Genomic DNA, 113,879 nt, shown 5'->3' on the forward strand with positions numbered 1-113,879 from the left:
GGCCGTCCCGACGAAAAACATGACCAGATAGAGGACGGTGAAGGCGTAGATGCCTCGGATCGCCCGTTCGTCGACCGTCCGGCCAGCGAGGCGGACGGGGCGCACCGCCTCGGGATGGGCCGTCGTGAACAGCTCACGCCGGATCGATTTGAGGATGACGTACCACCGGACGACCTTGATCCCCCCGCCGGTCGAGCCGGCCGAACCGCCGACGAACATGGCAAAGAGGAGGAGATACTGTGCGGACGGCCCCCACGCGTTGAAGTCGATGCTGGCGTAGCCCGTCGTGGTCACGAGCGAGACGATCTGGAAGACGGCGTGTCGCAGCGCCGGTTCGGCGTTGCCGATCAGCGTCGCCCGAACCCCGGCGAGATACGTCGAGTCGTAGGTCGCCTCCGGCGGGACGAACGTCGCCATGCCGTTCCCGACGAACAGGAGCGCGGCGACCAGTCCCGTGAGCACGGCCATCACGCCGACGTAAAACCGGAACTCCGTGTCGCCGGGGAGCCGTTTCGGCTCGCCCGTCAACGCGTGCCAGAACAGCGCGAAGTTCGTCCCCGCGGCGATCATGAAGGGGACGATCAGCCACTGAACGGCCGCGGAGAAGGCCTCGATACTCCTGGCTTCGGGCGAGAACCCGCCGGTCGGCATCGTCGTCAGCCCGTGCGAGACGGCGTTGTACGCGTCCATCGCCGGCGCCATCCCGCCGAGGTGGAGCGCGTAGAGCAGGAGAATCTCCAGGACGGTGAACCCGAGATACGCGCCCCAGAGCGCCCGCGCCGTCTCCGCGATTCGGGGTGTGAGTTTCTCGATACCCGGTCCCGGCGCCTCGGCGTCGATCAACTGCGCGCCGCCGACCGAGAGTTCGGGAAGGATGGCCACCGCGAGGACGACGATTCCCATCCCGCCGAGCCACTGGGTGAGTTGGCGCCAGAGCATGATCCCGTGGCCGTGGGCGTCGAGCGAGATAGTACCGAGAACCGTCGCGCCCGTCGTGGTGAAGCCGCTCATGCTCTCGAACAGCGCGTTCGCGGGGTTCGCGAGCGTCGACGCGGGCGCCGTCGCCGGGACGAACCCCGGCAGACCGTACGCCTCGATCAGGTACGGGAGGGCGCCGATCAGCGAGACGGCGAGCCACGTCGCGCTGACCATCAGAAATCCCTCGCGAGCGCCGATATCGGGGTCGGGACGCAGGCGTTCTAGCCCGCCGCCGACGGCGACAGTCACGAGCATCGTCACGAGAAAGGGGACGACCGATTCGCCGTAGACGACGGCGACAGCCAGCGGAATCGCCAGCGGGACGGCGAGATATTTCAGCACGCTCCCGACGAGACTGAGGCTCGCCCGGTAGTCGACACGGACCATCGAAACGTTCGATCCATCGGTGGTTGACGGAGCGGCTTTAAACTGCTGACATCCGCCTACAACTGCGGTGTCACCTCGTCGACCACGCAGGCGTCGAGGAAGGCGACGACGTGGTCGTCGGGTTCGATAACGGTGTCGCCACGCGGCGTGATGAACCGATCGCCGCGGGTGATGGCGCCGATGACGACGCCGGCTGGCAAGTCGGCCACCGACTCGTGGATTGGCCGGCCCGCGAGGACGCTCTCCTCGTCGATTTCCACCTCGAGCACCTCGGCTCGGTCGCTCTCGATGATGGCGACGTTCTCCGCGCCGCCGTCGCGGGTGAAGCGAGTGATCTCCTCGGCCACCACCTCGCGTGGGTTGACGCCCACGTCGACGCCCACCGTCTCGAACAGTTCGACGTACTCCGAGGCGTCGATGACCGCCACTGTCCGGTCGACGCCGAGTCGCCGCGCCAGTAGGGAGACGAGGAGGTTCTTCTCGTCGGAGTCGAGCGCCGCGACGAGGAAGTCGGCGTCGCCGACGTGTTCGCGCTCGAGGAAGTCGATGTCGGTCGCGTCGTTCTCCATGACCATCGTGTTCGGGAGGTCCTCGGCGAGTTGCCGGGCGCGCTCGGCGTCCTGTTCGATCAGTCGCGGCTTGAACCCGCGCTCACCGAGTAGACGGGCGACGTGGTAGCCGATTTCGCTCCCGCCGACGATCACCACCTCCTCCGCCGTGCCCGGGGGCTCGTCCGGGGCGATGGTGGTCGCGAACCCGCGGACTGCCTGGGGGTTCCCGATCACCACCACCCGGTCGCGCTCGTTGAGGACCGACTCCCCCCGTGGGATCTCCAAGTCGTCGTCGCGGAGGATGGCCGCGAACGTGAGTTCCTCGAACCGATCCGCCTCGGCGACGGTCTGGTTCGTCACGGGACTGCCCGTCGGAATCTCGAACTCAGCCATCTGGACCCGCCCACCGGCGAAGGAGTCCACGTCGCGGGCGGCCGGGATGCCGACCACGCGGACGATTGATTCGGCCGCCAGCAGGTTCGTACAGACGATGAAGTCGATGCCGAACGCGCGTTCGGAGCGCTCCCACGTCCGGAGGTACTCCGTGTTCTTCACGCGCGCGACGGTGAACGCGTCGCTCACGGCGCGGGTCGTCGCACAGATGACGATGTTCGTCTCGTCGTCGTCGGTGCTCGCGATGACCATGTCGGCCTCGTCGACGCCCGCCTCCTCCAGCGTCGACAGCGACGTGCCGTCGCCCTGGACGGCCAGTACGTCCAGTGAGTACGTCAGTTCCTCGACCCGGTCGCCGTCTTCGTCCACCACGACGATGTCGTGGGTGCCGGCCAGGTCGGCTGCGATGCTCGACCCGACCTGCCCCGCCCCGACGATGATCACGTGCACGCCGGATCGCTCCTACCCATGCGCCCCTCTGCGGGCGCCCACCGTTTCACGATTTCGCTTACCTCCTACACTCCGCCCGGCACCTCGTGGACGACGAGTTCCACCTCGCGGCACCGACCCTCGATATCCGCGACGATGCGCTCGACGACGCGTTCGGCCTCCTCGACGAGGATGGGTTTTATTTTTCCGACCACCCAGTCCAGCGAGACGAACCGCGGGAGATCGAGCATACCGCCGCCGACGGAGTCGGGGTCGAACTCGACTTCGAGGTGGACGCGACACGCCACCTCGGCGTCCGCGGGCAGCCCCGGGGGCACCGAATCGAGGGGTTCGACCCGCCAGTTCCCGTAGGCGTCGAGGTCCTTGGTCACCCGCCAGTCGAGGCGGGCCGGCGAGTCGGCGTCCGTCACTTCCGTGTGGGCGGTGTAGGAGAGTTTCCACCACGCGAAACGCAGGCGGTAGCGCGTCCCCGGCGACCCGTCGCCGTCGGCTGTGACGCCCGTCAGATACTTCGAATACCGGGCGTAGCGCGGAAAGTCCACGAGGAAGTCGTACACCTCGTCGGGCGGGAGGCAGACGACAGTGCTGACGTGGATGCGGTCCACGGGGAGTCGTTGGCCCGGATCGTGGTAAGCGTTCCGCGCCGTTCTCGCCTGGTCCGGATCTTCGGCCGCGGCCGCGTCGCCAAAGACCGACGCGGCGCCGAGGGCGACGTACCGAGGAAGGCGGCGGGAAACCAGCCGAGCGGCCCTCTCGTGAGGAGGACGACCGGCATCCCGAGCAGCGCGTAGAGCACGCGTTCGGACTCCCGCGTCGTGGTCGGTGCTGATCCGCGGGACGCAACTCGGCCTCGCGGGGTCGATGGCGACGCTTCGCGGTACGCTCGCCGTCATCGACGCCCCGGAGACGGGGTAACCGGCGGCGTTGCGGGCGCGGTAGAACGGAGCCGCCGACGGTCGAGACCGTCAGTCGTCGGCGACGGGCGCCGCCGGTTCCGGGCTGGCTTCCGGGCGGTCCGAAATCGGCGTCCACGCGAGGTCGCCCGCGTAGTGGAACGCGCGGTGGTCCTGCTCCGGGTCGACGACGGTCAGCGAGAGCCAGCCGTTGTCGAGGAGGCCGGCCACGTTCGCGTGGTCGGCCAGCGTATCGGTGACGCGGTCGACCGGCGCGTGGATCACCGTCGAGAGGCGGAGCGGCTGATGGTAGGGTTCGTCGGCCACGCTCCACAGCGACTGGCGCGGAAGGCCAGTCAGCAGGTCGCCGCCGTTGCCCTGGTAGACGCCGACGTTGCCGACGGGGTTCTGGGTCACCTTCGACCCGCTCCCGTAGGCCGCGTTGTCGACTGTCGCGAAGTAGTACTGCGCGTTGATCCACTGGGTGACGACCATCGGCCCGGTCAGGATGGCTTCGAGGGCGTCGCCGTCGGGGTCGGTCCGCCAGTCGTAGGAGTGGAGAAAGGTCCGGCCGTCCAGATCCAGGTCGTCGGTGAGCGCGCGCGGGCCGACGACGAAGCCGGCGTTGCCGGCCAGCCCCCACTCGGGGCGTGTCTCGGCCCAGTCGGCGGCGCGGCGCTCGGTTTCGTGGACGGCCGCGTCGGCGTCCGCGCCCATGTCGCCCGCACGTTCGGCGGCCGCCCCGGCGCGGGCCGTCGCGAGGTCCGCGCGGAGTTGTTCGATGTCGTCGGCGTGTGTCTCGGGAACGTCGCCGGCGTACAGTTCGATTTCGTCGGTCGTCGTGTTGTGCTCGGCGGCGACGAAGACGGTGTCCGCGGGCACGTCGATGTCGCGGTCACGGAGGTGCGTTTTGACCGCCTCGTCGTTGCAGATGGCGGCGAGGACGCGGGCGTTCGGCCCCCCGGCCGAACCGGCGCAGGCGCCACAGTCGAGGCTGGAGTCGAACGGGTTGTTCGCCGTCTCACTGGCGTGGCCGGTGAAGACGACGATACGGGCGAACGCCTCCCAGCCCATGCAGTCGAAGGCCGTCGCGGCGTAGTCGACCTTCTCCTCGAGCGTGAGGCCCTCGCGGAGTTCGGTGACGGCATCGGGGTTGTAATCGACCGTCGGCGCGCAGAACTCGTGAGTGTCTGGAATCCGGTCGCCGATAGCGTCGCGAAGGTCGTGGACACGCCCGGGAATCAGCGTCCGCGCGGCCAGGGTGGCCCCGTAGCCCGCGCCCGCGCCCTCGACGAAGCTGAACGCCGTCGCGGCGTTGGCTTTGAGGCGTTTCACCGCCGTCGTCCCGGCGTCGAGCGCGGCGTGCCAGCGGTCGTGGGTGTCGCACTCGCCGTCGGTCGTCGTCGGCCGCTCCGAGATGCGGTGGTCGGCGTCGAGGATTGGCGGACAGGCGTCGACGGTCACGTCCGAATCGTAGCCGGCGTAGCGCATCGGCACGCCGAAGAAGCCGGCGTAGCCGTGGGTTTCGTAGTCGCCAGCGGCTTCGACGTGGCGACGGATGATTTCCGAGCGCGTGTCGATACAGAAGACGAGTTGGGCGTCCGGGCGGCCGTCGTCCGCCTCCGTGACCGACGCGCTCGCGTCGGTGAGGGCGTCGACCAGTTCGTCGCGGTAGGTCGCCTCCCACGCCGTCAGCCACACCTCTGGGAGCGGGACGGCGCCGTCGGAAGCGTCCGTGCCCTCGGCCTCGTCTACGGACGCAACGAGGGGCGCGTCGAACTGGTCGACAAGCGCCAGACGGACCGCCAGATAGCCCGAGAGCGTGATCGGATACGCCGACTGCCAGGCGTCGTCGTCGGCCGCGCGGCGTTTCAGAAAGCCCGTCCATCCGGGGAGCGCGGCTAGCTGGAACTCGAAGATGTCCTGCCACTCGCCGACCGGCTTCGCGTCGAGGTAGTCGCGGATGGCGTCGACGGGGCGGTCGGGAAGGGCGGCGATGGCGTCGCCATTTGGAACCTCGTCGTCGTGGGGCGCGACGGTGCGAAACGCCGCGTAGAACCCCCGCTCGCGGTTCGGCATGGGCCACTCCGCGCGCCCTTGGTCCATGAAGGCCGCCAGCCACTTCGTCAGGACGGCGTCGACCCGGTCGGTGGCCGTCGTCGCGTCGGGCGTCTCGGCCGGCGACTCGGCGGCCAGCCGGTCGAGCGACGCCTCGGGGTCGGCATCGTAGCCGTGCGCGGTCAGTTCGGCCGCGAGCAGTTCCGGATCGATCCGCCCGTCCGCCAGCGCGTGACGGAAGACGTCAGCGCTCGGGTAGCCGTCGCCGCCGAGCAGCCGTTCGGCGTCGGCGACGGCCTCGTGGAACGGCCGGTCCTCGAAGCCGGCGAGCGGGTTGGCCGTGACGAACGAGTGGAGCGGCCAGACGGAGCCGACCGCGTCGGCTGCCGCGTCGATACTCTCCTCGATGGCGGGGTCAGTACTCATCGTATTCCTCCGTAGTGGTCAACAGCGTGTCAGATGCCGGGTGGCTAGCGTTCAACAGCGCGACGTACAGGCGAGTGCTGTGTCGGTAGACGCCGCTCTCGACGGCAAGATACGCGGCGACAAAGGCTGCGGCGACGAGTCCGTGAACGGGCGTCAATGCTGCGTGCTGGCCGACCGCGGGGAGGCCGGCCAGTGCGCCCTCGATCAGACGGTAGATGCCCGCGTAGACGGCGAGCGCGGGGAGGGCGACCAGCGGAACCCCGCCGTAGCGAACCGCGGCCGGCAGATCGGCCCGCACCACGACGCCGCGGGCGGCCTGCAGAACCGTCAGGACGACCAGCAGCGTGAGCAGGAGGCCGCTCCCCTCGCCTTTGCCCGTGAGGGTGGCGAACAGAGCGCCGCCCGCGAGCGCGGTGAGGGCGACGACGGCGAGGCCGAGGGGACCCGTTCCGTCCCCAGTCGTCCCCGTTGGACTCCCGTGTTCTACCCGGCTCCCCGACGCGAGGAACTGGTACGCCTTGTAGAACCCGTGCAGAATCAGGTGGGTGACGGCGGCGCTGAAAAAGCCCAGCCCGGCCTGCACGATCATGAATCCCATCTGGCCGACGGTCGAGCAGCCGAGTTTGCTCTTGATATCCGGCCGAACGGTTTTCAGGAACTTTCCGAGCAGCGCGCTCGTCGCGCCAACGAGGACGACGGCGAGCATGACGCCGGCGTCGACGGTGACGACCGGCGCGAACCGGGTTAGGAGGATGCCGCCGGCGTTGACGAAGCCGGCGTGCATCAGTGCCGAGGCGGGCGTCGGCGCCGTCATCGACGAGAGCAGCCACGTGTGGAAGGGGACGAGCGCCGACTGGATCATCGCCGCCAGCAGGAGCGCGCCGGCGGCGGCGAGCACGGCCGGCGACGAGTCGACGGCCGACGCGACGCCGGAGACGGTCGTTACCCCGGTGTCCCACCACAGGATCAGGAGGGCAACGGCGAGCGACGCGCTACTCCCGAGGAAGTACCGGCGAGCAAGCGAGGCCGCCGCCTCCGCCTGGGGCCAGCCGTTCGCGTGACCGATCAGGCCCGCCATCACCAGCCCCATCGCGAGCCACGCGATTCCGAACAGGGCGAGGTGGTCGGCCGCGACCAGCACCATCACGATCAGGGTGAACGCGAACACGCGTCCGAAGAACTGATCGACGGCCCACTCGCCCGCCATGTAGCGCCGCGAGTAACTGTGGACGATGCCGCTGAAGAAGGTGACTGTCACCCACATCACGGTGGTCAGCCCGTCGACAGCGAGCCCCGGGAGCGCCCACGGCTCGCCGCTCCGGAACTGGGCGACGAACGCGACGAGGCTCGCGAGCCACAGGAGCCACACGAGTCGCGTCAGCGTCCGGGGCACGCGTGACGCCGTCTCGGTCGGTGTCGGAAGCTGTCCTACGATCGTCGTCTGCGTTTGATCCGTCATCGGTTGATCCGTTCACGACCGCAATGATTCCGGTCGCCTTCACCCACTACTGCGAACGTACTGCCTATTAATACTATCTATATTACCAAATCGTTCTCGGAAAGGAGTATCATAGAACATTATGGTTATATTCGTGCGATTGATTGACACGGGACGAGCGACGGCTCGCCACAGGGGGAGTCGTCTCCCGGTGGTGTATCGACCGGAGCGTTCGCGAATCCAGTCTAGAAAAACTATATCGGTATCCGGTGTACGACTCGGGTATGGAAGAGCTCGCAGGGACCGTTCTCGTCGGGGAGTCGTTCGAGCCGATCCGTGGCCGCGTCGTACTCGACGAGGGTCGGATCGAGGCCGTCGAAGAGACGAATACGTCGTCGACGGACATCGTGTTGCCGGCCTTCGTCAACGCTCACACCCACCTCGGCGACTCCGTGGCGAAGGAGGCCGCCGTTGGCCTCTCGCTCGACGAGGCAGTCGCCCCGCCGAACAGCCTGAAACATCGCCGACTGGCGGCGGCCAACCGGTCCGAACTCGTGACGGCGATGCGCCGAACGCTTCGGTTCATGGAGCGTACGGGCACCGTCTCCACCCTGGATTTCCGCGAGTCGGGGGTGGTCGGCGCTCGCGCGCTGCGCGAAGCCGCACGCACGGTGACCGTCGAGCCGTTCGTCTTCGGGAGCGGGGATCCGTCCGTCCTCGAGGTGGCCGACGGGTACGGGGCGAGCGGGGCGAACGACGCCGACTTCGCCGACGAGCGTGCCGCGGCCGGGGAGGCCGGCGTCCCCTTCGCTATCCACGCCGGCGAACCGGACGCGACGGACATCCACCCCGCGCTGAATCTGGACCCGGACCTGCTCGTCCACATGGTCCACGCCGAGGACGAGCACCTCGAACGCGTCGCTGCGGAGTCGGTGCCGGTCGCTATCTGTCCGCGTGCGAACACCGTCTTGGGTGTCGGACGAGCACCCGTCCGGGAGTTGCTCGATCACACCACCGTCGCGCTCGGGACGGACAACGTCATGTTGAACCCGCCGTCGATGTTTCGGGAGATGGCCTACACCGCGAGGGAGTTCGACGTGACCGCCCGGGAGGTGCTCCGGATGGCGACGACGGCCGGTGCGGACATCGCCGGCCTCGACTGCGGCGTGATCGCTCCCGGGCGCCGGGCGGCGCTGCTCGTGGTGGACGGCGACTCCGACAATCTGTGTGGGTCGGCCGATCCGGTGGCGGCAGTCGTTCGGCGCGCGACCGGCCTCGATGTCGAACGCGTGGTGTGTTAGCCCTCGGACTCGTCGAACTTGCCGAACGGCGTCGTCTCGTGGCTCCGAACGAGGACTTCGTCGGCGACGGTGAGCCCCATCTCGAGGAGTTCCTGGGCGACCGGCGTGATGTCGTCGTCCGACTCGCCGACGACGGTCACGAGCAGGTTCTGCTCGCCCGTGACCAGTTCCTGCACCGAGACGACGCCGTCGATGTCCAGTATCTCCGGGATGATCCCTCCCCGTTCCGGAATCGAGGCGGTGCAGTACAGTAGCATGCGGAGCGGATAGCCCGACTGCTGGTAGTCCACCTCGGCGCTGTATCCCTTGATCACGCCGTCGGATTCGAGCCGCTGGATGCGCTTGCGGACGGTGCTGTCGGAGGTGCCGGTGCGCTCCGCGATGTCCCCGGACGACGTGTTCCGGGCGTCTTCCTGCAGCGCGTACAGAATCGCCCGGTCCACGTCGTCGATGTCCGCATCGTTCATACCCGTACGTCTGCCCCTGCACACTTTATTCGTACGTTGCCCCGGATTGCCGCCGTGGGAGTTGAGACTACAGCGGGATTAGCGGGGCTGTGATGCGTGGTTTCGGCCGAATCGATGAGCAGAAACTGATTCGGATCGCTTTCTGAACGGCCGTTATTGTTGGATGGTCAATTTATTCGGGGTGTTTCCGAGACCGCGGGTAGTGTAGCCACTCAGACACCGCGCTACCACGGGGAGAAATCCTCGCTATCCGATTCCGGTTTCCTTCTTCAACAGCGCCAGTGTATTGTCAGCTGTCACGATCGGCGAGTGTTCGTACTCACCAGTCAACTCAACCTGCACGAGCAGATCGACAGCTCGCCAGATCGAGTACAACAGGCAGGCAAATGCGAAGTAGAAGAAGCGAAGCCCGAAATCCTTCGACGTCGTCGCCGCCATGAACCGCTTGATCGATCTGTAGCCGCTCTCGATCTCCCACCTGTAGCCATACTCCGTGAGGTGCCCGCTCCCCCGATTCGTCATGAACACCGAATACTGCCGGTGATCGTCATGCTCGGAGTCCTCTTTCCGCCGGTAGATCAGCGTCGTCTCGTGCCACTCGTTCTTCCCGAGGTGGAGCTTTCGGCCGGTCTCGTATCGGTCCTGGTCGCGCTGAAGCAACCGCTTCGCCTGAGCCTTCTCGCTTCTGCATCCGCTTGGGAACGACATACGACAGGCCACGCTGGCTGAGCATCTCCAGGACGTGCTGACTATCGAACTCTCGGTCCATCAGCACGTTATCGACGTGAACGAGGTCCTCAGCCGAATCCACCAAGTCCTCGACGATTTCTAGTCGTGTCTCTCCCTTTCGGACGGGACGCGCGTCCAGCACGATCGGCACTGCATTCCCTACTAATTGGACGGTGGCACTGATAGGCGTGCTCGTCGGTCTTCTCCTTCGTGCCGATGATTTCGTCTTCGTGCCCCGTTCTATCACCGGTGAAGGTGTCAGCTTCGGTGACATCGATTGCGACGATCCCGGCTTGGAAGAACTCCTCTGTCTCCGCGACTTCGCTCAGGAGCCTGTTGACGGCCTGTCGATACATCTCACGGATCTCTGATACCGAGAGATCGCGAATATGCTCTCGACGGACGTGCCCTAGGTGTCCGATCCCGAGTCGACTCATAGAGGAAACTACGAGCCCCCTCATTGGCCGCGAGGCGCTCGCGAAGTCCGAGATACGTCTGTAAGTCCCAGTAGGCGTTCTCGTGGATCTCACAGCCCTCACCTCGATCCAGTGAGAATGCCGGGAAGACAACGCGACTGACGTGCCCCGTAATCGTTGCCGTTTCATCGAGAACAGCTTGATCGTGTGGGTCCGATTCGTCCTCTTCGTCACCGTGAGATGGAAGACATCGTTCTGGCTCGCGCGGGACGGCGACATCTGCGTTCTGGGCTTTAATAAGTATGGTCCGCGCAGCTGTCTCGACTGTACTGCGAAGCCCGGCAGTGAACCGTTCGTGCCAGCTGCGCCACAGCGTCGACTGGTTCGGGACACTTTCTAAGCCTAACTGCTCGCAGAGTACCGGGCGACACTCAAGATACTCGATCAGCGCTGTCTCGTGGTCCCACCCGTGGCATTCTTTCAAGATGAAGACGCGAAAGAGGGTATCCATCCCGTAGCGAGTTGACTCTGCGTACCGGTCGTGCGTGTCGAATCGGAAATACGCTAGCGAGAGTAGCCGGCCGGAGTTCTCGACCGACCCGTGGCTGTCGTGTCTGAACCAGGTCTGCGAGACAATTCTGATATCCGATTCCAGCCCATCTAGCGAGCTTCGCTCGTACAGCGGCGTCGAATCGTACACTGGCCAATCAGCGTGTGGTCGGTCGGCGATCCGTCGAAAGACGGTTCTGCGAGACTCACGAGTTGCAGCCACTACGAGACACTGAACACGACTCGCTGAAAAACGCCGCTCTGTCGATGGGCTGTAATCGATGAACTCATCGGTCCTCGCTCACCGGCTGAAAACATCTCAATATGACTTCCGAACCCGTTCAACATCCTCCATGACCGCCTAGATTAGTACAAGCGGACTGGCGATGAGAAACACGTCGAAGTATTCGAGAAGATGACCAGCTAGATGGAATGGCTTATTAATGAATTTCTCCGTGTCGTCCAATAGGGACCGGTAGTCGAGTACTCCTAACCAACCGATTTTGGCAGTGTTCTCGAAATTGCAGAGTTTCGAGGCGAAAGCCCACGAGTTCAGTCGTGGGATGAAGCCGACAGCCGGCAAAACGTTGATTGTACCGGCGCTCGTCGGTTGTAATGCCGAGTCCGGGGTACGGATACGCACTCCGCGCGGAGGTAGATGAAGCCCACTATCCCGGCCGGGGGCCGTACTGGCACGGCCCACAACCCCACCGCCTACGAGTGGGGAACCTCCCACCGTGGACTGCCCGGTCTGTGACCAGGAACCCCACGGCTTTAGTCGTGGGAGGATGTCAGCAAGGGGGTGCTTCCCGTAACTACGATGCACCGATGCGACTTGGTTCCGAAGGTAATGCCCGGCTTCGGCCGACTGGTGCAGACGTACGCGGACCTACTCAGGTCCGCCCCGATTCTTCGTTCGAAACACAGAGCATGAACTCATCACACGAAGGTATTCGATTCAAACGTCATTTCGGCCCGCGAGAAGTTATTAGCCAATTCTGATAGCTGAAAGAGCAAAAGCAGGTCCGGGCCGGGGAGCAACTCCCGGTGGACCTCCAAGCTGGTCGTTCCCACGTATGGCGTCCGTGGGGCCCACGGTGTGCCTGCGGATCGATTCACCGGTGGCGGTCTGTGCGTGCCCTCAGCCGCGATGGCCTCATCGGGCGATATCCCCGAATCTCGGCACACTCTTGCGGCTCCGAAAGGTTATGACACCCTCTCGTACATCTTTGGAGCGCTTAATCGTTGGGATTTCTGCTCCCGACAGCTGATCTGGCGCCCCGAGAGAGGGGTCGGAAAAGGTTTATACTGCCCCTCGGGTAGTCTCAATCGAACGATTTCATCCGTTCGCACGCTGGAGAGTGCGCTGTATCGGTTTCCCCTATCTCGGCACCGCAAACGTATCGGAGGAGTACCGGTCAGCGTGCATGTCTCCCGTCACTCGAAAATATATGCTCATGGAGTCCACCCGTCAACCGCCATCCCGGTCGGGAGACGGCCGTATCCGTCGCACAGTGTCCCGTTCACCGTTCGTACTCTCGCCAAAATATGAGTTCTGACGACGACAGCCCGTTGGATACCGTTCGCGCCCAGGTAGAGGCAGAGATCCCGGACGACCTGAACGTCTCACGAGTAACGTATGAAGGGCCAGAACTCGTCATCTACACCGAAACGCCCCGAAAGTTCGCCGAGCGGGAGGGATTGATCGGGACGTTGGCGAGCACCGTTCGAAAACGAATCACCGTCCGACCGGCTGCGGGAACACAGGCAAGTCCGGCCGAAGCAAAACCCCAAATTCTAGATCTCATCCCGGAGGATGCGGGCATCACGAACCTGCAGTTCTATCCGACGACGGGAGAGGTCCTGATCGAAGCAGAAAAGCCCGGACTCGTCATCGGCCGTCGTGCGAGCACGCTTCGAGAGATCACGCAGGAAGTCGGGTGGACCCCCGAAGTCCTCCGCACGCCGCCGATGGAGTCGTCGACGGTCGATAACGTCCGGAACTTCCTGATCGAGGAGCGCGACGAGCGTCGTGAGTTTCTCGAACGCGTCGGCGATCAAATCCACCGCGAACCGACACACGACACCGAGTGGGTTCGCGTCACGACACTCGGCTGTTGTCGCGAGGTTGGCCGAGCGAGTTTCATCCTCAGTACCCCCGAAACGCGGATTCTCGTCGACTGCGGTGACAAACCCGGGGCAGAAGGCGAGGTTCCATATCTCCAGATTCCGGAGGCCAATCCGATCCCAGACCTCGACGCAGTCGTCCTGACTCACGCCCATCTCGACCACAGCGCCTTGCTCCCGCTCCTGTTCAAATACGGATACGACGGGCCCGTGTACACGACCCAAGCTACTCGTGACCTGATGGGCCTGCTCCAACTCGACTATCTCGACGTTGCAGCCAAAGAGGGGCGAACCCCACCGTACGAGAGCGCGATGGTTCGTAAGGAACTCAAGCACACGATCACCGTCGACTACGGCAACGTCACCGACATCGCGCCGGACATCAAACTCACGTTCCACAACGCCGGCCACATCCTCGGAAGCGCAGTCGCACACTTCCACGTCGGCGAGGGCTTCCACAACGTCGTCTTCTCGGGCGACGTTCACTACACGGATACCCGACTGTTCAACGGCGCTTCGAACGATTTCCCTCGCGTGGAGACGCTCATCATGGAGTCGACGTACGGACGACGCAACGATTATCAGACGGATCAGGAAGACAGCGAGCGCAAGCTCATCCAGTTGATCAACGACACGTACGAGCAGGACGGGAAAGTCGTCATACCAGCGTTCGCCGTCGGTCGATCGCAGGAACTCATGCTCGTCCTCGAGGAAGCGATGCGAGAGGGGAGGCTCCCCACGATGCCGATCTATCTCGACGGCATGATTCGCGAGGCGACGGCGATTCACACGGCCTATCCCGAGTTCCTCCGAGACGGACTGCGACAGCGCATTCTGCACGACGACGAAAACCCGTTTCTCGCCGACCAGTTCCAACAGGTCGACGGTGGCCAGGAGATGCGAGAGGACATCGCCGGTGGCGAGCCCTGCATCATCCTCTCGACGTCCGGGATGGTGACGGGCGGCCCGATCATGTCGTGGCTGGAACTGCTTGGGGGAGACCCACAGAACACGCTCGTCTTCGTCGGCTATCAGGCACAGGGGACGCTCGGACGGCGAATCCAGAGCGGCCGTCGGGAGATTCCGTTTAGCGACCGGGGGAGTCGCAGCGAACAGCTGACGCTACGCTTCGACGTGGAATCCGTCAGCGGCTTTTCGGGGCACGCAGACCGGAACGGGCTCGAGAAGTTCGTGGAGACGATGCATCCCCGGCCGGAAGAGATCCTCTGTGTTCACGGGGACGAATCGTCGACGGACCAGCTCTCGTCCGGTCTGTACCAGAAATTCGACATCCGAACGTACGCGCCGAAAAATATGGAAACGTTCCGATTCGATTGAGGTACCCGTGTATTAGGCACGAGGGGATCGAGCGTCCCACGGTTGATTGGCCACTCCTTGGGGCAGATCATGCGAAACCTATTTATTCCAGACGGAGCAATTCTTTCCATACTAAGGGCTCCGTCCCGTCCTTTCTTCGCTCGCCCATCGGTTCGCCGCCACTGCGGGGGCGTCCATCGATGGCACTGCTCCGAGATGCGCCGTGCCGGATGTCGACCGTCGGCGGTGGCCCTGGGTCTCTCCGACGGGGTCGGGTACGACCCACGACACCATCCATGAACGAAACAGATATGCCCTGCGCGGACTGTGGCACGGAACTCGTTGAACAGACAGTACACGTACGGGATCTCCCCGTCTCGACAAACTGGCAAGGACCGGTTCGGATCGCTCACTGTCCAGCCTGTGAGGCCCGATACTACCCGGGGCAGACAGTATCCCAGCTTACGGAATCTGCGAGCAATCCTCGTCCGCGTGGGGAGAGCTGACTGATGGGCGAAAACGCCGACAGTGTCGTCGACAGAGAGGCCGTGCAGGTCGATCCGCTTCCAGAGAACCTCCGTGGCGGATCGACCGTCTTCGTCGCCAGTGCCGGTGCTCCATCCCAGTACGCCGTGGGTCTCCGTATCCTCTGTGCGCAGGGGACAGCAGAGGATACGGCCTTCGTCGTCACGACGACGGAGAGCGCCGATCGGACCATCGAAGCCTATGACACCCTCGGTGTCGATTCGGAGCGACCGTCGCTCCGGATCGTCGACACGGTCTCCGTACAGCAGTCCGTCTCGGCGGTCTACGACGAGATACCGGTCGTTTTCACGCCCTCGGCGAGTGACCTCGAACGGTTGGTGATGGCCCTCTCGAATCTCGTCGATACGACACCGCCGACGAGAGGGGCGCGTCACCTCGTCGTCCGTTCTCTCACACCGATTCTCGCAGCGTCGTCCGTCGATCAGCTGAGTACGGTGCTCGACCGAATCACTGGCCTTCGCTCGGAGACCGGGCTCGCCCTCCTCGGGATCGACTACACCGCTCACGACGAAGCGACGATGACGGCGATTGCAGATCTGGTCGACGGCGTGCTCTGGGTTACCCAGCCCGCTCCGGACCGCCTCGCCTTCGACTATCAGCCGACTGGAAGTCGTCACGGCAAATTCGCTCCCGGCGGTGAGACGGGTGACTAAGGGCGACAGTGGCCTTCCACCGGAGTGGACCGAACGGCACGATAAAACACGGTATGGCGCCGCAGTAATGGAGTATCAGCACGAAACAACTGATGAAACGGCATTTGTCCTCTCGATAACATCGAGGACGGACACCGGGGAATTCGCACTACGGCTATCGACGATCGATCCAGCGTCGACGCACGTTCGACACGACTACCCCGTCGACGAGTACGACACAGTAGAAGAGGCCGCTGAGGGCGCGGAGTCGTTTGTCGAGACGCTCTCGCAGCGGTTACAGTAGCGTTTGTAAGTCATTGCACGTCATTCATAGGGAGCGTCGGAAGTCATCAGAGGTTCTCGCCGGACCGTTCCGGCGAGAATCTATCGACCGTGACGATAATCTGGCTCCGTTGAAACCTCAGCGGTTGACACAAATGGCGTGCTGAGTAGAGAGGTTCTATTCAGCAGACCAACCGTCTACATTTTACTCGGTTAGTGGTGATTCGATTTCTGGAGGGGTCAAGCATCTCTATCAAACACTGGATGTTCGACTTTGGCTAATCTAGCAAAGTCGAATGAATGCTATTGTAGGTCTACGAATTCAGTTGAGAATCACTGAGACTTCACGACTTCCGGTGACTCTCTTCCTCCACGCTTTTAACAGCCCATTCAAACTTCTCCCGCTCGATGTAGAGGAATTCTAGAAAAATCAAAGCGATGAAAATTCCGACGATTGAGACGAGAATATGGAACTCCGTGGTGTAGAGGTGATAGAGCACAAGCGGGAGAGCGACTACCGTTCCTAGGAAACCGATCAGGGGGATACTCCTGCGGATTCCGGCTTCCTTGGCGAGGCGGAGTGCGGTATAGTTGGCGGCGCTGTCTGCTATGAGGAAGGCTATGGACCCGAATTCGACTATCTGTTTCAGACTACCAACCGCTGTAAGAACTGCGGTCAACCCTCCTATAACGAGGAGTGCGTACGTAGGGATGTCCTTCTTGTTCCTGAACGAGAAAAGCCGCGGAAGTTCGTTCTCGGTTGCGATACGGTGTGCGAGCCGTGACGACCCGAATAATGTGGCGTTGATACCCGATCCTGTGCTCTGGATTGCGATAACTACGACCACCACGAAACCGATACTGCCGAGGAACGGCACAACCGCCTTTGCTAGGGCGTACTCTCCGTATTTCTGCACCATCGTGGGTGTGAGGTGGAGAGTGGCCATAAAAGATACCGAGACGTAAATGACAATGGCAGTAACAATCGAAATGTACATTCCACGGCGAAGGTTTTTGGTAGCATTCTCGATCTCATTATAGTCATAAGTCAGGAGTTGGAATCCTTCGTAGGACACGAAGATGATTGCGAATCCGGTTATCGGGCTAATCGGGCCCTTATTGAAGAAACTGGCAAAATCCGGGAAATCTCCCTGGAATGCCAGTACGCCGAGAACCGCGATCCCGAGCAAAAACGCGGCCTTGATGTATACCAGGATGTCCTGAAGGAATCCCGACTCCCGCACTCCCACTAGGTTTATACCAATGAGAGACGCCACGACACCCACCGATATCGCAGGACGTGCAAACCAAGAGAGACCGACATTCAGTACATCTTCAAGAAGCCCCACCGAGTACGCCCCGAAAGCGAACGCGTACATGGCCATAGTCCCGACGTAACCAGTGATCAGAACCCAACCGAAGAATCCTGCTATGTGGGTGTTGTCAACAACGTGTTCAATGAATGAGAACGCACCCCCATTCTCCCCGAAATAAACCGTGAGCTCGATGTACGAGTAGGCGGTCAAAAGCGTGATACCGCCAGCGAGGATGTAAGATATCGGGACAGCGTTACCGGCTTGCTGCATCGCAACCCCAAGAGCAGCGAATATACCGCCGGAAACCATCCCGCCCACACCCATCGCCACCACCTCCTTCAGCCCGAGATTTTCGACCATACTCGGAGAATGTCTTACTCTGTTCGGTAAAAGTTTGATATGGTTCTACAATTTGGATGATTCCGTCAGCCAAGTTCTCCTGACCGACTCGCGCTGTGTATTCAGCACTATCGTAACGAGTTATCAACAGAACCGATGCTCCCTCTCACACGGCGCGTCGGTGACGATCCGTTCATGATCGAAGCCCATCTCGGGGAGATTTTCGGGATCGAACGTCTCGACTCTGGAGGCCTCCTCGCGAGGTGTCGGTGTTTGCTCACCGAGAGGTGTACAGCGATAGGCGACACTCACGTTCCCGCGTTCGTCTCGGTCGAGATCATCGTAGAGACCGACGAACGCCCCGACCGAGACATCGAGGCCGACCTCCTCTTTCGTTTCACGGGCACACGCTTCTCGCGCGGTTTCGTTCCGCTCGACGAGCCCACCGGGTAGCACCCACGATCCTTCGAACGGGGGATGATTTCGTTCGAGGAGGAGAACGTCTCCGTCGAGTTCGACGACTGCGTCTGTAGTCAGGGCACGAACCTCGACCATGCGAGACGATCAGGGAACGGACCCCAAAGAATCCGTGACCCGTTTCCGAGCGTTGTAGTGGACGGCATGCCGACTCGGATTCCCACGAGACGGGAATGCCGAATGTGCTATTTCCGGTCGGGGAACACGAGTTGAAATGATGCCTGAAGAACAGCTCTTCAAGACCGAAGACGTGCACACCCGATCGGAGATCGCACAGACGCTCACCGCGGCCGCGGAACAGATCGAGTCCGGAACGGTGGAGCTAACGAGCGCGACACAGGAGCAGTCGGTATCGATTCCGGACGAGCCGACGCTCGAAGTGGAGCTAGAGCGACTGACGGACTCGGAAACGGGCGAGCAACGATACGAACTCGAGTACGAACTTCGCTGGACGGAGTGATCGGCTTCTCGGCCACGTGAACACGCCCTCGTACGATCTATTGCTCCCTCCGATCGGGATCCCGAGTCAATCGTCCGTCGCAGGAACCCCGTCGACGGTGTCGTCCCCGGCGGGGCCGTCAGCAGCGTCACCGCGTGGGAAGTTGTCGATCGTATCGGCACGGAAGGCCGTCTCGTCGAACGCGTAGTCGCCGTCGAGGAACTCGAGTAGCGTCCGCGTGTCTCGCATGGCATTTTTGAGGCAGGTCGAGGCACCCGGCGACGGCGTGATGTTGAAGATGATGTCGTCGCCGATGATCTTCGCCTCGCCCATGTCGAGGGATTTTTGGCTCGTATCGACGATCTGTGGTCGAACGCCGCCGTAGCCGGTCGCCCGTTCGAGATCCTCGAGTTCGACGTTCGGCACGACCTTCCGGACGTTCGGGAGGAACTGACGTGGACCGACCTCCGGAAGGTCGTACACGAGATTTCGCAGGACGTAGGGAAGGAGTACTCGATCAGAGAGGATGTTGGCGTAGCTGAGCGCCGCCGCCGCGTTCAGTCCGAATACGTCGAGGAAGTCCGACACCGTCGAGAGGCGTCCGCGTTCGAGCGTCGGAACGAGCTTCGCGGTCGGGCCGAACCGCGTCACGCTCGGATCGTGGACGTCCGCGTCGCCGTGAACCGCAGCGAAGGGCAGTTTCTTCATCTGCAGGGTGTACACCTTCCCGTTCAGGAGGTCGTCGGCGAGGAAGAAGCTCCCGGCGACGGGGAGCAACACCTTGTCCCCCCCGTAGCCGAGCTCTTTCGCAATCTGGAGGCTGTGGGAACCGGCGGCGACGACGGCCGCCTCACAGTCGAAGCGGCCGTCCGTCGTGTCGATGGTGTAGCCATCGAGCGTCGGCGTCACGTCCGTGACTTCCGTGCCGGTGTAGACGTCAACGTGGGGTTCTTCGGAGGCACGGTCGACGAACGATGTCGTGGTCCGACCGTAGTCGACGACGTAGCCATCCGGCGTCTGGAGTGCGAGGAGATCGACTTCTGGATCGCGCCCCTCGACGACGTTCGGTTCGATTTCCGCGATCTCCTCGCGTTCGATCGGCTGCAGTTTGGGAAAGAGGTCGCCGAACCCCTCCTCGTCGTACCGCCGTTCGAGTTCCGACACCTCTTCGTCGCCGACCGCGAGGACCATCTTGCTCCGCCGGGCGTGCATCTCGTCATCGGGGTCGTGGGCCTCCAGGTAGCCCGCGAGCAACTCCGCCCCCTCTTTCACGTCTTTCGCCTTCTCGAGCGTGTAGTTGGTCTCGATATCACCGAAATGGAGCGTCTGGGAGTTGTTCGTGTGGTGGGAGTTGATCGCCGCAATCTCCGACTCCTTCTCGATCAACGCGATCGAGTCGATATTCGTGAACTTCGCGGTCGTGTACAACAGCGACGCGCCACTGATTCCACCGCCGACGATGACCAGATCGTATTTCCCTGCCATGGCTGTTCCGTGGTGACTACGTCCACGGTAAGAGTCCAGACTAATAACTCATTATTTTCTCTGATTTGAGGTCGACAATTAACGAGAAGAGGTATCGACAGTACGTCTCATCGAACCGGGGTCCAGAACCTCATTCCTCGTAGCAGGGTAGCTACCACCGATGGAGTGCACGCGACCCGTGATTCCACGACAGAATGCCGAGAAACGTCGCGACGCCCGACAGCGCGGCGAGTCCACCCGCAAAGAACACCCACTCGATACCGAACTGGCCCATCACCCAGCCACCGACCAACGGAGCGAGGACGCTCCCTGGTTTCCAGACGAGTGACCGGACCCCGAAGCTACTCGTGATGCCCTCGCCTTTCCCCTCGTCCGCGAACAGCGCCATGCTCGCCGGTTCTCGAAACGCGTCCGCGATCCCGAGAAGAGCGTTGAGAACCAGCGCCACTACGACGGCGCTGGTGATCTCCCCGGCCATCGGAACGGAGAGCGTGAGCAGGCCATCGAACGACGGAGCGAACGGAAACGCGAGCGCAATCAACCCGTACGCGCCACCGCCGAGAAAGACGAACAGCGCCCGACCCTGTCGATCCGAGAAGCGCCCGGCGATGGGCTGACAGAGCATATTCGTCAGCTTCTCCGCTGCAAGGACTGCACCAACGACGACGGTACCGGACGCCAGCCCGCCTTGGGCCGCCGACACACCGACGAAGATCGGCACCCAATTCCGAACGAGCGACACGGCCACGGCGTACTGAGCGCGAAAGCTGGTGAGTGTCACGATCCGGCGATTCACCGCGAGATCGGTAAACGCAAAGCCCGTGACAGTGTTTTCGTCGCCGTCGACGAACAGCCAGACGCTTCCGGCGGCGATGATCAGGAGGATCGCCAGCAGCCCAAACAGGATATCGAACCCGGTGAGCGCGAAGAGGATGCGGGCGCCGATTGTCCCCGCGATACCGGCGGCCATCCGGAAGGCGTTGTACTTCCCGATGAGATTGGCGCGCCCGTCGCTGGGTGCGAGTTCGCCAACCAAGGCGAGGCTCAACAGGCCCGTGCCGGTGAGACCGAGTCCTTGGAGGAATCGGTCGGCCCGGTGGCGATAAGGAGCGAACCAATGAGAAAGGACAGTTCCCACGACGCGTCCAGAGCCAGTCGGACGGCTATCGCCGTGCCGAGAAGGGCGATACCCGCCCCGAGAGTGATCAGTCGGAAGGCCTCATGAGGGGTCTGTCGCAGTTTCGAGAGCTTCAGATGGAATGCACCCTCGAAGACGATGATCGCGACCGAGAGACCGACGATGGCCGAGAGCGGTTCAGGGCCACCGAAAACATCGAGACCGACGATGTCGAGGCCCTCGGGACCGACGAGAATGCCGGCGAGAATGAGAAAGAGGACGCTCGGGATTTCCAGCCGGTCGGCTAACACCTGGGCGGCGACACCCAGCCCTAAGATGGTCACGACGAGGGGAATCAAACCGGACCCGGTACTCACAGGGATCGCACCTATCTGGACGGGACCACTCCCGGTATAAAACTGCCGTGAAGTCTCCGTCCAGCGATTCGAGCAAGGATCCAGAGGATGTATCGAAAATCGACAATTTGTTTGTGTTTTTGATAACGGTGTCTTGACGGACTCCTGACCGCGAGACAGTCGTCGACGACGCCGAGTTCGGTAGTCCAAATCCACGGGTATATACGCCCAGGCAGTCAGTTACCACATAGCCGAAACACGCGTTGTCCCCGAGAAGGTCGTGTACTCTGGACACGTCGACGAACGGTCCGATCCGGACGGGGCGTCGAAGCCAGAGTCACACCGGCTCTCCTTCACCAGGCGGACTTTGACGAGTTCTGGGATCGCTCTGATCGGACCCCAACTATGGAAATCGAAATCGCAACTATCGGTGGCTACGAGGAAGTCGGCCGCCAGATGACGGCCGTCCGTGCCGGCGACGACATCGTCGTCTTCGACATGGGCCTCAATCTTTCTCAAGTACTGGTTCACGACAACCTCCAGACGGAGGAGATGCATTCGCTCGACCTGATCGACATGGGTGCCATCCCGGACGACCGGGTGATGAGTGACCTCGATGGCGACGTGCAGGCTATCGTTCCGACGCACGGCCACCTCGATCACATCGGCGCCATCAGCAAACTGGCACATCGCTACGACGCCCCTATCGTCGCTGCGCCCTTTACGCTCGAACTCGTCAAAGAGGAGATTCAAGACGAGAGCAAATTCCTCGTCGAGAACGAACTCATCGAGATGGACGCCGGCGAGACGATGCCCATCGGCGACCGGTGTAAACTCGAGTTCGTCAACGTCACGCACTCGATCATCAACGCGATCAATCCCGTCCTCCACACGCCCGAGGGAGCCATCGTCTACGGACTCGACAAGCGGATGGACCACACGCCGGTCATCGGCGACCCCATCGACATGAAGCGGTTTCGCGAGATCGGCCGCGAGGGGGAGGGCGTCCTCTGCTACATCGAGGACTGCACGAACGCGAACAAGAAGGGACGAACGCCGAGCGAAGCCGTCGCCCGAGAGCAACTCCACGACGTCATCCAGAGTCTCGAAGACTACGACGGCGGGATCGTCGCGACGACGTTCTCGAGCCACATCGCTCGCGTTACGAGCCTCGTCGAATTCGCCGAGGAGATCGGTCGCCAGCCCGTCCTTCTCGGGCGCTCGATGGAGAAATACTCCGGCACGGCCGAGCGCATCGGTGCGGCGAGCTTCCCGGACGACTTGGGGATGTACGGCCACCGCAAGTCAGTCGACCGCGCGTTCAACCGAATCATGGACGAGGGCAAGGAGAATTTCCTCCCAGTCGTCACGGGCCACCAGGGTGAACCCCGAGCGATGCTCACCCGGATGGGTCGCGGCGAGACTCCCTACGAACTCGACGACGGCGACAAGGTCATCTTCTCCGCTCGCGTGATTCCGGAGCCGACGAACGAAGGCCAGCGCTACCAGTCCGAGAAGCTGCTCGGGATGCAAGGGGCGCGGATCTACGACGACGTCCACGTCTCCGGCCACCTGCGTCAGGAGGGTCACTACGAGATGCTGGACGCGCTCCAACCACAGCACGTCATCCCTGCCCATCAGGACATGCAGGGCTTCTCCGGCTACGTCGACCTCGCTTCAAAACAGGGCTACAAGCTGGGTCGTGATCTCCACGTCACCTCGAACGGGAACATCCTCCAGTTGGTCTAACTTCCCGCGAACCCATCAACTCGCAAAATAACAACTGGTTCCCCGAGTCCGTCGTCTCGTGAGAATATGCAAGACGAACGCCTCGACGTCGAACTCGACTTCGGCGAAGATGGCCGAATTCCTGCGATTGCACAGGACGCCAAGACGGGTGATGTGCTGATGCTCGCGTACGTGTCCCCGGAGGCGCTCGCCGCAACCCAGAACACGGGGCTTGCTCACTACTACTCTCGGAGTCGCGACGAACTCTGGCAGAAGGGCGGCTCCAGTGGACACGTCCAACGGGTCAAAGAAATCCGCGTCGACTGTGATGGTGATGCACTGCTCTATCGAATCGACTAGGAAGGTGGAGCATGTCACACGGGCTATCGCTCCTGCTTCTATCGGACGATCGAAGGCGAGACCGTCGGCGAGAAAGTCTTTGATCCGGACGATGTCTACGAATAACGGTTCTGTCGGTGCGAAATAGCAGGAGGTGGATTTGAACCACCGATCTCCAGGTCATGAGCCTGGTGGAATCTCCGAGCTATCCTATCCCGCTACATACCCCTCTGTGAAAGTCGCGGATAAGCGTTGAGAAGTCGTCTTCGTGTGGGAATTAGTCCCTCGATTTGTCGCCCAGCTGCGTCCATCGCCAAACAATCTCGCCGGATATAGCTGTGTATTCACCTTTCGAACGGGCGCCACAATTCTCACACACCAGTGTGAAAATTCCATACTCGTCGGTCTCGACCTCCTGTTGGGTACTGCAGTCGGGGCAGGTTACAGTCGAGTCAGCCATTGTCAGCAGCGCACCTATGGAGCAACCGTTCCCTCGAGCTTGGTTTTATCGAGAATATCCCCGACGACCCCGTCAACGAGATCGTCTTTCTCAGTTGTAGACGGCAGTCCGAGCGTCGTTTCGAGGGCGTAGAGCCGAAATCGGTAGGTCTGTTCTTGTCCAGTTGGGTTGGGTCCACCGTATCCGTGTTCTGCAAAATCATTCTGTCCTTCTGTCGCCTGCTCTGGAGCCCACCCTTCGGGAATCTCGGTCAGAGTGGGGGGAATATCCCACACGAGCCAGTGATTCCAGATCTCCTTCCTCGAAGAACGGGGATTCGGACTATCCACGATCAACACCAACGAAGCGGTTCCCGCTGGAATACCGTCGATGTCAAGTGGCGGATTGACGTTCTCCGCCGCGTATCCGTAGCGATCTGGTATCTCCATCCTCGAAGGCCGGACTCCGTAAGATCAGGTCCGTCATGCTCATCACCGTCTGGCGTATCGAACCCGATACGAAAGACATGTAGGAATGCTATGACCGACTGAAAAAGCTTCGTAAGCCGCTAAGAGCAATCACTGTACGAGACAGTAGAAATTCGATTACATATCAATTTCTTCGAGGGTTCAGCAGCTACATCACCGAGTTCACTAGTCTCAATTTGGGGGGGTAACGCTCTCGGACCGTCTCCGCGGAATTGTCGAGTTACCGCACGGCGATCGTGTAGTCGAACGGCCAGACGAGGACTTCACGTATCTCTCTTTGACTGCTGTGCGGTACGAGATAATCGTGTTTTGGATGAGCGATATCGGTTTTCGTGTCATCTGTGACCTCTAGAGAATCGATTGTATCCTATCTGTCGTGGTTGACGTGGCTGAAGATCCTCGTCGAGAACCATAGTAGCGTTTGGAACTGTTTGCACACCTGATCGCCAGACGACATACGATCAGGTATGCCATGACTTACAAAGGCTACTATACCAACAGATCACGAGCGTACTCGTCACGTCGCTCGTCGATGATATCCTGTCGTTTCCCTCGATCAACTAGTTCGTCTTCGCTCATGTTCTCAAACTGTTACGGAACAATCTCGACGCTATCTGTCGTTTTCAATAGAGTACTATTCTCAACTACTGACGCACAGTGGAAGCTGAGACTTCGCTCAAAAGAAGATGTAACGCGTAGAGACGTGAGTACTCGAAAGTAGCTACCATAATTCTTTGACGAGAGCAGTAGTCGCGTTATCGACGATATCATCCGTCAGACGACCCTGCCAGAAATCGATGTCCTCGTGGCCGATCGATTGCACACTCCATGGAATGATCCGGCTCTCGTCTGGCGTACCGCCACGAAGCCAGCTCTCTTCGGGAATTTCGATGAGCCCATCCATCCATGATTTCGACGTCAGCGTGAGCGCGATATACTGCTCGCCGTGGAACGGACGACCTTCGTGGTTCGAAAGAATGAGCCAAGGCCGAGCGTCCTCGTTACCTTTGAACAGGTCATCGCCGTAGACGACGTCGCCACGTTCGAAAATCGGTGTCTCTTCGTTGGTCACTGTTCATCCTCGACACTCGGAGTGACCCGCTGGGCGCGTGTTTGCGCCAAGACTCCTTGTCTTCTGTGCCGAGTTGCTCGTTGAACAGAGCAGTCGTCCGTTCGTAGCCGCTGTACCCCTCGAGTCGCTCGTCGTTGTCGGTTATCGCCCAGTACGCCGCCTTGTGTTCGACCAGACCGCAGTCTTTCAATCGTGAGAGTGCAGTGCTGACCGCGCCCTCGTCGGTGCCAATCTGAGAGGCGATTTTGCGGGCCTTGAACGCCCGATTTTCATTGGCGGCGAGAAATCCAAGGACTTGATCAGGCACGGAGAGCTCTTCGTGTTCTCGAAAGTGTCTCGATCGATGGACATCGTTGAATGAAGGTACGTCATCCGCTGTAAAGAGCGTTAGGAGTGAAAGCAACGAAAATATCGAAATCACTGTTGCCACGAAGCGAGTTGCGGACCGTATGCATTGAGACTGCCAGCCTCTGCCGCCGGCTTCCGTATAGCGACATATGATTTATCGACGGGGGCGGACGCTTTAACCCGCTCCGGTCGAAGGACAGGGTATGTGTGGGCGGTACACCCTCTTCACGCCGGCCGAAGCGTTGGCCGACCGATTCGGGACGCGGACCCCGGATATCGAGCCCCGCTACAACTGCGCACCGGGACAGGACCTGCCGGTGGTGACCGGCACGGACCCCGATCGGTTCGCCCGCCAACGGTGGGGGTTAGTGCCCGAGTGGGCGGACGACGACACGAATCCGCCGATCAACGCCCGGGTGGAGACGATCACGGAGAAGCCAACGTTCGCCGAGGCGGTCGAACACCGGCGGTGCTTGGTGCCGGCGGACGGCTTCTACGAGTGGGTGAGCCGGGACGAGGGCAAGCGACCGTACCGGGTCGCGTTCGAGGACGACCGCCCGTTCGCGATGGCCGGGATCTGGTCGCGGTGGGAACCCCCGACGCGACAGACCGGACTGAGCGAGTTCGGGAGTGGTGGCGAGTCGGACGATTCCGAACCCATTCACTCCTTCGCCATCGTGACGACGGAGCCGAATGATCTGGTGAGCGACCTCCACCACCGGATGGCCGTCATCCTCGACCCGGACGAGGAGTCCACGTGGCTCCACGGATCGGTCGAGGCGGCACTCGACTGCTGTGAGCCGTCCCCCTCCGACGACCTGACCGCTTACCCGGTCTCGACGCGCGTCAACGACCCCCGGAACGACGACCCGTCGCTGGTCGAACGGGTCGGCGAGGCGGCGTGAACGGGGAGTACCGGACCGTATTTATATTTGTGAACGAGTAACTACATCGATACGCAAAGCAGGTACGCACACACAAATAATGGGCATTTCGGGGTGCCAATTTGGTGCTACAATTCTAAATAAAGACCTTTATCCCCCTGTGTAGGACCACTTTGAAGTAATCGGCAGTCGAGGGACCGATATGGCAGACGACTCCGTTCCGGTGAAGACGTACGTGCCGCCGTACCAGAAGGAGCGCTGGCGCGAACACGCCGACCGCCTCGGCATGAGTCAAAGCGAGTTCGTCCGGACGATGGTACAGGCCGGCCGCCGCGACTTCGCCGTGCCCGAGCATCCCTCCGGCGAGAAACCCGACGAAGAGGTATCTTCGGGGCTCGAACCCCAGGTGAAAGACGCCCTCAGCGGGGAAGACCACCGTTCGTGGGACGACCTGCTCGAAGCGGTGACCGACGGCGTCGAGGGCCGACTGGAGGAGGCCCTAGAGTCGCTCCAGGAGGCAAACGCCGTTCAGTACAGCGGCCGCCACGGCGGCTACCGGCTGGTGGAGGAGTCGTGAGCGACGTCGACGACCCCGTGGGCTACTTCCTGCAGGATATGACTTTCCACGGGAAGACCGACCGGACGCGAGCGGCCTACGAACGCGTCCTCCGAGATTTCGAGACCTTTCTCGCCGACGAGCGGGGGACCACTCCGGCAACAGCCGAACACCGGGACTGTATGGCCTGGATTCATCGCCTGCGTGGCACCGTCGCCGAGAGCACCGTCGCGACGTACGCCGCCTACCTCCACCGGTTCTACGCCTACATGGCCCAGGTCGGGACGTTCGACGCCAACCCGATGACCCTCGTTGCCGAGGAGATGGACGAACGCATCAACACCGATCCGACGCGTCGCGAAATCGCGATTCCCGAGATGCGCGACTTTCTCGCAGGGGTCACCCACCCTCTCGATCGCGCACTCCTGGTGACGATGCTCAAGACGGGTATCCGGGTCGGAGAGCTCTGTAACCTCGATCTGCGAGATGTGTCGACTCCGGCGACCCGGGAGGCCCTCGACGTGTCGATCCGACCACAGCTCGACGGCCGCGGCGACGCCCTGTTCGTCGCGGCCGACCGCGCCGTCGGCGACGAAATCGAGGGCGAACGCCGGACCGCGGCCAACAAGCGCAAACGCGCGACGGTGATCCCGGTCGACGACGAGTTGCGGACGACACTGCGTCGCTGGCTCGCGATCAGACCCGACCCCGTCTCGCGGGCGGAGCCGTTGTTCGTGAACACGCGCGACGACTGGGGCGAGCGCGTCACCCCCCACGTCGTCCACCACACGGTGGAGTCACACGCACGCGAGCGGGGCTGGCACCGCGACGGCGGCGGCGCCGAGGAGAACGTAACCCCCCACTACTTCCGGCATTTCTTCACGACCCACCTCCGGGACCGAACCGGTGACCGCGGCATCGTCAAATACCTTCGTGGCGACGTGGCGAGTGACATCATCGACACGTACACCCACGACTGGGGCGATCGGGTGCGCCGTACCTACGAAGACCACATCTACCAGCTGGCTCCGTCCGCGTGAATCCTATAAATCGCATATTGCTATATCAAATGCGGGCGTGACCGCTCAGTCGAAGGCGGGGCCGGCCCGTCTCATAGTGATCATTGTAAGTCAGTACCGGTGGTTCGCCGACCCGTTCTGGCGAACCACCGGTAAACAGTTACAATAAACACTATCAGTCGCGGCCGGTCCAGAAGTCGAACGAGCGCCCCGGTGCGAAGACATCGAGGCCGACGGCACGTTCCTCGCCCGTGTTCTCGACGCGGTGAGTCTCCCACGCGTCGAGGTGGACGGAGTCGTACTGCCCGAGGGTCACCCTGTCGTCGTCGGTCGAGACGGTCAGTTCCCCCTGTAGAACGAGACAGACCTGTTCGTTCTCGTGGTCGTGCATCGGCGAGGAGTGACCGGGCGGCTTCTCGAACCACTCGAAGCTGAAGCGGTCGCTTCCGGCCATCGCCACCCGGCGCCAGCCGTCGTCCGGTTCGTACGTCTCCGCCTCGTCGAAGGATATCGGTTGCACGAGGGGGGCCTCGGCGTGTCCCGTCTAAAGCGTTGGGCCGACAGTATAAGGCCTGCCCACCCGAGTGAGGGCACATGACCCACGGGCAGCGGACGGTGGAACCGTGACGGTGCAGTTGCCGAGCGAAATCGTCGTCGACCGCTTCTTGCCGACGGTGCGTTCGATGCTGGCGGCCGAGCTATCGGATCGCGGGTTCGCACAGCGGGAGATAGCCAGCCGTCTCGGCGTCTCACAGGCGGCGGTGAGCCAGTACCTTTCGGGAGATCGACACGTCGAGGAACGCTTCGCCGAGGAACCACGGCTGCAGGCGACGGTCGAGCGGATCGCCGAGGGGTTCGACGCCGGCACGATGGACGACTACGAGGCCCTCGCCGAACTGCTGGAACTCGTCCGGGCGTTCGAGGATCGGGGGCCGATCTGTGCGGTCCACGAGGAGGAGATGCCGGCACTTTCGGGCATGGGCTGTGATCTCTGCGTGCGCGGGCGCGATTCCGGGATACAGGCCGAACGCGAGGTGCTGTCGAACGTTCGTCGGGCGGTCCGGCAGTTCGCGAACGCCACGGGGGTCCCAGCACACGTCCCGAACGTGGGAACGAACGTGGCGATGGCGTTGCCGGACGCGGTCGACGAGACGGACGTGGCGGCCGTCCCCGGGCGCATCCACGCGATGCGGGGCGGCGTAAACGTCCCCGCGAACCCCGAGTTCGGCGGGTCCCACCACGTGGCGACGACGCTTCTGGCGGCGACGGCCGCCGACCCGAGCGTTCGGGGGGCGGTCAACCTCGCGACGAGTGAGAACCTGCTAGCGGCGGTCCCGGCGGGGATGGAGGCCGTCGCCTTCGACGCGGCGTACGAGGACCGCCGCCGACGCCTCGACGCACTCTTCGAGTCGGGCGTGCCCCGGATCGTCTACCACGAGGGGGCCTTCGGTATCGAACCGATCACGTACGTCCTCGGGACGAGCGCCGTCGACGCCGTCGAGACGGGGACGGCACTGGCCGCCCGCGCGAACGACGGACGAAACTGACCGCCCGTACCGTATGCCGCAGTAGCGATCCGACGGCCACCCCTAAGTCTAAACGGCACGGGCACGAATATCTGCCAGAACAGCCGATGGACGCGCCGATTCGGGTCCTGCTCGTCGACGACGTTGCCGACTTCGCCGCCATCGCTGCGGAACTGCTCGAGCGGGAGGACGACCGCCTCGACGTGACGACCGAGACGGATCCGTCCGCGAGTCTCGATCGGCTCGCCGAGTCGGCGTTCGACTGTCTCGTCAGCGACTACCAAATGCCCGGAATGGACGGGCTCGAACTGCTCGGAGCGGTCCGCGAGCGGTGGCCGACGCTTCCTTTCGTCCTCTTTACCGGCAAGGGGAGCGAGGAAATCGCGAGCGAGGCCATCTCGGCCGGCGCGACGGACTACGTCCGGAAGGGGACGGCCACGGACCAGTACGCGCTCTTGGCAAACCGGATCGTTCAGGCCGTCTCGAAGCGTCGGAACCGCGCACGGGCGGATCGATTCGAGCAGCTCCAGAAACTCGCTCACGAAGTCAGCAAGGCGCTCGTTCGGGCCGACGACGGGACGGGCGCCGAGCGGACGGTCTGTGAACGACTCGCCGAAGCGAAGCCGTACGCCTGGGCGGCCATCGGGACGCCGACCGTCGACGGCGGTGTGGTCACGGACGTGGCCGTCCGATCGCTCGCCACCGCGGCCGACGGCGATAGGGTGGACGTGGCCCTCGACGCCGTGCCCGCGGTCGAAGTCGCCGCGACGGAGCGTGAACCCGCCGTCTCGACGGGTGCGGACGCGGCGGTGATCGCCGTCCCGCTCGAGTACGAATCGGATCGCTACGGCGTACTCGCGGTGAGGTCGGCGGGCGGCGCCCCGACCGACGCGTTCGAGCGCGACCTCCTCGCGGAACTCGGGGTCGACGTGGCCAGCGCGCTCCACACCCTCGCGGTCCGTGCCGACCTGTGCGAGTCGGAGGCGAAGTTTCGACGGTTGGTCGAGGGGAATCTCGTCGGCGTCTATCTCATCCAGCACGGCGAGTTCGAGTACGTCAACCCTCGGCTCGCGGCGATGTTCGGCTACACCCAAGCGGAGTTGCTGTCGGGCGTGACGCCGTTCGACCTCGTGATCGAAGCGGACCAGGAGAAACTGCGGCGGAACATCGACCGCCGCATCGTGGGCGAGGTCGACGACCTCCGGTATACGCTCCGTGGGGAGCGCAGGGACGGCTCGAACATCGAGTTCGAGGTCCACGGCGGCCGAATCGACTACCGCGGCGAACCGGCCATCGTGGGGACGCTCCTCGACGTGACCGAACGGAAGCGATACGAGCGCGAACTCGAGCGGTCGCGGGCCGAGTACCGGGAGCTGTTCGAGGCGTTTCCGGAAGCCGTCTTCGTCCGCACCGAAGGCGACACGTTTCAGGCCGTCAACGAAGCCGCGATCGACCGCCTCGGCTACACTCGCGACGAACTCCTGTCGATGCGGCCGGCGGATATCGACCCGACGGCCGACGCCGAGAGCGAGGACGAACGGATCGAGGACTTCGAACAGGGTCGGATCGAGCGCTTCGACACCGTCCACGAGACGAAGTCGGGCGAGCGAATCCCGGTCGAGATCAACGCCACGCTCATTCCGTACCGCGGCGAAACGGCGATCCTGTCGACCGCGCGAGACGTGAGTGACCGCATCGAACGGGAACGGGAGCTAGAACGGCGGAACGACCGCCTCGAGGAACTCGCGAGCGTCGTCTCACACGACCTGCGAAACCCACTCAACGTCGCCGCCGGCCGGATCGCGTGGGCGCGTGAGGAGTCCGACTCCCCCCACATCGACGACGCGGCCGCCGCGCTGGAGCGGATGGACGGCCTGATCGACGACCTACTGACGCTCGCCGGCCACGGGCGACGGGATATCGACCCCGTTCCCCTAGAAATCGAGTCGTTCGTCAGCCGATGCTGGGCGAACGTGGCGACGGAGGACGCCGCCCTGAACGTGCGCGTCGAGGGGACGGTTCGGGCCGACGAGAGCCGACTCGGGCAGGCGTTCGAGAACCTGTTTCGGAACGCGGTGGAACACACGGCCGACGAACGCGACGACGTAACGATCACCGTCGGGAGCCTCCCGGACGGCTTCTACGTCGAAGACGACGGACCGGGCATCCCCGAGTCCGACCGCGAACGGATCTTCGAAGCCGGATACTCGACGAACCAGAACGGAACGGGTCTCGGCCTCGTCATCGTCCGCGACGCCGTCGAAGCCCACGGCTGGGAGCTAGCGGTCACCGAGAGCGAGACTGGTGGAGCCCGGTTCGAAATCACCGGCGTTCAGGCGCTGTCGAGTTCTTCGCCGTAGTCGCCGCCGTAGCGGATGAGGAAATACGCCAGGCCGAGGACGGAGCCCATGACGGCCGTCAGGGCAATGACGAGGGATTTGGCGCTGTCGGGGACGCCGGGAGCGCCGCCGCCACCGCCGCCGCCGCCGCCACCACCACCGCCGCCGCCCGAGTCGGGCATCGCGCCGACGACGACGACGCCTTTCATGCCGAGCGCGCGGTGGGGCTGACAGAAGTATTTGATAGTGCCTTCGGAGTCGAAGGTCTGTTCGAACGTGAAGCCGGCTTCGGCGACGAGTTCGCTCTCGAAGTCGCCGCCTTCCTCGGCGACGACGTTGTGTTGCCCGCCCTGGCCGTTCCACTCCCAGATGATCGTCGTTCCGGGGTCGACCTGAACGGCCGGCGGATCGAACGCGAAGTTTCCGCCGTTGCCGGAGGCGCCGACGGTGATCGTCACCTCGCTCTGCCCGGTCGCGTCGGCCACCTCGCTGTAGTTGCCCACGTCGCTCATCCACCCGTCGAACGACGCCTGGGCCGTGGCGGTGCCGGCGGCGGCCGCAGTCGCCGCGGTGCCCGCGACGGTCGTCAGAAATCCGCGTCGCGAGACTGAACGGTCGCTTCCCATACCGGGGGTTGCGGGCCATCCTACGAAAACCTGACTATCCCGACCGGCGGCGGGTTCCCACCGACGGGGAGCGATCCCACACGCTTACCAGGGTGTCGTGCGGACGGGGAGTATGGTGAAACGACTGCTCGTCCCGATAGACGGATCCGATCCCGCAGACGCCGCCCTCGAGTTCGCCCTCGAGGAGTACCCCGACGCCGACATCACGCTACTCTCAGTGATCGATCCGACGGACGTGGGCTATGGCTCCATCGAGGCGGCCCCGAGCACGTTCGAACACCTTCAGGAGAACGCAGAGGAGCGGACACAGAACGTGCTCGACGAGGCGTCGAACCGTGCGGCCGAGTACGGAATAGACGTAACGACGGAGACGGTGATCGGGATGCCCTCCCGCGCCATCGTCGAGTGGGCGGAGAACAAAGACATGGACGGCATCGTCATCGGGAGTCACGGCCGAAAGGGTGTCACACGCGTCCTCCTCGGAAGCGTCGCAGAATCGGTGGTCCGGCGGTCGCCGGTGCCGGTGACGGTCGTCCGGTAGTCGGCTGTCGGCCGTATCAGCCTTCGGTCGAGTCGACCGGCCCGCCGTCGGGCAGTTCACGGAAGGCAACGGTGAAGTCGGTGTCGTCGAACTCCTGGACGGCGGAGTCGAGATCGCGCTCGACGGCGTCCAGCCGGCGGGTCAGTTCGGCGTACTCGTCGCTCTCTTCGAGTTCGTGGGGGGTCTTCGCCGCTTCGAGGGTCACTTTCTTTTCGACGAGTTGGAACTTCTCCTGTAACTGGTCGTCGTACGAACTCCGGACGACCATTCGCTCGACGGTTTCGACGAGTTCGGGCTGATCGACGGGCTTGATGAGGTAGTCGTCGATGCCCATGTCGACGATGTCGAACCCCGGGTCGACCGCGGTTACCATGACCACGCGCACGTCAAGGCCGCGGTCCTCGACGGCGTCGACAACCTCGTCGCCGGACAGCCCGGGCATCCGCCGGTCGAGCAACATCACGTCGATGTCGTCGTCGAGTTGCTCCAGTGCCTCGGTGCCGTCGTAGGCCGTCCGTGCCTCGGCGAACTCGTCGATCCAGTAGGCGTACAGATCCGCCAGCGACTGCTCGTCGTCGACGATGAGCACCGTCGCGTCTGAGAGCGTGGTCGTCATGATCGGTCTCCGTGTTCGAATGGGGCGCGTGGACGGCCACGAGTCGTCACGACCGGAGGACCGTCTCGCCGGTGGGTCTTCGACTGTTCGGTTCGGTTCCCAACATATGAAGCTGTTGGCCGAATTATCGGTGCTGATACGAGTCCGCGTTGCCCGGCGGCACCGGCCGGTGCGACGCGGTCACGAGCACTACGCATCGAGAACCGTCGGTCGGACCCAGATGACGAAGTCGTCGTCGCGCTTGATGACGCCACGAACGGCGTCGTCGTCGACGGGCGACGTTTCCACGTCGTCGCCCTCGACTTCGACGACCTGATCCACTTCGTCGACGATCCAGCCGACCGACTTGCCTTCGACCGTCCGCTCGCGGTCGAACACGACGATCCGCTTGCGTTCTCCGTCACCGTCGATGCCGAACACCGCCTTCGGATCGACGATAGTCGTCGTCTTTCCACGCAGATCCATCACGCCCTCGACGTGTGGTGCCGAGTTGGGGACGACGGTGAGTTCGTTCACGTCGACGATTTCGGCGACGTGAGCGATGTCGACCGCGTACGACTCCGAGCCGAGTTCGAACTCGAGCAACTGGACGGTGCGGGTGCGAGCCGTCGCCTCGCTCATCGTTCCCCCTCCGCCCCGCATCCGTCCGGCCTCCCAACGCGTCTCTCCATATCTCACGGTCGGTCAAACGGAGGTTAAGCGTACTGGTCGCATTATCCGATTTGATAACCGTGCCGGTGTATTTATTTCACTTCTACGGAAACGAACGATCGACTGATGTTCGGACGAACCCCCCCGGAAACCGACGGGCAGCGCCCGACCGCCGTGACGATCCGGTCACACAGCGGGGCGACCCGTCGATGAGCGCATCGACGCCACGGGCGGTCGTCGTCGACGACTCACATTTCATGCGGACGATGCTCTCGGATATGCTCGAAAACGGGGGCGTGACCGTCGTCGACACCGCCGCCGACGGCGCGGAGGCAGTCGAGGCCGTCCTCGATCACGAGCCCGACGTGGTGACGATGGACTTACAGATGCCGGAGGTCGACGGGCTGGAGGCCGTCGAGCGGATCATGGCCGAGCGGCCGACGCCGATCCTCATGCTGAGCGCCCACACTGCCGACGGCGCCGACGTAACCTTCGAGGCGCTCGAAAAGGGCGCCGTCGACTTCTTCACCAAACCCGGCGGCGAGGTCAGCACCCGGATGTCGAGCAAGGAAGAGCAGCTAGTTCGCAAGGTGAAAGCCGTCGCCGGCGCCGACGTGAGCGGTGGCCGGTCGTCACGGCCGGGAGGGCGCTCCCGGTCGACGTCGACGACCGCCGCTGCCACCGACTACGAGGAGGGGGCAACGGTGGTGATCGCCTCCTCGACCGGTGGGCCGACGGTCGTCGAACGGGTCGTCGCGGGGCTGCCGCGTGCCGCCGACCTCCGGATCATCGTCGTCCAGCATATGCCCGACGCGTTCACCGGACGGTTCGCCGACCGGCTCGACGCCGCGAGCGAGTACGACGTGCGCGAGGCCGAGGACGGCGCCCGCATCGGCGGCGGCGAGGCACTCGTCGCACCGGGCGGGAAACACCTCGTCGTCGCCGGCGCCGGCGGCGGTCGACTCCGGACCAAGCTGACCGAGGACCCGCCGGAACACGGCGTCCGGCCCGCCGCCGACGTGACGATGCGCTCGGCGGCCGAGACGGTTGACGGCCCGCTCGTCGGCGTCGTCCTCACCGGCATGGGCGCCGACGGCGCCGAGGGCGTGCAGGCCATCGCCGACGCCGGCGGCCACGTCATCGCCCAAGACGAGGCCTCGTCGGCGGTGTTCGGAATGCCGAAACGCGCGATCGAACTCGGCTGTGTCGACGACGTGCTGTCGGGCGACGACGTACCCGACGGGGTTCTCGACGCGACCAAACTGGAGGTTAACGCATGACCGAAGAGTACGTCCAGGCGTTCGTCCACGAGAGCGAAGAGCAGTTGACCGACCTCAACAACTCCCTGCTGGCGCTGGAGTCGGACCCGGACGACCGCGAGGCCATGGACGACATCTTCCGGACGGCCCACACCCTGAAGGGGAACTTCGGCGCGATGGGCTACGACGAGGCCAGCGACCTCGCCCACGCCATCGAGGACCTCCTCGACGAACTCCGAGAGGGTGACATGACGGTAACGCCCGAAGTGATGGATCTGGTGTTCGCAGGTGTCGACCGCCTCGAACTCGCCGTCGAATCCATCGACGCGGACGGCACCGTCGACGTCGAGACGGCCGACCTCGAGACGGATATCCGGACGGTCATCGAGGGCGGCGGCGCGACGGGTGCGGAAGACGGCGGTACCGACGCGGACGGGACGGACCAGGTCGACACCTTCGAGGTGACAGTCGAGGTAGGCGATTCGGAGATGAAAGGCGTCGACGGGATGCTCGTCCTCGAAGCCATCCGCGAGGAGTGTGATCTGGTCGACGCGACGCCCGACCCCGAGGCCATCGAGGACGGCGAGTACGAGGACGACTTCGCCCTCGTCGTCGCCTCGACGACTGCCGACGAACTCCGGGCGACGCTCGATCGGGTCTCCGCCATCGAGGACGCCACGCTGTCACAGGCAGGGACGGAAACGTCCAAAGCGAACGACCCCGAGGACGAAAGCGAGGCCGACGACGCGAGCACGGACGACGCCCAGCGGGCGAACGGCGAGAGCGAACCCGACGCCAGTAACGGCTCCTCCCGGGAAATCAGCTCCGTCCGGGTCGACGTCGATCAGTTAGACGACCTGCACGGCCTCGTCGAGCAGTTGGTCACCAGCCGGATCAAGCTCCGCCGCGCCGTCGACGACGGCGACGTGGGGAGCGCGACGGACACGCTCGGCGAACTCGACAAGATCACCGGCAACCTCCAGAACACGGTGATGGACATGCGGCTGATCCCGATGCGGAAGGTGATCAGCAAGTTCCCGCGGCTGGTTCGTGACCTCGCCCGCGAACAGGAAAAGGAGATCGACTTCCGGATGGAGGGTCAGGATATCGAACTCGACCGCACCATCCTGACCGAGATCAGCGATCCGCTCATGCACATCCTCCGGAACGCGGTCGATCACGGCATCGAACCGCCCGCAGAACGGGAAGCGGCGGGGAAGGATCGCGAGGGGTCTATCGAGCTACGGGCGAGCCGCGAACGCGACCACGTCACCGTCACCGTCGAGGACGACGGCCGCGGTCTGGACGTGGACGAACTCCGGCGGAAGGCGGCCGAGAAGGGGGTTCGGACCGAGGCCGAACTCGACTCGATGGAGGACTCCGAGGTGTACGATCTAGTCTTCCACCCGGGCTTCTCGACGGCCGACGAGGTGACCGACGTGAGCGGCCGAGGCGTCGGCATGGACGTGGTCCACAGCACGGTCAAACAGCTCGACGGCTCGGTGAACGTCGAGAGCGAGCACGGCGAGGGAACGAGTGTCACCCTGCGCCTGCCGGTGACCGTCGCCATCGTCAAGGTGCTGTTCATCGAAGTCGGGAGCGAGGAGTACGGCGTCCCGATCAAGAACATCGACGAGGTGAGCCGCATCCCCGAAGTCGAGACGATCAACGAGCAGCCGATGATCGAACACGACGAGGACATCTACCCGGTCGTCGACCTCGCCTCGGAGCTCGACGTACCCGGCGAGACGGCCAACGGTGACGGGATGCTCCTGCGCATCCGCAAGTCAGAGCGTCGGGCCGCGCTCCGCTGTGACGCCGTAAACAAACAGGAGGAAGTCGTGGTCAAGCCGCTCGAAGGCGTGTTGAGCGGCATCCCGGGACTCAGCGGGACGGCCGTCCTCGGCGACGGCAACATCGTCCCGATCCTCGACGTGGTGACGCTCTGAACCGATGAGCGAGACAACCGACGCCTTCGACCGGCTGCTCGCCCACCTCGCGGCGGAACTGGACTTCGAGTCGTCGTACTACAACGAGTCGTATCTGGATCGCCGCATCTCCGCCCGGATGCGCCGGCGGGACGTGGAGGGCTACGACGAGTACCTCGACCTGGTGCGGTCCGATCCCGAGGAGCCGGGGGCGCTACTCGACTCCCTCTCGATCAACGTCACCAGCTTCTATCGCAACCCCGAGGCGTGGGAGCCGATCCGGGACGCGCTACGGACGGTGACGGCCGGCCGCGGCCGGACGACGGTGTGGAGCGCCCCCTGTTCGGACGGGCGGGAGCCGTACTCGCTGGCGATGCTTGCCCTCGACGACGACGAGATTCGCACCCGCCGGCTCGACATCGTGGGCACCGACATCAACGAAGACGTCCTCGAACGGGCGCGAGCGGGCGTCTACCGGACGACCAAGACACGGGACGTGGCAAGCGAACTCGAACCCCTCGACGACGCGGAGCGGTACGTGGACCGCGAGGACGACACCTTCGCCGTCCGCGACGAGGTGAAAGAGCTGGTGACGTTCGAACAGCACGACCTCATCGCGGACGAGCCGAAAGGGGGCGTTGATCTCGCGCTGTGTCGCAACCTTCTCATCTACATCAACACGGAGTCGAAGCGAGCGGTGGTCGATACGGTGCTCTCGTCGCTCCGCGAGGGCGGCTACCTCGTCATCGGGATGACGGAGACGCTACCACGAGGGAGCCGGGACGCGGTCGAAACGGTCGACAAACGGCGACGCGTCTACCGACGGACCTGACATGTCGCTCTACCAGCTGGAGAAAGACCGCGACGTGGACGCCCTGCTGGATCACCTGAAGCTCAGCGACTCGGCGTCGATCCGGAAGCGAGCCGCCGAAATCCTGGGCGACGTGGTCGACGACGAGCCACAGGCGGTCGACGCGCTCGTCCGGACGGCCAAAAACGACGACGACGAGGCGGTCCGCGGCGCCGCTATCGACGCCCTCGACGCGATCGGAGGCGAGGCCATCGAGCGGCTGGTCGCGGAGATGGCCGGGGTCGATGCCGACGGCGCCGACTGGGTGCGCGCCGAGGCGTTCGTCGAGACGCTCTCGGCCGACCGCCCGGAGCTTCGGATGGCGGCCGCGAACGCGCTTCGCCGGCTGGGCGATGCGGGGGCGCTCCCGGCGCTGGTCGAGGCGCTCGAGGATCCCAACCCGCGAGTTCGTACCCGGGCCGCGCGGGCTTGCGGCGCCGTCGGGGACGAACGGGCGGCAAAGGCGCTCGGCGCCCGCCTCGACGACCCGGTCGGCCGGGTTCGCCGCGAGGCCGCCGACGCGCTGGCCTCCATCGGCGCCCTCTCCCCGCTGCTCGACGCCGTCGACGACGAGAACGACGAGGTGCGCTACGCGGCGGTCATGGCGCTCGGCGGGTATCAGGGGTCGGCGGCCATCGATCCGCTCATCGGCGCGCTCGACGACGACAGCGACGTGGTGCGGCGGGCGGCCGTCTTCTCCATCGTCGAGTTGCTCGCGGCCGCGCCGACGGAACAGAGCCACCGCATCCGTGAAACGGTCGTCGATCGGCTGGGCTCGGCCGACCGGAGCGTCGTCGATCCGCTCGTCGAATTGCTCGAAGAGAGCAACCAGCCACGGGAGCGGCGCAACGTCGCCTGGCTTCTCGGGCGCGTCGCCGACGACGAGGGGTACGCCGACGCCGTCGAGGCGCTGGTCGGCGCCCTCGACGCCGCCGACGGCACCACCGCGCAGTTCGCGGCGACCAGCCTCGTCCACCTCGACGGCGAGGCCGTCGAGGACGAACTCCTCGATCTGCTGGAGGATCCGGACCCCTCGGACGCGGCGCGGTCGAAGGCGGTGTTCGTCCTCGGCAAAGTCGGCGGCGAGCGTGCCCGCGACCGACTCGAGGCGCTTCTGGATCGCACCGGCGACGAGGAGGTCCGCAAACAGGCCTTCGCCGCCCTGTCGAAACTCGGAGGCCGTCGATGAGCGAGGGCGAGCGGAAGGTGGTCGATACGCGCGGGAAGTTCACGCAGGTCGTCAAGGACGGCCGCGAACTGAACGACGCGGAGTGGTCCGGGGGGCGCATCCTGCTGTCGAACAGGCGGCTGATTCTCGCGGGCAACGGCGGCAAACGGACGATCCCCCTCCCGAAAATCGAGAGTCTGGAGGGGCGGACGGACGTGAACCAGCTGGTCGCGAAGGTGTCCGGCTACGTCAGCCTCCAGATCGCGGGCGGCGACGTGGTGCTCGTCTCCGCGGACGACCCCGAGTCGTTCGAGCGGCTCCTGTACCGTGCCCTCCTGGATCGAAAGATCGTTCTCGCGCGCCACCCTGCGGTCGAGGGCGGCGTCGTCACCGACGCCGAGTGGGAGAAAGGCCGACTGAAAATCGAGGAGGGGGCCGTCGCCCTCGCCATCGCCGACGGCTCGTTCGTCGAAATCGACCTCGACGACATCGGGTCGATGGAGGCCAACGAGCGGTCGGTCAGAGACGAGAAACGACGGGTGCTGGAGGTCGAACACAGCGAAGACGGGACGAGCGTCCAGACGTATCTCTCGGGGTCGACGCGCCGGTGTGCGATCCTCGAGAGCCTCCTCCGGAAAGGGGAGAGCCGGAGCGAGATCGGTGTCGATCTTTCCGAGCGACAGAACGAGGTGTTGATGGCGCTGTATTCGGGAGTGTCGCCGTTCGAGATTCCCGACTTCCTCGGGATGGACGTCGACGAGGTAGAGGAGGTGTTCGACCGCCTGATCGAACTCGAAGTCGTCGAGGAGATACGGGTCCGGCGCGAAGTCGCGCTCAACGCTCGCGGGCGCAACATCGCCAGCGAGGCGATGAACGACCAATGAGCGCGGCCGGGGTTACCCGTTGGACTCGGCGACGAATACCGATCCCTCGGCCCGGATCGACAGGTCGAACGCTCCTTCGAGAACGTTGATGCTCGCCCGCTGTGTGTATCGCGGATCGAGATGGCAGTGTGCGAGCGCACGCTCCCGTTCGAGCCGCGCGGAGAGGAGGTGGAGAAACCGGAACACCGTCCGCAGTTCGAACGTCTCGAGGAGGTCGGGGAGGATGTCGAACTCGACGGACAGCGTGCCGGCTGCCTGTCGCGCCCCGATCGCTCGCGAGAGCGTCTCGCCGACGCCGCTCAGATCAGGCCGGCCATCGAGCATCAGGACTTCTATCGATCGAGCCGAGGGGTCGATATCGACCTCGGACAGCGGCTCCGTGACCGTCGTGACGACCGTCGTCGACGCTGGCCACGACGGGAGCGCACGATCCAGAAGTCGGAGTCGGTCGGCCGGGTTCGCCGTGACGATCATCGCGTGGTCGCCGCGCGAGAGGAAATGCGTGCGAGCGTTGTCCGCCGCGTCGTCGGACGGGGCGATCACGAGAACGTTTCCGGTTCCGCCGACCGCATCGGCAACGTGGGCGCCGGCTTCGAGTTGTGACGCCGCGTGGCCGAACAGGTGAGACTTGAACGCGTCGACCGCGTCGTCGTCGTCGCCCGCGTAGGTCTCCCCCTGGGTCCCGCAGTGGGGACACCGCCACGCGACTCCCACGTCGTCGCGGCGGAGATTCGACTCCGCGTGGTCGAGGAGGTGGGCGCCGACCGCTTCGGCCGCGGCGTCACCGCTCGCGGTCCAGCAACCGAACGCACACCGCCGACACTGCCATCGGTAGACCATCGACGGCTAGCTCACCACCGGTCGGCCGTCCCGTGCCGGCCGTAGCCGGGCGATTCGGATCGTCACGCGTTGACTTCCTCTAGCCGGCTGTTGACGACGACCCGCCCTTTCGGCGTCAGCGCCGTCCCGTCGTCGCCGTCGACGACGAGGCCTTTCTCACGGAGGCCGTTCAGCACTATGGTCGTTTGGCTGGCGTCGGCGGCGACCACGTCGAGGGGGTCGACACCCTCCCCCGCGGAGTAGATGCCGACGAGGACCTGCACCTCCTCGTCGGAGAGGCTCACGTCCTGCAGGGATTCGACGATGTCGCTGTACTCCAGCCGGAAGTACCGACCGAGGAGGTTCATCACCCGTTCGGAGGGGAGGGCAACGACCGAAAGGAGAGCGGTCGTCCGCGGGACGTGTCGCACCGACAGCGCGGGTTTGGTCTCGCCGGCGAGCGTCCGCGTCTCCTTCTCGAAATCAGTCACCGTCGCCAGATCGATGGCGAAGTCGACGTTCGGGCCGGCGAAAGCGAGGGCGCCGTCGTCGACGGTGAGTTTCGCCTTGCGGATCGTCGAGTCGACGACCCGTCCCCCGCGCTCGGCGGGGTGTTCGACCGTCACCGTGCGCCCGTTCAGGTGCGCTTTGAACAGGACGGTCGCGAACTTCTCGACCGTGTCGCTCTCGGCCTCGACGACGGCCATGCGTCGTCCTTCGTCGGTCCGGTAGGCGACGGTGATCGAGTCGCTGAAAAACGAGCGCATCTCCGGCGGGACGTGCCCGACCGCGATGTCGAACATCGTCGAGGTGGGTATCGTCACCTTGTGGTCGTCGCCGACGAGCACGAGCCGTTTTCGGCTCATCACGATACGCCCGCGAACCGGGTCCTCGCGACTCATGTCGGTCACGAAGAAGCGGCCGACGAAGTCGGCGATGACGCGTTCAGACATTCAACAACCCCCCCACGACCGTCATGGTCAGCACGGCGACGGCACAGCCGATCCAGGTCAGAGCGACGAAATGGAGGAGGGCGTTCGCCTTGTGGCCGCCATCGACAGTCCGGATGATGAGCGCGGAGAGGACGGCGTTGATCATCACCACCCCGAGGAGGAGAAACTGGATGAGCGGGAGGTCGTACACCCCCGTGTGGATGAGTTTCCCCACGTCGAGCTGTGAGCTAGTCCCGAGTTCGAGCGACATCCCCGCGAGGATGTCGACGATTTTGAAGCCGATGAAGAAGGCAAAGGAGGAGGCGGCGGTGATCCCGTACAGCAGGCCGATCATCGTGACCGTCGCCTGCTGGCGCTGCTGTCTGAGCTGGTTGACGTGGTTCATGTTCTGACTGATGAGTTCGCCGAGCTGTTTCGGCTCGCCCCCCATCTGCCTACCGACGAGATACATCTCGCTGAACTTCTGAATCAGGTACGAGCGCGTGTTGGCGGTGAAATACTCCCACGCGCGGTCGGGTTCCAGCCGCATGTTCAGCCGCTTGAACAGGTCGTCCACGTCCTCGGTGAGGGGGCCGAAATCCTTCTTCCGGAGCGTCTTGAGAACCGCGGTGGTCGTCGACTGCTTCGCCGTCTCGCTCGCGCCGAGCGCCCGGATGAAACTCGGGAACTCGTCGTCGCGGGATTTGATGCGCTCCTCGTGGAACCGGAAGGCGACGCCCGGAATCGCCAGCGGCGTGACGGGAATGGCCATGTAGAGCGGGCGCGGGATCGAGGCGACGGGCAGGAGGTCGGTCAGACCGGGCACGCCGCCGAAGAGGTCGCCGACGACGAGGACGACGAGGACGAGAGAGAGCACGCCGCCGGCGATCAAACTCCCGATCATCGACCACTCGCCCTCGGGGCGCACGTCGTCGGGGTAGTACCAGATCGGGTCGTACGGCGTTAGCGTTCGGATGACGAGGAAGAAGCCGGTCTGGACGAAGCCATAGAGGACGATGACGGCCCCGACGGTCATGGTCGGGTCCGTCCCCGTCAGGATGGGGAGGACGATGGCGAACACGAGCGCGAAGGTCATCGAGAGCACCATCGACAGGTAGAGGTCCTTCATGACTTCGAGGTTATCGAGCGTACTCTCGTACATCGTCACGTAGTTCTGGATCATCACCTGCTGCTCGCTGAGGAGGAACTCGCTGAGTTCCTGCCCGGCGTTGACGGTGTAGGCGAGGCGGTCGAAAAAATCCGCGAGGGGGTCGCTCGGGATGCGCCGGGCGCGGCGGCGACAGGCGTCGTCGAGACTCTGGTTCCACGTGTCGACCAGTTGGACGACGCGGTTGATCTCGTCGGCGAGAGCGCCGTACTCCTCCTCTTCGCCGAGTTTTCGGAACACCTCCATGCGGTCGATGTTCGTCGTCGACAGGACCGTCATATGCGTCATCAGGAGGTGGTACTGGTTCTCCATCTCGACGCGTTCCTGGCTGACCAGGAGTTTGGGGTAGGCCACCGCCGCAAAGAGGACGAGGCCGCCGAGGAGGGGAATGGGAAGCCGGATCGAAAGCGGGAGCGAGACGAGGACGGCGACGGCGACGGTGCCGGCGAAGAAAGCGACGGAGGGAAGCACGATGAGGGAGATGTACCGCGACATCTCCATGTCCATCCGCTCGTACGCCTCGACGATGGATGCGAGCGTCTCCGAAGAGGTGAGATCGGACCCGCCCTCCGCTGCTGGTTCGGACGCCATTATTTGTGTATATCGAACGGGAGGCCTTCGACGCCGTCGCGCTGGAACGACTTGATCGCCTCGTTGACCTCGTGGTAGCCGAGGATGTTCTCCTCGATCATGCGCTCGACAAGGCGGGCGCGGAAGTCGAGGTCGTCGTAGATGTCGCGCGTGTCGGCGTACCCAAGCAGGGTCGCGATCTGTTCTTCGAGGACGTAGGAGTTGTTCATCCCCTGGAAGACGATTTCGTCCTCCACGGGGTCCCAACTGAACACCTGCCGGGTGACGACGCCGTCCATCTCCTTGGAGTAGCCCTCGATCTCCTGGACGCTCGTCACCCGGCGGAGCACGTCGTCGCCCTGCTTGACGCGGTTCTGGAACAGCGCCACGTCGGCGTTGTCCATGAACGTCTCGGGGACGTTGATGGGGTCGCCGGTGAACCGCTGGATCATCGAGACGATGTCGCTGGCGTGGAAGGTGAGCATGACGGGGTGGCCGGTCTGGGCGGCCTGGAACGCCATCCGCCCCTCCTCGCCACGCACCTCTCCCACGACGATGTAGTCGGGGCGGGAGCGGAGGGCGGCGGCGACGAGGTCGAACATGTCCACGTCGGAGTTCTCCTCCGCGCCGCCCTCGCGGGTGAGCAACTGCTGCCAGGTGTCGTGGGGCGGGAGCACCTCGGCGGTGTCCTCGGCGGTGTAAATCTTCGAGTCCCGGGGGATGAAGGACATGATGGAGTTGAGCGTCGTCGTCTTCCCCGAGGCCGTCTCGCCGACGACGAAGACGGTCTGTTCGTTCTCCAGACAGAGCCACAGGTAGGCGACGAGTTCCGGGGAGAGGGTCCCCCACTTGGTGATCTGGTTGATCGAGAGCGGCGTCTCGTCGCCCTGCCGGATGGTGAGACTCGGCCCCTGCACGCTCACGTCGTCGGAGTAGATGACGTTCAGACGCGAACCGTCGGGGAGCGTCGAGTCGACGATCGGGTTGGAGTCCGAGACGGGGTCGCCGATGCGCTCGCCCATGCTCCGGATCCAGGAGTCGAACTGTTCGGGCGTGCCGAAGTCGACGGTGGTCTCGATCAGCCCGTAGGTGCCGTGATCGACGTAACACTGGTGTGGGCCGATGACGTGAACGTCCTCGTTGGCGGGGTCGCGCATGACCGGTTCGAGGGGGCCGAGCCCCACGATGTCGCGGTTGAGCCGGTAGCGGATGTTCTCGTAGGTCTGCTCGCTGACGCGGTAGTTGCCGAGACCGAGGAAATCCAGCAGCTTGTCGATCCAGTACCGGAGGCCGCTCCGGTCGCGGTCGATGGTCGTCGTCTCCTGGAGGAGTTCCTCGATCCGGTCGTCGTACTCCGACTCCTCTTCGGGGACGGCCTTGCTGACGCTGCGATCGAGGAGTTCGTCGCGGATCTTCGAGAAGAGGCTCTGTTCGTCGCCCGAGAGCGACGGCTCGATCGCGTAGTATTTCATGTCCTGACCCAGGTCGCCGTAGATGTGACAGTAGATGGGACCGCCGATGGGGTAGAGGACGTTCGGCCGACTCGTCTCGTAGTCGCTCGTGGGTTCGTCGATGAGCAGGGGGAACTCGCCGGTGATCTGCTTGAACTTCTTGAGGTGATCGCGGAGGTGGGGCCGGTTGGCCGCGATCCGCTTGAGTTCGTCCGAGGGGGTGGCGGTTCCGAGTTCTGTCATTATGCGACGCTACGACTCTCGATGACGATCCCCGTCCCCGATCGGACGGAGTAGCCGATCGTGTCTCCGACCTGCTGTCCCATGCCCGCGAACCGCTTGACCGAGATCTGTCGGCGCACGTCGTTGCCGACCTCGACCATCTCGAGTTCGAGGAAGATGTCGGCGATGGAGCGGAAGGGACCGATCGCCTCCTCGTCGACCGTCGAGGGGTCGACGGTCAGGACGACGACTTTCCCCTGTGAGATCACGTCGCGGAAGAAGCCGATGATCTCCAGTGCCGCCTGCCGTTCGTCGTTCTGGCGCACCAGCGCCTCGAACTTCGGATCGTTTCGGAGGATGGCGTCGAACGTATCGATCACGATGACCTCCGAGTTCCACATCACGTCCGCGTTCATCAGACGGGTGAGCAGTTCCTTGCGCTCGCCGTCCCCCTCCTCCGAGAAGGTGCCGCCGGTGTCGAAGTCGGCGTGGAGAAAGAGGACGTTCTCGTCCAACAGGTGATCGACCATGTCGTACGACAGCGAGTGCATCTGGTCGATGAACCCGCGGGTGGTCAACTCAGTCGAGAGATACGTCACCGTATGTCCTTCCTCGCAGAAGCCGTACGTGAGCCGCTGGGACATGGCGCTTTTGCCCGCCCCGTAGTCGCCCTCGGCGAGGACGATGCTGCCGCGGGGAACGCCGCCGCCGAGTTCCTTGTTGAGGCGGTCGTGATCTTCCAGGCCGAGCGACAGCAGATCGGAGGTGCTCATGTGCGGAACCTGAACACCTCCTCGTCGCCGTTGACGATCAGCTTCACCCGGTGATCGCCGGCCGAGAGGTCAGCCCCGCCGATTTCGAGACGGATGACGTTGCTCGGCTGCCACGTCTCGCCGTCGACGACGGTCACCGTGACGTTCGTCCGGTACCGGCCGTCGAGCAGTATCTCGATGAACCGCGAGTCGGGCGGGATATCGGAGGTTCCCGTGTTCTTCACCAGCAGCGTCACCGTCTTCGAGGAGTTGTTGTAGACGGGGCTGCCGGCGTCGCTGATCACCTCGATGTCCGTCCGGACCTCCTCGGAGACTTCGAGGCTCTGGTCGTCGATGCCCTGGCTGAGCCGCGAGATACCCTGGGTGAAGGTGCCGGCGACCCCCGCGGCGATGACGAGGCTGGCGATAAAGAGGATGAGGTGGGACGCGGAGACACTCGCCATTCAGAGCACCTCCGTCGCGGCCACGCCGGGACCGGTGACGAGTTTGATCCGGTCGGGCTGGCTCGTGGCCGTCACTTCGAGGTGGAGACGCTCGCCGGGGAGCCACAGGGAGGTCGAGTTGTCGCCGCCGGCCCGGCGGACGGTGAAGTCGTCGCGATACGCGTTGTCGACCAGGAGGTCGACGGCGTCGACGTCGAGGGTGGTCGTCCCCTCGTTGACGGCCTCGACGGTCAGCGTGTCGGTGCCGGCGTCGTACGTGGCGTTGGTGAGCGTGAAGGCGGTGTTCTGACGTTCGAGGGCCTCCTCGTTCACCGCGGACTTCGCGTCGGTGACGCGCTCGAATCCGTTGGCCGAGGCGGTGTACGCCGACGAGAAAGCGAGGAAGATGCCGACGAAGACGATGGCCGCCGACCCGCTGACGCTAAAACCCAAAGGGGACACCTCCGCCACCGCTCCAGCAGTCGAAGACGACCGAATCGGCGGTCGATCCGGTCAGTCGACTGATATACCGCAAACTGGCGACGTGGTGGTCGATGGAGAGCGTCGACGGGGCGCCGGTCACCTCCCGGTCCGCGTCGAGGTCACCGAAGCCGACGAGGAAATCGCGGAGTTCGTCCGCGGCACCCTCGCCGATCCACTGGATACGGCGGTAGTACTCCACCGCCCGGGCCGCATCTTCCACGTCGCCCTCCTCGACGAGATACTCGAGCCACTCCATCACGAGGAGGTCACCGACGTAGCCCGAGGGCACCGTCTCGAGGTAGGGCTTCGACGTGCCCGACCCCTGCATCACGGTGTTAGCGGCGAACTGCAGGTCACCGGCGCCCGTCTCCTCGGGCGCGGGGGTCGCCGTGGCGCCGTCGGTAGCCATCGTCTCGGGCGTGGAGTCGGCGTCCGTGGTCGGAGGGTCGTCGGAGGCGACGTCCCCACCGTCGACCACGCCGGGGCTCCGGTCGTCACCGTCGTCGGTCGCCTCACCGAAGTCGTCGCCGAGGTCACCGAAGTCGTCACCGTCGTCGGCCAACTCGTCGAAATCGTCGGCTGCGTCGCCGTTTGTCGCGTCGCCGTCGTCGTCCGCCCAGTCGGCCTCGCCGCTGTTGTACTCGTCTTTCAGTTCCTCGAACGATTTGCCGGAGTCGTCTGAATCGTCGTCGGCCATAGTATCCTCGGTGGTCGGGTCGTCGTCGTCGATAGCGCCGTCGAAGTCGCCGAAGTCGTCCTCGTCGCCCTCGTCGTCGAGGAAGTCGTCGTCGAAGAAATCCTCGGCCTCGGCGCCAGCGATGTCGTCGTCCAGATCCTCCGTCTCTTCGTCGTCGTCGTCGTCGAACAGGCCCAGCGATCCGCCACCGTCGTCGAAGCCGCTGCCACCGGCCTGCACGTCGTCGACGAAGGGGTTGACGCCGCGGGTGACCATCTCGTAGATATCGAGCAGTTTGCGGACGTTCTCCTCTACGTCCTCGACGGTGTTGCTGATCTCCTCGTTCTCGCTGCGGATGGTACTCACCGTCGAGGAGAGGCTGGCAACCTCGTTTTCCATCTCGTCGATCCGGCCTTCCAGTTCGGCCGTCGCGGCACCGCCGTCGTCGCCGTCGTCGAATCCCAGCCCGTCGTCCCCGAAGTCGTCGCCGCCGAAGTCGTCGAGGTCGTCCTCTTCCTCGAAGAACATGTCGTCGTCGCCGCCGTCGGCATCGCTCTCGTCGTCGTCGTCACTGCCGAGAAACCGCTCTAGGAGCTCCATTCGGTTCCTCCCGTCGCCCGACGACTCGTCGAACCCATTCTATCGTGTCCACTATTACCGCGCCGTACTTTAATCGTTGTCCTTCAGTTATCAATTTTGATATGCGTATGACGCGGGTCTGCCGTGTGTGTGCTCGCGGCGATACGGCCGCAGTCGAGCGATCGGGCCGATCGGTCGGTCTCAGAGCCGACGTTCGTCACCGGCGGATTTGATTCGGAGTTCGCCGGTGTCGCCGTAGAACCGGAGCGAGCGGCCGGCGTCGCCACCCACGTCCGTGGCGTCGACGGGGACGCCGAGTCGGTCGAGCGTCGCCCGTGTCACCGCGACGTTGCGCTCGCCGATGGGTTCGTCCTGACTGTCGAACTCGAACATGGCGCTCCCACCGGCGAGTTTCGCCCGCACTCGACCGGGGGTCGCCCCCTCGGCGGCCATCGCGGTCAGCAGGGCGTCGATGCCGGTGTCGGCGTACTTGGCGACGTTCGGCGGATCGTCGGGTGCCGTGGGGAGCATGACGTGGATCAGGCCGGCGACACCCGCCCGTTCGTCGTGGAGCGCGACGCCGAGACAGGAGCCGAGGCCACTCGTGGTCAGCACGGCCCCGTCGGTCGTGACCGCGAAGTCGGCGATGCCGACCCGCTTTCGGGTACGCGCTGCCGACGAGGAGCGTCGGTCCTCGGTCGGCGTCCCGCCGTACGTCTTCATGTTAGAAGATCGATTCGCGGTTGGCTTCGAGTTGGTCGCTTCGCTCGACCAGCAGGGAGTCGAGGGCCTCCTTGAGTTTCTGTTCGTCGGGGATGGCGTATATCTCGCAGTTGAACTCGCCTTCCGGCGTGACGACCGTCGAGTCCATGAGGAAGGCGTACTCCTGTGACTGGCCGAGTCGACCCGCGATGGGGCTGAGAATCGCCGTTCCGAGGTCGTGAACCAGTTGGGGTGGCGTGTGGTCGATGCTCGTCTGCAGGACGTTCGCCCAGCCGTCGATGAACCCGCTGGTCATGATGTTGCCCAGTTCCTGAATCGCGCTCTCACCCATGTCGCCGAGTGGCTCGTCGAGCTCCATCGGTACCGTCGCGTCGACGATGGTCCGCGCCGACGGCTCGTCGAACAGGATGGCGAGATAGCCGCCGGGTGTGCCTTTGAACTCCATCACGGTCCCGAGATACACCTCGTCGCGGGCCGTGTTCGGCACGTCCTCGATGGGGACGAAACTGAGCCGACTCACGTCCACGTCGGTCTCGATACCCGTCATCGAGGAGACGTTCTCGGCGGCGCGTTCGGCGCCCTGCCGGGTCATCTCGTCGAAGACGGTCAGTTTGTCCATCGGGATGGCGTTCTCGTGATCGTCGCTCGCTTCCAACATCTCCGCGAAGGCGCCGTACTCCGGCAGCATGTAGATGTACGCGTCGACCCGTTCGTCGACGGCCGTCATCTGACTCTCGAAGACGAAGACGTGTTCCTCCTCGGCACGGTCGAGCGCACCGTTCGGCAACACGTCGGTGCCGTCGCGTTCGACGTACGTCGGGGGCGTCATGTCGACGCTCGTCGCCAAATAGTCGGCCCACCCGTCGACGAATCCACCCATCATGATGTTGCCGATCTCCTTGACGCCGCTCCGGGCCATCTCGTCGAAGGAGTCCTCGGCGGCGGCGCTCGCACCGGGAACGAGGACGTCGACGATGCTCGCGGCACTCGACCGGTCGAACGCGAGCGCCGTCTCGCCCGAGAGCCCACCGCCGAGGCCGATCTGCACGCCGACGAACTCCGTCCCACCGAAGACATCCTCCACGTCGCGTTTCGACATCAGCGTGACGTTAGTCACGTCGACGTGCGTCTCGATGCCAGTCATCTGGGTCAGCGACGCCGCGGCGTGTTCCGCCCCCTCCTGTGCGAGGCGGTTGTACGTGCCGAGCGACTGGATATCCACCCGCATCGTTAGGCCACGACGTCGTCGATGGCTTCGAGCACGTTCGGTTTCTGGAACGGTTTCGTGATGTAGCCGTCCGCCCCGGCCTTGACGGCGTTTTTCATCTTCTCCTCCTGCCCGACGCTCGTACACATGATGACGTTCGCGTCGGGATCGGACCCCGTGATCTCGCTCGTCGCTTCGATGCCGTCACGAATCGGCATCACGATGTCCATCATCACCAGATCGGGATCGTGCTCCCGGTAGAGTTCGACGGCCTCGACGCCGTTTTCGGCTTCACCGACGATCTCGAAGTTCTCTTCGAGGATCTCGCGCAGAAGATTGCGCATGAAGTCCGAGTCGTCGACGAGTAACACTTGCGGTGGCATCTGCCCGAAGGTTCACGACTCGACAAATAAAGACTCGGGCGCGATTCTCAGTGCTGATACGGAAGCAGGCGGGCGGTCTCGCGTGGGACGGTGGAGCGGCGACCTGCCGGCCCTATCGGTCTTCGGACAGCGCGACGGCTTGCTCGTCGGAGACGGCCTCGATGAGGTCGCCGATACTGTCGTCGCGATCGAGATCGTACCGCTTGAGCAGTCCCGTGAGCGTCCGGACCGGGTACCGAACCGAGACGTTGGCTTCGGCGAGTAGAATGCCGAGTACGTCCTCGACGGGCGTGCCGCCGCCGACGTGCTGTGCGTACCAGATCAACAGCGATTCGAAGCTGGTGACCACGTCGTTCGAGACGACCTGGTGGCGCCCCACGCCGTCGTCGAATTTGGCCGTGACGTGGAAGCCGTACTGGGCGTCGCTGGTCCGAAGGTAGTCTTCGAGCCACGCGTTGACATCCACTTCAGTGATCTCCGACCCGCCGTCGGCCTCGGATTCGTCGACCGCCGGTTCCGACTCGCGGGCGCGGCGCTCGTCGGCACGGGCCTCGGTCGCCCCGTCGCTGGTCGGCCCGCTCCCGGTCGAGACGACGTAGCGGCCGTCGTCGAGTTCGTCCACGTTGTCGTGTCTGGTGAGGTCTAACTCCTCCTCGGTGAGCACCTTGCCGCGTTCCGAGACGGAATCGTCTGAATCCGATGGCATACACTGGGCAGTGTTACCACTTTCTGGAGTGAAAACATAAAGATTCGGTGCGGCCCGAAGGGGAGCAGGTCGGCCTTAGAGTGCGACGGATTCCTCGCCTGCGAGCGACTGGGGCACCCGGATGCGGATGATGCTCGTCGCGCCGGATTCGGTGTTGACACGGAGCGTGACCGTGTCGCCGGGCTCCAGCGGTTCGTTGACGAACGCGCCGTTGGTCGCCATCTCGGTCATGTTGAGCGTGACCACCAGACGGTCCGTGCGGCTGTTCAGGATGAGGCCGCTGTTGCCGTCGGACGCGTTGAGCGAGGTGTCGTCGTCCTGAAGCGCGCGGGTTCGGTCGTTTGGTCCGGCCGCACCGGTCCGATTGACCACCGATTCGTTGGTGAACGCGAACCGATCGGTGCCCTCCGGACCGACCAGTTCGAACGTCGTCGCGCTCATGTTGATGTCGCTTGCCCCCGGTGCTTTCTGAACCACCAAGGACACTTCGTTGACCCGCAAGGAGACGTTAGTATTGTTCCCGTCACTGTACGGAGTGGTCGACGACACGATCGTCTGGTTGAAGGAGTCGTACGCCGACACGTTCCCCGTCTTCGAAACCGGTTCGAGCCGGTCGGTGACCTGCGCACTGCTCTGTTGACCCGTCTGTTCTGACTGCGTCTGGAGGAAGCCGGCGGTGTTGATGAGGACGCCAGCCGCGATCGCCGCGACCAGGACCATCGCGATGAACACGATGAGCGTCCCAATACCGACCTGACCCCTGTCAGTTCGTTCTTCGAACATCGTTTGTTGTGTAACCCGGGGTCGTGGTGCCCACGGGCTCTGTTCTACCGTTCTCGAAATCACACATAAAGATACGCTCCCGAATATCACTCGTGAAAACGAGGGTATGAGGCGGTTTTACAGCCGGAAATACCGAATCGATCGAGTATCAGTCGTAGATGACGAGACTGTAGACGACGAAGATGAAGCCGAGCGACGAGAGGCCACTGTTGACCAGCAACAGGGAGCGAACGCCCTGGAAGTCGGTGACGAACGCGCTGATTGCAGTCGCGATGGCGGCGGCGGCGATGAGGCCGAAGCCGAGCGAGACGTGGATCATCGCCCGTCGGGTTGTCTGGAGGTACGCTCTGATCGCCATGCCGACCATCGTCAATCCGGAGATGACTAGGATGGCCGTCGCGGCGAGATACAGGTATTCGACGAGGAGCATGTGGGTTCGTCAATGAGCTTGCCACACCGAAGTATAAATCTGGTCGTGATATTCTCATCGCTGATACCCCCCGTCGACGGAGCGGCCGTCTTGCGTGCGTCCGACAGTACGTTTTATTGTGTTCCCCCGTATCTAAACTGATAACGAATGGACGGGATCGAGATGTTGCGGGTTCTGGGCAACGAGTACAACCCGCAAATACTGAGTTTCGCTCACGAACCGCGTTCGGCCCAGGAACTCAGCGACGAACTCGACGTACCGATCGCGACCTGCTATCGCCGGATCGAGGAACTGCAGGAAGCGGACTTGCTCGAACACCACGACCGCGTGTTGTCCGACGAGCGACGCCGGGTCAACGTCTATCGCCGAAACATCGAGGAGGTCGTCGTGAACTTCAGCGAAGGGGACGTCTCGGTGGAGGTCGAGGAGCGCCGGCGGGTCAAAAACCAGATCGACGAGGTCTGGCGGACGCTGTCGGAGTAGGCACCTACTCGCCCGGGAACGGACCGTCACGCTGCCCCATCATCGAGAATCCAGCGGCGCGTTCGTGGACGGTGATGCCGCCCTCGCTGATGTCCATGGGGAAGATATCCGTCTCGATATCCTGTTTGCGCATCTTGGCCACCCAAATATACCGGTTGACGCCCGACTCGGTCGGCGTCTGAATCAGGTAGATGTTCCCGTCGGTGAGGAAGTTCTCCAGACCGATGTCCTGTTCCGGGAAGACCGCGGACTGCTCGGCGATGAGCAGCGACGTCAGCCCGTTCGCCTTCAGGATGTCCGAGAATTTGAGGAGGTAGGTCCGCTTCTCCGTTTCGTCCGCAAAGAACAGTTCGAACATGGTCAGGGAGTCGAGGACGAGTCGTTCGTACGCCATCTCCTCGAACTCGTCGAGCAACAGTTCGAGCGTGTCGTTGAAGTCGTTGTGCCGGAGCAGTTCCTGTTTGTCGTAAATGAGGATTTCGTCTTCCTCGACCAGTTCGCGCCAGTCGTCGAATCCGATGGATTCGGCGGCCTGCGCGATGTCCTCCCGGTTCTCCTCGAAGGAGAGATAGATCCCCTTCTCGTCGAACTCCCGAACGCCGTTGTAGATGTACTGGAGGCCGAGGATACTCTTCCCGGTTCCCGGATTGCCGCTGATCAGGACGGTCGCATTGTCGACGATACCCCCACCGAGGATCGAATCGAGACCCTCGATTCCGGTCCGCGTCAGCTCGGTCATTACGACACACAGTTACGTGGACTGACTGAAATAAATTCGCAACGCGGAGACGGAGCGCTCACACCAGTAGAACGGACGCTACTGGCTCCGATTTTCACACGTGAGAACACGGGCGCAACCTATTTGCTTCGGACCGGCGATGTCCGCTCAATGAGGCTTTCCACCGGCGTGGACGGTTTCGACGAACTCGTCGACGGGGGACTCCTCCGGAATCGGTTGTACATTCTCAGCGGGCCACCGGGAAGTGGGAAGACGACGTTCTCCTCGCATTTCGTCACGGAAGGGGCCCGGATGGGGGAGAAATGTCTCTTTCTGAGCATGCACGAAACGGAGGCGGAACTGACCCACGACATGAGCGCCTACGACTTCGGGTTCGAAAAGGCGGCACAGTCGGGGAACTTTCAGTTCCGGAACGTCTTCGATTCGAACGCGAAACGGCTGTTGAAAGGTTCCGGCGGCAACGACTTCTCCTCCGGCGTCCAGAACATGACCAACCGGCTAGTCGGGTTCATCAACTCCCGCGAAATCGACCGTCTGGTCATCGACTCGACGATGATACTGCAGTATTTCTACCCCGACAACCACGAGGCGTTCGTCCAGTTTCTCACCTCGCTCAAGCGCGTCGACGCGACGACCCTCCTGATCTCGGAGATGACCGACCCGACGTCTTACGCCGACGAACATTACCTCGCCCACGGCGTCGTCTTCATGCACAACTACATGGAGGGGGACGGAATGTGCCGCGGCGTCCAGATCATCAAGATGCGCGGGACGGACATCGACGGCGACATCCACCCCATCGAGTTCGACGACGACGGCCTGCACGTCAGGGCCACACGGAAACTCGAGGCCTGAGATGTACGACGCCGAGTTCGACACCGACTGGGACGACTTGGACAAGGAAGGAGCGCTCGAACGGGCGTTCGCTCTGGGCGTCGCTCGGAGTCTCGGGAATCCGAACTGCGAGGAGTACGAACGGGTCCTCGACGCCACCGAGACGACCTACGAACGGAGCCTGATCGAACTCTCCTACGAGGAGGGACGGCGGAAAGCGTCGGGACGGCACGGGGAGAAGTCGATGGCGGTGTGGGAGGACCTCGTCGTCGAGGCGGACGGCGACGCCGGCGGATCGACGCCCGGCCCGCGGCGTCGGTCGCGGGACGGACCACCGAGCATGACCGACCGTCCGGAACCGACGGTCGTTCCCGAAGACGGGCTAGATCGGATTCGACTCCCCGAGTTCCTCCGGCGCCGGTAGGCCGTATTACGCCGCGTCGGCGCCGTCGGTGCGCATCAGTTCGCCCGGCTCCGTCCAGATGACGAACTCGCCGTCGTCGCGGTTGACCACGCCGTTGATCCACGGTTCGTCGACCGGGGATTCCTTGACCGTCGAAAGCGAGACGGTCGACACCCGCCGGACGCCGTCGACGGCCCACCCGACGCTCCACTCGTCGTCCATCCGCGTCGAGTCGAAGACGACGATCAGGTCGCCGTCGTCCTCCGACTCGGCCGCCAGCGTCTCCATCGGGTCGATGACGGTCGTGATGTCGCCACGGAGGTCGATGACGCCCTCGACGAAGTCGGGCGCGTTCGGAATCCGCGTGACCGTCCCGCGTTCGACGATCTGTTCGATAAAAGTGATGTCCAGACAGTAGCGCTCGTCGCCAAGGACGAACTCGAGGACCGAAATCGTCTCGTCGTCGGTCGAGTCCTCGTCGTCCGTCACGTCCCCGTCAGCCTCGGGCGACACGTCGTCCGCGTCGACGACGGCCGCGACGGACGACGCCGCGTCGGACGTGTCGATGTCCGCGAGGGCCGCGGCCATCTCTTCGTCGAGTTCCGCCGCGGCGTCGTCGGCGTCCGGGTCGGGCTGTGTGGTCGGCTCCGTCATTGCGGCGGCGTTCGTACCACCTCATAATAAACCCGGCCACCGGGTTCTCAACCGTGATACTCGGTCGTGCGGGTCGTTGTACGTCAGCACCGGTGGGTCGCCGGGACGGGCCGACGAACCACCCGGGATCCGTATCAGTCGAGCGGCGACGGGTCGGCGTCCGCTCCCCCGAGTGCGAGCGCACTCCCGGCGCCCGCGGCGACGTATCGGTCCCAAAGGACGAGCGTCGTCGGGAGAACGAGGATCGAGGCGAGATAGGAGTAGAGCACGCTCAGAGCGATCAGCAGGCCGAACTGTCCGAGAATGGGGGAGATAGCGAGCCAGAGCACGCCGAGGCCGGAGACGGTCGTCAGCATGCTGCCGGTGAGGGCACCGCCCGTCCCGCGCACCGTCGCGAGCAACGCCACGTCGGCGTCCGTCGCGCTATCGTACTCCTCGACGAACCGATGGAGGAGATGCGCCGAGTAGTCGATGCCGAGGCCGATGGCGATGGAGAGACTCGTCCCCGTCAGGACGTTGAACGGGATGTCGAGAAAGCGCATCGTCGACGCCAGCGCCGCGACGGTGAGGGCGATTGGCAGGACGTTGACGAGGCCGAGCGACGGGCGCCCCTCCAGGAGGCCGTAGACGACGACCAGAAAGCCCGCGGCGGCGACGAGGGCGATGACGAGGCTCCGGAACGCGGACGCGCCGATCACGTCGGAGACGGCTTTCAGGACGATGACGCCGCCGGTCGCCGTCGCCTCGAACCGCATCCGGTCGGCCACGGCGCGGGTGTCGTCGGTGACGGCTTCCTGTGACGCGTCCGCCTCGACGGCGTACTCGATCCGGGCGCTGGAGTAGTCGTCCGTGATGTAGCCGAGCGCCCGGTCACGGGCCGGCGAGTCGAGGAGAGCGGCGTAGACGGTCCGGAGGTTGTCGTCCGGAATCCCGTTGTCGTTGCGATCGTTGCGGGCGACCAGCGTCGCGAACTCCGGGTCCTGAGCCGCGTAGGCGCGGATGACGGTGACGATGCTCGTCTCGCGGGCGTGCCCGCCGTCCGCGACGAAACTCGGTGGGGGGTCCTCGCCGGCCCGCCACATGGATTCGAGGGCGTCGTCGCGGTGGAGCGGTCCCTCGACGTACACCTGGGTGGTGTCCTCCTCGCCCGTCTGGAAGTTGCGTTCGAGGAAGTTCGTCGTCTCGGTGACCGTGTAGTCGCCGGGCCGGAAGGGTTCGGGGACGTAGTCGAGATACGCCGGCGGCTCCTCTGGCGGGAGGAAGTCGTCCTGTGTGAACCGGCTGTCGACGCCGGCGCCGTACTGGCCGAGGACGGCCGTCGAGACGAGGACGACGACGAGGAAGGCACGCGGGGCGGCGCGGGCGACGTAGACGCCGACCGGGAGCACCCGGCCGAGCAGCGACTCCTCGGAGCCGAGCGCCGCCGTCCCGAATTCGGGGACGCCGAGGCGCTCGCGCCAGCGGTCGGCGAGCACCTTCGCCGCCGGGAGGAAGATACCGAAGACGAGGGCGGTGAAGACGATGCCCACCGCGGCGACGATGCCGAGTTCGCGGATCGAACTCAGCCCGCTGCTGAGGTTGGCCGCGAAGCCAAGCACCGTCGTCCCGGTGACGATGAAGAACGCGATCAGTAGCTGGTCGGTGGCGACGCGCATCGCTGCCCGGACGTCCACGTCACCGACGTGTTCCTCGCGGTATCGGTTGATGGCGTGGATACCGAAGTCGATGCCCACCGCGAGCAAGAGCGGGGGGATGGCGACGAGCAGTTGGGAGAAGGCGATGCCAGCGAGACCCATGAAGCCGAACGTCCAGAGCATCGTCATCGCGAGGGCGACGAGGCCGAGCAACAGGTCGAGCGGGTCGCGATACGCGACGATCAGGAAAAGCAGGATGAGCACGACAGCCGCGGGAATCACGAGGCCGAGCGAGTCGTTGATGACGTTGCCCAACTCCTCGCTCGTGATGCCGCTCCCGAAGACGGTGATGTCGCCGCCGACGGCGTCGACGGTGTACGCGGCCTGAAGCTGGATGGCGGTGAGCGGGTTGGAGTCGCTCGTTCCCGGGCCGTCGCTCCCGCCTCCGGGGAGGCGGTGGGTGACCGTGCCGATGGTGGCCGACGCCGACGCCGATCGGGCGTTGAAATCCTCGCTGAGCAGGGCGCGAAGCCCCGGATTCCGCTCGACGGTCGTCCGCACGGCGCGGTCGATTTCGGCCGGCGTCGCCCGCTCGACGGCGCGAATCTCGTCATCGATGGAGTCGGCGGAAGGGTCGAGGGTCCGGGCGACCGAGCGCGCAACACTCGACGTGCTCGACACCTGAAGGTCGGGGTCGTCGGCGAGACGTTGTTGGGCCTCCAGCATCCGCAACAGTTCGGGTTTCGAGAGGACGTTCGTCCCCTCGTGGATCAACTGCGTCGTGCCGGCGTCGTCGCCGAACGTGATCCGCTCGAAGTTGTCGTTGATCTCCGTCAGTGCCTGCTCGGCGGGCACGTCCTCGGTGAACTGGTCGGTGCCGGAGTCGGTGCCGCCGCCGCCGAGGCCGGCGACGAAGAGGCCGGAGACGACGAGAAAGACGAGGATCACCCGACCGGGCCGGTCGACGATCCACGAATCGAGGGCGTCGACGATCCGCCGGGGGTCGACGGCGGGCACGCGTCGGTCAGTCGCCACCGGTCGACCCGTTCCGACGGTACCGGACGAGCAAGCCGAGTCCCGTTACCGCGAGCGCGCCGACGGTGATCGGCAGGAAGGGGAGCCCACCGCCCTCCTGCCGTTCGACCGAGACCGGCACGCGGTACGTCTCCGACACTTCCGTGTCGCCATCGGGGAGTTCGTACTGGAAGTCGATGGAGACAGGGTACTCTTTCTCCAGCGCCGATCCGCTCGCGCTCAGGCCGATGACGAACGTCGCGGACTCGCCGGGGTCGAGCGTCGAGACCAGCCCTTCGTCGTCGTCGCTGCTGAGCGGGGACTGGACGAACGCCTTGGCCTCCACGTCCCGGAGGGGGTCGTCACCCTCGTTGGTCACGCGGAGTTCGAGCGTCGTCGTCCCGCCGGCGACGACGGTGCGGTTGATCGCCTCGACGCTGAACCGGTCGCGCTGGGGTTCGATCGTCACCCGCTCGTTGAGCGGGTCGCTCCGGCGCACGTCGCCGCGCTCGTTACGGTAGCGGACGGAGACGTTGAACTGCTGGGTGGTGGCGCTCGCGGCGTCGCTGATCGCCACGTCGAAGTCGTACTCGCCCGACTCCCCGGGTTCGAGCGTTTCGAGGGCGTACTCGTTCGACTCGACGTTGACGTTCGGGTTCGATGACTCGAAGACGACCACCGGTTGGCGGGCGGTGTCGGGACCACGGTTGACGACGGTGCCGGCGAAGTGGCCCTCCTCACCGACCCGGAGGGTCGACTCGGTGTCGCGGAGCTCGAAGGTCTGTTCCGGAGCGGGTCGGACGCCCACCGCGAGCGGTTCGGAGGTGCGCGCGATGCCGTCGGTGTCCTCGTACTCGACGGTCGCCGAGAGGCTGTAGTTGCGCAGGGTCGCGCCGTCGTCGAACTCGACGGTGTACTCGACCGTTGCGTTCGTGCCCGGCTTCCACTCCCCGACGTAGCCGGTCGAACTCGTCGAGCCGCTGCCGAAGGTGAGTTCGTCCGTCGCCGAGGAGAGGACGACGCTCGCGTCGCGGGCGGTCCGCGTGCCGTCGTTTTCGAGCGTCACGGTGACGCTTCCGGTGTCGCCGATCTGGGCCGTCGTGGACGTATCGACCACGTCGAACTGCGCCTGATCGGGGACCCGGAGGGTGACGTACTGCGTCTCCTCGCGCGTGAGGTCGTTGTACTCGGGCGAGCCGACGGCGTCGTACTCGACGCTGACGGTGTAGCTGTACGAGACGGTGATCGGAACCCGGTAGCGGCCGGGGTCGACGTTCTCCGGGACGGTGATCGAGATGGGGTCGATAGCCGTCGTCCCGCGCGGTACCTCGCCGACGGCGACGCGGCCGGTGTTGATCTCGAAGGGCGTATCACCCGCCTCGACGTCGACGGAGACGCCGCGGGCGGTGGTGACGCGTTGCTCGTACTGTGACGGTCCACCGCGGCGCAACTGGCCGTCGTTCGAGACGACGAGGTCGAGATCGGTCCGGGTGCCGGGCTCGACTTCGGTCGTCGAGGTGTACACCTCGATGTCCGGCCGGCCGATGACGGTGCCCGACGAGGACTGACCGGCGGCAATGCCGGTCGCCGCGACGGTAGCGAGGACGACGAGTGCAACGAGGAGGAGCGATCGGTGTGTAGAGTGCATGGATGCGTGCTGTGCGCGCCGGAATCGCTCGCGGAGGGCGCGAGGAGCGACGGGGGCGTCCGACCCGGGCGGGTACGAGAATGATGGGTAGAACGAAGTAAATAAGTTGTGAATGAACATTCAGTCACCGTGGCCTTCGACGACCCCTTCGGGCGCGACACCGACGACACCCGGACGACGATCATGCACGCGACCTACGAGGCGCTGATCGAACACGGGTACGAGAACCTCACCATCCAGCGGATCGGCGACGAGTTTCCCAAGAGCAAGTCGCTCATCTACCAGCATTACGGGGGGAAAGACGAGGTGCTGGTGGCGCTGCTCGAGTTCCTCCTCGAACACTTCGAGACGCAGGTGCCGGAGCCGACCGGAGGCGACGCCCACGACTGCCTGTGGACCGTCATCGAGTACGTCCTCGCACCGGACCCGGACGCCGACCGGGCCGAACTGACGAAGGTGATGGTGGAGCTCCGGGGGCAGGCGCCACACAACGAGACGTTCGAGGAGTGTTTCGCGGCCAACGACCGCCGGTTCCGACGGAACCTCGCGGACATCGTCGAACGCGGTATCGCGGAGGGTGTCTACCGACCGGCCGACGCCGACGCCGTCGCCGAGTTCCTGTTGACAGTGATGAACGGTGGGACGCTCAGGCGGGCAACGGCAGCCGACGCCGTGGATGTCGCGGCCATCAGGGACGAAGTCGAAGCCTACCTTCGGTGTCGACTGCTACGAGAAGACAAAAAGGGGTGACCGGCGTCGTCCGGCACGGTACGTCGATACCGGCGAGTCGTCGAACGGGTGACCGACGCTCGTAGGGATTATCGGAGTTGTTCATCGGTTCGGTTTCGTCCGAATCGGAGACCACAGCCAGCCGATGATCGCTGGCCCTCCGGTTGGCTACGATACTCCCTATCAGTTGATGCGGACGTGTCCGGTGCCGTCGACGTGGACGGTGTAGCCTTCGTACTCGAAGGAGAGGCTCCGGGTCGCCACTTCGGCCGCCGAGCCGCTGAAGAAGGCTTCGAGCGCGTCGGGGTCCACGTAATCCGCGAGCGGGTCCAGTTCCACTGCCGAGCATCCCTCGACGTCGCCGAGGGCCGCCTGCACCGTGAAGCTGACCGGTTCGCGTCGGTCCCAGTCGATTTCGAGTCGGTGAGGGGCCGCCATCGTCGTCGTACTCTCGTCGCCGGTCGCTGACATACCCGAGAGTTCGTCTCCCCACATATAACGCTACTGGCCAAATTATCTATTGTGATACCTGACGGATCGCCATCGATTTGACCGACGCGTGGGACGTAAACACGCATGTCACTCGAGGGATTCGCCGGCGCGAACGCACCGACCGAGGGAGGGGACACCTTCCAGCTACAGAATCGCAAGCTGCTCGCCGTTGATCTCGACGGCGCCGTGACGGCACTCGCGGGATCGATGGTCGCGTACAGCGGCGACGTGACGTTCTCGGGGAAGGCTTCCGCCGAGGGTGGCGTGACGGGCTTCATCAAGAGCAAGGCGACCAGCGAGGGGACACCCGTGATGGAGGCCGAAGGGACGGGACGGCTCTACCTCGCCGACGGGGGCAAGGAGGTGGGTCTCGTCACCCTCGACGAGGGTGAGTCCATCTCGGTCAACGGCAACGACGTGCTCGCCTTCGCCGACACCGTCGACTACGAAATCGGGACCATCGACAGCCTCGCCGGCTCTTCGGCCGGCGGGCTGACCAACGTCTACCTCACCGGACCGGGCGACGTGGCGATCACGACCCACGGCGATCCGGTCGTGCTTGAGCCGCCGGTGCGGACCGATCCAAGCGCGACCGTCGCGTGGAGCGGGTCGCTCTCGCCGAGCGCGGACGTGAACCGGAGTCTGAGCGATCTGGTCGGCCAGTCCTCCGACGAAACCTACCAGCTATCCTTCGAGGGTGAGGGGGGCTTCGTCGTCGTCCAGCCGTTCGAGGAGGGTGCGTAAGCCGGGATGGAGATCCTCGTCTTCGGCGCCGGGAGCCTCGGCAGCCTCGTCGGTGGCCTCCTCGCCCGCGAGCACGACGTGAGCCTCGTCGGGCGCGACCCCCACGCCACGGCGGTGAACGACGACGGCCTGCGGATCACGGGCGTCGAATCGGTCGACGTTCGGCCGGCGGCGACGACGGACGCGACGGGCACGAGCGCCGACCTCGCGCTCGTGACGGTGAAAACCTACGACACCGAGGCCGCGGCGCGGACGCTCGCGACCGGCGACTACGACGCCGTCTGCTCGCTCCAGAACGGGATGGGAAACGAGGACGTACTCGCCGACACCGTCGACGCATCCGTCCTCGCCGGGACGGCGACGTACGGGGCGCGACTTGTCGACCCGGGGCACGTCGAGTGGACCGGCCGCGGAACGATCACGGTCGGCGCGTGGCGGCCGGTAGACGACGCGACGACGGCGGATCGAGTCGCCGCGGCGTTTCGCGCGGCCGGTCTCGACGCCGCGGCCACGGCCGACATCCGGACCCGGCTCTGGGAGAAGCTGGCGGTCAACGCGGCGATCAACCCCGTGACGGCGCTTTCACGGGTCGAAAACGGCGCGCTGACGGAGCGGCCACTCGCGGCGCTCGCCCGGCCGGCGGCCGTCGAGACGGCGGCCGTCGCCCGCGCCGCGGGTACCGACCTCGACGACGGGACGGCGCGGGACGCGGCCGAGACGGTCGCGCGCGAGACGGCACGGAACCGATCGTCGATGCTTCAGGACGTGACTCGTGGACGGCGCACGGAAATCGACGCGATCAACGGCTACGTGGTGGATCGCGCGGCGGCGACCGGTACGTCGGCGCCGGTCAACCGGACGCTCGCCGACCTGATCCGGGGGTGGGAGGCGGGCGTCGGCGTCCGTCCACCCGGACACGAATAGCTCGACGTGCCGCACACGACGATCCTGGAGATGGAAACGCTCCCCGGCAGTCACGAAACGGCCGAACGGGTCGTGTCCGGGTGGAAGGGAGTAGGGTTAATTCCCCGGCGGGCGATCCACCGACCATGCCAACGGTCCAGGAGATACAGCGGGCGTCGGCGGACGGCGAGCCGCTGACGATGCTGACGGCGTACGACGCGCCGACGGCGGCCATCGTCGACGCGGCCGGGATCGACGTGATCCTCGTCGGCGACAGCATGGGCAACGCGGTGCTGGGGTACGACTCGACGCTCCCGGTCACGATGGACGAGGTGGCGAGTCACACCGGCGCGGTGGCGCGCGCGGCCGACGGGGCCCTCGTCGTCGCGGACATGCCATTCATGAGCTACGGGGCGAGCGAAGCCGATGGCGTCGAGAACGCGGGACGACTGCTCAAGGAGGCGGGCGCCAACGCGGTCAAAATCGAATCCGGGCCGCACACGGTTGCCCTGACCGAACGGCTCGTCGACCTGGGGATACCGGTGATGGCCCACCTCGGCCTGACGCCGCAACGTCGCAACCAGATCGGCGGCTACGCGCGGCAGGGAACGACCGAGGAAGCCGCCGCGGAGATCCGTGACCTCGCCGCGAAACACGAGGCTGCGGGCGCGTTCTCGCTGGTGCTGGAACACGTCCCCGACGAGTTGGCGGCCGAGGTGACCGCGGACCTCGACATCCCGGTCATCGGTATCGGCGCCGGCCCCGAGACGGACGGACAGGTGCTCGTGTTGACGGACGTGATCGGCCTCTCGGAGTCGGTCCCCCCCTTCGCCGAGGAGTTCGGAGACGTGCGAGGGGAGATCGAATCAGCGGTGGCGGCCTATCGGGACGCGGTGGAGGACGGCTCGTTTCCCTGACCGCTGATCGCGGTGGCGAGCAGGGGGCGCATCAGGCCGACGACGGGGGCGTCGGCGCTGTCGGTCCAGATCGCCCGGTGTTTGCGGACGCCGGGAAGTTCGGTTTCGGCGTCGGCGCTGACGAGGAGGGCGTTGCCGTCGACCATGCAGACGCTCGTGACGGCGCCGGCCTCGATGGGGTGAGCCTCCCACCACGTCCACGTCTCGACCACGTCGGCGTCGGGGACCGCCTTCTGCAGGCGTTCGCGGATCGGTTCGCCGGGTGACCCGATCACGATGTCGACGCTGCGGTCGACCGCGGCGGCCAGCGCGTCGATCAGGTCGTCGTTGAGCAGGTCGTCGACGGCGATGGCGAGCAACACCTCCGAGTCGGCGTCGGCGACGAGCGTCGCGAGTCGTTCGGCGACGGCCGCCTCGCCTTCCATCGTCCACACCTCGCCGGCGCCCGTGGTTCGGTTCGGCGATCCCAGTCGGGGGAGGGCGGTGCCGAGACGCTCCAGTCGGCTCCGACACTCCCGTTCGAGGAGATCGACGGCTTCGCGGGGGGAGACGGCCCGGAATCGTCGGGGTTTCGACTCCTGGACGCTCACCAACCCGCGGTCCTGAAGCGCGTCCATACTGTCGTAGATGCGCGCGCGCGGCACGTCCGCGACATCGCTCACCTCCTTTGCCGTGCCCTCGCGCAGGCGCGTCAGGGCCACGAAACATTTCGCCTCGTACTCGGTGAGTTCGAAGGTCCGGAGCGTCCCCACGACCTCCTCGACGAGCGTGTCCGTTTCTGCGTTCGTTGGTGTATTGTTCGTCACGACGACTCTCCCGGTTCGATCCCCGGTAAGGATGACACCACCAAAAAGAGTCGGGTCGCCGAGCGGGTAGTGTTCGGATAAGCAGGTGAAACCGGGACCACCTCGAAAGCCCCGACTCGGCAAGCCCGGACGACGCAAGCACCGCAACGCAGTGAGGAGCGCAGCGAGTCCCGGGAGCCGAGACGATCACGAGAGCGAAGCTCTCGTGAGCACACCAGAAGCCGAAGGCTTCCGGGGACGCCGGGGGCTTTCGAGGTGTCTTCAGCGCACTCTCTCTAATCTGAACAGTATCGCCAAGCGTGTGCCGTGATATCCCGGCACGCAAGCTGTTTCGATTGGAGTAAAAACACAGTGGAAACTATTAAGATACTACCAGTCGTAGGAGTGGTTGTGAAGCGAACCGCAGCCACACGCCGCCTCCAACAATCATGAGCCAGCAGTCCGAAACCCTCCGAGAGACCGGCGGGGAACAGCGTGCGACGACCACCGACGAGGGCGTCTGTCCGGAGTGCGATGCGGCGCTCGTCGTCGACGAGTCCCACGGCGAGACGACCTGCAGCGAGTGTGGTCTCGTCGTCGAGGAAGACGGGATCGACCACGGCCCCGAGTGGCGCGCCTTCGACTCCAGCGAACGCGCCGAGAAGAGCCGGGTCGGGGCGCCGACGACCAAACTCCTCCACGACGACGGCCTCTCCTCGGTCATCGACTGGCAGGACCGCGACGCCAAGGGTCGGACCATCGACGGGAGCAAGCGTCGGAAGCTCCAGCGTCTGCGCACCTGGGACGAGCGCTTCCGCTCGAAGAACGCCCAAGAGCGCAATCTGAAGCAGGCACTCGGCGAAATCGATCGGATGTCCTCCGCGCTCGGCCTGCCCGAGACCGTCCGCGAGACGGCGAGTGTCGTCTACCGCCGGGCGCTGGAGGACGACCTCCTGCGCGGGCGCTCCATCGAGGCGATGGCCACGGCGTCGCTGTACGCCGCCGCCCGACAGGCCTCCGTCCCCCGGAGTCTCGACGAGTTCGAACCCGTCAGCCGCGTCGAGCGCAAGGAGTTCTCGCGGGCCTACCGCTACATCGTCCGCGAACTCGAACTCGCAATCGAACCCGCCAACCCCCTCGAATATCTACCCCGGTTCGCCTCGGATCTCGACCTCGACGGCGATACGACGACTCGCGCCCGTTCCCTCCTCGAGGAGGGCATGGAGAGTGGCGTCCACAGCGGGAAAAGCCCCGTCGGCCTCGCGGCCGCGGCGCTCTACGCCGCCTCGATCCTCGAGGGCGAGAAGGTGACCCAGAAGGAGGTCTGCTCCGTCAGCGACGTGTCCGAAGTGACCGTCCGCAACCGCTACACCGAACTCCTCGAAGCCGGAACCGATCCCGACGCGGCTCGCGGCGCCGCGTAGAGCACCTTACAGCGGTCCGATAGCCGTCTCCAAATCCGCACCCGTCAGTGCCGCCTCCAACCGTTCGGCGGCCGGCCCTGCCTCCGCGACGTTCTCCATCAACACCGTCTCGCTCGGGAACAGATCGTCACCGACGACGAGGCCGTGATCCCGTGCCGTCGACCCCGTCATCGTCAGATAGACGCCCAGCCCCACCTCGGCGATGGCGGCCTCCTCCTCCACCGACGGATCGGGGTACGTGAACGTCACGTCGTCGAGAGCGCGCGTCCCGAGGACGGCTCGGACGAGGCGCTCGTATCGCGGCGAGATACAGAGCGCTCCCTCGTAGTCGGCGACGAACGAGCGGTCGAGGTCGGCGCCCGGCGGCAGGGCCTCCGGCGTCGCCAGCAAGGTGTGATACACCGTATCGCCGAGGCCGCTCACGACCCGCACGTCCGTATCCCGTGGGTCGATTCGGGCGTTCACGTCGGCGATGGATTCGACGCCCGTCTCCCCCAGCGTGACCACTTCCTCGAGGACGAGGTCGGCGCTGTCGAAGCCGAGGCCGAACTCGTGGGTTCGGAGCGCGCGGAACGGCTCCTCGCGGCCGATCAGTTCGACGGTCACGCCGTCGACGGAAACAGCGACGCTGTCGAAGACGATCCGTCGGGGTTTCCCCTCGCGGTCGTCACGCAGGAGCGTATACTCCGGGCGATGCGGGTTCGAGAGGTCGCTGTAGGCCGCCAGTCGCTCGTATACGTCGCGCTCGGCCGTCGCCGTTCCCTTGGTTATCGCCTTCTCGTAGCGAAGCGTCGAAGATACGTCGTCGGCGAGGCCGGCGACCCCGGCGACGGCCGCGAAGCGTTCGAGGACCGCCTCCAGCGGGCGTCCCTTCCGCGGGACGGCGACCCGAACCGTCTCAGGCATTGTCGGAGGGACGGAGGCACGGGCTTTACCGATTGCGTTTTCGGCCGCTCATACGGATTATCGTAACTGTTTGTCGGTCGCCGGACCGTCTCGGCGACCTACCGGCAATGACTCCCAATAAACCGTATCACTCCTCGGTGCCGAAGGCGCTGTTCAGGCGGTCACGGAAGGAGCGGAGGTCGTCCAGTTCGGCCTCGATGTCCTCGATGTCGGATTCGAGGTCCTCGACGGCGTCGAGACGCTCCTGAACCGTCTCGACGGTCGAGGACAGGTCGTCGAGGTCGTCCGCGACGGCGTCGACCCGGTCGGCAACCGCCTCCACCGCCGCGTCGAGACTCTCCCGTTCGGCGTCGGCGTCCGCGGCCGTATCTTCGAGCGACGCGACCCGCTCGGACAGGTCGTTCAGGTCCTCGCTCACCTCGCCCACGACTTCCTCGGCGGTCCCGTTCTCATCGAGGAAGTCGGCGAGGGCGTCGCGGTAGGCGAGCAGATCCTCGATCCGTGACTGGAGGCGGCCGATGCGCACGTCGACGCTCGTGGGCACGTCCTCGTCCTCGGCGGCCTCGAACGCCTCACACAGGACGGTCAGATCCTCGTCGTCGACCGTGCCGTCGCGAATCTCGGCGGCGAGGGCGGCCGCGACCGATCCCGGGACGGCGGCCCCGGCCGGAGCGGATTCGGCGTCGGTTTCCGGTTCCGCCTCCACCGCCGCGTCCCCGGAACGCGGGTCGAGCGCTTCGGCGGCGTCCGCGGACGGGACGGCGTCGGTCTCCTCGTTGTCCGCTTCGTCCCCTTCGACTGCGACGGTCGTCACGCTCTCGTCCCGGTCGCCGCTCACGGTGATCGGGTCCTCCGCTCGCTCGCGCGGGGCGGGCGGGGCGTCGTCGAGCAACGGATCGCCCCCGAGTCCCGACAGGTCCCGCGACTCCTCTCCCGAGAGCGCGTCGCGGACGACCTGTGTCGTCTCCCGGCCGAGTACGTCGCCAGTCGCCGCGGCGTCACCGTGTTCGATCAGTTCGACCGTCGGGTCGCCGAGGAAATCCTCGGCCTCTTCGGGGTCGTCGATTCGGATGCCGTACACCGTGAGGACGGACTCGTCGGGATCGAGCGTCCGCTCGTAGGCGACCCGGTTGTCGCGGTACGCGGTCCAGTTGTCACCCTCGTAGTCGGGATGGAAGCCCACGCCTTCCATCGGGAACGACTCCGGAATATCGTCGACGAGCCGGATCCGAATCGGCTCGTCGGCCACCGATTCGATCTCGAAGGCGATGGCCGGGACCGGGAACCGGTCGGCCTCGAACGCCTTTCCCACGCGCACCTCCCCCGTCGTCACTGACACCGGGATGTCGGGGTCTGGGTCGTTCGCCATGCGCCTTACTGTTTCCAGTGGGAGCATAAAACAACCGGCAGGCCGAACGCGGCCGTACAGCGGATCGTTCGACTGGGATTACAGATCGACGCGATCCCCGATTTCGACGACCTCCAGGCGCTCCGGGTAGTCGAAACTCGCCGCGTGGTGATGGAGTGCGGTCGGATCGGCCGTCAGCCCCTTCCAGACATCCCAGTGACTCGGCAACAGGCGATCGAGTTCGAGGGCGTTCGCCGCGCGGATCACGGCGTTCTCGTCGGGGTACCACTGTGTCCGGGTCGGTTTCCGGGTTTCCTTATCAGGGATGCGGCCGGCCGATCCGAACGCGAGGACGCCGATGTCGATGTCGAATCGGTCGGCCACGTCGGTAAAGGAGTCGGCGGGCCGGCTGTCGCCGCCGTGGAAGACCGTACCCGCCTCGTGTTCGATCACGTAGCCGACGGGGTGGTCGGCGTCGGGGTCGTTCACGGCGACGACGTGGACCGTGAACTCGCCGACCTCGAACGACTCGCCCTCGGTGACGGTGACGAACTGCTCGGCGGTGATGCTCCAGTCGTCGATCCACCCACCCCGCTCGACGACCGCCATGCTGGCGTCGGGGGCGTGATACGCCGCGCCGGTCGCCGCGAGGATCGGCGCCTGCGTCGGGCCGTGGACGTGATCGGAGTGTTCGTGCGTCGCGAGGATGGCGTCGGCGTCGGTCACGTCCGTCGGATCGAAGGGCACGGGGATCATCCGCACCGTCCGCGGCGGGTCGCCGAGACCGCAGTAGGGGTCGATCAGGATCGTCGTTCCCTCGCTACCTTTCAGGACGAAGCCGTTACAGCCCAGATACCAGATCGCGACGCCGTCGGGGTCGGCGTCGGCCACGGCGGTCGGGAGCCAGTCCCCCCAGTCGCTCTCGCCGAGTTCGTGTGCCATGCTCGTTCGTGCGGCCGGTCGGATGCTAAGGGTTGCGCTCGGCGGGCACACGCGACGCGCTCGGCGGGCACACGCGACGAACGCATCAGTCGACGATCACGTCGAAGCGCGCGCCCCCGTCCGCGGCGTCGTCGACGGTGATCTCCCAGCCGTGTGCCCCCACGATGCCGTCGACGATCGCCAATCCGAGGCCGGTGCCGTCGTCGGTGGAGGAGTGGCCGTACTCGAAGACGCTCGAACGCTCGGATTCGGGGATGCCGGGACCGTCGTCAGCGACGTAGAAGCCGTGGGCGTCGTCGAGCGATCCGACCCGGACGGTGACGGGCGAGTCGGCGTCGTCGAAGCTGTATTCGACGCTGTCGACGGCTTCGCCGTCTGCCCGAGGGATTTTTGATCCCTCGCTGTCGTCGGTCTCCGACCGACTGCTCGTGGAGCCGTGCTCCACACAGTTCCGAAACAGGTTCTCGAACAGTTCCTGCAGCCGACCGCGGTCCGCGCGAATCCGGCCAAGGTCGTCGACGCGGCGCAGTTCCGCCGCACCGGTGTCGACGGTCGCCCACGCGTCGGCGACGCAGGCCGACAGGTCGACCGGTTCGACCTCCCCGACGGCGTCGCCACGGCGAGCGAGTGTGAGCAGGTCAGTGATGATCGACTCCATCCGGTCGAGCGCCGTCCCCAGCGGTTCGACGTGGTCGTCCGGCACGTCGTCGTCGTCCGCGAGGAGTTCGTGTCGCCCGCTGGCGATGGTCAGTGGGTTCCGAAGGTCGTGGGCGACGACGCTGGCGAACTTCTCGAATCGATCACGTTCGTCGCGGACATCGGACTCCGCCTCGGCGCGGTCGACGGCCGTCGCGACGTGCGACGAAAAAAGGGAGACCAGTTCATGGTCGTCCTCGTCGAAGTCGCCGGGCTCCGTCGACAGCAGTTGCACGACGGCGCGATCACCGATCGGGGCGCTCAACAGCGATCGATACGTGGGGTCGGCGTCGGCGGCGACGAGCCGCGACGAGCCGCCCCGAACGTCGGTCAGATCGTCGACCTCGATGGGTTCCCCGGTCCGATACGTCGACCCCGCGAACCCGGCGTCGATCGGCTGTGACGGCAGGTTCTCGGCGGCGCCATCGACGGAACTAGCGACCGGAACGAACCGGTCGCCGTCGACGACGGCGATCCGGCAGACATCGGCGCCGAACACCTCGTGGCCGCCGTCGGCAGCACGTCGAAAAACTGCCTCGGCGGGGCGGGCCGCGGCGAGGTCGTTGGCGACCCGGAGAAGGCGTTCGATCCGGCGGCTTCGGCGGTCGGCACGGTTCTCGGCGGCCTTCCGGGCCGTGATGTCGTGGAGGATGAGCGCGTAGCCGGTCCGGCCGCCGGTCGACGGGGTCACCGACGAGAGCCGAAGGTCGAACACCCGCTGACCGTCTGACGTATCGACGGTCACCTCGGACTGTGTGCGTTCGCCGACGGCGTCGAGTGCCGGCGCGAGCGCCGGCGCCAGATCGGAGAGCTGCCGGCCGACGGCGTCCGCGGCCGCGTCGCCGACGACCCGCTCGGCTCGCCGATTGAGGTCGACGATCCGGCCGTCGGCGTCGACCACGATGACGGCGTCGGCCATCGAGTGAAACACCTGATCCCGGGCGATAGGCGTCAGATCCAGCCACTCGAATCGGACGACGCTGAACGCGCCAGCGACGGCCATCACCGCGGCGGACACCGGTCCGAGGTCGAGTCCCGGAACCGGGGCGTATCCGGCCAGGTCGACGAGAACGGCCGTTCCGGGGATGCTCGCGAACGACAGCAGGAGGGCGATCTGCCAGCGAAAGCGACCACGCGTCTGTATCGCCGCGCCCGCAAGCAACAGGAACGAGACGCCGAGTACCGCGTAGCCGACGGCCGGATAGGCGAAGAAGGCCGGCGCGTACGTGGCGTCGAGCGTCACGAACGAGCCGACCCGGACCAGTTCGGCGTCGGCGAACAGCAGGTGGCGCGCATCCGGCACCGCCGCGACGGCCACTAGGCTCACGGGAACGAGCAACAGGGCGGCGAACACCCGACGCGAGAGCCACTCGTATCGCCCGGTGTACCAGCAGACGTACGCCAACCAGACGATAACAAGCGACAGGATGGCGGCGTTCGTGAGCACGCGCCAGAACACCTTCGCCGCGAGCGCCGTGCTCGATAGCTGCGCGGTGAAGAGAAACACCCACGCCCCGCCGAAGAGCGCCAGGAGGCCACCCAGCCGCATCCCCCCGGTTTCGTCCTCGCGGCCGAGATACCAGAGGGCAACGGCGAACAGCGACAGCAGTCCGCCGAGGAACAACAGGAACGGGGTGTGTGGGGTCCGTTGCAGGGCCATTGGCTGTCGAGTCCGGTGGACTCGGTTCAGGGGGAGGCGACACCGAATCCGCTCTGTACAACGTATTTTGCTAGCCCGTATGTAAAGTCACGGGTGGACGAGCCGTGGGACGGCGTCGACCCGACCGACGGGCGCGCACGCAGGCAGCCGGGAAGGCTTTTCACCGTCGCCCCGCGACGGACGGACATGAATGGGACCGACGACGAACTCGCCCGGTTGCGGACGGTCGCCGACTACCAGTTCGGCGCGGGCGCGGGGGCGGCCCTCTTTCCCCACGACGACACCCTCGACGTGAGCCACTCGACCGGCGGTCGACCGCGGCAGGTTCGGGCGGGGGCGGGACGGATCGTCTCCTACGGGGTCGACGGCCGGTTCACGCTGGGTCTGGAGGGTGGCCGACGGCTCGTCGCGGCGCTCCCCGCACCCGCGGCCCGCGTCGTCGTCGGCTCCGAGAGTGAGCCCTTCGTCCGCGACGGCAAGAACGTCTTCGCGAAGTTCGTTCGCGACGTGGACGACGACGTACGACCACACGACGAGGTGACCGTCGTCCACGCGGACGGCGACCTGCTAGCGGTCGGGCGAGCAGAACTCGCCGCCGACGCGATGGCCGATTTCGAGACGGGGATGGCAGTGAAGGTGCGAGCGGGCGCGGGATCGGCGTAGATCAGAGGTACGGTGCCAATCCGACGGCCCGAACGAGCGGCACGCCCGCGACGACGGAGCCGAGGAGGTAGCCCCCGATTGCGCCGCCGTTCAGGAGCGGGAGGCCGGCGTGGGCACGACCCTTCATCACCGCCCGGAGGAGGATACCGAGGCCGAGGAAGGTTCCGATCATCGCACAGAGCGCGGGGAGGTTGAGCGCGGGGAGGGCGGCGACGCCGAGCGAGGAGGCGGGCGAGAAGAAGGCGCCGCTTGCGACCATGACCGTCGGCATGACGGCGTCGCCGAGGCCGATGAAGAAGGCGTCTCGGCCGGGGCCCTCGTCCGCATCGTCCATCCCCTCGCCGTCCGTCGCCGTGGGCGGCGACGCCTCGTCCTCGCCCACCTCGTTCGCGCCGGAGAAGTCGTCGGCGAGGAGGGAGTAGGAGAGCGAGAGCGGGATGACGAGAATGACGGGGACGCGCAGTTCCATCACACCCTCGGCGAGGCTGAGCATGTGGCGGGTGCCGTAGACGCTAATGGCGTCGTAGACGGCGAGCACCGAGAGGAGGAGGATGGCGGGAAGGAGGCCGAAGCTGATGCCGAACAGGGCGCCGGCGCCGATGCCCATTACGACGCCGGCGGCGTCGATGACGTACCACTCGGGGTAGACGAGGAGGGCAACGGCGACGCCGATGGAGAGCGCGATGGCGACGAGGTTGACCGAGCCGAGCGTGACCAGCGGCGGGGCGACGACGCCGAAGACGTACCACGAGACGAGGGCGCTGGAGAAGACGACGACGGCCTTGACTGCTCGCTCGAAGGCGTATTTGAAGGCCGCGAGCATCAAGCCCGTGGCGACGAGGATGGCAACGATGTAGACGAGGCTGTTCGTCGGGTCGGAGGGGTCCTCGACGGCCTGATACCCTGCCGTCTCGAAGGGGCCGACCATCGCGAGCGCCCCGACCTGGACGAGGAGAAACAGGGCCGCGGCGACGGCGACGCCACGGGCCTCACGCGCGTTCATGAGCGTCAGTTGGGGCGGCGGTGGCTTGGGGATTGTGATACTGCCGGCCGAAATCGAGCGACCGATGTCCGGTCGTCATCGGGCGTACAGCGTCGTCCCGAGGAGGTCCGGGAGACGGACGTGGTTGGCGGGCGAGACGGCGAGATACGGCCGGGAGACGGGACCGAACACGTCGACGACTCGACCCACGTCGGAGAGCGAGTCGTCGACGGCTGTCGTGCCGATGTCCGGAGCGTCCGATCCCTCGTCACAGCGGACGACGGCCAACCCCTGTGCGGTCCGGGTGACGGTGCCGAGACGACGCATCACGACCGCCACCGGAAGTGGGTCCCGGTCGGTCGTATCCGCCCGGCGAGCCGTCGACACTGAGGGGCGGCGATCATCAGTTCCGGAGGATGCCCACGTAGGCCGCGATGGCCTGCACGAGATCGTTTTTCGTCGCGTCGTCGGCCCCTTTGACGAGGACCCGTCCACGGGGTTCGTACTCGCGGGGGTAGGTCGTGTCGCGTTCGATCACCGCGTCGTAGCCGACCTGCTGGACGGCCTCGGCGATCTCGTCGACCGTCGGGTCGTCGACCGCCTCGTCGCGGGGGACGCGCCGCCCCTCGGCGCGCGTCTTGGTCGCGTCGAGATAGGCGGGCCAGATGACGTTCTCCACCATACGCCTACGCGGCGGGCCGACCGTAATACGGTTTTGGATGGTCGCCAGGGGCCGCTCATATGCAACAAATACTTATCTACTGCAAGCACGGCTGTAAAACGATGAACACGCGTGTCCGGACGGGCGCGTGGGTCGTCGGACTACTCTGTGCGCTCGTCGCCGTGGCACTAGTCAGCGCCACGATCGGACCGGTGGCGATCGGCGTCGGAAGCGTCGCCGATATCGCGCTCGCGGCGCTCCTCGACGGCACGACCGACGCGCCGGCGGGTCACCGAACCATCGTCATGTCGATCCGCTTCCCTCGCATCGTCCTCGGGGCACTGGTGGGGTTCGCCCTCGCGTCGGCGGGGACGGTTATGCAGGGCTTCTTCCGAAACCCGATGGCCGACCCCTCGATCGTCGGCGTCTCCGCGGGCGCGGCGACGGGGGCGGTCGCGGCCATCCTCGCACCGATCGCCCTCCCGGTCGCGCTCCCCGTTGCCGCCTTCGTCGGCGCGCTCCTCGCCGGGTTCGGCGTCTACGTTCTCGCATCGGAGGGCGGACGGACGCCGGTCGGAACGCTCCTGCTCGCCGGCGTCGCGATCCAGACCTTCCTCGGCGCCGTCGTCTCGTTCATGCTCGTCCAGGCCGGGCGCGACCTGCGCGAAGCGATCTACTGGCTGATGGGCCACCTCCAGCACAGCACGTGGACTGAAGCGGGCGTCGTCGCCGCCGTCGTCGTCCCCGGCTTCTTCGGGCTTCTCGTCTACGCGCGCGATCTGAACGTCCTCCTCCTCGGCGAGGAGGACGCCCACTCGCTGGGGATCGAAGTCGAGCGGACCAAACGCCTTCTGCTGGCCGTGTCGAGTCTCCTGACCGCCGCCGCGGTGGCCGTCGCGGGCGTCATCGGCTTCGTCGGCCTCGTCGTCCCGCACGTCATGCGCTTGCTCGTCGGCCCGGACCACCGCATCCTCCTCCCGACCAGCGCGCTCGCCGGCGCCGCCTTCCTCGTGGCGACCGACACCGTCGCGCGGGCGGGCACCGCGGAACTCCCCGTCGGCATCGTCACCGCCGCGGTCGGCGCCCCCTTCTTTCTCTACTTGCTCCGCAACCGGGAGGTGCGGACACCGTGACGCCCGCCATCGACGTCTCGGATATCTCGGTTACCCTCGGCGGCGTGTCCGTCCTCGATTCGGTGTCGACGAGCGTCGACGAGGGGCGGTTCGTCGGCCTCGTCGGCCCGAACGGCGCCGGCAAGACGACGCTCCTCCGGGCGATCAACGGCGCACTCACGCCGGATCGAGGGACGGTCCGGGTCGCCGGGCAGGACATCGCCGGTCTCGGGTCGCGGGCGACGAGTCGGCTCGTGGCGACCGTCCCGCAGTCGACCGCCTCGGCGTTCGACTTCCCCGTCCGGCACGTCGTCGCGATGGGTCGAACGCCCCACGTCGGCCGGTTGGGTACCCGGACGGCGGCGGACCGCGCGGCCGTCGACGAGGCGATGGCGCGCGCGGCCGTCTCGGATCTCGCCGACCGCCCGGTGACGGACGTGAGCGGCGGTGAACGTCAGCGCGTCGTCCTCGCGCGGGCGCTTGCCCAGGACACGCCCGTCCTCCTGCTCGACGAACCGACCTCCGACCTCGACGTGAACCACCAGGTCCGAACGCTGGAACTGGTCGCCGATCTGGTCGACGAGGGGCGGACAGTCGTCGCGGCCATCCACGACCTCGATCTCGCGGCGCGGTACTGCGACGAACTCAGGCTGCTCCACGGGGGGGAGATCCGGGCGGCCGGCCCGCCCGAGTCGGTGCTCACGGACGCGACCGTCGAGGCGGCGTTCGGCGTCCGGGCGACGGTGACCGAGCATCCGATCACGGGGTCGGCGTCCGTGACCGCCTTCGGCACCGACGAGGCGGACGAGGAGGACGGCCGGGTCCATGTCGTCGGTGGCGGCGGGGCCGCCACGCCGCTGCTCTACCGTCTCGACGCCGCGGGGTTCGAGCCCTCCGTCGGCGCCGTGAGCGCGGACGACCGCGACGCCGAGACGGCCCGAACGATCGACGCCGACCTCGTGACAGTCCCGCCGTACGCTCCCGTAGACGACGGGGCACGCGCGGCCGTCGCCGATCGGGTCCGGCACGCGGACGCCGTCGTCGTCGCCGACGTGACTATCGCGCCGGGCAACCGACCGGTCCTCGACGCCGTTCTCGACGCCAGTCGGCCGGTCGTCGTCGTCGACGGCCGGCCGATCGAGGAACGCAACGTCGCCGGCGCGCCGGGGCGACGCCTCGACGACCGACTCCGGGATCGGGGCGTCGTCGTCGCGGACGAGCCCCGGGTCGTCGTCGACGCGGTTCGGCGGGTCGTCGCGGCGGGGTCGGATGTCACCCCGCGCCGGGACGTCGAAACCGATCCGCGGCCGTAGGTCGATAGCCTTACTCCCGCGGACGGCGAGGCGTCGGGTATGGAACGGTCGTGCGTGCGCGTGCCCCGCGAGGCGGGCGAGGACACCCGACAGGAACTCGCCGCGGCGGGCCTCCTCGACGACGAGTACGAAATCGTCGGCGACGACGGGCGCCTCTACCTCCCCGTGACCGACGCCGAGGCGGCGAGGGAGGCGTATACGGTCGTCACCCGCGACGTGCCCGCCCACGATGGACAGGAGACACCGGCCGACCGCCTCGGCTTCGACCCCTCGTACGAACGCCTCGGCGACGTCGCGATCATCGACGAGGACGACCCCGAACGGGCGCGCGAAATCGCCGACGCAATCGTCGACTCCGACCTACCCGTCCGGGCCGTGATCGACCGCGCCTCGAAGGTGAAAGGCGACCTGCGGGTGCGCGACTGGACGGTCGTCGCGGGCGGGGATGGGGACGACCGCCCCGTCACCGAAACCGTCCACCGCGAGTACGGCTTCGAGTACCGACTCGACCTCTCGCGGGTCTACTTCTCGCCCCGTCTCGCGACCGAGCGCCACCGCGTCACCGAGGGGGTCGAAGCGGGCGAGCAGGCGGTCGATATGTTCGCGGGTGTCGGGCCCTTCGTCGTCCCGATAGCCGCCCGGGGCGCGACGGTCGTCGGCGTCGACCTCAACCCCGCCGCGATAGAATATCTCCGCGAGAACGCCCGCCATAACGGCGTCGCGGACCGCGTGACCGCCATCGAGGGCGACGTGCGCGACGTAGCCGCCGACTACGCCGGGTGGGCCGATCGGATCGTCATGAACCTCCCCCACAGCGCCGACGAGTTTCTCGATAGCGCGGTCACCCTTGCCGGCGACGACTGCGTCGTCCACTACTACGACATCCAACACGAGGACGACCCGTTCGGCCCGGGCGAGCGGGCGATCCGCGAAGCGGCGGCGGCCGAGGGGTACGCGATCGAGGTGCTCACCCGGCACGTCGTCCGGTCGTACGCCCCCCACGAGTTGAACGTCTGTCTCGACGTGCGCCTGTCGCGGTAGGGGCGTTTCGGAACCCTTATTTGAACGATGGCAGTACGACTGTGTAGCGCCGGAGTAGCTCAGCTGGCAGAGCGATTCCTTCGTAAGGAATAGGCCGAGGGTTCAAATCCCTCCTCCGGCTTCCCGCTACGCGGGAGGAACTAATTCATAGACAGCGGCGCTCTTACTTATAGATTCGCCCGATTAGCGAAGACATTTGTTGCTGTCTCGCGGCCTACTTTGCCGGTAGTTGACCCTCTCAATTTGAACCCGTGACGGGCACCGCGCTTCGCAGTCGTGCGATTTGAGAAAATGAACTGGCAGACCACCGACGAGTCATCGATTTAAACTACTTATCCGCCGATGAAGTTTGAGTTGATAACCGGTTACGGGCTTCTCGATAGCCTTCTACTCCGACAATTCCCGCGATTGGTAGCAAATACCCCCACACATAACCAGCCATATGTCCGTAGATTCCTGCCGGGGCAGATGGGGGGAACAGTAATTGAAGACCGTATAGATACAGGATAGCCGAACCGAGAAGGAATACTATCGGTGGACTGCCGAGGGCATCAACCGATTCTTTCAGACGATATGCCATATAGAGCAGAGTAATGATTCCGACGCCAGCGAGGAGACGTATGGAATTATTCAATACTCCGAGATTGTAGAAGGCGACAAAGAACCCGAGAGAGAACAATCCGAGGGAGATCGGTAATTGTTTGTTTCCGTTGACTATTTCGGCGTGATAGTACGCAATTGCTATCGCTAAGAATCCTGTAACGGCGCCAACTGTCTGAGAGAAGCCTACACTTTCAAATCGGGAAATTACCTCGGGGCGGTCAGCGAATATCTCTAAAATGGTCCAACTGGCGAAAAAGGGCAGTACCAAGAGATACGCAATGAAAGTATATCGATAGATGTGGGCCGATTTGGACTGTCTCATTAGTAGGTAGCCCGCCCCACCGAGAATCCAATATCCCACGATGTTATTTGAGATATGCGACACACTCCGATGTGCGAGATTCGATCCTACGATACCGAGGACTGTCGGACTACGGGCCTTGTACTCCAATATCTGTTCACTCTGAGGAAACAAGAATATGAGTACCAGAGCGATTGAGGGAGTAACGAAGAACAATAACACATCCCTACGAATATCGGGATCATTGAGATTTCGAATCATCTCACCGGGACTCTGCTCGCTTTCCATCACCTAACATAAGGTCGACACATCACTAATATTTGTGCCAGTTGGCGAGTTCGTAATTGATCTTAAGGTATCCCTGCTATCTTGGTGCTTTTCACAGCGAGTCATCAACGAACCTGTGCCGATCAGTCTCGAAGGCTCCCCCACCGAATTCCGATAGGAGGCTCGGCCTTATTCCTCCTTATAAATGGATACGACTCAAGTTTCGCGGAGGAAAGCGGCGCGGTACTATCAGAGGTCCCCGGCTCGCGGAAGAGTAGCGAGGTGTGCAACAGCGTTGTCAGAGTAGAGTTATATACAATTTCTGCGTCTATAAGATGAGGAGAAATGTAGTCGGTTTCTTTGAGGTTCGAATCAGGAGAATTAGCGGGGTAGAACGACCGATAAGGATATATCTTACTTCTGCGTTGAAGGGAAGGGAGAGAGGTTAGTTCTGCGTTGAAATTCGCGTCTTGAGCCGATAGTATCTCTCCTCATGTGGTGAAAATGAACAACAGTAGACACTCTATGCGGAAACTCGAAGCGCGCTGAAAACTGCAATTGAGACGGAAGGCCGAACTCTGGTGCCGACACTTCCCGCCCTTGGAAAGAGTAAGGGCACGATTGAGGTTCTTGCTGAGATCGGGCAGAAAGCAGTCATCTTCACGGACACGCACAAATTGTACGATCAAATCAAGGACAAATGCAAAGAGGAAGGCCTTCGCTACCACGTGCTACCCTCATTCCACAACCATTGTTCAACAGGCGGGAAAGAGGGAGTTAGAGAACACGGAAGCGAGTGGGCACGCAAGTTCCGCGCTGAGTACAAGAAGGGCCGTGGCGGACGGGAACTGCACGAGAACGCCAAGCGGATCTTCGGAAAGGAACTCCCCTGCCATTCAACTGATCAATGCGACTATGTGCGCCGTCTTGACTCCAACCTTGATGACTACGACGTTCTCATTGGGAATTACCGGCATATGTTCAAGCCGGAATACAGCGAATCTCGTATCGTCATTATCGACGAGTTCCCCGGTGATGGTGTTCTAACGACTCTCTCAAGCGACGACGCCAACAATTCTATCCTGCGCTACTTGGCGGGTGAAAATTCTCTCCCCTTCATGAGCGCAGAGGACATTCTGATTTACCGGCACAATCTCATCGGACAGACAGACCACGATCCGACTGTCCGCGAATGGTTGTCGGGAGCAGAGGGAACAACGTTTGAATCAGTGAGTTGGCATCGTGAAGGTCGGAATCCAAACGTTACGGCATATGGGTCGCTACTGGTGCGTGCGGCTCTTGAAGACACGAAACTCGCTGATGGGTGGAGTCAGGCCGTGTTGTTGGATGAAACGGTCATCGTTCGAAGTCCGGCAGGCAGGGTGCATATTCTCCCACCGCTTCCCTTCGGTGAAGACACTAACATTGTTGCTCTTGATGGGACGCCGTCGTTCGAAATGTGGCGTGCCGTACTCGGAGATGAGTTAGAATACCTTCCCGTTCTCAGCGAGGAAGAACAACGAGAATGGCTCGATCATCTCGGATTGCGGATCATTCAATTATCCGAGACCACAATTCCGGTTTTCGGGGATCGGAATGAGCCGCAAACGGACTATGCTCTCATCGAGGAAATCACTCGGCGTGAGGGAATTACCCCCTTCGTAGTCACTTCTACGAATGGGTTTGGAAACCTCCGCCCGTTCGAGTCGGACGAATTAGTGTGGGAAGGAGAACATTACGGGAATCTCAAGGGTAGAAACGATTTAGACGGTCGTAATCCTGTCCTGATTATTGGGAGTCCACAGCAGAGCGACCTTGTGATTCAGAAATGGGCAGCACTCAGGGGACACTCAGCGGCCCGAAGGAAGGACGAACGCGGGAACATCCTCAGAGGAACAAACTTGGACTTCGGACCAGTTGGGAACGAAATCCTACGCAGCACTCGTGAAAGTGAAGTTCTGCAAGCGGCCATGCGTTTCAGCCGGGAGGTCAGGGACGAAGAGATTCGCGTGTACGTCTTCTCGTGTGCTATCCCTGAATGGGTCGATCCCGAAGTTTGGCACACAGAGATCAAACGATGGGACGACGGAAAAGGAATGAGTCAGGTAGTCAATGCGTTGACGCACGGCGCTGAGTGGAAAACTGCGAAAAGAGCAGCGAAACAGATCGAAGGTGTAGTTGAGGAGTTATATGGTGACGATGGAATCGGTTATGATCAGATTCTAAAGCATCTTAAGAGACTTCACGAGGAGTACAATCTAATTCGGTGCGAGGGTAATCGGCCCCTTGTCTGGTCCAACCTTCGACTTGAAGAGCGTGGGAAGCACAGTATTGTCTCTCTTCGAGAATAGACTAATTTGACTACGTCCTATACTACATATAGGGAAATATCAAATTACGATATTCATTACTCCAAACGTTACTCACAGATGTTTGAAAGAGGAAAGGCGGCTCGACACAGGTAAACCGGGATACAAACTGGTCGTGTAGCAGCGGTAAATACCAGTTTTGTGTGAAGCCAGTAATCACCGTCAGGGCAACAGTAGTGAGCGACTTTCTTGCCCCTCTCGGAGCGTCCACGCTACCGGTTCCCGAGACTTCTCCTGTCGGAGTGCAACACGCCGGTATGCGAGTTATCGAGCCGTTACAGAGCAGGAGCGGCGTTCCTCGTTCGTTCTGACCCCCCTCCTCCGAAATCCCATTGGGACCAGCCGAAAATCAGGTCAAATTCTGAGCGGGTTACTTCGCTATGCAGACGGGCGAGACTGACCGTGTCGCAACTACCCACCGTGCCGCCCGCCTTTCCTCCTCAAAGCATGTATGCGCGCCCCGAACGTAGTCACCGTCACTCGTCAGGTGGGTCAGGCCGCCACCATACGACTGCTCGACCACCCACCTTCTTACGCTTGAGATCGCCGCGCTCCTCTAAAGCGGTCAATTTGTTGTACGCAGTCCGACGCACAATCCCCAACTCCTCGGCTACTTCCGACGCCGTCCGTGGTTCGTGATCGATGAACACAGCAAGCGCGTCGTCGGGCGTCACCTCCTCGGTGTACGTGCCTTTGTCACTCCGCCTTCTCTCTTCGCCCATTAGTACGGGATACTCCGGCGACTACGATGAGTGTTCTGCCTATTCCTACGAACACCACCGGAACGCTTATCTCCTATTCCGTCGTAGGAATTGGTGAGAAGAACGGTTCCCTCGGGGCGAGTGAAAGCGTCCGGGTGGTGCAACACCCGGAGCCGGCTTCTCATAGGAGCAAGAAGCCAATGGCAACCAACGAAACCAGTCGGCAAAAGACTGCTGTTGAGTATCTGAATTTCGGCGCGAAGACGGCCAAGCGCGTGACGTGGGAAGCGTGGTCTTTCCGGTTGGTCGGCCCGCTCCAAGTCTTAGTGACGAACGAATCCTACGGGGTCGAGAAGGACGCACACGCCTACGTGGTGGCCGTCGAGGACATGGGCGGAGTGATTGTACCCCGAGAGTGTGAATGCCCTGCTGACCGATTCAGGGACGACTACGACTGCAAGCATAAAGTCAGTCTGGCGACGGTTGGCGGGCGGGTAGTGATGGAAGCGGCGGCGGCCTTCCCTGAGAAATCACTCGAATCCTCGAACCCTGTTGAGCGCATCCCGGTAGCTGATGGTGGCCGTCCGGAAAATCAAAAGTGCGAGTGCGAAGAGTTGGGTGGACTACCATGCTGGTCGTGCTATTCATCTGAGAACATCATCTAACTCAAACAAGACCCCTGCAAAATATTTGCATCCGGTCTAATCACGGACTATGGCGTCTGACTCATCTACGATCACATTTTTTCTCCCTGTAATGGTATTAGTAGTGATCGAAATATCACGTATTGCCAGAGATATTGATTTAAAAAGGGTCGCTAATGAGGGCCACAGGCTTCTGTTGATATCTGGTATATTTCTTCTGCCTGCAAAAATTTTCAAAGTTGTTCTGAATATAATATTCCAATTTGTGAGATATCAAACATCAAATGTGATGGGTGCGATCATCAGTCCATTTTCATTTATTAGACGTATCATTAATATTGAGATCAAAATACTTGAGAGAATTGCCAATATCGGAGGAGAACGGGTGAATTCGGAGGTTGGCACAGAAAATCTTGTCCAATCTTATGAGCAGGGCGCAGAGATTGTAGAGCAGTATCAATTACGCATAAATAAGGCTCATGAATTGATTATAGCCAATATAGACGAGTTAGAGCGACAAATTTTGGACAAAGTTACTCAATTTGAACAGGTTCTTGCTCCGCCTATGGGACGATTCGGGTTTCTGCATACGACGAATTATATCATTCTCGCGTATCTATTTCTCCTTTCATTCAATAATCGATCAAGTCAGATACGGATAATTTCGTTATCTATCGTTTCGTTGATTTGGTTAGTTTTACCGACATTAGAAGTCCGACAGTATGATTTTCTTCTTAAAGAAGACAAGCCAGTAGACTCGCTATTTTACCATATTTTAATAACAGGCATTCTATTAGTCACGCTATGGGTTACGATCCCGGAGGGACTTCAACAGCCAATCCCTGACTACCAGATAGTTATTGGATCATTCAGTTATCAGCCTCCGTACCTGACGATACCATTAAGCGCAGGAATCATCGCTGTTTGGTCCTTTCTGAGAACATTATATAACGAAATGAGAGATAATGGAGTTATGGAGCCGGTGACTGCGTCATAGCCAAAGTATTCTGGTTCAAACGGCTGTGTTGAATCGCTATATGGCGGTGGAATTCACTGTTTCACAGCTCGCTTGATGTTATAGACGACACACATCAGCGCGATTTCTCGGAACTCACGGAACCAGGAACGCGCTCGCACGGCGAAGCCGAGCGAGCGCTTCACAGCCGAGTTCACGGTCTCGGTCATCGAGCGCTGATTGTAGCGCTGTTCGTCGATTCTGGCGTTGTGCGCGTGATCATACGGTGCGAAGATGCGATGTTTGATGAGCGGGCGAATCCCGAGGTCACGAAGGGATTCGCGGAGCGACTGCTTGTCATAGCCTTTATCGGCGGCAAGAGACCGCAGATCGCCCGCGTTTCGGCGGGCGATCTGCTCGGCGAGATCTGCGTCGCTTCCGTCCCGAGTCGTCGAGCAGTGAACGTCAAGGATGGCTTGAGACTCTGTATCGACGAGTTTCGTGACCTTCAGCTTCTGGACGCGGTAGCTTATTCGCTGGCAGTAGTGGCGGCTCGCAGCTGAGCGTTCGTAGAATGTCGCGTCGATCGCGCCGTGTTTCGAGGGGTCATGCAGCTGCGCCGATTGGCGCAGCAGCACTCGGCAGACGCTCATACTGATCCGGTCGAACGCTTTACACAACGTGGATGGTGAGGGGAGATCGGCCGCGCTGAGGCCGATCTCCCCGGTTATTTGTGGCATCTCTTTGAGCAGGTCAATCGTCATTCGGTAAGACGTGTCAAGGTAAATCCGCAGACAGTGGAGAGAAACGAGGGCATAGTCGGCGAATCCGCCGCCACCTTCCGGGGCGGCGGATTCGTCTCCATCACCGGTAACAACTTGGGCAATCGGCACAATCTCACCAGTGAAGCGGGAGATTTGTGTCATAGGCAACCGAATCTCTCCGCTTCAACTCCTTTGATTTAGCGACCCATCCCGACGCCGTCTAGTGATTCAACACAGCCGTTCAAACACATTATGTAGAGAGTGATAGCCTTTGGTGAAATCCATGAGAGTCCATGCCGTTCACGGATGTTCTCCCGAAAACTGCTAATCCTTCACCAACGTCGTTCAGATACGAACCACTCACCATCTTCCCAAATCAACCGCCATCGAAATTTGGGCTTAGTGGATACAATAAGATAGGTTGCGACCAATTCACTACCTCGCTTCTCGGAGTTCAGTACGCCAACCCCATTCACGCCATCCTGCTCACGCAGAGCCACAACCTGATCTTCGTTCGGTGGCTGTTCGGGTAACTCAACCTCAAAATCATCCGGCCGCTTTCCGAGAGCGTAGGTTACCATTTCCGAGGGATATACGGTCAAATGTTTATCTGGCTAACTCGTCTACTGTACGGTAGTGATTCACCATACTCATAGTAAGCACTCGTCCATCAATTACTACTAACTGAGCGTCGTCTTCGGGTAAATCATACGTGGACGAGTCAGTACCAGATGTGTTCTCTTTCTGCACTATGACCGAGTCTTCATCCTGTACTTTGATATTGTCTATAGTTCGGATGATCGCCTCGCGTATTTCTTGCTCTGCCTCTTCTTTGTTCTCTAAGTCAGTTTCATCCAACCAGAGAACATCCCAACCTCTACTGTTTAATTCAGCCTCTTTTTGCTCTTCTCGTCCATCATTCACTCCCCATAGATAACTCGCGTGCGGTTCAATTGCTAACCTGATCGGTGGGAAGGCAAAGTCAATCCGGTATTTCGTACCACTTGGTATGTACTGTTTTTCGAATTGACCTGTTTCAAATCCGATTTCGTTGAGTATTGATTCAGTCGTCTGTTCGAGCGAGGTATCTTCAAGCCGCATTGTATATTGTTTGTCGCTGAAAGAAGCCTGCTCCAAGATCAGTTTCGTCCCTCTACTGTTAGTCCATACGTCCCCTACACTCACACCCATTGCTTGGAATATATGCGGAGGAAAAGAGCATCCGGGTCGCAGTTGTTCCTTGGTAGGATTAGCCTTCACCATCTTGAGCGTGTGAATGGCCCTCTTGCCAATATACTAAAAAATTAGCAGAGATGAGGACTGAGGGAAAATCAGAGTGGTGTGTACCCCGCTTCCTATACGTCCTGCAAGAACCGCCTCCGAACTTCCCGCTTCTCACTCTCGGTACGAGCATCGTAGTTCTTGTCAAGCACCTCTCGACTCACGTTCGTCCGCTCGGCAGTCACATCAACCGGCTGGCCCGCATTCAGAGCCGCCGTGATGTACCCCCGCCGAAGTGTATGCGGGCTTTTCGAAAACAGTTTGATCAACTCCCACAGAGGTTCGGCGCGCTTTCCTGCTCGACACATCCGAGGATAAGCGCCAAACCGCCTACTATGCCAGCGCGAAATTCTCACAACAAGTGGAGCGACTTACTCTGTATCTCGATCAGCGGCGGCTGACGGTGTCATAGCCTTGGGGGAGCAAATGTAGTCCATTAGTTTCCCGTTGGCTGACTCTGTTACCGAAGAAACTCGGCCACTTTCGGAAGGCTACTGCGAGACGTTATACAGATCAATCCTCGCCTCATCACGGAGAATATCGCTGTTAACGTCCTCAATGAACTGCCTATAGTGCGATTTCGCCGCTCTACAACAGATAGCGCAATGTGTTTGAAAAGAATCAGGAAGGGAGATTGTATCACCGCTGACCTTGATTTCTGATGCGTTTCTCAGCGCCCACTCATAGACCAACGCTTGCCCAATTGCTTTTTTATTGAACTTATCCTTAACCTCAATAACACTAATAATCGGTTGCTGATTGGTTCTCTGTGACACACATAGGAGATCGACACGCTCATGCACGAATGCGGGTGGCACTTCGACAGAACGACTGGCAGCCTGTATTGAGGCTTCTTCGTACCATTGGACGACTCGCAAGCCCTCTGACTCCATCACTTGTTCAACCCGATCTTTACAGAGAGGTTTCAGGTCTGATTCCTTCATGAGAAGTTCCTCTCTTCACAGACGAAAAATAGGTACCCGATAAAAAGGGTTAGATGAACTGAAATCCACTAAATATCTCGTAGATAGTCCTTCCTCCGCTCCGCCTTCTCCGCTGCTGAACCCTTGTCGTAGTGCTTATCCAATATCCGACCACTCATATTCGCTCGCTCACCCGTCACGTCCTTGGGCTGACCCGCGTTCCTTGCGGCAGTCACGTATCCTCGACGTAGTGCGTGGGGCGACACGGAAGCGGGACAACCATACGCGGCGTTCCACTCGTTGTGTTCGCACGTCTCAGGGTCTTTCTCAACCGGACAACTGCCACCGTAGAAGCAGGGGCGAGTCGCCGTGTAGACCATCCGCTGAATGCTCGTGCGTGCCCTGCGTCCGTGGCGCGTCGTCAGAAGCGGTCGCCTGCCGTGGTCGTCGGTCACGTCGATCCGAGTCTCTGCAATGTAGTCAGCAATCACCTCCGCCGTCTCGGGCGTGATCAGCACGTCGCGCTCGCCGCGTTCTTTCTTTTTTAACGGAGTACCGGACTCGGGACGGTGTCGAATCTCAAGCGCCGGGCGTCCCTCATCGAAGTCTTCAACGTCGAGTGCCCGAAGCCCGCTTAGACGCATCCCTGTCTTCCACAGAATCAGGATGATAATGTGGCGGTCGCTCGCGTAGGAGAACTTCGAGAGGTGATCGAGGATTGCCACGGCTTCCTCTCGGGTGAGTAGATCGTCGCAAATCTCGTCCGAGGGATCGGTCTTCGGGATACGAACGAGTTCGCCAAGCCCCGTAGGGACGGCCTGTATCGTCTCACAGAACTCCACGAACTGCTTGATGGTCCGTAGGTCGTTCCGGGCCGTGATCCGCGCCACCTTCCCTGTTCGAAACTCTCTGTACCGCTGAATGGTATCTGAGTCGAGTTCGCGCAGGTCGTTGGTGCCGTAGTCGGTGAGCCAGTCGCAGAACTGCCGGAGTGTCGTCCCGTAGTTGTAGATCGTCTTGTCGGAGACTTCGGCTTTCTTGTCTTTCAGATATCGGTTCATCGCTTCGTGGGGAGGGGTTTGTTTCAGTCTCATAGCGCGCCTTCTGTGTCAGCCCCTCCTGCGGATTCGCCGGGTGATAGGGTCCCGAGGGAGCAATTCCCTCCTCCGGCTCTTCTGGCGGAACGGAGTGGAGCCGAAGAGCCACAGGAGGGTTGAATCAGGGAGTGGAGCGAAGCGCAACGACCGTGGGTCACGTCCTCTCTTCCGGCTGTCTGCTGGGCACGAATCAAGGGGCGGGCCTCCGTCCGCCGAACGGAAGGGAGTCCCGCGTATATTTCGTAGTAGCGAGGATTCGAGAGTTCGAAAAGACGAGAACCCCACGTGGAAGTTCCACACGAGGCGTCGCCCGTGGCATGTCGTACTGCTCGGATGCGTGGAAACGAGGTGACCCCGTACGTCGGTACTCCGTTCCGCTATCGCTCCCGAGCAAGGCCCCGAATAATGTCAGAGAAATTAAATTATTCTGTCGAACAGTCGCCGTAAAAAAGCGTCACGAAGATAGCCGAGCCAGTTCGGCGGCGACGACGCGGCGTTCGAGGAGGGCAACGCCGGCGACGACGACGCAGAAGCCGACGGCCGTCGCGAGCGTCACCGGTTCGTCGAGGAGTAGCCAGCCGGTGACGGCGGCGACGACGGGGACGACGTAGGCCACGAGGTTCGTCCGGACCGGGCCGATGCGACGAATGAGCGTGAAGTAGATCGGGTAGGCGGCCGCCGTCGAAGGGATAGCGACGACGAGGACCGCGAGCACGAGCGTCGTCGTGGGGGTCGTGCCGGCCGCCGACTCGCCGAGGGCGAGACTCCAGATGTGGAGGAGGAGGGCACCGAGTGCCATCGCCCACCCGGTCAAGGGGATGCTCTCGACCGTCGCGTCGAGGCGTCGCATGAACACGCTCCCGAGGGCGATGACCGCCGCAGCGGCGAGGACGTACAGTTGGCCGACCGTCGACACCGAGGTGATCGTCTCGGGGGACGGCTGGACGATGATGACGACGCCGACCAGGCCGAGGCAGATGCCGACGATGCCACGGAGGTCGAGTCGCTGGCCGAGGAGGAGAAATGCAAAGGCCGGCGAGAGGATGGGGTTGAGGCCGTACATCACGGACGCGGCCGCGGGCGTGATGGTCCGCTGACCGAGAAAGAGGAGGCCGTTGTTCGCGGCGACGATGGTGGCCGCACCGACGACGAGGCTCGCGAAATCGGCACGGGTCCGCGGAATCCAGTCGTCGTAGCGCCACGCGGCGTAGGCGACGAGCAGCGGCGCCGCCACGTCGAACCGGAGGGCGGCGAAAAAGACCGGGGGGAGAGCGTCGAGGCCGGCCTTGATCGCCACGAAGGAACTGCCGAAGAGCACCCCGAGGAGGACGAACAGCCCGGCGTTTCGGTATCGACCGAGAGACACATCGGCCTTTCGCCGTCGGGGGGAATGGGTGTGTCGATCCGGCGACGTGGGCGGCGGGCGCAGGAGCCTTACCCCGGCCGACCCACCACCGACTGTGACCGACGACCGCGAGCGCTGGAACGAGAAGTACAGCACGGACGAGGAGTTCGAGTTACCCGACGATCCGATCCCCGAACTGGCACGGCGGATCGAGACGCTCCCGTCGGGGCGGGCGCTCGACGTGGCGACCGGAACGGGACGAAACGCCCGCTTTCTGGCCGCCGAAGGGTACGAGGTGGACGCGGTGGACGTCTCCGACGAGGCGCTCGACCGCGCCGCGAACGCGGCCGCGGACGACGGGGTCGCGGTGAACTGGATTCGCGCCGACATCGACGACTTCGAGTTCGAGGCGGGTGCGTACGACGTGGTCACTGTGAGTTTCTTCGCCGCCCTGGATCGACTGCCCGACCTGAAGGAGGCGCTGGCGCCGGGGGGTATGCTCGTCTACGAGCACCACCTCCGGTCGAGCGACGATATCGACATCGGGCCGTCGGACGACCGCTACAAGTTCCGGGCGAACGACCTGCTCCGGGCCTGTCTCGATCTGACGATCCTGGGCTACGAGGAGCGGACGCGCCCCGACGAGAAGGGGCGGACGCAGGCGGTAGCGACGCTCGTCGGGCGCAAGTCGACCGGCGGGGCGCAGTCGTATCCGCGGCTGTCTTAACCCTCGTACTCGTGCTCCAGCAGCGTCGAGAACGGAACCTCCTCCAGCACCGCCTCGTGTGTCGCTTCGAGGACGACCGGCGGGGCGACGCCGTCCCGTTCCGCTTCGATCCAGCGCCCGAGACAGAGACACCAGCGGTCGCCGGGGTCGAGCCCAGGGAAGTCGAGCCGTGGGCGGGGCGTGATCAGGTCGTTGCCGCGGGCGCGGGAAAATTCGAGGAACTCCTCGGTCACCACGGCACAGATTTCGTGACGGCCGCGGTCGGATTCGACGTGGCGACAGCAGCCGTCGCGGAGGTAGCCGGTCTCGGGGTCGGTGCTACACGGTTCGAGGTCGGTCCCGAGGGCGTTGGTGTCGGCGTCGCTCATGGCCGTAAAAAGAGCGCGACGAGGGAGAGCGTTTGGGTCTACGCCGTCGGTTCGACCGACAGCGCGTCGGCGGCTTGGGACGCCTCGTGCTGGACGAGGTAGGCCCGGTCGTCGGCGTAGTCGGCGGCCGCCGAGAGGGCGCGTTCGGTGCCGATCTGTCGGAGCGCCCACGCGGCTGCGGCACGGGTCTCGTCGGTGTCGGCGTCGGCCAGCGTATCCGAAAGCGGGTCGATGGCGCGCGTGTCGCCGATGAGGCCGAGGGCGCGGGCGGCGTAGGGTCGGATCTGTTCGTTCTCGGCGTCGAGCTTGTTGGCGAGCGGGCCGGTCGCCTCCTCGCTTCCGAGTTCGCCGAGCGCCTTGAACGTCACCTTCTGGAGACCGGGGTCGGAGTCGGCGTCGACGTACTCCAGTAGCGTTTCGACGGCGTCCTCGGCAGCCATCTTTCCGATGGCTTTGATGCCGGGCTTGTCGCGCTTGCCCGCGCGCTGGTGCATGGCCTCGAAGGCCGCGTCGTCGTTCATCCGGGTGAGGGCTTCGAGGCAGTGACGCTCCATGAACTCCGACTGGAAGCTGTCGAGCGCGAGCAACACCATCTCGACGTTGCCGCGTTTCTCCCACTCCTTGAGCGCGGCCCACTCCGGAGGGAAGTCCTTGTAGTGGCCGAGCACGTCGTAGTAGCCCTGCGCCTGCAGTTTCTCGTGTGTCTCCAGGTCGTCCCACTCCTCGGCGTCCTCCAGGCCGGCTTCGAGGGCGTCGGTCGCCTCCAGCAGGGCAGCGATGGTTTCGGCGTCGTCGTCGGGGTCGAGACCCGCCTCGTCGACGGCGGCGGTCGTCGCATCGAGGGCGTCGAGCGACGCTTCGACGGATTCGGCCTCGTCAGCGAGGTCCGTCCCGAGCGTCTCGTTCACGTCGGCGACGACGCTCTCGACGGCGACGACGGCCTCGCGTTCACCCGTTTCAGTCCAGCGAGTGTCGTCGAGCGTCGCCTTCGCGTCCTCGATGGCGTCGATCACGTCCGAGGCGTAGGGGCCGCGGGCGGCTGCCAGATCCTCGCGGAGGGAGTCGAGGCGGTCGGACAGTTCCGCCGCGGGGTCCTCGTCGTCCTCGTCGGGAGCCGGAAACTCGGCGGCGTCGAGGTCGGCGGCGATCCCGTCCAGCCGTTCCTCGACGGCGTCGAGGTCGGTCTCGGTCTCGGCGTCGTCGAGCGCCTCGGCCGCGTCGTCGAGGCGGGAGTCGAGGGTCTCGGCTGGGAGGTCGGTCTCGTCGTCCCCGTCAGTCATACGCGCACACTCGGTGTGACTGTCAAAAGAGCGTTTCCATTCGGGGGCACGGTCGAGTGGCCCCGACGGGAAAGGGACATATCGCCGGAGCCCTACTATCGATGATATGTCCTCCACAGCTCGCCCGATGGTGATCCTCGTAGTCTGTCTCGCCGTCCTCGCCGCCGCGACGGGTGCGGTCGTCGCCGTCGACGAACCGCGCGACGAACCGGCGGACACCAGCCCCCCGGTCCGCGTCTACGTCAGCGAGACGCTCGACATCTCGGACGCGGAACTCACCGGCGGCGGAACGATCGGTACCGAGTCGACGACGTTCCTCCCGGTCGGCGATCAGGGAGTGTTCAGCGTCGACCCCGAGAACGCCGACTTCGACGGCGTCGAACCGGGATCGTACTACGCCGAGCGCGACAGCGACGACGAGGCCGACATCGTCGTCGTGCGGCCCCGCATCACCGACTTCGACGTCCGCAACGAACGCGGCGTCGACATCGCGGGCGACACCGTCGACAGCGACGACTTCGAGGAGGTGACCATCACGGTCGAGTACAACTTCGCCGAGGCCGACCGGCTAGACGTGACCGTCGAGAACCCCGACGGCGTCGACCTCGCGGGGAACAGCCGGATCACCGAGAACGGGGGGAGCGTCACTGTCGACACGAGCGAGGCGGAATCGGGGACCTATCGGATCAGCCTCGAAGGGAGCAACATCGAGGACGGCGCGGCATCGACGACCGTGACGGTCGCGGGCGGCGCCACGGAGCCGACGGCCACCGCGACACCGACCCCGACGGCGACACCGACGGCCACGCCGACCCCGACGGCGACACCGACCCCAACGGAGTCGTCGACGCCCCAGCCGCCCGACACGCCCGAACCGACCACGTCGCCGACCGTAACCGAGGGCGGCGGCGCCGGCTTCGGGCCGGTCGTCGCACTGCTCGCGTTGCTGGCTCTCGCGCCCGTCGCTCGTCGGCGCGGCTGACGGCAACGATATATCCGCGTCCGGCCCCAACCCTCGGCCATGTCGAGCCGAGACGACGAGGAACTGGCGGTGCTGCTGGCCGACTTGGAGCGGACGCTGACGGACCTCCGCGAGGCGGTCGACGAGGACGTCCGGCGGGAATTCCGCGACGAGCGCCCCCGCCGCCGCCCGCCGACGCCGGGGGAGATCCTTCGGTTCACCGAGGAGTACACGCTCCCGACGGCCATCGCCCTGCTCGAAGCGACGGTGCAGTCACTGGAACTGCTCCGGGCGGTACTCCGGCTGGTGGGGCCGGGGTCGACTGCCGACGAGGTCCGCGACCGGCTGACGGCACGTCGCGGACCGGAGACGGACGCCTTCCGCGACGCGCTCGCCGACCTGCGGGGCGCGCTGACCGGCGCGGAACTGCCCGAGGACTCGGCGGCCGGATCGATTCTGGTCGACGCGCGGGAGTTGACCGCGGAGATCGATTCACGGCTCGACGAGGCGGCGGCCGACCGGCGTCGGGATGACAAGCGGCGGGAGCGAGAGCCGACACGACGCGGCGTCGCTATCGACGTCGAGGAGGAGAACGACGACGCCGTCGACGTGGAGTCGGAACTGGCGTCGATCAAGGAGTCAGTAGAGGACGAAGACGGGGAGGAGTGAGAGAGCAGCGGTTTACGACGCCGAGGCGGTGACGTACTGCTCCTCGACGCGCTCGATGAGGCCGCGTTTCGAGAGCGTGTCGAGAACCGGGAACAGCGAGATTTTCTTTATGTCCAGCGCAGTCTGCAGGTCGTCGACCGTCGCGCCGTCGGAGACGGCGACGAACAGGTAGACGAGCTTCGAATCGGCGGCGGTGAGATCGTCGGGCAGGTCGGGGGCGCTCGTTGATCGGCTGATCATCTGCGTCGCGCTCATGGTTCAACTGAAGTGTCCACTTGCTAAGTAATAAACCCTTCCAATATATGCACCATATTATCAAAATCCCTAATATGACATAATATGCCAAGATATAGTTCACGTTTGTAAATGTGGGAACTGGTGACACAGCTTGTGGGGTGAAACCCCAATCGGAGGACCCCCGTCGGGTCGTCTACGCCGTCCGCTCGGCCGCGGCGTCGATCCAGCGGCGGAGGCGACCCTCGTCGATATCGGTGTCGGCGGCGACGATGGCCGGTTCGGCGCCAGCGAGCGTCTCGATGGAGTCGATACCGGCGGCTTCGAGGCGTGACGCGTAGGCGGGTCCGATGCCGTCGAGTTCCTGTAAGTCGGTGCCGACCGCGTCGGCGTCGACATCCTCGGCCGGCGCGTCCGTATCTTCGCCGGCCTCCTCGTCACCCGTCTCCTCGATGGGAACCTCGACGGCCTCACTCTCGACGACCGACCGCTCGGCGAACCAGTCGGCCACCGCAGGCCAGAGGTGTTCGTGGGTGGAACTCGACACGGAGAGACCGATGTGGCCCGTCGAGTACTCCATAAGTTCGGTGTCGTCGCTGCCGACCACGTCGTTGAACGGTCGACTCGCCTCCGGCGGGATGAGGTGGTCGTACTCGCCGATCACCTGGATCACGGGCATCGTAATCTCCCCGAGATCGACCCGCTCGCCGTTCAGTTCGAGTTCGTTCCGGTAGAGCTTGTTTTTCTGGTAGACATCTTCCAAGAACTCCCGGTAGGCGACCCCGGCGACGTCGATTGGGTCGTTGAGCCACTTCTCCATCCGCGCGAAGTTCTCGACGAACCCCTCGTCGTCGATGTTGTCGTAGAGGGTGCCGTACTTGGTGACGTAGTTCGTCACGGGGTCCATCAGCGCGAACCCGACATCGAGGAACTCCGCGGGGACGTTGCCGAAGGTGTCGGTGATGGCGCCGGGGCTGAAGAACTCCTCGTCGCCCCACATCTCGAGGATACCACCGGTGCCGTCGAAGCAGAGACCGGCGGCCATGAGTCCAAGGTTGCGGACCTTCTCCGGGTGGAGCGCGGCGTACATGACGCTCATGGTTCCGCCCATGCAGTAGCCCATGAGGTTGATCGAATCCTGGCCGGAGCGCTCGCGGACCACGTCGACGCAGTTGTCGATGTAGCGGTTGACGTAGTCGTGAAGCGAGAGCGACGTATCGAGGTCGGAGGGTTCGCCCCAGTCGATCATGTACACGTCGAAGCCGGCTTCGAGCATCCGGCGGATCACGCTTCGGTCCGGCTGGAGGTCGAGGATGTACGGTCGGTTGATGAGGGCGTAGACGAACAGGAGCGGCACGTCGTGGCGCTCCTCTTCGGGCACCAGCGGCTCGTAGTGGTGAAGTTCGAGTTTGTTCTCCTCGTACACCACGTCGCTCGGCGTCGCCCCCACCTCGACCTCGGCCATCGTCTCCAGGCCGTCCGGGATGGCGCCGACCGAGGCCGTGTCGTCGGCCGCGCGCTCCCAGAGGTCGCGCTGGGCGTCCAGCGGGAAGGTGAAGGGGTTCATAGCTGTTCGAGCACCTGATCGAGCTTCTGCTCGATCGAATGTTGCCGGCGTTCGAGTTCGACGAGCCGTTCACCAACCTCGCGCACGTCGCCGACAGTGGCGAAGTTGAGCGCGTGGAGCGTCTCCTCGGAGGCCTCGTCGATGTTCTGGCGCATATTCATCGCCTCCTCGACGGTCTGGCCGGTCGCCGCCGCGAACGCGGTGGTGGTCATCATCTCCTTGAACGCCTCGTTGGCCGAGGAGAGCCAGATGTCCCGGAACTCCTCGGGCTCGACATCCTCGCCCTGGAACGCACTCCCCATGCGCTCGAAGGAGGTTTCGGCGGCGTCCATCCACGCCTCGTAGGCGCGCATCGAGCCCTCGTAGCCCTCCTGGATGCGCTCCTCGGAGAGGTTGTCCTCCATCGACTCCATCCAGGCGTCCATGAAGGCCGACTGCGCGTCGAGATTCCGGTCGAGCGCGTTCATATACGTCTCTGTCATGCGTTCCAGGAACGCGTCCATCTGTCCATCGAACGTACCGCTGGCTTCGTTGGTCATCGTATGCAAATAAGGGGGGGCGAGGGTGAAAACGCTCCGGTTAGGCCGACTCCGCCAGTTCCTCGGCGGACGCGACGACCTCTTCGGTCGTCTCCGCGGCGTCGGACTGCAGCTGTTCGAAGGCGTCGAAGCCCTCGGCGAGCATCTCGAGCTGCATCTCCGTCATCTCGTCGTAGGTCGTCTCGGCCTCGTCGAGACCCTCGAGGAAGGACTGCCACGCGTCCTCGTGGATCTCGTCGGCGGCTTCGAACTGCTCGTCGACAGCCGCTTCGAGTTCAGCGACGGACTCCTCGGGGAACACCGTCTTCATCCCGTCGAGGTAGGCGTGAACGGCCGACTTCGAGAGCGTGACACCGCTTTTCTGGACGGACTTGGCCGACTCGAAGGAGTCGAACCAGGTCTCCATGGCGGCGCGCTGGGCGTCGATGCCCGTCTCCATCGCACGGCGGCTCTGGTCGATCATGGTACGCTGCAACTCGAACGCTGAACTGAAGGGGTTGGTAGCACTCATTGTATTACTCCGAATTTCGTTTGACGGGGATGACGATCGTCTGGACGATGTCGCCGTCCTCGATGTCGAGCGTCTCACGCTCGGCATCGGGGATGCTGATGCGGCCCCCGCTCTGCACGCGGGTCTTGAACATCGCCGTACCCATACTCATCGCGCCGAGTTGCGAGAACCCGTCGAATCCGCCCCCGGCGCCCGCCGACATAAACTGTTTGAACAGCTTCATCTGCTGTTCGACGGCGCCTTCGCTCGCGTCCTGAAACTGCTGGGCAAACGGCATCTGCGGCCACATCGGCGATGCACCGTCTTCGTCTTGCGTCATCCTTGCTCCTACAGATGGGTGCCAGAGGCATAAACTTTACCTTTGTTACCATCCTATACCATTCAAAGACACTCAATGGTTTCGTCGGGGCAGACCCGACGACGAAAGCGACCAGTCTTTAACTATCCACCACCAAACGGAACTCAACAATGTCAGAGCGAACCACTACGCCGATGAGCGAAGTCACGGATACGTGGCTTCAGTCGCAGAAACACTTCTCGAACAGCGTCGAGCATTTCTACAACAGTATGATGGCCGCCAATCGGGCGATGTTCCCGACGCTCTCGAACGGGGACGACGAGACCGACGCGGTCGGGGACCGCCAGCCCGCGATAGCACCGGAGCTCACCTACTCGAAATCCGAGTGGACCTTCGACCACGCCGACGACGGCGACGGCGTAGTCAGCGTCGGCGACAGCATCCGATTCTCGAAACGCCTCACCGAGGAGGAGATTCAGGTGTTCGCGGACGCCAGCGGCGACACGAACCGGCTCCACCTCGATTCCGACTTCGCCGAGGAGACCCGCTTCGGCCGTCAGATCGTCCACGGGACGCTCGTCTCGGGCGTCATCAGCGCCGCGCTCGCGCGCCTGCCCGGCCTGACGATCTATCTCTCGCAGGACCTCCAGTTCCTCGGCCCCGTCGACATCGGTGAGCGGGTCACCGCCGTCTGTGAGGTCGTCGAAGACCTCGGCGACGGCCGCTACCGACTGACGACCGTCGTCGAGGACGAGGACGGCGAGACGGTGATCGACGGCGAGGCCATCGTCCTCATCGACGAGGTTCCCGAGGACGCGCTCGACGACTAGCTCACTCGACTGCGATCCCGGCGTCCCGAAACGCCGCTTTCGCGCGCCGAAACTCGTCTGCCCCGTACGAGAGCCACAGCGACGGCATCATCACGTACCGGCGTTTCGTCTCTCCGCTCACCTCGTACGTGACGACGAACCGCGGGCGGGTGAGCCCTTTCGTCCCCTGCTTCGCCGTCACGTGACTGATCGCGTCGACCGGAATCTCCTCGGCCGCCGTGAACCCGCGTACGTAGTTGCTCAGGCGAGCGACGGCGACGAGGGCCACGACGACACCGGCCATCAACAGGAGCCGTCGAACGTCGCCGGTCAACAGCGCCTCGACGAGGATGACGACGACGCCGAAGACGGTTCCGGCCATCAACAGCGCGGGGAGTCGCCCACCTTCGCGGTAGCGACGCCACTGCCCCCGCAGACTCGACTCCAGACGGAGCCAGTCGCCGTCGAGGTGACAGCGACCGCGTTTGGTGCGAAACGTGGAGGGCATCGTCGAAACCACGTGTCCGACGATCAAAAAACGTCAGACCGGCTCGAATCGGTAGCCGTCCCACTCCTGGCTGTCGGGTTCGCGGATGCCGGCGCCCGGTTCCCGGAGTTCGTCGACGTACACCGGCCGCACCGCGTCGCCGATTTCGATTTCGTCCGTCGTCACGCCGCCGATGGCGCGGACGGGTTCGCCGTCGACGTCGAACTCGACGATCGCCAGCGTGTTGGGTTCGCGGACGCCCGGCGGCGGTGCCGTGCTCGTCGTCCACGTGATGACCTCGGCGGTGTAGTCGCTGAGATCGACCGTGTCGACCGGTTCCTCGCCACCCGGACCGATTGGGTGGCCGGGGTAGGTGATGCTGCCGTCGGGGTACTGGTACGCTTCCATCATTAGTAGGCTTCCATGAGGGTGGTGATGACGCAGTTGCCGAAGCCGCCGACGTTACACGCCAGACCGGTGTCGACGCCGTCGACCTGTCGTTTGCCGGCGTCACCCATCAGCTGCTGGTAGATTTCGTACACCTGTGCGACGCCGCTGGCGCCCAGCGGGTGCCCCTTCGATTTCAGGCCGCCCGAGGGGTTGATCGGCAGGTCGCCGTCCATCTCCGTCCGTCCCTCCTCGACCGCTTTCCACCCCTCGCCTTTCTCGAAGAAGCCGAGGTCCTCGCTCTGGAGGAACTCGAGGATGGTGAACATGTCGTGGAGTTCCGCCACGTCGACGTCGTCGGGACCCATATCCGCCATGTCGTAGGCGATGCGGCTGGATTCGACGACGCCGCGCATCGTCGTCGGGTCCGCACGCTCGTGGACGACGTGCGTGTCCGTCGCGCCACCGACGCCGGGCACGAGGACGTAGTCGTCGGTATACTCTTTGGCGACCGACTCCGGACAGAACATGAGCGCCGCGCTCCCGTCCGTGATCGGACAGAAGTCGTACAGACGAAGCGGGTCGGCGACGATGGGAGAGTTCAGCACCGTCTCCAGATCCACTTCCTTCCGGAACTGCGCGTGCGGGTTGTGGACGCCCTGTCGGTGGTTCTTCACCGCCACTTTGCCGAGGCTCTCGCGCGGCGCGTCGTACGTCTCGAGGTAGAGCCGCGCCGTCAGCCCGGCGAAACTCGGGAGCGTCACGCCGTGTTTGTACTCCACGGGGTGGGTGATGGAGGCGATCACGTCCGTCGCCTCCGGGGTCGTCCGGTGGGTCATCTTCTCGCCGCCGACGAGAAGCGTCATGTCGCTGGCACCGGAGGCGACCGACTGCCAGGCGTGTTTGACGCCGGCTCCGCCGCTCGAACTCGTCTGGTCGATGCGGGCGGTGTACGCCGGCAGCGCCGCGAGGTCGTGGGCCACCGCGTTCATGATTCCCGTCTGCCCCTCGAACTCGCCGCTCGCCATGTTCGAGACGTAGAGGTGATCGACCGCGTCCGGGGAGACGCCGGCGTCCTCCAAGCACGCACTTCCGGCTTGTGAGAGCAGGTCGAGCACCCACTCGTCCCGTTGGCCGAACTGGGTCATCGACGCGCCGATGATCGCTACATTCTCCATACCCCTTGCCCGTAAGCCACCGGCTTACCGTTTACGGGGAGCGGCCTCGACGGGCGACCGAACCGGGATCAGATCGCCAGCGTGTCGACGACCACCGCGAGAAGCAGCGCCCCGAGATAGGCGTTCGAGGCGTGGAACGCGCGGAATGCGGCGGATTCGGTCCGATCCGTATGGAGGCGAACGACCGCCCACAGGAACGCCGCGCCGAGGACGACGGTCGTGACGACGTAGAACCAGCCGAGCGCGCTCCAAGTCGCCAACACGCCCGCACCCACGAGCGTCGCGCCCAGCCACCAGAGGATATGCTTTCGCGTCTCCGTCTCGCCGCGCACGACGGGCATCATCGGAAAGCCGCCGCGGGCGTAGTCGTCCTTGTACGCCAGCGCGAGGTTGTAGAAGTGCGCGGGCGTCCAGAGGAAGATGACCGTCGCGAGGACGAGCCCACCGAGGCCGACCTCACCCGTCGCCGCCGCCCAGCCGATGAGCGCCGGCAGGGCGCCCGCCGCCCCACCGATGACCGTGTTCTGGACCGTGTTCGGCTTCAAAACGAGCGTGTAGATCACGCTGTAGAAGACGATGGCGACGAAGCCGAGGACGGCGACCAGCCAGTTGACGGCCGCGAAGGCCGCGAGCGACGCCACGGTCAGCAGGCCGCCGAAGGCGAGGGCGTTGCGCACCGACACCACGTCGGTCGCGAGCGGCCGGTCGCTCGTGCGGTTCATGCGTCGATCCACGTCGCGTTCGAGGACATGGTTGAACGTACCGCTCGCGCCGATGGAGAGGACGCCGCCGAGGAGCGTCAGGACGACCGTTCGCGGCGCGAGTGAGGTACCCGCGGCCAGTGCCATCCCCGCCGAGGCGACGAGACAGAGCAACCACATCAGTCGCGGTTTCGTCAGTCGGACGTACGCCCCGGCGACTGCGCGGACCCGAGCGACCGGGTCGTCGGGGAGGGACGGTCGCTCGACCGACTCGGCCGGCGCCGGCGGGGAGAGCGCGTCGGGATCGGTGACCGGGCCGTCCGACGGATCGCCCGTCCGTTCTTCGAGCGTCCACGCGAGCGCGGCAACCAGACCGCCGAAGATGACCATGCCGACGAACAGGTGGGCAGCGGGGAGGAGCCCCGCGGCACCGGTCGTGGCGACGACGGCACCCAGGGCGGCCTGGACGGGATAGCAGAGAAGCGAGACGCCGAGGGCGGCGCGGACGCGACGCCGGGGGTTGGCGCGCCACGCGGCGATGCCGACGGCGAGGACGAGGAAGCCGACGACGACGGCAGCGAGACGGTGGCCGACGACCAGCGCACCGGCGGCGGTGGTCGGGAGCGTCAGCCCCGACCCGCAGGCCGGCCACGCGGCACACGTCTCGACCGCGTCGGTCACGGCGACGGTCGTGCCGACGAGCAAGAGCAGGTAGACGCCCATTGCGCTCGCCGCAAGGAGGCCGGGGAAGCGTTCGGTCACGTCTCGCACGAGTCGATCACTGTCGGCGCTTGGCAATCCGTCTATTTATGCGCCCCGCTTTTTCTCACTCGACGATCATGGATGGGTCGCCGATGCCGGGTCCATCAGTAGCTATTTACGGGGCAGATTCTAACGCCCCATAGAGTATGAAACGGTCGCGCCTCGTGCTGGCGTCGCTGCTCTCGACGGTGGTTCTCTCCCTCGTCGCCGACCCCGTGGCAGCCCAGCCGTCAGTGTCCGCAGAGCTGATCAATAGTCTGAACGAGAAGCTACTGATCGTCGCCATCCCGATCACCATCCTCGTCGAGGGTATCCTGATCTACACCGTCTACCGGTTCAAAGACGCCGACGAAGCCAAGCCGACCAAGGAGAACCGTCGACTCGAGATCACGTGGACGGTCGCGACGGCGATTGTCCTCCTGTTCGTCGGGGTCGCCTCCTACGGTGTGTTGGCGAACGAAAACATCTCGTTCGAACAGGATCAACAGGAGATCGCTCCCGATGACGACGACGTGGTGGTCCACATGGAGGCCTATCAGTGGGGTTGGCAGGCGAGCTACCCACAGCAGGATATGCAGCTATCCAGCACCGCGCCGACGGTGGTGATCCCGGCCGGACAGGACGTCTACTTCAACATCACGTCGCGTGACGTATTACATGCCTTCCACGTTCCCGAACTCGGTCTGAAGCAAGACGCCATGCCCGGTCAGTCGAACGTCATCAAGACCGTGGCCATCGAAGAAGGGACGTACCAGGGTTACTGCGCCGAGTTCTGTGGCGTCGCCCACTCGCAGATGTACTTCGAGATTCAGGTCGTCTCACAGGACGAGTACCAGCAGTTCCTCGAAGAACAGCAGGGTGGCGGCTCCTCCGGTGACCTCGAACCCGACGACGACGTGATCCGCGCCCACGACGAGACGCTCTCGCAGGCCCCGATTCGGGCCTGACACGACGCGTTCGGCCGTTTTTTCTCGGTACCGGACTCCTGGCTGTAAGGAAACGAGGATAGCTGCCCGGGTGGCGGCTCTCTCGAGACGGATTGACGGTCGTCGATCACGCGGTAGCGACCGCCGGAACTGACGGACGACGAAACAGTTACCGCCGGGAGTGTCGGGCGACGCTCCGTCAGCAGCGGCGTTCGACGATGCGGTCGATGATCCGACCCGTCGAACAGAGTTCGTCGTCGCCCGCCTCGCGGGGAGAGGCGCGTCGGACCTCGCAGTCGATGTCGCGGTCGCGAAGCGCCCGTTCGAGGCCCGCCTCGTCGTGGTGTTGATCGTATCCCAGAGCGATGACGTCGGGGTCGATCCGTTCGATGGGGACGAAGATGTCCTCGGGGTGACCGAGGTGGGCCTCGTCGACGACGGCGAGGGCGTCGACCATCGCCCGACGCTGTCGGCCCGAGAGGATCGGCTCGGGTTTGTGCGTCACGTTCTCGCTACGGGCGACGATGACGTGGAGGGAGTCGCCCATCGACGCCGCGTCGGCGAGGTAGTGGACGTGGCCGGGATGGAGGATGTCGAAGGTTCCCTGCGCGACGACCGTCGTCATGTGTCGGCCTCCCGACTTCGGCGGTCCGTCACGACGGGGGGTTCCGACCGCATATATCCGAGTCGGGGGCGTCTCCTTCTAAGAGTTCCGGATGCGTACCGCTCGCGGTGAAGCGAGCGCCGGATTCTGCAAGGCTTAACTTCTGGCACCGATCACACACGTGTATGACTGCAGGGACTGCCGGAAATTCCGGCACTGATGCGGACGACGATTCCCGCCCCATCGTCTACGATCTCGCACCCGGCTGTACGACCGACGACGTCGAGGTCGGCGACTACTACCACGCCGTCGTCAACGGCGTCGTCGCCTACGGCGTCTTCGTCGACGTTTCGGACGACATCTCCGGACTCGTTCACGAGTCGAACCTGACCGACAGCTACGACGTGGACGACCGGCTACTCGTCCGCCTCGACGAGATTCGCGAGAACGGCGATATCGCCTTCACCGAGGCCGACCTCGACGACTACCGCACGGTCGCTGTCGACCACCAGCCGACGGTGACGCCGATCGGCGCCCTCGAGACCGGGGCGACGGTCACGGTCGAGGCGACGGTCAGCCAGATCAAACAGACCGCCGGCCCGACCGTCTTCCGGTGCTGTGACGACACCGGCATCGTCGCCTGTACGGCCTTCGAGGACGCGGGCGTCCGAGCCTACCCCGAGGTGGAACTCGACGACGCCGTCCGGGTCTCGGGCACGGTCGAGGAACACGAGGGGAGTCCCCAGATCGAGGTGGAGTCGCTCACGCGATTGACCGACGAGGACGCCGAGCGGGTTCGCGAACGCGTCGACGCCGGGCTGGACACACGCGCCGAGCCACACGACGTGGACCCACTCGTCGAATGGGACGCCTTCGAAAAACTGCGACCCGACCTCCGCGCCGTGGCCAAACAGCTTCGGCGGACGGTCCTCGAAGGACGACCGATCCGCGTCCGCCACCACGCCGACGGCGACGGGATGTGTGCCTCCCTCCCCGTTCAGGTGGCGCTCGAACGCTTCATCCGGTCCGTTCACGACGACGACGGCGCCCCCCGACACCTCATCAAGCGCCTACCGAGCAAGGCGCCGTACTACGAGATGGAGGACGTGACCCGCGACCTCAACTTCGCACTCGAAGGCCAGGAACGCCACGGGCAGAAGCTTCCCCTCCTGCTCATGCTCGACAACGGGAGCACCGAGGAGGACGTGCCCGCCTACAAGAACCTCGCTCACTACGACGTGCCCATCGTCGTCGTCGACCACCACCACCCCGACCCCGAGGCGGTCGACGACCTGCTTGACGCCCACGTCAATCCCTACCTCGTCGACGAGGACTACCGCATCACCACGGGCATGATGTGTGTCGAACTCGCGCGGATGATCGACTCCGACATAACCGACGAACTCCGGCACGTCCCCGCAGTCGCGGGGCTGGCCGACCGCTCGAAGGCCGAAACGATGAGTGACTTCGTCGACCTGGCGGACGCGGAAGGCTACGGCCGCGAGGACCTGGTTCGGATCGGCGAGGCGCTCGACTACGCCGCCCACTGGCTCCGCTACAGCGAGGGCAAGACGCTCGTCAGCGACGTGCTCAACGTCGACTGTGACGAGGCGGGGCGCCACGAGGAACTGGTCGACTTCCTCGCCGACCGGGCGGAACGCGACATCGACCGCCAGCTCGCCGCGCTCGACCCCCACGTCGAACACGAGCGACTCGATAACGACGCCCACCTCTATCACGTCGACCTCGACGACTTCGCCCACCGCTTCACCTACCCCGCACCGGGCAAGACGACCGGTAACCTCCACGACCGCAAGGTAGAGGAGACGGGCGATCCCGTCATCACCATCGGCTACGGCCCCGACTTCGCCGTTCTCCGCTCCGACGGCGTCCGCCTCGACATCCCCGAGATGGTGGCGGAACTCGACGAGGAAGTCGTCGGCGGCGGCGTCTCCGGCGGCGGCCACCTCGTCGTCGGCTCCATCAAGTTCGTACAGGGAATGCGGAGCGAGGTGATCGACGCGCTGGTCGAGAAGATGGCCGACGCCGAACTCGACGAGGCGCTGTCGAGCGCGACGGCACTCGACACCTAAGCGAACCGGATCGTTTTCCGCGCGACCACGACGGCGAGCACCAGCGCCGCGAGTGCGCCCGCGACGACAACCCACGTCGTCCGGCCGACGCGCCCCCTGCCCTGCCAGTCCGCCACGAACGTTTCCCGGAAGTACGCCGCGAGCGCATCGCTCCGGACGGCCAGTGCCACCTCGCGGTTCTCGGAGACGGCGTTCTCGTTCCAGTTGAGGCTCCCGACGACGACGACCCCGTCGGCGACGACGCCTTTCGCGTGAATCTTCTCGTAGCGTCCCGCCGGCTCCGCGACCCGCGCGGTGAGCGGGAGGTCACGGCGCTCCGCAAGCCCGTTCAGCCACTCGACGAGCGCCGCGTTCTCCTCGGCCACGTACCACGCTCCGGAGACGAGGATACGTACCCGAACGCCACGCTCGGCGGCCCTGATCGTCGCGCGCAGGAGGGGACCGTCGCGGCGACCGACGGTCGGTTGAATCACGTCCACCCGGTCGTCGGCGCCGTCGATCACGCCGACGAGCGCCGACTCGGCGTTGCCTGGGGCGGTGAGCACCCGAACGCCGGCAGCCGTCGTCTCCGTCGGCTCGAATCGTGAGGGGTAGGAACCCTCGGCCGACGCTCCCGGCGCGAAGGTTTTCCCGCGGCGGAACCGCCGCCACGGCAACGCATCCCGCCACCCGGCGTCGGCGCGGAACAGGGCGGCGAGGTCGGCGGCCACGGGCGCTGAATCGACGACGACGCCCCAGCCACGGCTACTCCGTCCGCCGACGCCGGCGGGTTTCCAGTTCTCCGTCAGCACGAGCGCCCGGTCGTCGACGACTGCGTATTTGGGGTGGTGGTAGTCGAACCGAGCCCTGGGGCCGCCGAGGGCACGCACGTCGACGCCGGCGGCGGCGAGACGGTCGAGCGCCGCCGCGCCCCGTGCCGTCCGGCCGCCGACCGGTTCGGCGTCGACGAGGACGCGAACCGCGACGCCACGGCGGTGGGCGGCGATCAATGCGTCGACGACCCGGGAACTGGTGAGCGTGTAGCCGGCGAGGAGGAGTCGGCGGCGTGCGCTCCGGAGCGTCTCGACGGGGAGCGACGGGGAATCGGGGAGGACGAACCCGGTGACGGTCGCGGGACCGTACCGGTGTACGTCCCGGGGCTGGTAGCCGAGGGGCCGCCACGCGGTGCCGTCGTCGGTCCGGACGAGTCGGTCGCCCTCGGGGGCGTCGCGATAGGTGAGCGCCGCGGCGGCGGCGCCGTTGCGCCGGAGTCGAAGGCGTTCGCCGGCGTTCGACAGCGCGAGAGCGGGGACGGCGACGACGGGAACGTCCGTCAGCCGACGCGTCGCGTTCGGGGTGGCGGTGAGGGCGACACGGGCCGCGGGACGGTCCGTGGGCACGGCGACGACGCGTTCCCCGTCGTCGAGCGTCCAGTTGGCCGTCGACGCCGTCGGAACGCGAACGACGGCGTACTCGCCGGCGTCGCCGTCGGCGGTGGGGTTGGGGACGGCGGTGACGAGAGCGCCGTCTCCGGCGTTGGCGGTGACTGGAGCAGTCCCGACCGGAGCAGTCGCGGCGGTCAACAACAGGATGGCGAGCGCGAGACGGTGACCTCGGGACACGGGACCGGTGGCCGCGGTATCGGTGATAAACGCGGGGATTTTTGTGTTCGTCACGCACCGTAGGGACATGGTCTCGGTGGCGAACATGCTCCGGTTGCTCGGATCGGCGCTCGGCGCACTCGGTGGGGCGCTGCTGTTCGTCGAGTTCTTCCAGATGCCGAACTACGTCGAGTACAACACGGAGTTCCAAGATTACCGCATCGAAACGAACCAGTCGGAGGTTCGGGAACACACCTGGATCGGCCGCATCGGCGGCCTCTGTATTGCCCTCGGGTTCGCGCTCCTGTTCGTCGCGGTGTTTCTATGACGGGCGGAGTCGCGGCGTGTATCGTAGCGGTTGGAACGGTTTGCCCATCCGATCGCAAGACAGCACGCGACCAGGTGTGCAACGACTTACACCGGCTACTATAGTTAGTCCGGTGAAGGACGACTGGCGCGCGGAAGTGGAGTGGGCTGATGTCGTCGTCTTCGACGACATCTGGGTCGGCTCGGACATCGGAACGGGCCAACTGGCACGGGAACTCCGAGAACAGGGGAAGGCCGTCGTCGGGGGGACGCCGAACACGGACCACCTCGAAGCGGACCGTGGCTACGCGACGGAGATTCTGGAAGAACACGGTGTCGACACTATCGAACACCACATCTTCCACGACTTCGACGCCGGCATTCGGCACGTTGGGGAGAATCCCGCCCCGTACGTCATCAAACCGCTCGGAGAGGTTCAGAACGTCAAACGTCTCCTCTACGTCGGGAACGAGAACGACGGCAGTGACGTCGTCGACGTGCTGACGGCGTACAAGAAGGCGTGGGGGCACCGGATGAAGGGCTTCCAGCTCCAGCGGAAAGTCGAGGGCGTCGAAGTCGCTATCTGTGGGTTCTTCAATGACAACGAGTTCATCGACCGGGTCAACGTCAATTTTGAGCATAAGAAATTGTTTCCAGGAAACATCGGTCCATCGACCGGTGAGATGGGAACGTCGATGTTTTGGGCCGGGCAGAACGAACTGTTCGAAGAGACCTTCGGCAAACTCGAAGGGTGGCTCGCCGAGGAGGGCTACGTGGGGAGTATCGATCTGAACTGCATCGTCAACGAGAACGGCATCTACCCACTGGAGTTCACGCCGCGGTTCGGGTATCCGACTATCGCGCTTCAAGAGGAGTCCATCGAGTCGTCGACCGGCGAGTTCTTCTACGACCTATAGTAGCGTTTGGAACTGTTTGCACACCTGATCGCCAGACTGCGTGGGATCAGATGTGCGATGACTTACGAACGCTACTATAGCCTACGGAAACGACCCTGAACTAGAGGTACACAACGGCTATCAAGTCGCTGTGCGCGTTGTCCTCCCGCCGTTCCCGTTCGACGACGGCAAAACGTACGACGAGAACTCGCGGAACGCGGCCGTCGTCTTCCACACCGAGCGTCGGGAGGGCGTCCATCTCGAAGACACGAAGCAAGTCGATGGGCAGTGGCGTGTTGCGGGGAACAACGGAATGCCACTCGTCGTGACGGGGATGGGCGAGACGATGCAGGCGGCCCGCGAACAGGCGTACGATCGGATCGACGACATCGTGATACCGAACATGTACTACCGCGACGACATCGGGGAGCGGTGGATCGACGGCGACGGCGACCGGCTGCTCGCGTGGGGCTACCTGGGACCCTGACGCGGGGATTTATGAGTCACGAGCCCGAAGCGTGTGGAATGGCAACGAACAGCACATCCGGGAGCACGGCGCTCGACCGGCTTCGACGCCGGTACGAGACGACCGAGAAGAAATGCCCGGCGTGTGGCTACGTCGACCACGGCGCCAACTGGACGAGCCGAACGGATGGGAGGCGGGTCGTCTACCGGCACGTCTGTCCGTCCTGTGACGCGAGCCGCGAACACACGTTCCGGCTACGCTGAGACGGGTCGTGGCCCGGTGAGCCGCCGACTCGCCGGTACCGATGTGCGACGGTCAGACGGACAGCCGCGCCATCTCGTCGTCGGTGAGATCGATGGCGGCGGCGGCGACGTTCGATTCGAGGTGATCGACACTGGACGTGCCGGGGATGGGGAGGATCACCGGCGACCGGGCGAGGAGCCACGCGAGCGCCACCTGCTGTCGCGTGGCGTCGTGGGCGGCTGCCACGTCGTCTATGACCGTCGCCGTCCCGTCGAGGCTGCCACCGCCGAGCGGGAAGTACGGCACGAAGCCGATGTCCTCGTCCTCGCAGACGTCGAGGACGTCGTCGTGGGTGCGCTCGGCGACGTTGTACTCGTTTTGAACCGTGGCAATCTCCACGACATCGCGGGCCTGCTCCAGCTGCTCGACGGAGACGTTGCTCACGCCGACGTGGCGGACGAGGCCACGATCCTTCAGATCCGCGAGCGCCGCCATCGACTCCTCGATGGGCACGTCGGGGTCGGGTGCGTGATACTGATACAGGTCGATCGTATCGACGCCGAGACGGTCGAGACTGCAGAGGGCGGCGTTGCGCAGGTACTCCGGGTCGCCGTGGCGGAGCCAGTTCCCGTCGGGCGAGCGCAGGAGACCGCCCTTCGTGGCGACGACGGCGTCGTCCGGAACGTCGGCCTCGGCGAGGAGGCGTTCGCTGGTGCCGGGACCGTAGGCGTCGGCGGTATCGACGAAATCGACGCCGAGTTCGCGGGCGCGGGCGAGGACGCGATGGGCCGCCGCCGGATCGTCGGGGGCGCCGAGGATTCCCGATCCGGTGATTCGCATGGCCCCGAACCCGAGGCGGTTGACGGGCAGGTCGCCGCCGATGTCGAACGTATCGCCGATGTCGTCGAGCGAGTCCATACTTGTCGTTGGCCGGCCAAGAAGTAGAATCACTCGGGTGGCGGCCGTCGGAACTCGACGGTGACCTCCGTCCCCCGCGGATCGTTATCGCGCACCGAGACGTCGCCGCCGTAGTGGTTCATAAGCGTCTTCACGAGGGCGATACCCCGACCCTCGCCGGATTCGATGGCCGACCCGAAGAGGTGCTCTTTCACGTCGTCTCGGATTCCGGGTCCGTCGTCGACGATGTGGACGGTGACCGTCCGTGGGTGGCGTTCGGCCGTGACGGTGACGGTCGGCTCCGGTCCGTCGTGGTGTTGAACGGCGTTCTGGAGGAGGTTGGCGAAGACGGCCGAGGCGGCGCCGGTCGCCATCACGTACAGTTCGGACGGTACGTCCACCTCGAACGTCGCCGTCTCGTGGGTCGAGCGGGCGTCCTCGACTTCCCGGAGGAGCACCGTCGAGACGTCCGTGGGCACCGGCGCGTGCTCGCCGGAGAAGAGGTCGGCGAGTTGTTTCATGTCGTCGATGAGTGAGGCGATAGCGTCGCTTCGGCGTTCGATGGGAGCGAGGAACTCGTCCGGTTCGTCGCGTCGCTGGGCGAGCAACGTCGTATAGCCCTGGATGACCTGCGCCGCGTTCAACACGTTGTGTCGGAGGTGGCTGTTCAGAAAGACCAGCGCGTCGCGGCGGTGGTCGGCCTCGCGGGCCGTCCGGGTCGCCCGGGCGTAGTAAACGCCGGCGACGCCGCCGCCGATGCCACCGCCGGACCCCATGACGATGAGGGTGAAGGCCGCCTCGCCGACGACCCGCCCCTCCGCGAGACGGAGGCCGACCGTCAGCGCCGCCAGGGCGACGAATCCGATCATGCCGCCGAGACACCAGCGGACGACGGTCCACGTGCCGGCGACCGGAAGGTCGCTGTCGGCGAGCCAGTGGCTCAAGCCGAGCAATCCGACCGATAGCAGGAGGCAGACGCCGAGCGAGACGGCGGGGAAGAGCCTCATTCCGAGCGTCTCCACGTCGCGAAAGAAGTTGGCGAGCGAGACGACGGCGACGGCACCGCCGAGTATCGCGATCAACGACGGGGCACGGCCAGCGAGCCGCCGTTCCCACGCCGGTACGTCCATATCCGACGATTGGCAAGCATATACAAAACGGTTGGCCACAACGTCCGACGGACGGCTGACAGCGTGGTGGTCGACAGAGGAGACGACTGTAGGGCGTCCGGTGTCCGTCGACGGCACCCGGCCGAATCGGCGAGGCCCGACGACGACTTCGGGACCCCCTCTCGGTCGACGACGGCGACGGCGAGCCGAGAGGTATACCCCTCTGGGTGCCGAATTCCGACCATGCCCGTAACGCCGACGAGTCGGAACCGACTCGACGAGGAGGCCAGCCCGTATCTGGAACAGCACGCGGACAACCCAGTCAACTGGCAGCCGTGGGACGAGACGGCGCTGTCGGCGGCGCGCGAACACGACGTGCCGATCTTCCTCTCGGTTGGCTACGCCGCCTGTCACTGGTGTCACGTGATGGAGTCGGAGAGCTTCCAGGATGACGAGGTGGCGACGGTCCTCAACGAGCGGTTCGTCCCGATCAAGGTGGACCGCGAGGAGCGCCCGGACGTGGACAGCGTCTATCAGACCATCTGTCAACTCGTCTCCGGGGGCGGCGGGTGGCCGCTCTCGGTCTTTCTCACCCCCGAGGGCAAACCCTTCTACGTCGGGACGTACTTCCCGCGGGAAGCGGGGCGCGGCCGGCCGGGGTTTCTGCAGCTCCTGAACGACGTGTCGCAGTCCTGGGAGACGGACCGCGACGAAATCGAGAACCGCGCCGATCAGTGGACGGCGGCGATCACCGACGAACTCGAATCGACGCCCGAGGACCCGAGCGACCCGCCCGAATCCGACGTGCTGGAGTCGGCGACGGCGGCGGCGGTTCGAAGCGCCGACCGGAGCCACGGCGGCTTCGGTTCCGGCGGCCCGAAGTTCCCCCAGCCACGCCGTCTCGATCTGTTGCTCCGGGCGTCGATTCTGGACGGCGACGAGGCGGCCGGCGAGGTGGCCGAGAGCGCCCTCGACGCGATGGCGGCGGGCGGCCTCTACGATCACGTGGGCGGCGGCTTCCACCGCTACGCCACCGACCGCGAGTGGACGATCCCCCACTTCGAGAAGATGCTGTACGACAACGCGGAACTGCCGCGGGTCTACTTCGAGGCCGCGGCGGCGACGGGGGCGGATCGCTACGCCCGCGCCGCGAGCGAGACGGTCGCCTTCCTCGAACGCGAACTGCAACACCCCGAGGGCGGCTTCTACAGCACGCTCGACGCCCAGAGCGCCACCCCCCCGTCACGACTCGGCGAGAGCAGTGAGGCCGAAGACGAGGAGGGAGCCTTCTACGTCTGGACGCCCGGAGAGGTGCGGGCGGCGATGGGCGACGAGCCAATTGACGGCGTCGACCCCGAAACGGCGGCCGATCTCTTCCGTGACCGCTACGGTGTCACTGACGGCGGCAACTTCGAGGGCGGGACGACGGTTCTCACCGTCACGACGAGCTACGGGGCACTCGCCGACGAGTACGACCTGTCGGTCGAGACGGTCGAACGCGTCCTCGTGGCGGCCCGGACCCGCGCGTTCGACGCGCGGGCCGACCGGCCACGCCCCGCACGGGACGAGAAGGTGCTCGCGGGGTGGAACGGCCTCGCCATCTCGGGGATCGCCACCGGGGCGCGAACGCTCGATCCGGCGCTCGTGGGGACGGCGGCCGACGCACTCGAGTTCGTTCGTGAGCACCTCTGGAACGAGGAGTCGAAACGGCTCTCGCGGCGGTACAAGTCCGGCGACGTACAGGTCGACGGCTACCTCGACGACTACGCCTTCCTCGCGCGGGGGGCGTTCGACTGCTATCAGGTGACCGGCGAGGTGGACCAACTCGCCTTCGCCGTCGACCTGGCCCGGACCATCCGGGCGGAGTTCTGGGATGACGAGGCCGGGACGTGCTACTACACGCCGGCGAGCGGCGAGGGGCTGGTGACCCGGCCACAGGAGCTGAACGACCAGTCGACACCGTCGAGTCTCGGCGTCACGGCCGCGCTGTTCGACGAACTCGATCTCTTCGTTCCCCACGAGGAGTTCGGATCGATCACGGAGCGGCTACTCGCGACCCACGCCGACCGCATCCGGGCGAGCCCGCTCCAGCACGCGTCGCTCGTGCTCGCGGCGGACGCCCACGCCCGCGGCCCGGTGGAGTTGACACTCGCGGCCGACGAGGTGCCGGCGTCGTGGCGGGAGACACTCGCCGACCATCCGCTTCCGACGGCCGTGATCGCGCCGCGGCCGGCCGACGACGCGGCCCTGGAGCCGTGGCTCGACGCGCTCGGTATCGACGAGGTGCCGCCCATCTGGGTGAACCGAGCGGCGGAGGGTGGCGAGCCGACCGCCTACGCCTGCCGTGACTTCACCTGCTCGCCGCCGCAGACGGATCTGGACGCGGCGCTCGACTGGCTAGAGCGCTAGTCGTCGGCGTTCGCGGACGCCACGGCGGCCGCGATGCGCTCGGCCAGATACGCGGCGATACCATCGGGCTCCGCCTCGACGAAGCGGGCAATCTCCTCGCCATCGCGCTCGACGACGACGGTCGGGATGAACTCGACGCCGTACTCGTCGACGCCCTCGCCCCGCTTGTCGTCGTCGACGGGAAACTGCTCGATTCGGTCGGCGGGGACGCCGGCGGCGTCGAGGGCGGCGGCGAATCCGGGGAGTTGCTCCCGACAGTCGCCACACCAGTCCGCACCCCAGACGAGGTACGTCAGGCCGTCACGGCCGAGCGGTCCGAGCACGTCGTCGTCGCCGCTCCAGTCGGCCGGATCCATGGATTCCAAGGACATGGCGGAGGATACCACGGCCGAGGATTTACGCGTTCCGCCCTACCGCCACCGGATCAGACGGCGCAGGCGGGAGGCGATACCCAGGTCGCGTTTGGCCATGATGACCTGACCGTCGGCTTCCCGGCCGACCGTCTCGGGGATGGCGCCGAAGACGAGTTGCTGGAGGACGCCCTCGCGGGTCGCGCCGATAATCGTCACGTCGTAGTCGGCGGAGGCGTCGACGATGGCGTCGGCCACGTCCCCGGCCTCGACCAGTCGGGTGTCGTAGTCGACGCCATCGAGGAGTCGGCCCGTCTCGTCAAGCGAGACTTCGGCGAGTTCGTGGCCCTTGCGGTCGTCGGGGTCGACGACCTGGAGGACGGTGATGGTCGCATCAGTCGTGTGGGCTATGGCGCGAGCGACTTCCGCGGCGTAACGGGCGTGCGGACCGCCGGCGGTCGGGAGCAGGATGGATTCGAAGTCGCCGTCGCCGTCACCGAAGCGCTCGACGAGTACGTCACAGTCGGCCTCCCGAACGACGGTGTCGACGGTCGTGCCGACGACCACGTCGCGCCGCCGCGTCTTGCCCTCGTGCCAGCCGAGCAGAACCGCGTCGGAGTCGTGCTGGGTGATCGTATGGAGGATGGCCCGGTCGACGTGGTGACCGACGCGGACGATGCCGTTGACGGGGACATCGGTGTCGCCACCGCCGGCCTCGACGGCCATCGCGCGTTCGAGCACCTCGCGGCGCTCGGTCGCCCGTTCGTGCCCCTCCGAGAGCGGCGTCTGTTCGGGGAGCGCGACGACCGAGAGGACGAGAATCTCGCCGCCCTCGTCGGCCGCGATGTCCCGCGCCGTGCGTATGAGCCGTTCGGCGTGGTCGGGATTGGCGATGGGGACGAGAAGCTGGTAGTCGCGGTCGGCCGGGTGTTTCTCGTGGACGACCGTCGGCGCCTCGCGCTCGAGGGCTTCCTCGGAGGTAGCGCCGATGAAGGCGAACCAGACGCCGATCCCGATCACTTCCGCGAGGAGGCCGAAGACGAACGCCCCGGGTTCGACGTTGACCAGCAAGACGAGATTGGCGAGGATGGCGACGACCGGGACGGCCGGGACGCCTGGCACCTCGAACCCGCGGTCGAGATCCGGGTATTTCCGTCGGGACCGGATGACGGCGAGGTTCACGACGACGAGGCCGGTCAGGAGCATGAAGTCGGCGAAGTGGGCGATAGCCTCGATCCCCATGTGGAACGCGATGACGCCGGTGTGGATGGTCGTCGTCCCGAACAGCAGGCGCGGGACGACGGTGAAAAAGAAGATGAAGAAGGCGATCAGACAGCCGGTGAGGAGGACGGACCAGTACGGCGTGTTGAAGGAGTCGTGGAGGCTCTCGAAGCGGTCGGGGAGATGGTCGCGTCGACTCATCGCGAGTTTGACGCGCGACCCCGCGAGGACGGTGGCGTTTGCCGCCGATAGCATCGAGAACAGCGC

General features: G+C 64.3%; 108 protein-coding genes, 2 tRNA genes and 5 pseudogenes (2 of these 115 only partly in view). 44 read left to right on the forward strand and 71 right to left on the reverse strand.

Annotation, left to right across the window (positions count from 1 at the left end):
• The 5 genes from HALNA_RS12625 to HALNA_RS12645 form a co-directional block, all read right to left on the reverse strand.
• Positions 1-1,365, reverse strand: partial view of a TrkH family potassium uptake protein gene (locus HALNA_RS12625; RefSeq protein ID WP_049936715.1) — the 5' portion only. 237 nt of this gene lie to the left of the window's left edge; the window shows 1,365 of its 1,602 coding nt (coding positions 1-1,365); the start codon lies at positions 1,363-1,365; the stop codon falls past the left edge of the window.
• A gap of 56 nt (positions 1,366-1,421) precedes the next feature.
• Positions 1,422-2,759 carry a Trk system potassium transporter TrkA gene (gene trkA / locus HALNA_RS12630; RefSeq protein WP_049936716.1) on the reverse strand — a complete coding sequence of 446 codons (1,338 nt, stop codon included), beginning with the start codon at positions 2,757-2,759 and terminating at the stop codon, positions 1,422-1,424.
• A 65-nt stretch (positions 2,760-2,824) separates the two neighbouring features.
• The gene (locus HALNA_RS12635; RefSeq protein WP_049936717.1) at positions 2,825-3,364 is read right to left on the reverse strand and encodes a type II toxin-antitoxin system RatA family toxin; all 540 of its coding nucleotides are present in this window, start codon (positions 3,362-3,364) and stop codon (positions 2,825-2,827) included.
• A 360-nt stretch (positions 3,365-3,724) separates the two neighbouring features.
• Positions 3,725-6,136, reverse strand: coding sequence for a DUF2309 domain-containing protein (locus HALNA_RS12640; protein ID WP_049936718.1), 2,412 nt, complete (start codon positions 6,134-6,136; stop codon positions 3,725-3,727).
• Complete coding sequence (locus tag HALNA_RS12645; protein WP_049936719.1) at positions 6,126-7,595, reverse strand: proton-conducting transporter transmembrane domain-containing protein; 1,470 nt, start codon at positions 7,593-7,595, stop codon at positions 6,126-6,128. Before HALNA_RS12645 ends, HALNA_RS12640 begins: the two co-directional genes overlap by 11 nt.
• Positions 7,596-7,858: 263 nt before the next feature.
• On the opposite strand from HALNA_RS12645, the gene HALNA_RS12650 reads away from it, so the two are divergent.
• Positions 7,859-8,875, forward strand: a complete 1,017-nt coding sequence (locus HALNA_RS12650) for an amidohydrolase family protein (RefSeq protein ID WP_049936720.1) — start codon at positions 7,859-7,861, stop codon at positions 8,873-8,875.
• Here the strand turns inward: HALNA_RS12650 and HALNA_RS12655 are convergent.
• Both HALNA_RS12655 and HALNA_RS21215 read right to left on the reverse strand, forming a co-directional pair.
• Positions 8,872-9,342 (reverse strand): Lrp/AsnC family transcriptional regulator, encoded by a 471-nt coding sequence (locus tag HALNA_RS12655; protein WP_049936721.1) that lies wholly within the window; start codon positions 9,340-9,342, stop codon positions 8,872-8,874. The genes HALNA_RS12650 and HALNA_RS12655 overlap by 4 nt on opposite strands.
• Before the next feature lie 246 nt (positions 9,343-9,588).
• Positions 9,589-11,259, reverse strand: a pseudogene (locus tag HALNA_RS21215) (transposase).
• Positions 11,260-12,584: 1,325 nt separating this feature from the next.
• Here HALNA_RS21215 and HALNA_RS12665 point away from each other — a divergent pair.
• The 3 genes from HALNA_RS12665 (at position 12,585) to HALNA_RS12675 (ending at position 15,962) form a co-directional block, all read left to right on the forward strand.
• On the forward strand, positions 12,585-14,501 hold the full coding sequence (locus HALNA_RS12665) for a beta-CASP ribonuclease aCPSF1 (RefSeq protein ID WP_049936722.1): 1,917 nt from the start codon (positions 12,585-12,587) through the stop codon (positions 14,499-14,501).
• A 488-nt stretch (positions 14,502-14,989) separates the two neighbouring features.
• Positions 14,990-15,679, forward strand: a complete 690-nt coding sequence (locus HALNA_RS12670) for a DUF7504 family protein (protein ID WP_049936723.1) — start codon at positions 14,990-14,992, stop codon at positions 15,677-15,679.
• 67 nt (positions 15,680-15,746) lie between these two features.
• A complete protein-coding gene (locus HALNA_RS12675; RefSeq protein ID WP_049936724.1) occupies positions 15,747-15,962 on the forward strand; it encodes a hypothetical protein in 216 nt (71 codons plus the stop codon).
• Between the two features lie 322 nt (positions 15,963-16,284).
• Here the strand turns inward: HALNA_RS12675 and HALNA_RS12680 are convergent, their stop codons facing one another.
• Entirely contained in the window at positions 16,285-17,616 is a 1,332-nt protein-coding gene (locus tag HALNA_RS12680) for an APC family permease (RefSeq protein ID WP_049936725.1), read from the reverse strand.
• Positions 17,617-17,739: 123 nt separating this feature from the next.
• Complete coding sequence (locus HALNA_RS12685) at positions 17,740-18,150, reverse strand: NUDIX domain-containing protein (RefSeq protein ID WP_049936726.1); 411 nt, start codon at positions 18,148-18,150, stop codon at positions 17,740-17,742.
• A gap of 139 nt (positions 18,151-18,289) precedes the next feature.
• Between HALNA_RS12685 and HALNA_RS12690 the strand changes: the two genes are divergently transcribed.
• On the forward strand, positions 18,290-18,532 hold the full coding sequence (locus HALNA_RS12690) for an amphi-Trp domain-containing protein (protein ID WP_049938059.1): 243 nt from the start codon (positions 18,290-18,292) through the stop codon (positions 18,530-18,532).
• Between the two features lie 66 nt (positions 18,533-18,598).
• On the opposite strand, the gene HALNA_RS12695 is transcribed toward HALNA_RS12690, so the two are convergent.
• The 3 genes and pseudogenes from HALNA_RS12695 to HALNA_RS12705 all read right to left on the reverse strand — a co-directional run.
• The gene (locus tag HALNA_RS12695) at positions 18,599-19,996 is read right to left on the reverse strand and encodes an FAD-dependent oxidoreductase (protein WP_049936728.1); all 1,398 of its coding nucleotides are present in this window, start codon (positions 19,994-19,996) and stop codon (positions 18,599-18,601) included.
• Positions 19,997-20,147: 151 nt separating this feature from the next.
• Positions 20,148-21,044, reverse strand: a complete 897-nt coding sequence (locus HALNA_RS12700) for an MFS transporter (protein ID WP_211226018.1) — start codon at positions 21,042-21,044, stop codon at positions 20,148-20,150.
• A 38-nt stretch (positions 21,045-21,082) separates the two neighbouring features.
• Positions 21,083-21,490 (reverse strand): annotated as a pseudogene (locus HALNA_RS12705) (cation:proton antiporter domain-containing protein); the annotation flags it as partial.
• A 384-nt stretch (positions 21,491-21,874) separates the two neighbouring features.
• On the opposite strand from HALNA_RS12705, the gene HALNA_RS12710 reads away from it, so the two are divergent.
• Both HALNA_RS12710 and hisI read left to right on the forward strand, forming a co-directional pair.
• A complete protein-coding gene (locus HALNA_RS12710; RefSeq protein WP_049936731.1) occupies positions 21,875-23,218 on the forward strand; it encodes a ribonuclease J in 1,344 nt (447 codons plus the stop codon).
• A 66-nt stretch (positions 23,219-23,284) separates the two neighbouring features.
• Positions 23,285-23,662: pseudogene (hisI, locus tag HALNA_RS12715) on the forward strand (phosphoribosyl-AMP cyclohydrolase).
• 19 nt (positions 23,663-23,681) lie between these two features.
• Here hisI and HALNA_RS12720 read toward each other — a convergent pair.
• From HALNA_RS12720 to HALNA_RS21220, 4 genes and pseudogenes are all read right to left on the reverse strand, one after another.
• A tRNA-Met gene (locus HALNA_RS12720) sits at positions 23,682-23,756 on the reverse strand.
• A gap of 254 nt (positions 23,757-24,010) precedes the next feature.
• Positions 24,011-24,424 (reverse strand): YbhB/YbcL family Raf kinase inhibitor-like protein, encoded by a 414-nt coding sequence (locus tag HALNA_RS19430; protein WP_245576031.1) that lies wholly within the window; start codon positions 24,422-24,424, stop codon positions 24,011-24,013.
• A gap of 760 nt (positions 24,425-25,184) precedes the next feature.
• Positions 25,185-25,535, reverse strand: coding sequence for a type II toxin-antitoxin system PemK/MazF family toxin (locus HALNA_RS12725; protein ID WP_049936732.1), 351 nt, complete (start codon positions 25,533-25,535; stop codon positions 25,185-25,187).
• A pseudogene (locus HALNA_RS21220) lies at positions 25,532-25,886 on the reverse strand (MarR family transcriptional regulator). The gene HALNA_RS12725 and the pseudogene HALNA_RS21220 overlap by 4 nt, the downstream one beginning before the upstream one ends.
• A 200-nt stretch (positions 25,887-26,086) precedes the next feature.
• On the opposite strand from HALNA_RS21220, the gene HALNA_RS12730 reads away from it, so the two are divergent.
• From HALNA_RS12730 to HALNA_RS12740, 3 genes are all read left to right on the forward strand, one after another.
• Positions 26,087-26,788: an SOS response-associated peptidase gene (locus HALNA_RS12730; RefSeq protein ID WP_049936733.1), complete on the forward strand. Its 702-nt coding sequence runs from the start codon at positions 26,087-26,089 to the stop codon at positions 26,786-26,788.
• Positions 26,789-26,969: 181 nt separating this feature from the next.
• Positions 26,970-27,344, forward strand: coding sequence for a DUF5805 domain-containing protein (locus tag HALNA_RS12735; protein WP_049936734.1), 375 nt, complete (start codon positions 26,970-26,972; stop codon positions 27,342-27,344).
• A gap of 38 nt (positions 27,345-27,382) precedes the next feature.
• Entirely contained in the window at positions 27,383-28,363 is a 981-nt protein-coding gene (locus HALNA_RS12740; protein ID WP_049938060.1) for a tyrosine-type recombinase/integrase, read from the forward strand.
• A 154-nt stretch (positions 28,364-28,517) separates the two neighbouring features.
• Here the strand turns inward: HALNA_RS12740 and HALNA_RS12745 are convergent, their stop codons facing one another.
• Positions 28,518-28,862, reverse strand: coding sequence for a cupin domain-containing protein (locus HALNA_RS12745; protein ID WP_049936735.1), 345 nt, complete (start codon positions 28,860-28,862; stop codon positions 28,518-28,520).
• Between the two features lie 103 nt (positions 28,863-28,965).
• Here HALNA_RS12745 and HALNA_RS12750 point away from each other — a divergent pair, with 103 nt between their 5' ends.
• Positions 28,966-29,889 (forward strand): thiamine-phosphate synthase family protein, encoded by a 924-nt coding sequence (locus HALNA_RS12750; RefSeq protein WP_049936736.1) that lies wholly within the window; start codon positions 28,966-28,968, stop codon positions 29,887-29,889.
• Between the two features lie 86 nt (positions 29,890-29,975).
• Positions 29,976-32,228: a PAS domain S-box protein gene (locus HALNA_RS12755; protein WP_049936737.1), complete on the forward strand. Its 2,253-nt coding sequence runs from the start codon at positions 29,976-29,978 to the stop codon at positions 32,226-32,228.
• On the opposite strand, the gene HALNA_RS12760 is transcribed toward HALNA_RS12755, so the two are convergent.
• Positions 32,201-32,833: a halocyanin domain-containing protein gene (locus HALNA_RS12760; protein ID WP_049936738.1), complete on the reverse strand. Its 633-nt coding sequence runs from the start codon at positions 32,831-32,833 to the stop codon at positions 32,201-32,203. The genes HALNA_RS12755 and HALNA_RS12760 overlap by 28 nt on opposite strands.
• A gap of 112 nt (positions 32,834-32,945) precedes the next feature.
• On the opposite strand from HALNA_RS12760, the gene HALNA_RS12765 reads away from it, so the two are divergent.
• The gene (locus HALNA_RS12765) at positions 32,946-33,374 is read left to right on the forward strand and encodes a universal stress protein (protein WP_049936739.1); all 429 of its coding nucleotides are present in this window, start codon (positions 32,946-32,948) and stop codon (positions 33,372-33,374) included.
• Positions 33,375-33,390: 16 nt separating this feature from the next.
• Here the strand turns inward: HALNA_RS12765 and HALNA_RS12770 are convergent, their stop codons facing one another.
• Together HALNA_RS12770 and HALNA_RS12775 are read right to left on the reverse strand one after the other, a co-directional pair.
• The gene (locus HALNA_RS12770) at positions 33,391-33,990 is read right to left on the reverse strand and encodes a HalX domain-containing protein (RefSeq protein ID WP_049936740.1); all 600 of its coding nucleotides are present in this window, start codon (positions 33,988-33,990) and stop codon (positions 33,391-33,393) included.
• A 189-nt stretch (positions 33,991-34,179) separates the two neighbouring features.
• On the reverse strand, positions 34,180-34,611 hold the full coding sequence (locus HALNA_RS12775) for a chemotaxis protein CheW (protein WP_049938061.1): 432 nt from the start codon (positions 34,609-34,611) through the stop codon (positions 34,180-34,182).
• Between the two features lie 239 nt (positions 34,612-34,850).
• Here HALNA_RS12775 and cheB point away from each other — a divergent pair, with 239 nt between their 5' ends.
• The 5 genes from cheB to HALNA_RS12800 are packed head-to-tail and all read left to right on the forward strand — an operon-like array spanning position 34,851 to position 40,730.
• The gene (gene cheB / locus HALNA_RS12780) at positions 34,851-35,921 is read left to right on the forward strand and encodes a chemotaxis-specific protein-glutamate methyltransferase CheB (RefSeq protein ID WP_049938062.1); all 1,071 of its coding nucleotides are present in this window, start codon (positions 34,851-34,853) and stop codon (positions 35,919-35,921) included.
• Positions 35,918-37,849, forward strand: a complete 1,932-nt coding sequence (cheA, locus tag HALNA_RS12785; RefSeq protein ID WP_049936741.1) for a chemotaxis protein CheA — start codon at positions 35,918-35,920, stop codon at positions 37,847-37,849. Before cheB ends, cheA begins: the two co-directional genes overlap by 4 nt.
• Positions 37,850-37,853: 4 nt before the next feature.
• Positions 37,854-38,660: a CheR family methyltransferase gene (locus HALNA_RS12790; RefSeq protein ID WP_049936742.1), complete on the forward strand. Its 807-nt coding sequence runs from the start codon at positions 37,854-37,856 to the stop codon at positions 38,658-38,660.
• 1 nt (position 38,661) lies between these two features.
• Positions 38,662-39,867, forward strand: coding sequence for a HEAT repeat domain-containing protein (locus HALNA_RS12795; RefSeq protein ID WP_049936743.1), 1,206 nt, complete (start codon positions 38,662-38,664; stop codon positions 39,865-39,867).
• Positions 39,864-40,730 (forward strand): CheF family chemotaxis protein, encoded by an 867-nt coding sequence (locus tag HALNA_RS12800; RefSeq protein WP_049936744.1) that lies wholly within the window; start codon positions 39,864-39,866, stop codon positions 40,728-40,730. The genes HALNA_RS12795 and HALNA_RS12800 overlap by 4 nt, the downstream gene beginning before the upstream one ends.
• Before the next feature lie 12 nt (positions 40,731-40,742).
• On the opposite strand, the gene HALNA_RS12805 is transcribed toward HALNA_RS12800, so the two are convergent.
• The 14 genes from HALNA_RS12805 to HALNA_RS12870 all read right to left on the reverse strand — a co-directional run bounded on the left by HALNA_RS12805 (position 40,743) and on the right by HALNA_RS12870 (position 53,057).
• Positions 40,743-41,570 carry a DUF7504 family protein gene (locus HALNA_RS12805; protein ID WP_049936745.1) on the reverse strand — a complete coding sequence of 276 codons (828 nt, stop codon included), beginning with the start codon at positions 41,568-41,570 and terminating at the stop codon, positions 40,743-40,745.
• 62 nt (positions 41,571-41,632) lie between these two features.
• Complete coding sequence (locus tag HALNA_RS12810; RefSeq protein ID WP_049936746.1) at positions 41,633-42,502, reverse strand: CheF family chemotaxis protein; 870 nt, start codon at positions 42,500-42,502, stop codon at positions 41,633-41,635.
• Positions 42,495-44,240, reverse strand: a complete 1,746-nt coding sequence (gene flaJ, locus HALNA_RS12815; protein ID WP_049936747.1) for an archaellar assembly protein FlaJ — start codon at positions 44,238-44,240, stop codon at positions 42,495-42,497. The genes HALNA_RS12810 and flaJ overlap by 8 nt, the downstream gene beginning before the upstream one ends.
• Entirely contained in the window at positions 44,240-45,913 is a 1,674-nt protein-coding gene (locus HALNA_RS12820) for a type II/IV secretion system ATPase subunit (RefSeq protein WP_049936748.1), read from the reverse strand. The genes flaJ and HALNA_RS12820 overlap by 1 nt, the downstream gene beginning before the upstream one ends.
• Entirely contained in the window at positions 45,913-46,665 is a 753-nt protein-coding gene (locus HALNA_RS12825; protein ID WP_049936749.1) for an ATPase domain-containing protein, read from the reverse strand. Before HALNA_RS12825 ends, HALNA_RS12820 begins: the two co-directional genes overlap by 1 nt.
• The gene (locus HALNA_RS12830) at positions 46,662-47,108 is read right to left on the reverse strand and encodes a flagellar protein G (protein ID WP_049936750.1); all 447 of its coding nucleotides are present in this window, start codon (positions 47,106-47,108) and stop codon (positions 46,662-46,664) included. Before HALNA_RS12830 ends, HALNA_RS12825 begins: the two co-directional genes overlap by 4 nt.
• Positions 47,109-47,540 carry a hypothetical protein gene (locus HALNA_RS12835; protein WP_049936751.1) on the reverse strand — a complete coding sequence of 144 codons (432 nt, stop codon included), beginning with the start codon at positions 47,538-47,540 and terminating at the stop codon, positions 47,109-47,111.
• Positions 47,530-48,846 carry a FlaD/FlaE family flagellar protein gene (locus tag HALNA_RS12840; RefSeq protein ID WP_049936752.1) on the reverse strand — a complete coding sequence of 439 codons (1,317 nt, stop codon included), beginning with the start codon at positions 48,844-48,846 and terminating at the stop codon, positions 47,530-47,532. The genes HALNA_RS12835 and HALNA_RS12840 overlap by 11 nt, the downstream gene beginning before the upstream one ends.
• A 180-nt stretch (positions 48,847-49,026) precedes the next feature.
• Entirely contained in the window at positions 49,027-49,548 is a 522-nt protein-coding gene (locus HALNA_RS12845; RefSeq protein WP_049936753.1) for a chemotaxis protein CheD, read from the reverse strand.
• Position 49,549: 1 nt separating this feature from the next.
• Positions 49,550-50,776 carry a chemotaxis protein CheC gene (locus HALNA_RS12850; protein ID WP_049936754.1) on the reverse strand — a complete coding sequence of 409 codons (1,227 nt, stop codon included), beginning with the start codon at positions 50,774-50,776 and terminating at the stop codon, positions 49,550-49,552.
• A gap of 2 nt (positions 50,777-50,778) precedes the next feature.
• A complete protein-coding gene (gene cheY / locus HALNA_RS12855) occupies positions 50,779-51,138 on the reverse strand; it encodes a chemotaxis protein CheY (RefSeq protein ID WP_049936755.1) in 360 nt (119 codons plus the stop codon).
• Between the two features lie 112 nt (positions 51,139-51,250).
• The gene (locus tag HALNA_RS12860) at positions 51,251-51,844 is read right to left on the reverse strand and encodes a DUF7500 family protein (protein ID WP_049936756.1); all 594 of its coding nucleotides are present in this window, start codon (positions 51,842-51,844) and stop codon (positions 51,251-51,253) included.
• 75 nt (positions 51,845-51,919) lie between these two features.
• A complete protein-coding gene (locus HALNA_RS12865) occupies positions 51,920-52,627 on the reverse strand; it encodes an archaellin/type IV pilin N-terminal domain-containing protein (RefSeq protein WP_049936757.1) in 708 nt (235 codons plus the stop codon).
• A 148-nt stretch (positions 52,628-52,775) separates the two neighbouring features.
• On the reverse strand, positions 52,776-53,057 hold the full coding sequence (locus HALNA_RS12870) for a DUF7521 family protein (protein WP_049936758.1): 282 nt from the start codon (positions 53,055-53,057) through the stop codon (positions 52,776-52,778).
• Between the two features lie 147 nt (positions 53,058-53,204).
• Here HALNA_RS12870 and HALNA_RS12875 point away from each other — a divergent pair, with 147 nt between their 5' ends.
• Positions 53,205-53,540 carry a winged helix-turn-helix domain-containing protein gene (locus HALNA_RS12875; RefSeq protein WP_049936759.1) on the forward strand — a complete coding sequence of 112 codons (336 nt, stop codon included), beginning with the start codon at positions 53,205-53,207 and terminating at the stop codon, positions 53,538-53,540.
• 4 nt (positions 53,541-53,544) lie between these two features.
• Here the strand turns inward: HALNA_RS12875 and HALNA_RS12880 are convergent, their stop codons facing one another.
• A complete protein-coding gene (locus HALNA_RS12880) occupies positions 53,545-54,279 on the reverse strand; it encodes an RAD55 family ATPase (protein WP_049936760.1) in 735 nt (244 codons plus the stop codon).
• A 150-nt stretch (positions 54,280-54,429) separates the two neighbouring features.
• Between HALNA_RS12880 and HALNA_RS12885 the strand changes: the two genes are divergently transcribed.
• Both HALNA_RS12885 and HALNA_RS12890 read left to right on the forward strand, forming a co-directional pair.
• Positions 54,430-55,134, forward strand: coding sequence for an RAD55 family ATPase (locus tag HALNA_RS12885; RefSeq protein ID WP_049936761.1), 705 nt, complete (start codon positions 54,430-54,432; stop codon positions 55,132-55,134).
• 1 nt (position 55,135) lies between these two features.
• Entirely contained in the window at positions 55,136-55,537 is a 402-nt protein-coding gene (locus HALNA_RS12890) for a hypothetical protein (RefSeq protein WP_049936762.1), read from the forward strand.
• Between the two features lie 6 nt (positions 55,538-55,543).
• Here the strand turns inward: HALNA_RS12890 and HALNA_RS12895 are convergent, their stop codons facing one another.
• From HALNA_RS12895 to HALNA_RS12905, 3 genes are all read right to left on the reverse strand, one after another.
• A complete protein-coding gene (locus tag HALNA_RS12895) occupies positions 55,544-56,170 on the reverse strand; it encodes a chemotaxis protein CheW (protein WP_049936763.1) in 627 nt (208 codons plus the stop codon).
• Positions 56,171-56,304: 134 nt separating this feature from the next.
• Positions 56,305-58,839 (reverse strand): efflux RND transporter permease subunit, encoded by a 2,535-nt coding sequence (locus HALNA_RS12900; protein WP_245576033.1) that lies wholly within the window; start codon positions 58,837-58,839, stop codon positions 56,305-56,307.
• A complete protein-coding gene (locus HALNA_RS12905) occupies positions 58,829-60,466 on the reverse strand; it encodes a COG1361 S-layer family protein (protein WP_245576034.1) in 1,638 nt (545 codons plus the stop codon). Before HALNA_RS12905 ends, HALNA_RS12900 begins: the two co-directional genes overlap by 11 nt.
• A gap of 108 nt (positions 60,467-60,574) precedes the next feature.
• On the opposite strand from HALNA_RS12905, the gene HALNA_RS12910 reads away from it, so the two are divergent.
• On the forward strand, positions 60,575-61,216 hold the full coding sequence (locus tag HALNA_RS12910; RefSeq protein ID WP_211226019.1) for a TetR/AcrR family transcriptional regulator: 642 nt from the start codon (positions 60,575-60,577) through the stop codon (positions 61,214-61,216).
• A gap of 162 nt (positions 61,217-61,378) precedes the next feature.
• Here the strand turns inward: HALNA_RS12910 and HALNA_RS12915 are convergent, their stop codons facing one another.
• Positions 61,379-61,666: a HalOD1 output domain-containing protein gene (locus HALNA_RS12915; RefSeq protein WP_049936764.1), complete on the reverse strand. Its 288-nt coding sequence runs from the start codon at positions 61,664-61,666 to the stop codon at positions 61,379-61,381.
• 105 nt (positions 61,667-61,771) lie between these two features.
• Here HALNA_RS12915 and HALNA_RS12920 point away from each other — a divergent pair, with 105 nt between their 5' ends.
• The 3 genes from HALNA_RS12920 (at position 61,772) to panB (ending at position 64,251) form a co-directional block, all read left to right on the forward strand.
• Positions 61,772-62,431: an AIM24 family protein gene (locus HALNA_RS12920; RefSeq protein WP_049936765.1), complete on the forward strand. Its 660-nt coding sequence runs from the start codon at positions 61,772-61,774 to the stop codon at positions 62,429-62,431.
• Positions 62,432-62,437: 6 nt separating this feature from the next.
• A complete protein-coding gene (locus HALNA_RS12925) occupies positions 62,438-63,355 on the forward strand; it encodes a ketopantoate reductase family protein (RefSeq protein ID WP_049936766.1) in 918 nt (305 codons plus the stop codon).
• Between the two features lie 125 nt (positions 63,356-63,480).
• The gene (gene panB / locus HALNA_RS12930) at positions 63,481-64,251 is read left to right on the forward strand and encodes a 3-methyl-2-oxobutanoate hydroxymethyltransferase (RefSeq protein ID WP_049936767.1); all 771 of its coding nucleotides are present in this window, start codon (positions 63,481-63,483) and stop codon (positions 64,249-64,251) included.
• On the opposite strand, the gene HALNA_RS12935 is transcribed toward panB, so the two are convergent.
• Positions 64,215-65,057: a TrmB family transcriptional regulator gene (locus HALNA_RS12935; protein WP_049936768.1), complete on the reverse strand. Its 843-nt coding sequence runs from the start codon at positions 65,055-65,057 to the stop codon at positions 64,215-64,217. The genes panB and HALNA_RS12935 overlap by 37 nt on opposite strands.
• 428 nt (positions 65,058-65,485) lie before the next feature.
• Between HALNA_RS12935 and HALNA_RS12940 the strand changes: the two genes are divergently transcribed.
• Positions 65,486-66,460 (forward strand): transcription initiation factor IIB, encoded by a 975-nt coding sequence (locus HALNA_RS12940; RefSeq protein ID WP_049936769.1) that lies wholly within the window; start codon positions 65,486-65,488, stop codon positions 66,458-66,460.
• Positions 66,461-66,466: 6 nt separating this feature from the next.
• On the opposite strand, the gene HALNA_RS12945 is transcribed toward HALNA_RS12940, so the two are convergent.
• The 4 genes from HALNA_RS12945 to HALNA_RS12960 form a co-directional block, all read right to left on the reverse strand.
• A complete protein-coding gene (locus tag HALNA_RS12945; protein ID WP_049936770.1) occupies positions 66,467-67,366 on the reverse strand; it encodes a hypothetical protein in 900 nt (299 codons plus the stop codon).
• A gap of 127 nt (positions 67,367-67,493) precedes the next feature.
• Positions 67,494-68,735 (reverse strand): hypothetical protein, encoded by a 1,242-nt coding sequence (locus tag HALNA_RS12950; protein ID WP_049936771.1) that lies wholly within the window; start codon positions 68,733-68,735, stop codon positions 67,494-67,496.
• A gap of 78 nt (positions 68,736-68,813) precedes the next feature.
• Positions 68,814-69,656, reverse strand: a complete 843-nt coding sequence (locus HALNA_RS12955) for an MBL fold metallo-hydrolase (RefSeq protein WP_049936772.1) — start codon at positions 69,654-69,656, stop codon at positions 68,814-68,816.
• 85 nt (positions 69,657-69,741) lie between these two features.
• The gene (locus HALNA_RS12960; protein ID WP_049936773.1) at positions 69,742-72,012 is read right to left on the reverse strand and encodes a sensor histidine kinase; all 2,271 of its coding nucleotides are present in this window, start codon (positions 72,010-72,012) and stop codon (positions 69,742-69,744) included.
• A 186-nt stretch (positions 72,013-72,198) separates the two neighbouring features.
• On the opposite strand from HALNA_RS12960, the gene HALNA_RS12965 reads away from it, so the two are divergent.
• Complete coding sequence (locus HALNA_RS12965; RefSeq protein ID WP_049938066.1) at positions 72,199-72,675, forward strand: PUA domain-containing protein; 477 nt, start codon at positions 72,199-72,201, stop codon at positions 72,673-72,675.
• Position 72,676: 1 nt separating this feature from the next.
• Here the strand turns inward: HALNA_RS12965 and HALNA_RS12970 are convergent, their stop codons facing one another.
• The 3 genes from HALNA_RS12970 to srp19 form a co-directional block, all read right to left on the reverse strand.
• The gene (locus HALNA_RS12970) at positions 72,677-73,678 is read right to left on the reverse strand and encodes a presenilin family intramembrane aspartyl protease PSH (protein ID WP_049936774.1); all 1,002 of its coding nucleotides are present in this window, start codon (positions 73,676-73,678) and stop codon (positions 72,677-72,679) included.
• A gap of 75 nt (positions 73,679-73,753) precedes the next feature.
• The gene (locus tag HALNA_RS12975) at positions 73,754-73,984 is read right to left on the reverse strand and encodes an H/ACA ribonucleoprotein complex subunit GAR1 (RefSeq protein ID WP_049938067.1); all 231 of its coding nucleotides are present in this window, start codon (positions 73,982-73,984) and stop codon (positions 73,754-73,756) included.
• Between the two features lie 76 nt (positions 73,985-74,060).
• A complete protein-coding gene (gene srp19, locus HALNA_RS12980) occupies positions 74,061-74,339 on the reverse strand; it encodes a signal recognition particle subunit SRP19 (protein ID WP_049936775.1) in 279 nt (92 codons plus the stop codon).
• Between the two features lie 101 nt (positions 74,340-74,440).
• Here srp19 and btuC point away from each other — a divergent pair, with 101 nt between their 5' ends.
• From btuC to HALNA_RS13000, 4 genes are all read left to right on the forward strand, one after another.
• Positions 74,441-75,451, forward strand: coding sequence for a vitamin B12 ABC transporter permease BtuC (gene btuC / locus HALNA_RS12985; RefSeq protein ID WP_049936776.1), 1,011 nt, complete (start codon positions 74,441-74,443; stop codon positions 75,449-75,451).
• Positions 75,448-76,743, forward strand: a complete 1,296-nt coding sequence (locus tag HALNA_RS12990) for an ATP-binding cassette domain-containing protein (protein WP_049936777.1) — start codon at positions 75,448-75,450, stop codon at positions 76,741-76,743. The genes btuC and HALNA_RS12990 overlap by 4 nt, the downstream gene beginning before the upstream one ends.
• A gap of 39 nt (positions 76,744-76,782) precedes the next feature.
• On the forward strand, positions 76,783-77,784 hold the full coding sequence (locus HALNA_RS12995) for a class I SAM-dependent methyltransferase (protein WP_049936778.1): 1,002 nt from the start codon (positions 76,783-76,785) through the stop codon (positions 77,782-77,784).
• A gap of 48 nt (positions 77,785-77,832) precedes the next feature.
• Positions 77,833-77,905 (forward strand) — tRNA-Thr (locus tag HALNA_RS13000).
• 207 nt (positions 77,906-78,112) lie between these two features.
• On the opposite strand, the gene HALNA_RS20085 is transcribed toward HALNA_RS13000, so the two are convergent.
• Positions 78,113-78,976, reverse strand: a complete 864-nt coding sequence (locus tag HALNA_RS20085) for a hypothetical protein (protein ID WP_157573538.1) — start codon at positions 78,974-78,976, stop codon at positions 78,113-78,115.
• Between the two features lie 560 nt (positions 78,977-79,536).
• Here HALNA_RS20085 and HALNA_RS13005 point away from each other — a divergent pair.
• The gene (locus HALNA_RS13005; RefSeq protein WP_049936779.1) at positions 79,537-81,306 is read left to right on the forward strand and encodes a hypothetical protein; all 1,770 of its coding nucleotides are present in this window, start codon (positions 79,537-79,539) and stop codon (positions 81,304-81,306) included.
• A gap of 494 nt (positions 81,307-81,800) precedes the next feature.
• Here the strand turns inward: HALNA_RS13005 and HALNA_RS13010 are convergent, their stop codons facing one another.
• Positions 81,801-82,046: a helix-turn-helix domain-containing protein gene (locus HALNA_RS13010; protein WP_049936780.1), complete on the reverse strand. Its 246-nt coding sequence runs from the start codon at positions 82,044-82,046 to the stop codon at positions 81,801-81,803.
• A 179-nt stretch (positions 82,047-82,225) separates the two neighbouring features.
• Here HALNA_RS13010 and HALNA_RS13015 point away from each other — a divergent pair, with 179 nt between their 5' ends.
• The gene (locus HALNA_RS13015; protein ID WP_084510024.1) at positions 82,226-82,690 is read left to right on the forward strand and encodes an SWIM zinc finger family protein; all 465 of its coding nucleotides are present in this window, start codon (positions 82,226-82,228) and stop codon (positions 82,688-82,690) included.
• 103 nt (positions 82,691-82,793) lie between these two features.
• Positions 82,794-83,666 (forward strand): hypothetical protein, encoded by an 873-nt coding sequence (locus HALNA_RS20090; protein WP_157573539.1) that lies wholly within the window; start codon positions 82,794-82,796, stop codon positions 83,664-83,666.
• A 53-nt stretch (positions 83,667-83,719) separates the two neighbouring features.
• On the opposite strand, the gene HALNA_RS13020 is transcribed toward HALNA_RS20090, so the two are convergent.
• The 5 genes from HALNA_RS13020 to HALNA_RS13030 all read right to left on the reverse strand — a co-directional run bounded on the left by HALNA_RS13020 (position 83,720) and on the right by HALNA_RS13030 (position 89,055).
• Positions 83,720-84,550 (reverse strand): IS5 family transposase, encoded by an 831-nt coding sequence (locus HALNA_RS13020; RefSeq protein ID WP_049936781.1) that lies wholly within the window; start codon positions 84,548-84,550, stop codon positions 83,720-83,722.
• Between the two features lie 444 nt (positions 84,551-84,994).
• Positions 84,995-85,525 carry a hypothetical protein gene (locus tag HALNA_RS20095; RefSeq protein ID WP_157573540.1) on the reverse strand — a complete coding sequence of 177 codons (531 nt, stop codon included), beginning with the start codon at positions 85,523-85,525 and terminating at the stop codon, positions 84,995-84,997.
• Between the two features lie 635 nt (positions 85,526-86,160).
• A complete protein-coding gene (locus tag HALNA_RS20100; protein WP_157573541.1) occupies positions 86,161-86,613 on the reverse strand; it encodes a hypothetical protein in 453 nt (150 codons plus the stop codon).
• Between the two features lie 68 nt (positions 86,614-86,681).
• On the reverse strand, positions 86,682-87,653 hold the full coding sequence (locus HALNA_RS13025; protein WP_245576035.1) for a tyrosine-type recombinase/integrase: 972 nt from the start codon (positions 87,651-87,653) through the stop codon (positions 86,682-86,684).
• Between the two features lie 490 nt (positions 87,654-88,143).
• On the reverse strand, positions 88,144-89,055 hold the full coding sequence (locus HALNA_RS13030) for a DMT family transporter (protein WP_049936783.1): 912 nt from the start codon (positions 89,053-89,055) through the stop codon (positions 88,144-88,146).
• Positions 89,056-89,149: 94 nt separating this feature from the next.
• Between HALNA_RS13030 and HALNA_RS13035 the strand changes: the two genes are divergently transcribed.
• On the forward strand, positions 89,150-89,761 hold the full coding sequence (locus HALNA_RS13035; RefSeq protein WP_049936784.1) for a class I SAM-dependent methyltransferase: 612 nt from the start codon (positions 89,150-89,152) through the stop codon (positions 89,759-89,761).
• On the opposite strand, the gene HALNA_RS13040 is transcribed toward HALNA_RS13035, so the two are convergent.
• On the reverse strand, positions 89,758-90,129 hold the full coding sequence (locus tag HALNA_RS13040; protein WP_049936785.1) for a DUF2237 family protein: 372 nt from the start codon (positions 90,127-90,129) through the stop codon (positions 89,758-89,760). The two genes, HALNA_RS13035 and HALNA_RS13040, sit on opposite strands and share 4 nt — an antisense overlap.
• Before the next feature lie 38 nt (positions 90,130-90,167).
• Positions 90,168-91,409, reverse strand: a complete 1,242-nt coding sequence (locus HALNA_RS13045; protein WP_049936786.1) for a HEAT repeat domain-containing protein — start codon at positions 91,407-91,409, stop codon at positions 90,168-90,170.
• A 106-nt stretch (positions 91,410-91,515) separates the two neighbouring features.
• Here HALNA_RS13045 and HALNA_RS20905 point away from each other — a divergent pair, with 106 nt between their 5' ends.
• Positions 91,516-92,391 (forward strand): hypothetical protein, encoded by an 876-nt coding sequence (locus HALNA_RS20905; RefSeq protein ID WP_211226020.1) that lies wholly within the window; start codon positions 91,516-91,518, stop codon positions 92,389-92,391.
• A gap of 39 nt (positions 92,392-92,430) precedes the next feature.
• The gene (locus HALNA_RS13055) at positions 92,431-93,039 is read left to right on the forward strand and encodes a DUF7547 family protein (RefSeq protein WP_049936788.1); all 609 of its coding nucleotides are present in this window, start codon (positions 92,431-92,433) and stop codon (positions 93,037-93,039) included.
• Between the two features lie 12 nt (positions 93,040-93,051).
• Here the strand turns inward: HALNA_RS13055 and HALNA_RS13060 are convergent, their stop codons facing one another.
• From HALNA_RS13060 to HALNA_RS13080, 5 genes are all read right to left on the reverse strand, one after another.
• Positions 93,052-93,294: a helix-turn-helix domain-containing protein gene (locus HALNA_RS13060; RefSeq protein WP_211226021.1), complete on the reverse strand. Its 243-nt coding sequence runs from the start codon at positions 93,292-93,294 to the stop codon at positions 93,052-93,054.
• Between the two features lie 175 nt (positions 93,295-93,469).
• Positions 93,470-94,840 carry a class III poly(R)-hydroxyalkanoic acid synthase subunit PhaC gene (phaC, locus tag HALNA_RS13065; protein WP_049936789.1) on the reverse strand — a complete coding sequence of 457 codons (1,371 nt, stop codon included), beginning with the start codon at positions 94,838-94,840 and terminating at the stop codon, positions 93,470-93,472.
• Positions 94,837-95,379, reverse strand: coding sequence for a poly(R)-hydroxyalkanoic acid synthase subunit PhaE (locus HALNA_RS13070; protein ID WP_049936790.1), 543 nt, complete (start codon positions 95,377-95,379; stop codon positions 94,837-94,839). The genes phaC and HALNA_RS13070 overlap by 4 nt, the downstream gene beginning before the upstream one ends.
• A gap of 40 nt (positions 95,380-95,419) precedes the next feature.
• A complete protein-coding gene (locus tag HALNA_RS13075) occupies positions 95,420-95,890 on the reverse strand; it encodes a hypothetical protein (RefSeq protein ID WP_157573542.1) in 471 nt (156 codons plus the stop codon).
• 4 nt (positions 95,891-95,894) lie between these two features.
• Positions 95,895-96,209 (reverse strand): AbrB/MazE/SpoVT family DNA-binding domain-containing protein, encoded by a 315-nt coding sequence (locus HALNA_RS13080; RefSeq protein WP_049936792.1) that lies wholly within the window; start codon positions 96,207-96,209, stop codon positions 95,895-95,897.
• 173 nt (positions 96,210-96,382) lie between these two features.
• On the opposite strand from HALNA_RS13080, the gene HALNA_RS13085 reads away from it, so the two are divergent.
• On the forward strand, positions 96,383-97,018 hold the full coding sequence (locus HALNA_RS13085; protein WP_211226022.1) for a MaoC family dehydratase: 636 nt from the start codon (positions 96,383-96,385) through the stop codon (positions 97,016-97,018).
• A 1-nt stretch (position 97,019) separates the two neighbouring features.
• On the opposite strand, the gene HALNA_RS13090 is transcribed toward HALNA_RS13085, so the two are convergent.
• From HALNA_RS13090 to HALNA_RS13105, 4 genes are all read right to left on the reverse strand, one after another.
• Complete coding sequence (locus tag HALNA_RS13090) at positions 97,020-97,505, reverse strand: hypothetical protein (RefSeq protein ID WP_049936794.1); 486 nt, start codon at positions 97,503-97,505, stop codon at positions 97,020-97,022.
• A 33-nt stretch (positions 97,506-97,538) separates the two neighbouring features.
• Entirely contained in the window at positions 97,539-97,892 is a 354-nt protein-coding gene (locus tag HALNA_RS13095; RefSeq protein ID WP_157573644.1) for an OB-fold domain-containing protein, read from the reverse strand.
• Positions 97,893-97,894: 2 nt separating this feature from the next.
• Complete coding sequence (locus tag HALNA_RS13100; RefSeq protein ID WP_049936796.1) at positions 97,895-99,049, reverse strand: thiolase family protein; 1,155 nt, start codon at positions 99,047-99,049, stop codon at positions 97,895-97,897.
• A gap of 68 nt (positions 99,050-99,117) precedes the next feature.
• Positions 99,118-100,473 carry a heme o synthase gene (locus HALNA_RS13105; protein WP_049938070.1) on the reverse strand — a complete coding sequence of 452 codons (1,356 nt, stop codon included), beginning with the start codon at positions 100,471-100,473 and terminating at the stop codon, positions 99,118-99,120.
• Positions 100,474-100,658: 185 nt separating this feature from the next.
• Between HALNA_RS13105 and coxB the strand changes: the two genes are divergently transcribed.
• A complete protein-coding gene (gene coxB, locus HALNA_RS13110; protein WP_084510026.1) occupies positions 100,659-101,459 on the forward strand; it encodes a cytochrome c oxidase subunit II in 801 nt (266 codons plus the stop codon).
• Between the two features lie 178 nt (positions 101,460-101,637).
• Here coxB and HALNA_RS13115 read toward each other — a convergent pair whose 3' ends face one another.
• Complete coding sequence (locus HALNA_RS13115) at positions 101,638-102,063, reverse strand: adenylyltransferase/cytidyltransferase family protein (RefSeq protein WP_049936797.1); 426 nt, start codon at positions 102,061-102,063, stop codon at positions 101,638-101,640.
• 164 nt (positions 102,064-102,227) lie between these two features.
• Here HALNA_RS13115 and HALNA_RS13120 point away from each other — a divergent pair, with 164 nt between their 5' ends.
• A complete protein-coding gene (locus HALNA_RS13120; protein WP_049936798.1) occupies positions 102,228-104,135 on the forward strand; it encodes a DHH family phosphoesterase in 1,908 nt (635 codons plus the stop codon).
• On the opposite strand, the gene HALNA_RS13125 is transcribed toward HALNA_RS13120, so the two are convergent.
• A complete protein-coding gene (locus HALNA_RS13125) occupies positions 104,132-105,736 on the reverse strand; it encodes a phospholipase D-like domain-containing protein (protein ID WP_049936799.1) in 1,605 nt (534 codons plus the stop codon). The genes HALNA_RS13120 and HALNA_RS13125 overlap by 4 nt on opposite strands.
• 67 nt (positions 105,737-105,803) lie before the next feature.
• Between HALNA_RS13125 and HALNA_RS13130 the strand changes: the two genes are divergently transcribed.
• The 3 genes and pseudogenes from HALNA_RS13130 (at position 105,804) to HALNA_RS13140 (ending at position 107,646) form a co-directional block, all read left to right on the forward strand.
• On the forward strand, positions 105,804-106,043 hold the full coding sequence (locus HALNA_RS13130; protein ID WP_049936800.1) for a hypothetical protein: 240 nt from the start codon (positions 105,804-105,806) through the stop codon (positions 106,041-106,043).
• Between the two features lie 109 nt (positions 106,044-106,152).
• Positions 106,153-107,404: pseudogene (locus tag HALNA_RS13135) on the forward strand (phosphoribosylglycinamide synthetase C domain-containing protein); the annotation flags it as partial.
• 38 nt (positions 107,405-107,442) lie between these two features.
• A complete protein-coding gene (locus HALNA_RS13140) occupies positions 107,443-107,646 on the forward strand; it encodes an HVO_0649 family zinc finger protein (RefSeq protein WP_049936801.1) in 204 nt (67 codons plus the stop codon).
• Positions 107,647-107,698: 52 nt separating this feature from the next.
• On the opposite strand, the gene HALNA_RS13145 is transcribed toward HALNA_RS13140, so the two are convergent.
• Together HALNA_RS13145 and HALNA_RS13150 are read right to left on the reverse strand one after the other, a co-directional pair.
• Positions 107,699-108,544 carry an aldo/keto reductase gene (locus tag HALNA_RS13145; RefSeq protein WP_049936802.1) on the reverse strand — a complete coding sequence of 282 codons (846 nt, stop codon included), beginning with the start codon at positions 108,542-108,544 and terminating at the stop codon, positions 107,699-107,701.
• A 29-nt stretch (positions 108,545-108,573) separates the two neighbouring features.
• Positions 108,574-109,653: an ATP-binding protein gene (locus tag HALNA_RS13150; RefSeq protein WP_049936803.1), complete on the reverse strand. Its 1,080-nt coding sequence runs from the start codon at positions 109,651-109,653 to the stop codon at positions 108,574-108,576.
• 222 nt (positions 109,654-109,875) lie between these two features.
• Here HALNA_RS13150 and HALNA_RS13155 point away from each other — a divergent pair, with 222 nt between their 5' ends.
• On the forward strand, positions 109,876-112,041 hold the full coding sequence (locus HALNA_RS13155) for a thioredoxin domain-containing protein (RefSeq protein WP_049936804.1): 2,166 nt from the start codon (positions 109,876-109,878) through the stop codon (positions 112,039-112,041).
• On the opposite strand, the gene HALNA_RS13160 is transcribed toward HALNA_RS13155, so the two are convergent.
• Together HALNA_RS13160 and HALNA_RS13165 are read right to left on the reverse strand one after the other, a co-directional pair.
• Positions 112,038-112,412 carry a thioredoxin family protein gene (locus HALNA_RS13160; RefSeq protein WP_049936805.1) on the reverse strand — a complete coding sequence of 125 codons (375 nt, stop codon included), beginning with the start codon at positions 112,410-112,412 and terminating at the stop codon, positions 112,038-112,040. The genes HALNA_RS13155 and HALNA_RS13160 overlap by 4 nt on opposite strands.
• 39 nt (positions 112,413-112,451) lie before the next feature.
• On the reverse strand, positions 112,452-113,879 hold the 3' portion of the coding sequence (locus HALNA_RS13165; protein ID WP_049936806.1) for an amino acid permease. It continues 945 nt past the right edge of the window; 1,428 of the gene's 2,373 nt are visible here — the last part of the coding sequence; its start codon lies beyond the right edge, outside the window — the gene reads right to left on this strand; its stop codon occupies positions 112,452-112,454.

Source organism: Haloplanus natans DSM 17983 (genome assembly GCF_000427685.1).
Taxonomy (GTDB): domain Archaea; phylum Halobacteriota; class Halobacteria; order Halobacteriales; family Haloferacaceae; genus Haloplanus; species Haloplanus natans.

Coding starts and splice junctions, on each gene's coding strand:
- cheB (WP_049938062.1), top strand. CDS start 34,851: ATGAGCGCATCGACGCCACGGGCGGTCGTCGTCGACGACTCACATTTC.
- HALNA_RS13010 (WP_049936780.1), bottom strand. CDS start 82,046: ATGGGCGAAGAGAGAAGGCGGAGTGACAAAGGCACGTACACCGAGGAG.
- HALNA_RS13080 (WP_049936792.1), bottom strand. CDS start 96,209: ATGACGCAAGACGAAGACGGTGCATCGCCGATGTGGCCGCAGATGCCG.
- HALNA_RS13075 (WP_157573542.1), bottom strand. CDS start 95,890: ATGAGTGCTACCAACCCCTTCAGTTCAGCGTTCGAGTTGCAGCGTACC.
- HALNA_RS12865 (WP_049936757.1), bottom strand. CDS start 52,627: ATGTTCGAAGAACGAACTGACAGGGGTCAGGTCGGTATTGGGACGCTC.
- HALNA_RS12840 (WP_049936752.1), bottom strand. CDS start 48,846: ATGGAGCTCCTAGAGCGGTTTCTCGGCAGTGACGACGACGACGAGAGC.
- HALNA_RS12710 (WP_049936731.1), top strand. CDS start 21,875: ATGGAAATCGAAATCGCAACTATCGGTGGCTACGAGGAAGTCGGCCGC.
- HALNA_RS12950 (WP_049936771.1), bottom strand. CDS start 68,735: ATGGCGAACGACCCAGACCCCGACATCCCGGTGTCAGTGACGACGGGG.
- HALNA_RS13145 (WP_049936802.1), bottom strand. CDS start 108,544: ATGGACTCGCTCGACGACATCGGCGATACGTTCGACATCGGCGGCGAC.
- HALNA_RS13025 (WP_245576035.1), bottom strand. CDS start 87,653: ATGAACCGATATCTGAAAGACAAGAAAGCCGAAGTCTCCGACAAGACG.
- HALNA_RS12880 (WP_049936760.1), bottom strand. CDS start 54,279: ATGACCGAGCTGACGCGGACCGGAATCGAGGGTCTCGATTCGATCCTC.
- HALNA_RS12760 (WP_049936738.1), bottom strand. CDS start 32,833: ATGGGAAGCGACCGTTCAGTCTCGCGACGCGGATTTCTGACGACCGTC.
- HALNA_RS13115 (WP_049936797.1), bottom strand. CDS start 102,063: ATGACGACGGTCGTCGCGCAGGGAACCTTCGACATCCTCCATCCCGGC.
- HALNA_RS12995 (WP_049936778.1), top strand. CDS start 76,783: ATGGAACGGTCGTGCGTGCGCGTGCCCCGCGAGGCGGGCGAGGACACC.
- HALNA_RS12680 (WP_049936725.1), bottom strand. CDS start 17,616: ATGGTCGAAAATCTCGGGCTGAAGGAGGTGGTGGCGATGGGTGTGGGC.
- HALNA_RS12795 (WP_049936743.1), top strand. CDS start 38,662: ATGTCGCTCTACCAGCTGGAGAAAGACCGCGACGTGGACGCCCTGCTG.
- HALNA_RS13070 (WP_049936790.1), bottom strand. CDS start 95,379: ATGACCAACGAAGCCAGCGGTACGTTCGATGGACAGATGGACGCGTTC.
- srp19 (WP_049936775.1), bottom strand. CDS start 74,339: ATGGTGGAGAACGTCATCTGGCCCGCCTATCTCGACGCGACCAAGACG.
- HALNA_RS12740 (WP_049938060.1), top strand. CDS start 27,383: ATGACTTTCCACGGGAAGACCGACCGGACGCGAGCGGCCTACGAACGC.
- HALNA_RS12870 (WP_049936758.1), bottom strand. CDS start 53,057: ATGCTCCTCGTCGAATACCTGTATCTCGCCGCGACGGCCATCCTAGTC.
- HALNA_RS19430 (WP_245576031.1), bottom strand. CDS start 24,424: ATGGAGATACCAGATCGCTACGGATACGCGGCGGAGAACGTCAATCCG.
- HALNA_RS12690 (WP_049938059.1), top strand. CDS start 18,290: ATGCCTGAAGAACAGCTCTTCAAGACCGAAGACGTGCACACCCGATCG.
- HALNA_RS12895 (WP_049936763.1), bottom strand. CDS start 56,170: ATGACGGAGCCGACCACACAGCCCGACCCGGACGCCGACGACGCCGCG.
- HALNA_RS12920 (WP_049936765.1), top strand. CDS start 61,772: ATGTCACTCGAGGGATTCGCCGGCGCGAACGCACCGACCGAGGGAGGG.
- HALNA_RS12970 (WP_049936774.1), bottom strand. CDS start 73,678: ATGAACGCGCGTGAGGCCCGTGGCGTCGCCGTCGCCGCGGCCCTGTTT.
- HALNA_RS13085 (WP_211226022.1), top strand. CDS start 96,383: ATGAGCGAAGTCACGGATACGTGGCTTCAGTCGCAGAAACACTTCTCG.
- HALNA_RS13100 (WP_049936796.1), bottom strand. CDS start 99,049: ATGGAGAATGTAGCGATCATCGGCGCGTCGATGACCCAGTTCGGCCAA.
- HALNA_RS12825 (WP_049936749.1), bottom strand. CDS start 46,665: ATGAGCACCTCCGATCTGCTGTCGCTCGGCCTGGAAGATCACGACCGC.
- HALNA_RS12770 (WP_049936740.1), bottom strand. CDS start 33,990: ATGACGACCACGCTCTCAGACGCGACGGTGCTCATCGTCGACGACGAG.
- HALNA_RS12810 (WP_049936746.1), bottom strand. CDS start 42,502: ATGTCTGAACGCGTCATCGCCGACTTCGTCGGCCGCTTCTTCGTGACC.
- HALNA_RS12730 (WP_049936733.1), top strand. CDS start 26,087: ATGTGTGGGCGGTACACCCTCTTCACGCCGGCCGAAGCGTTGGCCGAC.
- btuC (WP_049936776.1), top strand. CDS start 74,441: ATGAACACGCGTGTCCGGACGGGCGCGTGGGTCGTCGGACTACTCTGT.
- HALNA_RS13160 (WP_049936805.1), bottom strand. CDS start 112,412: ATGTCCTTGGAATCCATGGATCCGGCCGACTGGAGCGGCGACGACGAC.
- HALNA_RS13150 (WP_049936803.1), bottom strand. CDS start 109,653: ATGGACGTACCGGCGTGGGAACGGCGGCTCGCTGGCCGTGCCCCGTCG.
- HALNA_RS12885 (WP_049936761.1), top strand. CDS start 54,430: ATGAGGCTTTCCACCGGCGTGGACGGTTTCGACGAACTCGTCGACGGG.
- HALNA_RS12850 (WP_049936754.1), bottom strand. CDS start 50,776: ATGCGGGTGGATATCCAGTCGCTCGGCACGTACAACCGCCTCGCACAG.
- panB (WP_049936767.1), top strand. CDS start 63,481: ATGCCAACGGTCCAGGAGATACAGCGGGCGTCGGCGGACGGCGAGCCG.
- HALNA_RS13120 (WP_049936798.1), top strand. CDS start 102,228: ATGACTGCAGGGACTGCCGGAAATTCCGGCACTGATGCGGACGACGAT.
- HALNA_RS13055 (WP_049936788.1), top strand. CDS start 92,431: ATGTCGAGCCGAGACGACGAGGAACTGGCGGTGCTGCTGGCCGACTTG.
- HALNA_RS13155 (WP_049936804.1), top strand. CDS start 109,876: ATGCCCGTAACGCCGACGAGTCGGAACCGACTCGACGAGGAGGCCAGC.
- cheY (WP_049936755.1), bottom strand. CDS start 51,138: ATGCCACCGCAAGTGTTACTCGTCGACGACTCGGACTTCATGCGCAAT.
- HALNA_RS12925 (WP_049936766.1), top strand. CDS start 62,438: ATGGAGATCCTCGTCTTCGGCGCCGGGAGCCTCGGCAGCCTCGTCGGT.
- phaC (WP_049936789.1), bottom strand. CDS start 94,840: ATGAACCCCTTCACCTTCCCGCTGGACGCCCAGCGCGACCTCTGGGAG.
- HALNA_RS12905 (WP_245576034.1), bottom strand. CDS start 60,466: ATGCACTCTACACACCGATCGCTCCTCCTCGTTGCACTCGTCGTCCTC.
- HALNA_RS12975 (WP_049938067.1), bottom strand. CDS start 73,984: ATGCGTCGTCTCGGCACCGTCACCCGGACCGCACAGGGGTTGGCCGTC.
- HALNA_RS12875 (WP_049936759.1), top strand. CDS start 53,205: ATGGACGGGATCGAGATGTTGCGGGTTCTGGGCAACGAGTACAACCCG.
- HALNA_RS13130 (WP_049936800.1), top strand. CDS start 105,804: ATGGTCTCGGTGGCGAACATGCTCCGGTTGCTCGGATCGGCGCTCGGC.
- HALNA_RS12800 (WP_049936744.1), top strand. CDS start 39,864: ATGAGCGAGGGCGAGCGGAAGGTGGTCGATACGCGCGGGAAGTTCACG.
- HALNA_RS20905 (WP_211226020.1), top strand. CDS start 91,516: ATGTCCTCCACAGCTCGCCCGATGGTGATCCTCGTAGTCTGTCTCGCC.
- HALNA_RS12685 (WP_049936726.1), bottom strand. CDS start 18,150: ATGGTCGAGGTTCGTGCCCTGACTACAGACGCAGTCGTCGAACTCGAC.
- HALNA_RS13045 (WP_049936786.1), bottom strand. CDS start 91,409: ATGACTGACGGGGACGACGAGACCGACCTCCCAGCCGAGACCCTCGAC.
- HALNA_RS12670 (WP_049936723.1), top strand. CDS start 14,990: ATGGGCGAAAACGCCGACAGTGTCGTCGACAGAGAGGCCGTGCAGGTC.
- HALNA_RS12645 (WP_049936719.1), bottom strand. CDS start 7,595: ATGACGGATCAAACGCAGACGACGATCGTAGGACAGCTTCCGACACCG.
- HALNA_RS13020 (WP_049936781.1), bottom strand. CDS start 84,550: ATGACACAAATCTCCCGCTTCACTGGTGAGATTGTGCCGATTGCCCAA.
- HALNA_RS12915 (WP_049936764.1), bottom strand. CDS start 61,666: ATGTCAGCGACCGGCGACGAGAGTACGACGACGATGGCGGCCCCTCAC.
- HALNA_RS12805 (WP_049936745.1), bottom strand. CDS start 41,570: ATGGTCTACCGATGGCAGTGTCGGCGGTGTGCGTTCGGTTGCTGGACC.
- HALNA_RS12675 (WP_049936724.1), top strand. CDS start 15,747: ATGGAGTATCAGCACGAAACAACTGATGAAACGGCATTTGTCCTCTCG.
- HALNA_RS12790 (WP_049936742.1), top strand. CDS start 37,854: ATGAGCGAGACAACCGACGCCTTCGACCGGCTGCTCGCCCACCTCGCG.
- HALNA_RS13105 (WP_049938070.1), bottom strand. CDS start 100,473: ATGGGCGTCTACCTGCTCTTGCTCGTCGGCACGACCGTCGCCGTGACC.
- HALNA_RS12820 (WP_049936748.1), bottom strand. CDS start 45,913: ATGACAGAACTCGGAACCGCCACCCCCTCGGACGAACTCAAGCGGATC.
- HALNA_RS13140 (WP_049936801.1), top strand. CDS start 107,443: ATGGCAACGAACAGCACATCCGGGAGCACGGCGCTCGACCGGCTTCGA.
- HALNA_RS13015 (WP_084510024.1), top strand. CDS start 82,226: ATGGCAACCAACGAAACCAGTCGGCAAAAGACTGCTGTTGAGTATCTG.
- HALNA_RS12735 (WP_049936734.1), top strand. CDS start 26,970: ATGGCAGACGACTCCGTTCCGGTGAAGACGTACGTGCCGCCGTACCAG.
- HALNA_RS20085 (WP_157573538.1), bottom strand. CDS start 78,976: ATGGAAAGCGAGCAGAGTCCCGGTGAGATGATTCGAAATCTCAATGAT.
- HALNA_RS12775 (WP_049938061.1), bottom strand. CDS start 34,611: ATGAGCGAGGCGACGGCTCGCACCCGCACCGTCCAGTTGCTCGAGTTC.
- HALNA_RS12860 (WP_049936756.1), bottom strand. CDS start 51,844: ATGCCATCGGATTCAGACGATTCCGTCTCGGAACGCGGCAAGGTGCTC.
- flaJ (WP_049936747.1), bottom strand. CDS start 44,240: ATGGCGTCCGAACCAGCAGCGGAGGGCGGGTCCGATCTCACCTCTTCG.
- HALNA_RS12655 (WP_049936721.1), bottom strand. CDS start 9,342: ATGAACGATGCGGACATCGACGACGTGGACCGGGCGATTCTGTACGCG.
- HALNA_RS12665 (WP_049936722.1), top strand. CDS start 12,585: ATGAGTTCTGACGACGACAGCCCGTTGGATACCGTTCGCGCCCAGGTA.
- cheA (WP_049936741.1), top strand. CDS start 35,918: ATGACCGAAGAGTACGTCCAGGCGTTCGTCCACGAGAGCGAAGAGCAG.
- coxB (WP_084510026.1), top strand. CDS start 100,659: ATGAAACGGTCGCGCCTCGTGCTGGCGTCGCTGCTCTCGACGGTGGTT.
- HALNA_RS13040 (WP_049936785.1), bottom strand. CDS start 90,129: ATGAGCGACGCCGACACCAACGCCCTCGGGACCGACCTCGAACCGTGT.
- HALNA_RS12890 (WP_049936762.1), top strand. CDS start 55,136: ATGTACGACGCCGAGTTCGACACCGACTGGGACGACTTGGACAAGGAA.
- HALNA_RS12955 (WP_049936772.1), bottom strand. CDS start 69,656: ATGGCACACGAACTCGGCGAGAGCGACTGGGGGGACTGGCTCCCGACC.
- HALNA_RS12845 (WP_049936753.1), bottom strand. CDS start 49,548: ATGAAGACGTACGGCGGGACGCCGACCGAGGACCGACGCTCCTCGTCG.
- HALNA_RS12650 (WP_049936720.1), top strand. CDS start 7,859: ATGGAAGAGCTCGCAGGGACCGTTCTCGTCGGGGAGTCGTTCGAGCCG.
- HALNA_RS12640 (WP_049936718.1), bottom strand. CDS start 6,136: ATGAGTACTGACCCCGCCATCGAGGAGAGTATCGACGCGGCAGCCGAC.
- HALNA_RS13090 (WP_049936794.1), bottom strand. CDS start 97,505: ATGCCCTCCACGTTTCGCACCAAACGCGGTCGCTGTCACCTCGACGGC.
- HALNA_RS12765 (WP_049936739.1), top strand. CDS start 32,946: ATGGTGAAACGACTGCTCGTCCCGATAGACGGATCCGATCCCGCAGAC.
- HALNA_RS12965 (WP_049938066.1), top strand. CDS start 72,199: ATGAATGGGACCGACGACGAACTCGCCCGGTTGCGGACGGTCGCCGAC.
- HALNA_RS12960 (WP_049936773.1), bottom strand. CDS start 72,012: ATGGCCCTGCAACGGACCCCACACACCCCGTTCCTGTTGTTCCTCGGC.
- HALNA_RS13095 (WP_157573644.1), bottom strand. CDS start 97,892: ATGGAAGCGTACCAGTACCCCGACGGCAGCATCACCTACCCCGGCCAC.
- HALNA_RS12695 (WP_049936728.1), bottom strand. CDS start 19,996: ATGGCAGGGAAATACGATCTGGTCATCGTCGGCGGTGGAATCAGTGGC.
- HALNA_RS20100 (WP_157573541.1), bottom strand. CDS start 86,613: ATGAAGGAATCAGACCTGAAACCTCTCTGTAAAGATCGGGTTGAACAA.
- HALNA_RS12940 (WP_049936769.1), top strand. CDS start 65,486: ATGAGCCAGCAGTCCGAAACCCTCCGAGAGACCGGCGGGGAACAGCGT.
- HALNA_RS12755 (WP_049936737.1), top strand. CDS start 29,976: ATGGACGCGCCGATTCGGGTCCTGCTCGTCGACGACGTTGCCGACTTC.
- HALNA_RS13060 (WP_211226021.1), bottom strand. CDS start 93,294: ATGAGCGCGACGCAGATGATCAGCCGATCAACGAGCGCCCCCGACCTG.
- HALNA_RS12830 (WP_049936750.1), bottom strand. CDS start 47,108: ATGGCGAGTGTCTCCGCGTCCCACCTCATCCTCTTTATCGCCAGCCTC.
- HALNA_RS12945 (WP_049936770.1), bottom strand. CDS start 67,366: ATGCCTGAGACGGTTCGGGTCGCCGTCCCGCGGAAGGGACGCCCGCTG.